This window comes from Streptomyces sp. NPDC058697 (genome assembly GCF_042715345.1).
GTDB lineage: Bacteria > Actinomycetota > Actinomycetes > Streptomycetales > Streptomycetaceae > Streptomyces > Streptomyces liliifuscus.
Map to the genome: position 1 here is coordinate 113451 of NZ_JBHXSU010000008.1, position 114010 is coordinate 227460.

The 114010-nt window shown below is 71.3% G+C and carries 101 protein-coding genes, 2 pseudogenes and 1 riboswitch (2 of these 104 only partly in view); of the genes and pseudogenes, 60 read left to right on the forward strand and 43 right to left on the reverse strand.

The genetic code is table 11. From position 1 onward, the window contains the following. The 5 genes from ACFWXQ_RS20975 to ACFWXQ_RS20995 all read left to right on the forward strand — a co-directional run. Positions 1-2780, forward strand: the 3' portion of a protein-coding gene (locus tag ACFWXQ_RS20975; RefSeq protein ID WP_386268827.1) for an NEW3 domain-containing protein. 1555 nt of this gene lie to the left of the window's left edge; the window shows 2780 of its 4335 coding nt (coding positions 1556-4335); its start codon lies beyond the left edge, outside the window; the stop codon is at positions 2778-2780. Beyond that, positions 2777-3463, forward strand: coding sequence for a peptidyl-prolyl cis-trans isomerase (locus ACFWXQ_RS20980; RefSeq protein WP_383953583.1), 687 nt, complete (start codon positions 2777-2779; stop codon positions 3461-3463). The genes ACFWXQ_RS20975 and ACFWXQ_RS20980 overlap by 4 nt, the downstream gene beginning before the upstream one ends. A gap of 139 nt (positions 3464-3602) precedes the next feature. Next, positions 3603-4973: an extracellular solute-binding protein gene (locus ACFWXQ_RS20985; RefSeq protein WP_383953585.1), complete on the forward strand. Its 1371-nt coding sequence runs from the start codon at positions 3603-3605 to the stop codon at positions 4971-4973. Next, positions 4973-5995, forward strand: coding sequence for a carbohydrate ABC transporter permease (locus tag ACFWXQ_RS20990; protein WP_383953593.1), 1023 nt, complete (start codon positions 4973-4975; stop codon positions 5993-5995). The genes ACFWXQ_RS20985 and ACFWXQ_RS20990 overlap by 1 nt, the downstream gene beginning before the upstream one ends. Next, complete coding sequence (locus tag ACFWXQ_RS20995) at positions 5992-6894, forward strand: carbohydrate ABC transporter permease (protein ID WP_383953587.1); 903 nt, start codon at positions 5992-5994, stop codon at positions 6892-6894. Before ACFWXQ_RS20990 ends, ACFWXQ_RS20995 begins: the two co-directional genes overlap by 4 nt. Before the next feature lie 33 nt (positions 6895-6927). Here ACFWXQ_RS20995 and ACFWXQ_RS21000 read toward each other — a convergent pair whose 3' ends face one another. Continuing rightward, positions 6928-9132 (reverse strand): glycoside hydrolase family 3 N-terminal domain-containing protein, encoded by a 2205-nt coding sequence (locus ACFWXQ_RS21000; protein ID WP_383953595.1) that lies wholly within the window; start codon positions 9130-9132, stop codon positions 6928-6930. A 259-nt stretch (positions 9133-9391) separates the two neighbouring features. Then, positions 9392-10963 (reverse strand): BadF/BadG/BcrA/BcrD ATPase family protein, encoded by a 1572-nt coding sequence (locus tag ACFWXQ_RS21005; protein ID WP_383953589.1) that lies wholly within the window; start codon positions 10961-10963, stop codon positions 9392-9394. 65 nt (positions 10964-11028) lie between these two features. Between ACFWXQ_RS21005 and ACFWXQ_RS21010 the strand changes: the two are divergent. Continuing rightward, positions 11029-12349 (forward strand): annotated as a pseudogene (locus ACFWXQ_RS21010) (glycosyl hydrolase). 52 nt (positions 12350-12401) lie between these two features. Here ACFWXQ_RS21010 and ACFWXQ_RS21015 read toward each other — a convergent pair. Then, positions 12402-13895, reverse strand: coding sequence for a glycoside hydrolase family 3 N-terminal domain-containing protein (locus tag ACFWXQ_RS21015; protein ID WP_383953591.1), 1494 nt, complete (start codon positions 13893-13895; stop codon positions 12402-12404). Positions 13896-14135: 240 nt separating this feature from the next. Between ACFWXQ_RS21015 and ACFWXQ_RS21020 the strand changes: the two genes are divergently transcribed. Next, positions 14136-14492 carry a DUF779 domain-containing protein gene (locus tag ACFWXQ_RS21020; protein WP_383953597.1) on the forward strand — a complete coding sequence of 119 codons (357 nt, stop codon included), beginning with the start codon at positions 14136-14138 and terminating at the stop codon, positions 14490-14492. Between the two features lie 82 nt (positions 14493-14574). Next, positions 14575-15819, forward strand: coding sequence for a phosphodiester glycosidase family protein (locus ACFWXQ_RS21025; protein ID WP_386268833.1), 1245 nt, complete (start codon positions 14575-14577; stop codon positions 15817-15819). A gap of 27 nt (positions 15820-15846) precedes the next feature. On the opposite strand, the gene ACFWXQ_RS21030 is transcribed toward ACFWXQ_RS21025, so the two are convergent. The 11 genes from ACFWXQ_RS21030 to ACFWXQ_RS21080 all read right to left on the reverse strand — a co-directional run bounded on the left by ACFWXQ_RS21030 (position 15847) and on the right by ACFWXQ_RS21080 (position 26565). Then, entirely contained in the window at positions 15847-16041 is a 195-nt protein-coding gene (locus ACFWXQ_RS21030) for a hypothetical protein (RefSeq protein ID WP_055611237.1), read from the reverse strand. 168 nt (positions 16042-16209) lie between these two features. After that, entirely contained in the window at positions 16210-17070 is an 861-nt protein-coding gene (locus ACFWXQ_RS21035) for a phosphatidylinositol-specific phospholipase C/glycerophosphodiester phosphodiesterase family protein (RefSeq protein ID WP_383955305.1), read from the reverse strand. 134 nt (positions 17071-17204) lie between these two features. After that, positions 17205-17855, reverse strand: coding sequence for an ABC transporter ATP-binding protein (locus ACFWXQ_RS21040; RefSeq protein ID WP_383955303.1), 651 nt, complete (start codon positions 17853-17855; stop codon positions 17205-17207). A gap of 35 nt (positions 17856-17890) precedes the next feature. Next, a complete protein-coding gene (locus ACFWXQ_RS21045; protein ID WP_383955311.1) occupies positions 17891-18799 on the reverse strand; it encodes an ABC transporter ATP-binding protein in 909 nt (302 codons plus the stop codon). A gap of 62 nt (positions 18800-18861) precedes the next feature. Next, positions 18862-19788, reverse strand: a complete 927-nt coding sequence (locus ACFWXQ_RS21050) for an ABC transporter permease (protein WP_383955300.1) — start codon at positions 19786-19788, stop codon at positions 18862-18864. Beyond that, positions 19781-20746 (reverse strand): ABC transporter permease, encoded by a 966-nt coding sequence (locus tag ACFWXQ_RS21055; protein WP_383955308.1) that lies wholly within the window; start codon positions 20744-20746, stop codon positions 19781-19783. Before ACFWXQ_RS21055 ends, ACFWXQ_RS21050 begins: the two co-directional genes overlap by 8 nt. A 20-nt stretch (positions 20747-20766) precedes the next feature. Next, positions 20767-22350 carry an ABC transporter substrate-binding protein gene (locus tag ACFWXQ_RS21060; protein WP_383955297.1) on the reverse strand — a complete coding sequence of 528 codons (1584 nt, stop codon included), beginning with the start codon at positions 22348-22350 and terminating at the stop codon, positions 20767-20769. A gap of 149 nt (positions 22351-22499) precedes the next feature. Then, complete coding sequence (locus ACFWXQ_RS21065; RefSeq protein ID WP_383952533.1) at positions 22500-23600, reverse strand: acyl-CoA dehydrogenase family protein; 1101 nt, start codon at positions 23598-23600, stop codon at positions 22500-22502. Next, on the reverse strand, positions 23597-24805 hold the full coding sequence (locus ACFWXQ_RS21070; RefSeq protein WP_383952535.1) for an acyl-CoA dehydrogenase family protein: 1209 nt from the start codon (positions 24803-24805) through the stop codon (positions 23597-23599). Before ACFWXQ_RS21070 ends, ACFWXQ_RS21065 begins: the two co-directional genes overlap by 4 nt. Continuing rightward, positions 24802-25782: an NADPH:quinone oxidoreductase family protein gene (locus ACFWXQ_RS21075; protein ID WP_383952537.1), complete on the reverse strand. Its 981-nt coding sequence runs from the start codon at positions 25780-25782 to the stop codon at positions 24802-24804. Before ACFWXQ_RS21075 ends, ACFWXQ_RS21070 begins: the two co-directional genes overlap by 4 nt. A 117-nt stretch (positions 25783-25899) precedes the next feature. Further along, positions 25900-26565 (reverse strand): helix-turn-helix domain-containing protein, encoded by a 666-nt coding sequence (locus ACFWXQ_RS21080; protein WP_383952539.1) that lies wholly within the window; start codon positions 26563-26565, stop codon positions 25900-25902. A 77-nt stretch (positions 26566-26642) separates the two neighbouring features. On the opposite strand from ACFWXQ_RS21080, the gene ACFWXQ_RS21085 reads away from it, so the two are divergent. The 5 genes from ACFWXQ_RS21085 to ACFWXQ_RS21105 all read left to right on the forward strand — a co-directional run bounded on the left by ACFWXQ_RS21085 (position 26643) and on the right by ACFWXQ_RS21105 (position 31785). Next, entirely contained in the window at positions 26643-27578 is a 936-nt protein-coding gene (locus ACFWXQ_RS21085) for an NAD(P)/FAD-dependent oxidoreductase (protein ID WP_383952541.1), read from the forward strand. Between the two features lie 385 nt (positions 27579-27963). Beyond that, complete coding sequence (locus tag ACFWXQ_RS21090; protein ID WP_383952543.1) at positions 27964-29511, forward strand: ATP-dependent DNA ligase; 1548 nt, start codon at positions 27964-27966, stop codon at positions 29509-29511. Further along, positions 29508-29978 carry an NUDIX domain-containing protein gene (locus ACFWXQ_RS21095; RefSeq protein ID WP_383952545.1) on the forward strand — a complete coding sequence of 157 codons (471 nt, stop codon included), beginning with the start codon at positions 29508-29510 and terminating at the stop codon, positions 29976-29978. Before ACFWXQ_RS21090 ends, ACFWXQ_RS21095 begins: the two co-directional genes overlap by 4 nt. Before the next feature lie 156 nt (positions 29979-30134). Further along, positions 30135-31520 (forward strand): NADP-dependent succinic semialdehyde dehydrogenase, encoded by a 1386-nt coding sequence (locus ACFWXQ_RS21100; protein WP_383952547.1) that lies wholly within the window; start codon positions 30135-30137, stop codon positions 31518-31520. A 25-nt stretch (positions 31521-31545) separates the two neighbouring features. Beyond that, positions 31546-31785, forward strand: coding sequence for a DUF6213 family protein (locus ACFWXQ_RS21105; RefSeq protein WP_055617065.1), 240 nt, complete (start codon positions 31546-31548; stop codon positions 31783-31785). A gap of 63 nt (positions 31786-31848) precedes the next feature. Here ACFWXQ_RS21105 and ACFWXQ_RS21110 read toward each other — a convergent pair whose 3' ends face one another. After that, entirely contained in the window at positions 31849-32538 is a 690-nt protein-coding gene (locus tag ACFWXQ_RS21110) for a transcriptional regulator (protein WP_383952549.1), read from the reverse strand. A gap of 179 nt (positions 32539-32717) precedes the next feature. Here ACFWXQ_RS21110 and ACFWXQ_RS21115 point away from each other — a divergent pair, with 179 nt between their 5' ends. From ACFWXQ_RS21115 to ACFWXQ_RS21125, 3 genes are read left to right on the forward strand one after another with little or no spacing between them, the layout of a single operon-like run. Then, on the forward strand, positions 32718-33782 hold the full coding sequence (locus ACFWXQ_RS21115; protein WP_383952551.1) for a type III polyketide synthase: 1065 nt from the start codon (positions 32718-32720) through the stop codon (positions 33780-33782). A gap of 7 nt (positions 33783-33789) precedes the next feature. Next, positions 33790-34998: a cytochrome P450 gene (locus ACFWXQ_RS21120; RefSeq protein ID WP_383952557.1), complete on the forward strand. Its 1209-nt coding sequence runs from the start codon at positions 33790-33792 to the stop codon at positions 34996-34998. Next, positions 34995-35528 carry a cupin domain-containing protein gene (locus ACFWXQ_RS21125; RefSeq protein WP_383952553.1) on the forward strand — a complete coding sequence of 178 codons (534 nt, stop codon included), beginning with the start codon at positions 34995-34997 and terminating at the stop codon, positions 35526-35528. The genes ACFWXQ_RS21120 and ACFWXQ_RS21125 overlap by 4 nt, the downstream gene beginning before the upstream one ends. A gap of 70 nt (positions 35529-35598) precedes the next feature. On the opposite strand, the gene ACFWXQ_RS21130 is transcribed toward ACFWXQ_RS21125, so the two are convergent. Continuing rightward, positions 35599-36828 (reverse strand): acyl-CoA dehydrogenase family protein, encoded by a 1230-nt coding sequence (locus tag ACFWXQ_RS21130; protein WP_383952555.1) that lies wholly within the window; start codon positions 36826-36828, stop codon positions 35599-35601. 169 nt (positions 36829-36997) lie between these two features. Between ACFWXQ_RS21130 and ACFWXQ_RS21135 the strand changes: the two genes are divergently transcribed. Continuing rightward, the gene (locus ACFWXQ_RS21135) at positions 36998-37642 is read left to right on the forward strand and encodes a TetR family transcriptional regulator (RefSeq protein ID WP_143642952.1); all 645 of its coding nucleotides are present in this window, start codon (positions 36998-37000) and stop codon (positions 37640-37642) included. 185 nt (positions 37643-37827) lie between these two features. Here ACFWXQ_RS21135 and def read toward each other — a convergent pair whose 3' ends face one another. Continuing rightward, the gene (gene def / locus ACFWXQ_RS21140; RefSeq protein WP_383952395.1) at positions 37828-38367 is read right to left on the reverse strand and encodes a peptide deformylase; all 540 of its coding nucleotides are present in this window, start codon (positions 38365-38367) and stop codon (positions 37828-37830) included. A gap of 143 nt (positions 38368-38510) precedes the next feature. Here def and ACFWXQ_RS21145 point away from each other — a divergent pair, with 143 nt between their 5' ends. The 7 genes from ACFWXQ_RS21145 to ACFWXQ_RS21175 all read left to right on the forward strand — a co-directional run bounded on the left by ACFWXQ_RS21145 (position 38511) and on the right by ACFWXQ_RS21175 (position 46558). Beyond that, positions 38511-39749 (forward strand): MurT ligase domain-containing protein, encoded by a 1239-nt coding sequence (locus ACFWXQ_RS21145; protein WP_200399774.1) that lies wholly within the window; start codon positions 38511-38513, stop codon positions 39747-39749. A 19-nt stretch (positions 39750-39768) separates the two neighbouring features. Beyond that, positions 39769-40497, forward strand: coding sequence for a type 1 glutamine amidotransferase (locus ACFWXQ_RS21150; RefSeq protein WP_200399773.1), 729 nt, complete (start codon positions 39769-39771; stop codon positions 40495-40497). A gap of 165 nt (positions 40498-40662) precedes the next feature. Further along, positions 40663-41688, forward strand: coding sequence for a 6-phosphofructokinase (locus ACFWXQ_RS21155; RefSeq protein WP_383952393.1), 1026 nt, complete (start codon positions 40663-40665; stop codon positions 41686-41688). A gap of 203 nt (positions 41689-41891) precedes the next feature. Beyond that, positions 41892-42842 carry a cytochrome c oxidase assembly protein gene (locus ACFWXQ_RS21160; protein WP_383952391.1) on the forward strand — a complete coding sequence of 317 codons (951 nt, stop codon included), beginning with the start codon at positions 41892-41894 and terminating at the stop codon, positions 42840-42842. A 177-nt stretch (positions 42843-43019) separates the two neighbouring features. Further along, entirely contained in the window at positions 43020-44393 is a 1374-nt protein-coding gene (locus tag ACFWXQ_RS21165) for a DUF6777 domain-containing protein (RefSeq protein WP_383952389.1), read from the forward strand. Between the two features lie 34 nt (positions 44394-44427). After that, positions 44428-46386, forward strand: a complete 1959-nt coding sequence (locus ACFWXQ_RS21170; protein WP_383952387.1) for a protein kinase — start codon at positions 44428-44430, stop codon at positions 46384-46386. A gap of 13 nt (positions 46387-46399) precedes the next feature. After that, entirely contained in the window at positions 46400-46558 is a 159-nt protein-coding gene (locus ACFWXQ_RS21175; RefSeq protein WP_107102596.1) for a hypothetical protein, read from the forward strand. 54 nt (positions 46559-46612) lie between these two features. On the opposite strand, the gene ACFWXQ_RS21180 is transcribed toward ACFWXQ_RS21175, so the two are convergent. The 4 genes from ACFWXQ_RS21180 to ACFWXQ_RS21195 form a co-directional block, all read right to left on the reverse strand. Then, positions 46613-47827 carry a sensor histidine kinase gene (locus ACFWXQ_RS21180; RefSeq protein WP_200399768.1) on the reverse strand — a complete coding sequence of 405 codons (1215 nt, stop codon included), beginning with the start codon at positions 47825-47827 and terminating at the stop codon, positions 46613-46615. Next, positions 47824-49551, reverse strand: coding sequence for a cation acetate symporter (locus tag ACFWXQ_RS21185; RefSeq protein ID WP_383952384.1), 1728 nt, complete (start codon positions 49549-49551; stop codon positions 47824-47826). The genes ACFWXQ_RS21180 and ACFWXQ_RS21185 overlap by 4 nt, the downstream gene beginning before the upstream one ends. A gap of 95 nt (positions 49552-49646) precedes the next feature. After that, a complete protein-coding gene (locus tag ACFWXQ_RS21190) occupies positions 49647-50003 on the reverse strand; it encodes a hypothetical protein (protein ID WP_055617080.1) in 357 nt (118 codons plus the stop codon). 10 nt (positions 50004-50013) lie between these two features. After that, complete coding sequence (locus tag ACFWXQ_RS21195; protein ID WP_383952382.1) at positions 50014-50769, reverse strand: LytR/AlgR family response regulator transcription factor; 756 nt, start codon at positions 50767-50769, stop codon at positions 50014-50016. A 77-nt stretch (positions 50770-50846) separates the two neighbouring features. Here ACFWXQ_RS21195 and ACFWXQ_RS21200 point away from each other — a divergent pair, with 77 nt between their 5' ends. The 3 genes from ACFWXQ_RS21200 to rocD all read left to right on the forward strand — a co-directional run bounded on the left by ACFWXQ_RS21200 (position 50847) and on the right by rocD (position 53582). Next, positions 50847-51341, forward strand: coding sequence for an Lrp/AsnC family transcriptional regulator (locus tag ACFWXQ_RS21200; protein ID WP_383952380.1), 495 nt, complete (start codon positions 50847-50849; stop codon positions 51339-51341). Positions 51342-51531: 190 nt separating this feature from the next. Next, positions 51532-52353: a dimethylargininase gene (gene ddaH, locus ACFWXQ_RS21205; RefSeq protein WP_383952378.1), complete on the forward strand. Its 822-nt coding sequence runs from the start codon at positions 51532-51534 to the stop codon at positions 52351-52353. Beyond that, positions 52350-53582: an ornithine--oxo-acid transaminase gene (rocD, locus tag ACFWXQ_RS21210; protein ID WP_383952376.1), complete on the forward strand. Its 1233-nt coding sequence runs from the start codon at positions 52350-52352 to the stop codon at positions 53580-53582. Before ddaH ends, rocD begins: the two co-directional genes overlap by 4 nt. 122 nt (positions 53583-53704) lie before the next feature. Here the strand turns inward: rocD and ACFWXQ_RS21215 are convergent, their stop codons facing one another. From ACFWXQ_RS21215 to ACFWXQ_RS21230, 4 genes are read right to left on the reverse strand one after another with little or no spacing between them, the layout of a single operon-like run. Next, positions 53705-55012, reverse strand: a complete 1308-nt coding sequence (locus ACFWXQ_RS21215; RefSeq protein WP_386268845.1) for an NAD(P)/FAD-dependent oxidoreductase — start codon at positions 55010-55012, stop codon at positions 53705-53707. Continuing rightward, positions 55009-55842 carry an amino acid ABC transporter ATP-binding protein gene (locus ACFWXQ_RS21220; RefSeq protein ID WP_383954112.1) on the reverse strand — a complete coding sequence of 278 codons (834 nt, stop codon included), beginning with the start codon at positions 55840-55842 and terminating at the stop codon, positions 55009-55011. Before ACFWXQ_RS21220 ends, ACFWXQ_RS21215 begins: the two co-directional genes overlap by 4 nt. Next, positions 55839-56609 carry an amino acid ABC transporter permease gene (locus tag ACFWXQ_RS21225; RefSeq protein ID WP_383954114.1) on the reverse strand — a complete coding sequence of 257 codons (771 nt, stop codon included), beginning with the start codon at positions 56607-56609 and terminating at the stop codon, positions 55839-55841. The genes ACFWXQ_RS21220 and ACFWXQ_RS21225 overlap by 4 nt, the downstream gene beginning before the upstream one ends. Positions 56610-56620: 11 nt before the next feature. Then, positions 56621-57553 (reverse strand): substrate-binding periplasmic protein, encoded by a 933-nt coding sequence (locus ACFWXQ_RS21230; protein ID WP_383954116.1) that lies wholly within the window; start codon positions 57551-57553, stop codon positions 56621-56623. 266 nt (positions 57554-57819) lie between these two features. Between ACFWXQ_RS21230 and ACFWXQ_RS21235 the strand changes: the two genes are divergently transcribed. The 3 genes from ACFWXQ_RS21235 to ACFWXQ_RS21245 all read left to right on the forward strand — a co-directional run bounded on the left by ACFWXQ_RS21235 (position 57820) and on the right by ACFWXQ_RS21245 (position 61028). Continuing rightward, entirely contained in the window at positions 57820-59028 is a 1209-nt protein-coding gene (locus ACFWXQ_RS21235; protein ID WP_383954118.1) for a CdaR family transcriptional regulator, read from the forward strand. Positions 59029-59183: 155 nt separating this feature from the next. After that, positions 59184-59912, forward strand: a complete 729-nt coding sequence (locus ACFWXQ_RS21240; protein ID WP_383954120.1) for a lysophospholipid acyltransferase family protein — start codon at positions 59184-59186, stop codon at positions 59910-59912. Positions 59913-60002: 90 nt separating this feature from the next. After that, positions 60003-61028, forward strand: a complete 1026-nt coding sequence (locus tag ACFWXQ_RS21245; RefSeq protein ID WP_383954122.1) for an NAD-dependent epimerase/dehydratase family protein — start codon at positions 60003-60005, stop codon at positions 61026-61028. Between the two features lie 72 nt (positions 61029-61100). On the opposite strand, the gene ACFWXQ_RS21250 is transcribed toward ACFWXQ_RS21245, so the two are convergent. From ACFWXQ_RS21250 to ACFWXQ_RS21285, 8 genes are all read right to left on the reverse strand, one after another. Next, entirely contained in the window at positions 61101-62687 is a 1587-nt protein-coding gene (locus ACFWXQ_RS21250; protein ID WP_383954124.1) for an alpha/beta hydrolase, read from the reverse strand. 146 nt (positions 62688-62833) lie between these two features. Continuing rightward, entirely contained in the window at positions 62834-63607 is a 774-nt protein-coding gene (locus ACFWXQ_RS21255) for an urease accessory protein UreD (RefSeq protein ID WP_383954126.1), read from the reverse strand. Beyond that, the gene (gene ureG, locus ACFWXQ_RS21260; RefSeq protein WP_383954128.1) at positions 63604-64287 is read right to left on the reverse strand and encodes an urease accessory protein UreG; all 684 of its coding nucleotides are present in this window, start codon (positions 64285-64287) and stop codon (positions 63604-63606) included. The genes ACFWXQ_RS21255 and ureG overlap by 4 nt, the downstream gene beginning before the upstream one ends. 215 nt (positions 64288-64502) lie before the next feature. After that, on the reverse strand, positions 64503-65177 hold the full coding sequence (locus ACFWXQ_RS21265; protein WP_383954130.1) for an urease accessory protein UreF: 675 nt from the start codon (positions 65175-65177) through the stop codon (positions 64503-64505). Between the two features lie 87 nt (positions 65178-65264). Further along, entirely contained in the window at positions 65265-66986 is a 1722-nt protein-coding gene (locus tag ACFWXQ_RS21270; RefSeq protein ID WP_386268849.1) for an urease subunit alpha, read from the reverse strand. Next, complete coding sequence (locus tag ACFWXQ_RS21275; protein ID WP_383939112.1) at positions 66979-67290, reverse strand: urease subunit beta; 312 nt, start codon at positions 67288-67290, stop codon at positions 66979-66981. Before ACFWXQ_RS21275 ends, ACFWXQ_RS21270 begins: the two co-directional genes overlap by 8 nt. A 16-nt stretch (positions 67291-67306) precedes the next feature. Then, positions 67307-67609, reverse strand: coding sequence for an urease subunit gamma (locus ACFWXQ_RS21280; RefSeq protein ID WP_055614092.1), 303 nt, complete (start codon positions 67607-67609; stop codon positions 67307-67309). A 291-nt stretch (positions 67610-67900) separates the two neighbouring features. Then, complete coding sequence (locus ACFWXQ_RS21285) at positions 67901-68533, reverse strand: TetR/AcrR family transcriptional regulator (protein ID WP_383939109.1); 633 nt, start codon at positions 68531-68533, stop codon at positions 67901-67903. 158 nt (positions 68534-68691) lie between these two features. On the opposite strand from ACFWXQ_RS21285, the gene ACFWXQ_RS21290 reads away from it, so the two are divergent. Beyond that, complete coding sequence (locus tag ACFWXQ_RS21290) at positions 68692-69759, forward strand: ABC transporter permease (RefSeq protein ID WP_383939107.1); 1068 nt, start codon at positions 68692-68694, stop codon at positions 69757-69759. A 211-nt stretch (positions 69760-69970) separates the two neighbouring features. Here the strand turns inward: ACFWXQ_RS21290 and ACFWXQ_RS21295 are convergent, their stop codons facing one another. After that, a complete protein-coding gene (locus ACFWXQ_RS21295) occupies positions 69971-70261 on the reverse strand; it encodes a type II toxin-antitoxin system Phd/YefM family antitoxin (protein WP_383939104.1) in 291 nt (96 codons plus the stop codon). A gap of 69 nt (positions 70262-70330) precedes the next feature. Here ACFWXQ_RS21295 and ACFWXQ_RS21300 point away from each other — a divergent pair, with 69 nt between their 5' ends. From ACFWXQ_RS21300 to ACFWXQ_RS21315, 4 genes are all read left to right on the forward strand, one after another. Next, the gene (locus tag ACFWXQ_RS21300) at positions 70331-70966 is read left to right on the forward strand and encodes an ATP-dependent Clp protease proteolytic subunit (protein WP_383939101.1); all 636 of its coding nucleotides are present in this window, start codon (positions 70331-70333) and stop codon (positions 70964-70966) included. An 8-nt stretch (positions 70967-70974) separates the two neighbouring features. Beyond that, a complete protein-coding gene (locus ACFWXQ_RS21305) occupies positions 70975-71283 on the forward strand; it encodes a hypothetical protein (RefSeq protein ID WP_383939098.1) in 309 nt (102 codons plus the stop codon). A 338-nt stretch (positions 71284-71621) separates the two neighbouring features. Continuing rightward, a riboswitch (cyclic di-AMP (ydaO/yuaA leader) is annotated at positions 71622-71833 on the forward strand. Between the two features lie 3 nt (positions 71834-71836). Beyond that, positions 71837-72310: a C40 family peptidase gene (locus ACFWXQ_RS21310; RefSeq protein WP_143643028.1), complete on the forward strand. Its 474-nt coding sequence runs from the start codon at positions 71837-71839 to the stop codon at positions 72308-72310. Between the two features lie 90 nt (positions 72311-72400). Further along, entirely contained in the window at positions 72401-72889 is a 489-nt protein-coding gene (locus ACFWXQ_RS21315) for a DUF6328 family protein (RefSeq protein WP_383939095.1), read from the forward strand. 54 nt (positions 72890-72943) lie between these two features. On the opposite strand, the gene ACFWXQ_RS21320 is transcribed toward ACFWXQ_RS21315, so the two are convergent. Then, entirely contained in the window at positions 72944-73387 is a 444-nt protein-coding gene (locus tag ACFWXQ_RS21320) for an ATP-binding protein (RefSeq protein ID WP_055615898.1), read from the reverse strand. Between the two features lie 263 nt (positions 73388-73650). Here ACFWXQ_RS21320 and ACFWXQ_RS21325 point away from each other — a divergent pair, with 263 nt between their 5' ends. After that, entirely contained in the window at positions 73651-74508 is an 858-nt protein-coding gene (locus ACFWXQ_RS21325) for a helix-turn-helix domain-containing protein (RefSeq protein WP_383939091.1), read from the forward strand. A 9-nt stretch (positions 74509-74517) separates the two neighbouring features. Next, positions 74518-74745 (forward strand): DUF397 domain-containing protein, encoded by a 228-nt coding sequence (locus ACFWXQ_RS21330; protein ID WP_383939089.1) that lies wholly within the window; start codon positions 74518-74520, stop codon positions 74743-74745. Here the strand turns inward: ACFWXQ_RS21330 and ACFWXQ_RS21335 are convergent. After that, positions 74726-75862, reverse strand: coding sequence for an 8-amino-7-oxononanoate synthase (locus ACFWXQ_RS21335; protein ID WP_383939086.1), 1137 nt, complete (start codon positions 75860-75862; stop codon positions 74726-74728). The two genes, ACFWXQ_RS21330 and ACFWXQ_RS21335, sit on opposite strands and share 20 nt — an antisense overlap. Positions 75863-76074: 212 nt before the next feature. On the opposite strand from ACFWXQ_RS21335, the gene bioB reads away from it, so the two are divergent. Genes bioB through bioD form a run of 3 tightly spaced genes read left to right on the forward strand, consistent with a single transcriptional unit; the run spans position 76075 to position 79295 of the window. Next, positions 76075-77310: a biotin synthase BioB gene (gene bioB / locus ACFWXQ_RS21340; protein ID WP_383939083.1), complete on the forward strand. Its 1236-nt coding sequence runs from the start codon at positions 76075-76077 to the stop codon at positions 77308-77310. Further along, the gene (locus ACFWXQ_RS21345) at positions 77303-78598 is read left to right on the forward strand and encodes an adenosylmethionine--8-amino-7-oxononanoate transaminase (RefSeq protein ID WP_384095941.1); all 1296 of its coding nucleotides are present in this window, start codon (positions 77303-77305) and stop codon (positions 78596-78598) included. Before bioB ends, ACFWXQ_RS21345 begins: the two co-directional genes overlap by 8 nt. 1 nt (position 78599) lies before the next feature. Further along, positions 78600-79295: a dethiobiotin synthase gene (gene bioD / locus ACFWXQ_RS21350; protein WP_383939077.1), complete on the forward strand. Its 696-nt coding sequence runs from the start codon at positions 78600-78602 to the stop codon at positions 79293-79295. A 67-nt stretch (positions 79296-79362) separates the two neighbouring features. Here the strand turns inward: bioD and ACFWXQ_RS21355 are convergent, their stop codons facing one another. Further along, a complete protein-coding gene (locus ACFWXQ_RS21355) occupies positions 79363-81582 on the reverse strand; it encodes a LuxR C-terminal-related transcriptional regulator (protein WP_383939074.1) in 2220 nt (739 codons plus the stop codon). A 223-nt stretch (positions 81583-81805) separates the two neighbouring features. On the opposite strand from ACFWXQ_RS21355, the gene ACFWXQ_RS21360 reads away from it, so the two are divergent. Next, on the forward strand, positions 81806-82492 hold the full coding sequence (locus ACFWXQ_RS21360; protein ID WP_383939071.1) for an esterase/lipase family protein: 687 nt from the start codon (positions 81806-81808) through the stop codon (positions 82490-82492). A 171-nt stretch (positions 82493-82663) separates the two neighbouring features. Beyond that, entirely contained in the window at positions 82664-83365 is a 702-nt protein-coding gene (locus tag ACFWXQ_RS21365; protein ID WP_383939068.1) for a class I SAM-dependent methyltransferase, read from the forward strand. 125 nt (positions 83366-83490) lie between these two features. Here the strand turns inward: ACFWXQ_RS21365 and ACFWXQ_RS21370 are convergent, their stop codons facing one another. Together ACFWXQ_RS21370 and ACFWXQ_RS21375 are read right to left on the reverse strand one after the other, a co-directional pair. Further along, complete coding sequence (locus ACFWXQ_RS21370; RefSeq protein ID WP_362069420.1) at positions 83491-83829, reverse strand: fic family toxin-antitoxin system, toxin component; 339 nt, start codon at positions 83827-83829, stop codon at positions 83491-83493. Between the two features lie 49 nt (positions 83830-83878). After that, positions 83879-84106 (reverse strand): hypothetical protein, encoded by a 228-nt coding sequence (locus ACFWXQ_RS21375; RefSeq protein ID WP_055615889.1) that lies wholly within the window; start codon positions 84104-84106, stop codon positions 83879-83881. Positions 84107-84302: 196 nt separating this feature from the next. Here ACFWXQ_RS21375 and ACFWXQ_RS21380 point away from each other — a divergent pair, with 196 nt between their 5' ends. The 13 genes from ACFWXQ_RS21380 (at position 84303) to mug (ending at position 104153) form a co-directional block, all read left to right on the forward strand. Beyond that, entirely contained in the window at positions 84303-85151 is an 849-nt protein-coding gene (locus tag ACFWXQ_RS21380; protein ID WP_360769361.1) for an ABC transporter ATP-binding protein, read from the forward strand. Positions 85152-85162: 11 nt separating this feature from the next. After that, positions 85163-87730 (forward strand): ABC transporter permease, encoded by a 2568-nt coding sequence (locus tag ACFWXQ_RS21385; protein ID WP_383939062.1) that lies wholly within the window; start codon positions 85163-85165, stop codon positions 87728-87730. A 121-nt stretch (positions 87731-87851) separates the two neighbouring features. Then, positions 87852-88727, forward strand: coding sequence for an LLM class F420-dependent oxidoreductase (locus ACFWXQ_RS21390; RefSeq protein WP_383939059.1), 876 nt, complete (start codon positions 87852-87854; stop codon positions 88725-88727). A gap of 177 nt (positions 88728-88904) precedes the next feature. Further along, entirely contained in the window at positions 88905-89768 is an 864-nt protein-coding gene (locus ACFWXQ_RS21395; RefSeq protein ID WP_383939057.1) for a DUF4132 domain-containing protein, read from the forward strand. A gap of 127 nt (positions 89769-89895) precedes the next feature. Then, positions 89896-94932, forward strand: a complete 5037-nt coding sequence (locus ACFWXQ_RS21400; protein WP_383939054.1) for a DNA-binding protein — start codon at positions 89896-89898, stop codon at positions 94930-94932. A gap of 390 nt (positions 94933-95322) precedes the next feature. Then, positions 95323-97530, forward strand: a complete 2208-nt coding sequence (locus ACFWXQ_RS21405; RefSeq protein ID WP_383939051.1) for a hypothetical protein — start codon at positions 95323-95325, stop codon at positions 97528-97530. A gap of 69 nt (positions 97531-97599) precedes the next feature. Then, the gene (locus tag ACFWXQ_RS21410) at positions 97600-98025 is read left to right on the forward strand and encodes a GNAT family N-acetyltransferase (protein ID WP_383939048.1); all 426 of its coding nucleotides are present in this window, start codon (positions 97600-97602) and stop codon (positions 98023-98025) included. A 196-nt stretch (positions 98026-98221) separates the two neighbouring features. Further along, positions 98222-99580, forward strand: coding sequence for a hemolysin family protein (locus ACFWXQ_RS21415; RefSeq protein WP_383939045.1), 1359 nt, complete (start codon positions 98222-98224; stop codon positions 99578-99580). Next, on the forward strand, positions 99577-100599 hold the full coding sequence (locus ACFWXQ_RS21420) for a hemolysin family protein (protein WP_383939042.1): 1023 nt from the start codon (positions 99577-99579) through the stop codon (positions 100597-100599). Before ACFWXQ_RS21415 ends, ACFWXQ_RS21420 begins: the two co-directional genes overlap by 4 nt. A gap of 100 nt (positions 100600-100699) precedes the next feature. Further along, positions 100700-101482 (forward strand): SGNH/GDSL hydrolase family protein, encoded by a 783-nt coding sequence (locus ACFWXQ_RS21425; RefSeq protein ID WP_383939038.1) that lies wholly within the window; start codon positions 100700-100702, stop codon positions 101480-101482. 202 nt (positions 101483-101684) lie between these two features. Further along, positions 101685-102026 carry a DUF4326 domain-containing protein gene (locus tag ACFWXQ_RS21430; protein ID WP_383939035.1) on the forward strand — a complete coding sequence of 114 codons (342 nt, stop codon included), beginning with the start codon at positions 101685-101687 and terminating at the stop codon, positions 102024-102026. Between the two features lie 145 nt (positions 102027-102171). Continuing rightward, positions 102172-103611: an adenylosuccinate lyase gene (gene purB / locus ACFWXQ_RS21435; protein ID WP_190231719.1), complete on the forward strand. Its 1440-nt coding sequence runs from the start codon at positions 102172-102174 to the stop codon at positions 103609-103611. 44 nt (positions 103612-103655) lie between these two features. Then, positions 103656-104153, forward strand: a complete 498-nt coding sequence (gene mug / locus ACFWXQ_RS21440) for a G/U mismatch-specific DNA glycosylase (protein ID WP_383939031.1) — start codon at positions 103656-103658, stop codon at positions 104151-104153. Between the two features lie 58 nt (positions 104154-104211). Here the strand turns inward: mug and ACFWXQ_RS21445 are convergent, their stop codons facing one another. Then, entirely contained in the window at positions 104212-104658 is a 447-nt protein-coding gene (locus ACFWXQ_RS21445) for a hypothetical protein (RefSeq protein ID WP_383939028.1), read from the reverse strand. Between the two features lie 298 nt (positions 104659-104956). Between ACFWXQ_RS21445 and ACFWXQ_RS21450 the strand changes: the two genes are divergently transcribed. Then, positions 104957-106114, forward strand: a complete 1158-nt coding sequence (locus ACFWXQ_RS21450; protein WP_055610842.1) for an ROK family transcriptional regulator — start codon at positions 104957-104959, stop codon at positions 106112-106114. Between the two features lie 76 nt (positions 106115-106190). Here the strand turns inward: ACFWXQ_RS21450 and ACFWXQ_RS21455 are convergent, their stop codons facing one another. Further along, entirely contained in the window at positions 106191-106952 is a 762-nt protein-coding gene (locus ACFWXQ_RS21455) for a GntR family transcriptional regulator (RefSeq protein ID WP_383939118.1), read from the reverse strand. Positions 106953-107196: 244 nt separating this feature from the next. Further along, entirely contained in the window at positions 107197-108081 is an 885-nt protein-coding gene (locus ACFWXQ_RS21460) for an RNA polymerase sigma-70 factor (protein ID WP_383939024.1), read from the reverse strand. 213 nt (positions 108082-108294) lie between these two features. On the opposite strand from ACFWXQ_RS21460, the gene ACFWXQ_RS21465 reads away from it, so the two are divergent. Continuing rightward, positions 108295-109125 (forward strand): alpha/beta fold hydrolase, encoded by an 831-nt coding sequence (locus ACFWXQ_RS21465; RefSeq protein ID WP_383939022.1) that lies wholly within the window; start codon positions 108295-108297, stop codon positions 109123-109125. Positions 109126-109221: 96 nt separating this feature from the next. On the opposite strand, the pseudogene ACFWXQ_RS21470 reads toward ACFWXQ_RS21465, so the two are convergent. Further along, positions 109222-110067 (reverse strand): annotated as a pseudogene (locus tag ACFWXQ_RS21470) (EamA family transporter); the annotation flags it as partial. On the opposite strand from ACFWXQ_RS21470, the gene ACFWXQ_RS21475 reads away from it, so the two are divergent. The 3 genes from ACFWXQ_RS21475 to ACFWXQ_RS21485 all read left to right on the forward strand — a co-directional run. Then, positions 110058-111503, forward strand: coding sequence for a PLP-dependent aminotransferase family protein (locus tag ACFWXQ_RS21475; RefSeq protein ID WP_383939019.1), 1446 nt, complete (start codon positions 110058-110060; stop codon positions 111501-111503). The pseudogene ACFWXQ_RS21470 and the gene ACFWXQ_RS21475 sit on opposite strands and share 10 nt — an antisense overlap. A 175-nt stretch (positions 111504-111678) precedes the next feature. Beyond that, positions 111679-113259, forward strand: a complete 1581-nt coding sequence (locus tag ACFWXQ_RS21480; protein WP_383939016.1) for an alkaline phosphatase D family protein — start codon at positions 111679-111681, stop codon at positions 113257-113259. A 188-nt stretch (positions 113260-113447) separates the two neighbouring features. Then, positions 113448-114010 carry the 5' end (the start) of an SWIM zinc finger family protein gene (locus ACFWXQ_RS21485; protein WP_383939013.1) on the forward strand. Its footprint extends 841 nt past the window's final position, so the window shows 563 of its 1404 coding nt (coding positions 1-563); its start codon is at positions 113448-113450; its stop codon lies off the right edge, out of view.

Sequence of the window (114010 nt, forward strand, 5' to 3'; positions counted from 1 at the left end):
TGGCCCCGCTGCCGGGTGGCGGCTCCGACCTGGTGGTGTTCAACTCCGCGACCTGGCAGCGGCAGGACGTACTGACCGTCGACGATCCCGGACTCGTACCGCTCGACGACACGGGTCTCCCGCTGCCCGCCGTGCGGGAGAACGGCGAGCTGCGTGTGATCGTGCCGGAGGTCCCCGGGATGGGGCTCAAGGCGCTCCCGCTCGCTCCGGGCACCGTCTCCGAGTGGGTGCCGGGCGAAGGCACCACGATCCGCAACGAGTTCTACGAGTTGACCGTGGACCCGGGACGCGGCGGCGGGGTGAGCCGGCTGCGCGCGCTCACGGAGGGCGGACGGGACCTGCTGCGCGCCGGTGACATCGGCAACGAGCTGGTCGTGCAGGAGGAGTACCCACGGCACCCCCGCTTCGGCGAGGGGCCCTGGCATCTCACCCCGACCGGCACCACGGCCGCCCGCAGCCGCGATGTGACCGCCAACGTCCGGGTCGAGCACTCCCCCGCCGGCTCCCGCGTCACCGTCACCGCCGACCTCGGCCTCTTCCGCTACACACAACGGCTGTGTCTGTGGAAGGGAGTCGCGCGCCTGGATGTGTCCACCACCGTCAACGGTTACGACGGCGCCGACCGGCTGATCCGGGTCCGCTGGCCCTCCGACGTGCGGGGCGGACTGCCGGTGCACGAGGTGGCCGACGCCGTCATCGGCCGCGGGTTCGGCTTCGTGGAGGTCGACAGCGAGCGGTTCCCCTGGACGCTGGACAACCCGGCCAACACCTGGTTCGGCCTGGGCTCCACGGCCCGCGCCGAGATCCGCGACGACACGGGCGCGCTCCTCGGCCACCGTTCGATCGGCGTGGCCGAACTCGTCCACTCCTCCTGGGACGAGGCCGGTGAACTCGGCACCCCGCTCGCGGCGGCCCTGGTCCGCGCGGGCGTCACCGCGACCTCGACGATCGCCGACGGGCCGCGCTACGGCGACCTGGAGATCGACTCCAACCTGCCCGACATCCGCATCGCCGTCGGCGGCCCCGAACGCAACACGGTCGTCGCGGAAGCGCTCGGCTGGGACCCGGCCGCCGGACGCGAGCTGCGCCGGCAACTGGCCGCGCACGGGATCGCGGCCGTCTGGGTCGCGCCGCGCGCGAGCCTGCGCGAGGAGTGGGTGCCCGGAGCCGACCTCCGCGACCTCGAACGGCTGCCGCTGCTCGTCGTGGCGGGCGCCCGCCCGCAGGACGACGCCAAGGCGGTCGACGCGCTGGTGGCCGACCTGGACGACGCGGTCCTGCGGGCCACGGCGGCGGGCGGCGGCGAAGCCCTGCCACCGGGCGACGCCTGGGACGGCCGCAGCTTCGCTGTCCTCAACCGCGGCACACCCGGCTGTGTGGTCACGTCGTCCGGAGACCTCTACATGTCTCTGATGCGCTCGTGCACGGGCTGGCCCTCGGGCATCTGGATCGACCCGCCCCGCCGAACCGCCCCCGACGGCTCGGCCTTCCAGCTCCAGCGGTGGTCGCACACCTTCGAGTACGCCGTGGTGGGCGGCGAGGGCGACTGGCGGAAGCTGGGACTGCCGCGCACCGGCCACGCGTACAACCACCCGCTCACGGCACGGCTTCGCGACGGCGACGCCTCGGGCACCTCGGACACCTCGGATGCACCCGCTGTATCCGAGGTGCCGGACACATCGCCAGAAGCCCCCGTCCTGCCGAGGAGAGCGACCCTGCTGGGCCTGGAGCCCGAGGGCGAGGTCCTGCTCGACGCGCTCAAACCGGTCGGCTCGCCGCTGGCCCGCGGCAGCGTGGCCCCGGCGGACCCGGGCCGCGGGGTCGTCGTACGGATGCACGAGGTGTCCGGCCGCCCGGTACGGGCCCGGGTGCGCGGCCCGCTGGCGTGGACGGCCGGAGCCCGCGCCGACGTCCTGGAGAACCCCGGGGCACCGCTGGCCCCGGACCAGCACGGGGTTCTCGACATCGACCTGACCGGGTTCGAGGTCGCGACGGTCCTGGCGACTCCCAAGGACGGACGGACGCCGCACGGCTCCGGGATCGCCGCGCACGAGCCCGCGCAGCCCGTCCACACCCGGTACTGGCTGCACAACTCCGGCCCCGCCCCGCGCGGCAACATGCCCGTCGCCGTATACGTCTCGCCGACCGCGCTCACCGTCTCCGGGCGCCCCGTGACCGCGACGGTCCGCGTCGGCTCGGAGCTCACCGACGCCCCGGTCTCGGGCACGGTCGCCCTGCGCGTACCGCCGGGCTGGTCCGCCGAGCCCGCCGAACTCCCGTACGCGCTGGGCCCCGGCGGATTCACCCTCTCCGAGGTCACCGTCACCCCCGCCCCCGACGCCACACCCGGCCGCCACTGGCTCACCGCCCAACTGCCGTACGGCGGCCAGATGTACGAGGATGTCGTGGCCCTCGACGTACCGGGCACCGTCCCGGAGGGCGAGCCGGACGGCCGTACGGGTCCAACTCTCGTGTCACGGCTGGGAATTCAGCGGATCAGGGTGCGCGCGGGTGAGGTCGGACGGGTTCCCGTGACCGTGCGCAACACCACTCGCGGTCCGGTCGCCGGCACCCTGTGGGCGGTGTCGTCGTGGGGCACCTGGCCGGGGGTGGGCCCGGGCTGCCAGGGCTTCACCGTGGCCGCCGGGGAGCGGCTGGAGTGCGCGATCGAGGTGGACGGCCGTGCGGTGACGCCGGGGTCGTACTGGCTGATGGCGAAGATCGCCTGGCACGGCAGCGTCGCCTACACCGAGGCCGTACCGCTGGAGGTGCTGCCATGAGCGATCACGTACACGCGCGTTCGCAGCCACCCGGCAGCTCCGCGCACGCCCACCTGCCCGCGGGAGTTGCCGCGCTCGTGGACGGCGACACCCTCGCCGCGGCGCACGTGGACGCGCTGCTGAGGGTCGTACCGCCGCGCGATCCCGTGACCCGTCCCGACGCGTCGGCGCGCGCGGAACGGCAGCGGCGGCGCTGGGCGACCCAGGTGGTCGTCGTGGACGAACTGGCCCGCCGGGCCTGCGTCGAGCGCGGACTGAGGCCTCCCGAAGAAGTCCGGCCGGCCCAGGTACTCGCGGTGGCCGAGGATGACGTCGCGGATCTCGGCAGCATCGTCGCCGCGGTGCTCGCCCACTCCCCGGCCGCGCGCGTCCTGCTCGCCGCGCTGGAGAGCGAACAGGACGTGCCGGAATCGGCGGTACGGGACTACTACGACCGCAACCCGGACCGCTTCCTCACCCCGGACGCCCTGCGCCGCGGAGTCGACCCCTTCGGCGGGACGGACACCTCGGACCACCTGCCGTACGAGGGCGTACGCGCGGGTGTCGCCCACGAGTTGCGCCGGTCCGCCGGCCGGCGCGCCTTCTTCGCCTGGCTCGACCGGGCGCGCGCCGGCGTGGTGTATGCGGCCGGGCACGAACACCCCGGCGATCCGTCCCACCCGGACCACGAGCACCGCCACTGACCGCACGACGGCCGCGTACGGAACCTAAAAGCAACACAGCACCCATTGACCTCCGATGAATTCTGGTCCACCTTTTCATCAATCGGAGTCGAAGTTGGTGAATTGAACCAGCAGCAGACTGGGTCTCAGGAGGGCAGCAATGCGCGCAAGAAGACTGACCGGATCCCTGGCCTGGCTCGTCGTACTGACGTTGACGGCCGCAGGCTGCGGCCTCTCCGGTGGCTCCGACGACGGTGGCGCCACCGCGGGCGGTTGCAAGGTCGACGAGGGAAACGTCGGGTCGGGCAAGCTCACCGGTGACGTCAAGGGAAAGATCACTTTCCAGACGACCAACCTGAAGAAGGACTTCGGGGACTTCTTCAACGGGGTGATCGAGGACTTCGAGAAGGCCAACCCCGGTGCCTCGGTCAAGTGGATCGACGATCCCGGCGACAGCACGTTCACCCAGCGCACGGTCGCCGACGCCCAGGGCTGCACCATGCCGGACGTGATCAACGTCGACTCCCCCACCGCGACGGCCCTGACCAAGGCCGGCTACCTGCTCGACGTGGGCGTCAAGGACCCTGACGCCGCCGAGCCGTTCGTCCCGGCGTTCTGGAAGTCCAGCACCATGAAGGACTCCGCAGGCAAGTCGGTGCACAGCGTGCTGCCCTGGTACACCGGCGGCATCCTCCTGACGTACAACACCGACATGCTCAAGAAGGCCGGCATCGACCCGGCCAAGCCGCCGAAGACCATCTTCGGGCTGTTCGCCGACTACGAGAAGATCGCCAAAACGGCCAAGGGCAAGTACTACGCGACGATGGCCAACCCGATCTGGCGGATCCCCGCCGACTGGGACCAGATGGACATCAAGACGCTGTCCGCCGATGGCAAATCCGCCGTCTTCGCCGACGATCCGAGGACCGTCCAGTACGTGGCCTGGATGGCGAAGCTGTACAAGGCAGGCGCCATGCCGAAGGACTCGCTGTCCTCCAGCAACGACCCCTCCACGCCGTACAGCCAGGGCCAGGTCGCCTACGGTTCGACGAACCCGAGCTTCGTGCGCTTCGTGAAGCAGAACAGCCCGTCGGTGTACGCCAAGACCGGTGTGGGCCAGCAGCCCTTCGACGCGCTCGGCCACACCACGGGCGCCCCGCAGTACATCTCGGTCGCCGCGACCAGCAAGCACGCCCCCACCGCGCTCGCGTTCGCCAAGTTCCTCACCAACGCCGAGAACCAGACGGCCTGGTGCAAGGACCCGAACGTCGTGATCTTCCCGACGACCACGACCTCGCTGGACGACCCGTTCTTCCAGAACGCGACCGGCAGTGACCCCTTCTCCCAGGCCCGAAAGCTCGTCGCCGAGCAGCTCAAGACCACCACCGCCTACCAGACCAACCTCTCCCCGGCCGTGCAGAAGGCCATCGTGTCCCAGGTGCAGCTGGCCATGCAGGGCAAGAAGAGCCCCGAGCAGGCCGTGAAGGACGCCCAGGAGAAGGCCGACGACCTGCTGAAGCAGGCAGGCTGATCGTGGCGACGCAGACCGCGAAGCCGGTGTCCGCGCCCGGTGCGGAGCACACAGCCTCCGTGCCGGGCGCGGCCCCGTCCCGCATACGCCGACTCGGCCGGGCGGTGCTGCCCGGCCCCGCTCCCGGCGCCAACGGCGCGGCGCTGTACCGCCGTTGGTGGCTGCCCTGGCTGTGGACCGCTCCCGCGATCGTCTGCGCGGTGGTCTTCGGCGTGTTCCCGTTCTTCAACACCCTGCTGCTGTCGTTCACCGACGCCAAGCCGCTCGGCGGCGCCGCGAGTTTCGTCGGGCTCGACAACTACACCCGGATGCTGGACGACTCGGACTTCTGGCTGGCGACCCGCAACAGCATCCTGTACGCGCTGGTCGTCGTACCGCTGATGGTGCTGCTGCCGCTGCTGCTGGCCGTCCTGGTGGAGAAGAACCTGCCCGGCATCGGCTTCTTCCGCTCCGCCTTCTACACGCCGGTCCTCGCCTCCAGCGTCGTCGTGGGGCTGAGCTGGCAGTGGCTGCTGGCCGACGACGGGCTGATCAACACCTGGCTGGAGAAGGCCCATCTGATCAGGGACGCCATCCCGTTCCTGTCCGACTCGTGGCTGATCCTGTTCTCCGCGATGGGCCTGACCCTGTGGAAGGGGCTCGGCTGGTACATGATCTTCTACCTGGCCGCGCTGGGGAACGTGCCCAGGGAACTGCACGAGGCGGCGTCCATGGACGGCGCCGGTGCGGTCCGCCGCTTCTGGCACATCACCGTGCCGGGTGTGCGGCAGGCCATGATGCTGGTCGGCACCCTCACCGGCATCGGCTCACTGCGCGTGTTCACCGAGCTGTACATGCTCGGCGGCCCCACCGGCGGTCCCGGTGGCGCGGACCGCACGCTGCCCTTCTACATCAAGGACGTCGGCCTGGACCCGATCACCGGCAACGCCGGCTACGGCTCGGCGGTCAGTGTGGCGCTGTTCCTGCTGACGCTGGGGCTGACCCTGCTGGCGCAGCGGCTCACGAGGGAGGACGAGTCATGACGACCGCGACCGCGGCCTCGAACGCGACCGAGACCGCACCTCGCAGGAGGCTGCTCCCGCGCTGGCGGGACTACGGCCGCCCCCGCGAACTGGCCGTCCGCTACCTGCTGTTGCTCTTCGTGCTGGGCATCACCGTCGGCCCGTTGGTCTGGCAGCTCCTGGCCTCGCTGAAGAGCACCAGCGAGGACGTCTTCGGCGCGAACGCCTCACTGTTCCCGCACGAGCCGACCCTGCGGGCCTACCGGGCGGTCTTCGACCAGGTGCCGGTGGCCACGTACATCAGGAACAGCATGTTCGTGGTCGTCCTGTCGGTCGGCAGCCAGTTGCTGTTCTCCACCACGGCCGGCTACATGCTCTCCAAGCCCAACTGGAAGGGCCGCAAGGCGGTCTGGGTCGTGCTGATCGCCTCGATGATGTTCCCCTTCGAGTCGATCATGGTGTCGCTGTTCCTGAGCATCCGCGATCTGGGTCTGGTCGACAACCTGGTGGGTGTGTGGCTGCCCGGGTTCGTCGGTGCCATCAACGTGCTGCTGATGCGCGCCGCGTTCATGGCGGTGCCGCGCGAGATCGAGGACGCGGCGATGCTCGACGGCGCCGGCGAGTGGCAGCGCTTCCGGCACCTGTACCTGCCGTCCGCGTGGGGCGCGATCCTGGTGGTCACCATCAACACCTTCATCAGCGCCTGGGACGACTTCCTCTGGCCCCTGATCGTGCTGCGCTCGGAGGAACACATGACGCTGACGCTCGGTCTCTCGCGGCTGCAGAGCTCGTCGTTCGGCTACGACCAGCGGGTGGTGATGGCCGGTTCGGTGATCTCCGTCATCCCGGTGCTGGTGCTGTTCGTGATCACCCAGCGGTGGTTCTACAAGGGGGTCTCGTCGGGGGCCGTGAAGCTCTGACGGCCCGCCGGCCGTCGCTGTGGACCGTCGCCGTCAACCGTCGATCCGCAGCACGGCCGGTACGGCGTTCAGCGCGGCCCTCGCCGATTCCGCGACGCGGATCTCCATGGTGCCGGGCAGTACAGCCGTCTCCAAGTCGGCGCCGACCTGCGCGAGTTGGTCGGCGTCGAGCGGGATGACGACCGTGCGGGTCTCCCCGGGAGCGAGCTCGACGTTCCTGAAGGCGCGCAGTTCGAGCGTGCGCGGCCACACGGGCGTGACCAGCCGGCGGAGGTAGAGCTGGACGACGGTACGCCCGGCCCGTTCTCCGGTGTTGGTGACGTCGACGGCGACGGTACGCCCGGACAGACGCGGCGGACCGTAGGCGAAGCTCGTGTACGACAGCCCGTGCCCGAAGGAGTAGAGCGGCTCGGCACTTTCGTCGAGGTACGCCCCGTACTCGGTGTCCTTGTGGTTGTAGTGGACGGGCAGTTGCGCGGCCGACCGGGGCACGGAGACGGGGAGACGGCCGAGGGGTTCGGCGAGGCCGAGCAGGACCTCGGCGATCGCGTCGCCGCCCCACGGGCCCGGGTACCAGGCGGTGAGCAGCGCCGCCGCGCGTTCCGCGGCCTCCGGGACGACATGCGGGCGCCCCTGCACGAGGACCACGACCGTGGGGGTGCCGGTCGCCACGACGGCGTCCAGCAGGGCCCGTTGGGCCTTGCCGAGCCGCAGCCCCGCTAGGTCGACACCCTCTCCGCAGGTCATCTCGGACACGGCTCCGAGGGCCGCGCCGTTGGCGGCGAAGTCGGTCTCGGGGGTACGGGCGCTGCTGCCGCCCAGCGCGAGCACGGCCAGGTCGGAGCCGCCGGCCTGGGCGATGGCCTCGGGTATCCCCGAGAGGTCGTCGCCGGTCAGGGCGCAGCCGCGGGCGTGGCGGACGTCCACTCCGGGCGGGGCGAGCCGCCGCAGCCCGTCGAGGAGACTGGCGCCGGTGCCTGGGCGCTGCGGGGCCGTGTAGTCGCCGAGTTGATGGGCGGTGGTGGTGGCGTGCGGGCCCAGGACCGCGATGCGGGACACCGTGGGGCGGACGGGCAGGACGCCCCCGTCGTCGTGGAGGAGGGTGACCGCGCCTCGAGCCAGGGCGGTGCTCAGTTCCCGGCCGCGGTCCGGCGACGGAGCGGTCAACCGGCCTTCGGCACAAGGCCGTTCGAACAGACCGAGGCGGAACTTCAGGCGCAGCACCCGGGCGACGGCGGCGTCGAGCACGTCCTCCTGGACGAGTCCACGCTCGACGGCCTCTTCCAGGTGCGTGAAGCCGTCGTCCCAGAGGCTGAGGTCGATGCCCGCGTTGAGTGCCAGGGCGCCCGCCGAGACCGTGTCGCCGGTGATCCGGGCCAGCCGGTCGACTGCGAGGCCGTCCGCCATGACGAGCCCGTCGAAGGCCCAGCGCTCGCGCAACAGCCCCGTGAGCAAGGGCCTGTTGCCCGCGCAGGGAAGCCCGTCGACCTCGTTGTACGCGGCCATGACCGCGGCGGTTCCGGCGCGGATCCCCGCCCGGGCGGCGGGGAGATGGATCTCGTGGAGCTCGCGGGGCCCGAGTTCGGACTCCGCGGAGTTGCGGCCGCCGACGGTGGCGCCCTGTCCGGCGAAGTGCTTGAGCACCACGGCGGCCTTGTCCTCGGCGAACTGGCCGTCCGTGCAACCGGATTGCCCCTGCATGCCGCGCACGAGCGCCTCGGTGAGGCGGGCCGCCAGATACGGGTCCTCGCCGAAGCACTCCTCGGTACGGCCCCAGCGGGGATCGCGCGCGAGGTCCAGGGCCGAGACGAGGGCGACATGGCCGCCACGGGCCCGCAGTTCGGCCGCGGCATGGGCGGCGGCCTGCTCGTACAGCTCGGGATCCCAGGTGGCTCCGACGGCCAGGTTGACCGGCAGGACCGTGCCGTCGAGGGCCATCAGGCCGTGCGGGACCTCCTCGACGAGGAGCGCCGGGATGCCGAGGCGGCTGCTTTCCATGACGTGGCGCTGCACCAGGTCGGCGAGCGTGGCGCCGTCGGCCGCGCCCACGCCGGTCGAGTGGTCGACGCCCGACCAGGCGTCGGCGCGCAGGAGTCCGTACAGGGCGCCGAGGCCGGCGAAGCGGTCTGTCTCGGCGTACAGCGCCTCGGTGAGTTCGAAGCCGTCCGGGGTGCGGCGGTAGGCGTCCCAGCCGTACATCCGCTGGTTGAGCTGGCCGGCCTTCTCCCGCAGGGTCATCCGGGCGAGCAGGTCGGCGACCCGGGCGTCGACGGCGGCGTCCGGGTCCAGATAGAGGGGGCTCCGCGTGTCGTGCCCCCGGGAGACCTCGGGTGTCTGCTCGGGCCGGGCGGCCGCGTGTTCCGGAGTCGGCATGCGGCCGGTTCCTTCCGTGCTGTTCTCGCGTGGGGCCGGGGGCGTGCCGGTCAGGTGGCGCGGGTTCAGGTCGCTCGGGGTGAGGTGTCCCGGTTCGAGTAGCCCGGGTTCAGGTAGTCCGGGTTCAGGTAGTCCGGGGCGAGGGTGGCGGGCCGCCGTGCCCGAGCCGGGCCAGGGCCACGGCTCCCCCGCAACCGTCCGCCACCCAGTCCAGCGTCAGGCCGAGCACCTTGAGGCGCTCGCTCAGAAGAGCTGTCAGGGGTCCGTCGGGGCCGAGCAGCCCGCCGGTGGCGACGATCCGCTCACCCTGGCGGGGCGCCAGCGCGCGGACCGGTTCCAGCAGGTGGTCCGCCGCCTCGTCGAGGATCGCCCCCGCGACGGCGTCCTGACGCCGGGCCGCCTCGGCGACCAGCGGGGCGAGCCGGGCGAGGTGGATCGGGGGCTCGGCCATGACGGCGGGCAGCAGGTACATGCGATAGGCCGCGCGCTGCGAGGGCGACCACTCCGGCTCCTCCGGGAGGCGCTCACGGGCGGAGCCGGAGGCGCCGGAGGCGCCGGAGGCGCTGAGAGAGGCGGAGGCGGAGGCAGAGGCGGGGGCATCAGCGCTGACCGGGTTCACCGCGTGGTCCGAACTGCTCGCATTGCGCGGGCTCCCCGCACCATCGCGCCCGCCCGCTCCACTCGGGCTCCCCAAGCCATCCCGGCCACCCGCATCACCTGGGCTCCCCAAGCCATCCCGTCCGCCCGCACCACCCGGGCTCCCCAAGCCATCCCGGCCGGGCGCAGCACCGGGACTTCCCACACCATCCCGGCCACCCGCACCACCGAGACTTCCCACACCGCCCAGGCCGTCCACATCACTCGGGCGCCCCACACCGTCCCAGCCGCCCGCACCACCAGGGCTCCCCAAGCCATCCCGGCCACCCGCACCACCGAGACTTCCCACACCGCCCAGGCCGCCCGCACCACCCGGACCCCCCACACCATCCCGGCCTCCCGCACCACCCAGGCCGGCCGGATCTCCGTACGGCCGGTCCTCGGCGTACGGCCCGTCCTCGGTGTACGACCGGCCCTCGGCGTACGGCAGTGCCTCTGCCGGCACCCCCAGCGCCCGCCCGACCCCGTCGGCGAGCATCGTGGGACCGCCGCGGCCGTCCGCCATGCGGAGCGCCGCCCGTACCGCGCTGCGGCCGATCCAGAAGCCGCCGCCGTCGTCCCCGAGCAGCCAGCCGTCGCCGCCGACGGTCACCGCACAACGGCGGTCCGTGATGCGCATCGCGACCACGCCGGTGCCGGCCACCAGGGCAAGGCCGTCGGCCGGGGTGCCGGGTGCGGAGGCGAAGGCCGCCTCGATGTCGCTGCTGACGCCGACCGAATCCGCCGCGATGCCCAGGCGTCGCAGCGCGGCGGTGAGCGCGGCCAGGGCGTTGAGGCGGCCGGGCTCGTCCGGGGCGGTCTCCGCCGCGCCCGCGAATCCGCCGGCCACGGCGACGACCCTGGCGCGGTCCGCCTCCGGCACAGCCCGGGCGACGGCCTCGGCCAGGTGTTCGGTGAGCAGCGGCAACGGGACGGTCAGGGCGTTGCCGGGTCCTGCGACGCCCTGACCGAGCACGCGGCCGTCCACGGCGGACGCCAGGACGGCGCGGGTCCGGGTGCCGCCGGCGTCCAGGCCCACCACGAGGTCCCGGTTCCGCACGCGATCCTGCACCCGGCCTCGCCCCCGACCTGAATCCTGGTTCAAATCATTGTTCATTGGCGACCATGGTGGTTGATACATTCGCCCAGAACAAGCCCCGGCCGCGCGTCGGCACAGGTTTCCGAGGAGGACGCCATCAGCACTCCCCCCGTATCCGGCACGCCCGCACCCCGCTTCGGCGTGAACTACACGCCCCGCCGCGGCTGGTTCCACTCCTGGCACGACTTCGACCCGGCCCACGCCCGTGAGGACCTGGCCCAGATAGCCGGGCTCGGCCTGGACCACGTACGCGTCTTCCATCTCTGGCCGCTCCTGCAGCCCAACCGCACGCTGATCCGCGGCGCGGCCGTCGACCAGCTGGTCCAGCTCGTCGACCTGGCGGCCGAGGCCGGTCTCGACGTCCTCGTGGACGGAGTGCAGGGCCATCTGTCGAGTTTCGACTTCTATCCGGAGTGGACCCGCAGCTGGCACCACCGCAACGTCTTCACGGACCCCGAGGCCATCGAGGCCCAGGCGGAGCTGCTGCGTGTCCTCGGGCGCGCGCTCGCCGACCGGCCCAACCTCATCGGTCTCCAGCTCGGCAACGAGCTCAACAACCTGGTCGAGCACAACCCGGTGACGGTCGCGGAGGTGGACCACTACCTCGACACGCTCCTCGCCGCCGCCCGGGACGGCCTCGCCGCCGCCCCGCCCGGCCGCCTCGTCACGCACTCCGCGTACGACGCGGCCTGGTACGGCGACGACCACCCCTTCACCCCGGAGGCCTCGGCCCGCAAGGGCGACCTGACCACCGTCCACCCGTGGGTCTTCTCGGGCGACTGCGCACGCCGTTACGGGCCCCTCTCTCCGCAGGTCCTGCACCTCGCCGAGTACGGCGTGGAGCTCGCCAAGGCCTACGCCGAGGACGTGACGCGGCCGGTCTGGGCGCAGGAGACCGGTGCACCCGAGCCGCACATCCCGGCGGCCGACGCACCCGAGTTCGCGCGCGCCACCGTGCTGAACGCCTCCGGGTGCGCGGGGCTGTGGGGCGTGACCTGGTGGTGCTCCCACGACGTGGACCGCTCCCTGGCCGACTTCCCGGAGCTGGAGTACACCCTGGGCCTCTTCGACTCCTCCGGCCGCCCCAAGCCGATCGCCACCGCTTTCGCCGACGCCGTCGCCGAGGTACGGGCCAAGCCCCGCCCCGCGCAGCCGCGCGACCTCGCCCTGGTCCTGGACTGCACGCCCGCCACCAGGTCGGTGTCCGGTCCGGGCGGGGCGTACTTCGAGGCGTGGATGTGGCTGCGCAGCCAGGGCGTCCGCCCGACGGTGGTCCTGGCCTCACACGCGGACGACGCCGAGTACCTCTCGGCCCGCGGCATCACGGATCTCGTACGGAATCCGTGACCGCGCCGGTCACCGGAGCCCGTCGAGGCGGCGGAGCTTGCCGGCCGTGCGGCTACTCGCCCGCCAGCGCCTCCGCCGCCGCCCGCAGGTTGGCCCGGCCGCGCCCGTACGAGCACAGGTCGTCCCCGTCCTCGGGGAGCCCGGTGGAGACCCGTACGGCGTCCGGGCGCCGGGCCAGCAGGGAGTCACGGAGGCGGGCCTGCCAGGGGTGCAGACCGGCGTCGTGCGTGGCGACGATCAGCGGGGAGCCCTCGGCCCACCGCAGGATCCCGGTGACGAGGGCCGCCGGGTCGGCCGGCTCCCCGGTGACCGCGGTTCCCGATGCCGTGGGGTCGACGGCACGCAGCTCGGTCAGCAGGTCCTCGCCGCCCCAGTTGAGCGCGGGGTGCGGCGGCGGGAAGAGGTCTACGACATGGGCGCCGGACACGGAGGGCCGGCCGGACCGGACGCGTACGGCCAGGCGGGCCGCCTCCGCTCCGGCCCCGGAGTCCCAGGCGGCGACCGTGCCCGGTGCGGCCGGCGTCGCGTACCGCTCGGCGAGGCGGCGGACCCGCCCGGCGGCCTCCCAGACGCGCTCGTCGGGCAGCGCTCCGGTGCGCAGCGCGCCCAGGACCGCGTCACGGCAGGCCAGCGTGGTCTCCAGGTCCGGTACGGCGACGATGACCTGGTCGGCTCCCGCGGCCAGGGCGATCCGGGCTCCGGCGGCCTCTCCGTAGCGGTCGGCGATCGCCTTCATCTCCAGCGCGTCGCTGACCAGCACTCCCTCGAAGCCGATCTCGTCGCGGAGCAGATCGCGCAGGATGCGGCGGCTCAGCGTGGCCGGACGGTTCGGGTCGAGCGCCGGGAACACGACATGGGCGCTCATGAGCATCGGAACGCCCGCGGCGACGGCCGCGCGGAACGCGTCGAGGTCGGGGAGCAGTTCGTCGTACGGCCGCGGGTCGACGGCGGTGTCGTGGTGGCTGTCGGTCACCGTGCCGCCATGGCCGGGGAAGTGCTTGGCGCAGGAGGCGACACCGCGGGCCTCGGTGGCGGTGATCCACGCCTGCAGGTGGCGCCCGACGAGCGCGGGGTCGGCGCCGAAGGAGCGGGTGCGCACGATCGGGTTGTCCGGGTGGTGCTGGAGGTCGGCGACCGGGGCGTAGGAGGCGGTGATGCCGAGGGTGGCGAGGTGTCCGGCCAGCGCGTCGGCGCAGCGGGCGGTCAGTTCCGTGTCGTCGACGACGCCGAGCGCGAAGTTGCCGGGGACGTCGGGCGCGCCCGCGCCCACCAGGTGGCCGATCCCGCCGCCCTCGTTGTCGATGCCGACGATCAGGTCGGGGCGTATGGCCCGCAGCTCGTCGGTGAGCCGGCGTACCTGTTCGGCGTCGCGCACGTTGCGGGTGAACAGGATGACTCCGCCGAGCCCCCGGTCGACGAGCCGTTTCAGGGTGGCGGGGACGCTCGCGGTCCCGTCGAACCCGGCGACGAGGCAGCGGTGGGCGGCCTCGTCCAGGTCAACGGGCAGACCGGGACCGTCGAACGCGGCGGGCAGGGGATGGATCACGTCGACTGTCCTCCGGTCGGATGACGGATCGGATGATGCAAGCCACCAAAACATAACCCCAAGGTGAATCAATCAACCAGCCCCCATGACGCAGCGCATGCGCCGCACCACGGAGGGCAGCGGTCCGCAACGATCTCCTGACGCGGGCCTGACGCCCGTCCTTCGCCCTCGGTAGGGTCCGCGGCAGCGGTCAGGACCTGGTCCGGTACGCCTCGAAGCGATGAGGAGTGATGCACGGTGATCCCATCCGCCCCGCGCGTGGAGCTGACACCCGCCGCCGCCGAGCTGCTGCGCCGACTGCGGGCCACCCACGGTCCGCTGATGTTCCATCAGTCCGGCGGCTGCTGCGACGGCAGCGCGCCCATGTGCTACCCGGAGGGCGAGTTCCGGACGGGCGACTCCGATGTGCTGCTCGCCTCGCTGGCCGTCGAGGGCGTCGAGGAGCCTGTGACGTTCTGGATGTCGCGGAGTCAGTACGAGGTGTGGAGCCACACCCGGCTGATCGTCGACGTGGTGGCGGGGAGGGGCAGCGGCTTCTCGCTGGAGGCACCCGAAGGGGTACGTTTCCTGACCCGTTCGCGTCTCGTCGGTACGTAGTCGTCGTCACGCCACCTGCTCTGTGGTGAACTCCCTTGTGTCCTGGGCCATTTGAGGAGACAGCGGAGAGAGCAGGGGCAGCGTGAGACGACGCACCGGACGACTCAGAACCGCACTGACGGTAGTAGCGGCATGGAGCGCACTGGCCGGTGCCGCCCTGGCAGGGGCGGCACCGGCCAGTGGCGCGCCGGACGGCGGCCCGCCGGGTTTCCACCGGCTCGCACCCGGCGTGAGCTACACCGAGTTCGATATTCCGGCCGCCAAGGGTGTGGCGCACGCACATGTGCTCAGCGTCGATCTCCGCAATCCACGGGTGAGTGTCGACCTGCTGCACCCCGGCGCGGTGGCGGCGCGTGCTCCCGTGTCGCGGCTGGCCGACGCCCGGGGTGCCGTCGCGGGTGTGAACGGCGACTTCTTCAACATCACCGAGACCCAGCACCCGGGGGTCGAGGCGACCGGCGCGTCCGTCGGTCCCGCGATCGCGAGCGGGCGCACGCTCAAGGCGGCGGTCCCGGACGGCCAGCGCTTCGGCCCCGCACTGCCGCCCGGCACGAGCACCCGGGACGTACTCGGCGTGGGCACGGACCATCGGGCCCGCCTCGACAGCATCGCCCTCGACGGGTCGGTCGCCACCGCGGAGACACGGCTTCCGCTCGGCGGGCTCAACCAGTACGCGCTGCCCGTCGGTTCCGTCGGCGCGTTCACCTCCGACTGGGGCACGCCCTCCCGGGTGCGGGCCACCTGCGGGACGGACACCGACCGGGCCGCGCCCTGCAGTACGGACACCCATGAGGTGACCGTCCGGGACGGCCGGGTCGTGTCATCGGCCGACACACCCGGCAACGGACCCATCGCTTCCGGCACCACAGTCCTGGTCGGCCGGGAGGCGGGCGCCCAGCAGCTGCGGAAGCTGTCCCTCGGTGACCGGGTCACGGTCCGGCACCGGCTGGTGGCGGCCACGTCGAGGATCCCGTACCGGTTCGTGGTCGGCGGCTATCCGGTCCTCAGGGGCGGCCAGCCGCTCGCGGGGCTCGACAACACGACCGCGGCGGTACGGACCGCCGCGGGCATCTCGGACGGCGGCCGCCGGCTCCTGCTGCTCGCGCTGGACGGGGCACCGGAGTTCCGCACCGGACTCACCATCGCGGAAGTCGCCGGCACCATGCGGGAGTTGGGTTCCGTGGACGCCTTCAGTCTCGACGGAGGCGGCTCCAGCACGCTGGCCGCGCGGGAGCCGGGCTCGACGACGGCGACCGTGCGCAATCATCCCAGTGGCGGGGCGGAGAGGCCGGTGCCCAACGGGATCGGCGTGTTCTCGCGGTCGTGATCCGCGCGCCCCACCCCTGCCGCGGGCTCACGGCCTGAGGCTGCTGACGACGTCGGCGGTCGCCGTGAGCCCGTTGTGGATGGTCGGCGCCATGCTCGTGCTCGCGAGATAGAAGCCGAGCAGCACACAGACCACGGCGTGCGAGAGCTTCAGCGCGCCGTTGCGGAGGAAGACCACCGCAAGAATCAAGAGCAACAGGACCACAGAGATGGAAATGGCCATCGTCAACCTCCTCCGCCACGCCCACACCGCGGCTTTCGGCCGCAAGTGTGGCGTAGCGGGGGGTTCGTCCGGGCGGCTGACGTGTCCGCCGAACGTGTGTTGACTGCGCGTGAAAGCGCTGGGCTACGCCCGTCGGTCGGTGATCTCCGGGCTACGCCGCTCGTGGACCTACCGGTGCGCGTCCAGGAACGCTTCGAGACCCGCGAGGTCGTCGGTGTTGATGTAGTCGGCGTCGGCGGCGAGGAGTTCGCCCCAGACCGCGTCCCGGGCGGGGCCCGCCAGATCGGGGGTGGCCCAGAAGCGGACCTTCTGCCCACGGGAGTGCGCCGCCGCGATGATGCCGCGCAGCTTCTGCCGCTCCACCTCGGGGAACGTGCCGACGCCCTGCCAGGTGAAGTTGAGCGTCCAGTTGTCGCTGATCAGCGGGATGAAGGAGGCCGGGGCGGGGACGGGGGCCAGCAGGTCGAGGAGGCGGCCGTCGTAGAAGGCCCGCCGCACGGTCTGCGCCTCCATCGGGACACGCGCCGCACGGTCGCCGGAGATCACGGCCGTCACCGCGCCGGGGTAGACCCGGCCATGGGCGTACGTCGTGAACAGGTGCCGGTAGCGGCGCAGTTGGCGGTCCAGCTCCAGGTACGTGGACGCGCCCTCGGTCTTGATGTCGATGAGCAGCTGGACCGGCTTGCGCTGCCCCCGGTACACCGAGCCGCGGTTGGCCTTCACCCGGGCGGCGAGGGGGGCGAGGTAGAGGGATTCCAGCGTCCGGGTCGGGTCGAGCTCGACCGGGTCGTGGGCCACCAGCAGTTGCTTCCCGACGAGGAAGATGTCCGACTCGACGCTCCCGAAGCGGTGGTCGAGCGCGTCGAGGAGGGGCCGGGGGTGGAGGTAGTCGTTGTGCGCGTGGGCGCGCCACAGCGGGCGCGGCCGGTGTCCACCCTCGGTCGCCTGCGCGTACGCGGGCACGGCGACGCTGCCCGCCACCGCGGCGGCGAGGGTGGTGAGGGCTCTGCGACGGGTGGTGAGGGCCATGTCTGCCTCCCTGAGAGTGCCTTATGGGCCTCAGCGAGTATCGGTCCTCGCGGGGCTCAAGGAGCAGGGCCGTGCGGGGAGTTGGCCGGACTGCCGCTGTGCGTTCACTTCGCCCGACGGCCTCCGGCGGACGTTCACACCGAGGTCAACTCGGCCCACGCGACGGTCCGGTCGCACCACCGCTCCAGCAGCACCCGGTCGTGCCCGACGGCCAGCAGTCCGGCCCCGCTCTCCCGCCGGTACGCCTCCACGACGCCGACCAGCGCGGCCGTGGTCGAGGCGTCGAGCATCGCCGTCATCTCGTCGCAGACGAGCCAGCGCGGCCGCAGCGCGAGCGCCCGGGCGAGACAGGCCCGCTGCAGCTGCCCGTCGCTGACCTCGTGCGGCCGGCGGCCCAGCAGGTCCGCTCCGAGCCCCACGGTTTCGGCCAACTCCCGTACGCCGTCGACTGTTTGCCCGGTGGCCCGGAGCGGCTCGGCGATCAGGTCGGCGAGCCGCAGGCGGGGGTCCGCCGAGAGGCGTGGCTGCTGGAAGACGACCCCGAAGGCGGTGCGCTGGGCGCGCGGCGCGCGATGACGCCAGCCGCGGGCCGGCTCGCCGTCCATGACGACCTCGCCGGAGTCGGGCCGGTGCAGCAGCGCGGCGACCCGGGCCAGCGTGGACTTGCCGCAGCCGCTGGGCCCCTGGAGCCCCACGGCCTCCCCGGCACCCACGGTCAGCGAGACCTCGCGGACGACGGGGGCACGCCGGTCGTACCCGGCCGTGATGGACCGCAGCTCAAGCACGCGCAACCTCCCGAAAGTGCATGTGCGGCTCCCGGTCACGCACGCGCCACCTCCACCTGATCCAGGTGACCCACGTGATGGCAGGCCACACCCGCCACGAACTCCGGCAGGACACCGCACGCCTCGCTCACCCGACCGCACCGCGCGGCGAAGGCGCACCCGTCCGGGAGTGCGCCGAGTTCCGGCGGCATGCCCGGGATCGGCGTGAACTCCCGCTCGGGAAGGGCGTTGAGCAGACCGCGTGCGTACGGATGCCGCGGCCCCGGCGCACCGAAGAACTCGGCCGCGTCGGCGATCTCCACCACGCGTCCCGCGTACATCACGGCGACCCGGTCGGCGATCCGCTCGGCCGCCGCCAGGTCGTGGGTGATCAGCAGCAGGGCGCGATGGTCGCCGGTGTGGCGACGGAGTTCGTCGACCGTCCGCTCGACGAGGTCGCGGTCGAGCCCGGTGGTCGGCTCGTCGGCGAGCAGCAGGGGCGCGTCTCCGACGAGGGCCAGCGCGGTGGCGGCCCGTTGGGCGAGCCCGCCGGACAACTCGTGCGGGTAGCGGTCGAGATGGTCCACGGGGAACGCGGCCCGCTCCGCGGCGGCTGCCACACTCTCGCCGGAAGCCCCGGTCAACTCCCGTACAGCCTCGGCAAGTTGGGACCGTACGGTCCGCACCGGCGTGAGGTGGGCCGCGGGACTCTGCGGTACGAGCCCGACGCGCCGCCCGCGGACCTCCCGGGCGAGCAGCCGCTCGTCCGCGGCCAGCAGGTCGAGCCCGTCGCCGCCGAGCAGCGCCGAACCCGCGACCGACGCATTGCCGGGCAACAGGCCCAACAGGGCGGAGGCGAGCACCGACTTGCCGCAGCCGCTCTCGCCGACGAGGGCCAGGCACTCCCCCGCCACGAGGTCGAAGGAGACGTCGGTGACGGCCCGTACGTACGCCCGGTAGCGCATCCGGAAACGCACGGAGAGCCCCCGTACCGCCAGGATGTTCGCGCCGCCATCGGCTTCCGGTGTCACAGCATCAGCTCCGATCGGCTTCGCGGGTTGAGCCGTTCGCGCCAGGCGCCCGCGAGCCCCGCGATGGCGAGGGTGGCGGCGACGGCACACAGCCCCGGGAAGAGCGTGGGCCACCAGTCCCCGGCGAGCAGCGAGCCGCGCGCGCTCTGCACCAGCGTGCCGAGGCTGGCCTGATGGGTGGGCAGCCCCAACCCGAGGAAGGACAGGGCGGATTCGTGCCAGACGGCGTGCGGCACCATGAGGACGGCGGCGAGCCCGGCCTGGGGCAGCACGCCGGGCAACAGGTGCCGTACCGCGACCCGGTAGCGCGAGGCGCCGCCCGAGATGGCGGCGTCGACGTACGGCCGGGAGCGCAGCGAGAGGATCTCCGCGCGGACGATCCGGGCCGTCGACAGCCAGTGGGTGAGCGCCACCGAGACGACGACCGGCCACACCCCGGGCCGGAACATGGCGACGATGAAGATGCCGAGGAGCAGGTGCGGCACGGAAGCGAACACGTCCACGAGCCGCATCACCAGCCGGTCGGCCCATCCCCCGAACGCACCCGCGACCGCGCCGACGGCAGTGCCGACCACGGTGGACACGACGGCCGCCACCACTCCGACCAGGAGCGAGACCCGCAGCCCGTAGACACAGCGCAGCAGCAGATCCCGCCCCACGTCGTCGGTCCCGAACGGGTGGGCCAGGGAGGGCGGTTGGAGCTTGGCGGCCAGGTCCACGGCCTGCTGGTCGAGCTGGACGAAGGGCGGCACGAGGAGCACGGCCAGCACGATCACGGCCACGACCGCAGCCGAGCCGCGCACCCGCCACGCACGCGTGGAACGCCGTACGACCGCGCGCGTGCGCCACACCGTGGCTGTCTCGACGGCCTCGGTCGCCCCCGAAGCCCCTGTCACCCCAGTGGTCTTGGTCGTCTCAGCCATCGAAGCCCACCCTCGGGTCCGCGAGCCCGTACAGCAGGTCCGCGAGAAGGTTCCCCACCAGCACGGCGATCGTGGCGAGCACGGTCAGTGCGGCGAGCAGCGGGAAGTCGACGGCGGTGGCGGCCTCGACGGTCGCCGCGGCGATGCCGGGCCAGCTGAAGACGGTCTCCACGAGCAGTGCGCCGGTGATGAGTTCGGGCACGCGCGAGCCGATGAGCGTGAGCACCGGCAGCATTCCGGAGCGCAGGGCGTGCCCCAACAGGACGGTGCGCTCGGCGAGTCCACGCGCGCGTGCGCCCCGTACGGGGTCCTCCTGGAGCGCGTCGCCGACCCCCTGTCTGACGTACAGCACGAACCACGGCAGCTGGGAGAGGGCCAACACGCCTGCGGGCAGCACGAGATGGCGTACGACCTGGTCGGCCGTGACGACCGTGCTGCCGGTGTCCGTCAGGCCGCCGGCGGGCAGTACACCCAGCTTCAGGGCGAAGAACCACATCACCAGCAGGCCGAGCCAGAACGGCGGCGCGGCCTCCAGGGTGTACGCGAGCGAGGTGACGGCCCTGTCGGTCCAGCCGCCCGGCCGGCGCGCGGCGAGGACGCCGAGCAGGCCGCCCAGCAGGACGGCCACGAGGAAGGCCGTGGAGGCCAGCAGCACCGACCAGCCGACGCGTTCGGCAATCACGTCGGCGACCGGCTGCCGCAGGGCGCTGGAGTCACCGAGGTCGCCCCGCACGGCGGACGCCAGCCAGTTCCACCACCGGGTGACGAGAGGTTCGTCGGCACCGAGGTTGGCGCGCAGCTGGTCGAGGGTGTCCTGCGAGGCGCTGAGTCCGGCCGTGCCCGCGTACGCCTTGACGGGGTCGAACGGGGAGGCCGCGGCGATCGCGAAGACCCCGAACGTGACGATCCCGAGGACGGGGACGGCGAACAGGGCCCGCCGTCCCGCCAGTCGCGCCATGGGACCCCACGGCGGACGGCTCACGGCCGCCAGTCCTCGACGTTCCACCAGGGGCCCGCCGCAAGCCCGTGGTCGTGCGGTTCGACCTGCGTGGTCAGGTCGCCGAAGCGGTCGTCGACCACGTAGAGGTGGTCGATGTGGGTCAGGAAGGTGTAGCCGGGGTTCTTCACCAGCTCGCGCTGCACGGTGTCGTAGGCGGCCTTGCGCTCGGCCGGGTCGCCGCTCTCGCGGCCGGTCTTCAGGGCGCGGTCGACGGTGGCGTTGTCGTACCAGCCCATGTTGTTGAAGCCGTCGCCCGCGAGGTCGGACCTGAGGAGCGGGTACTGGTCGAAGTCGGGGTCGGCCGGTGAGCCGCCGCCCGCGAGCACCGCGTCCTTGGGCATGCGCGGCTCGATGACCTCCCAGGTGCCCGCCTGCACCTTGACCTCGACGCCGATCTTCTTGGCGTCGGAGGCGTACGCGAGGGCGTGGTCCTGGCGGAGCTTGTCGCCGGAGACGTACCAGAGCGGGAAGCTCGCGCGGACGCCGTCCTTCGCGCGGATGCCGTCCTTGCCGGGCTTCCAGCCGGCCGCGTCGAGGACCGTCCGCGCCTTCTTCGGGTCGTACGTCCGCTCGGTGCCCTCGGTGAACCACTCACTGTCCGTCGGGACGGGTCCGTGGGCCACCTTGCCGGCGCCTTCGAGGATGCCGTCGACCATGGCCTTCCGGTCGACGGCGATGTCGAGGGCGCGGCGCACGGCGGTGTTCCCGGTGACCTTGTTGCCGGTCGGCAGGGTGACCGTGCGGTAGTCGAAGCTCTTGGCCGCGTACGTCTTCTGGCCCGAGCCCTTAAATGCCTTGGCGAGGTTGGGCGGGAGGATCGCGCCGTCGAGGTCGCCGGAGCGCAGCCGGGTGGCGCGTACGTCGTCGTCCTTGATGATCGCCATGGTGAAGCGCTCGATCTTCGGAGGTCCGCCCCAGTAGCCGGAGTTGGCTTCGAGGACGAGCTGTTCGCCCTTGGACCACTTGGCAAGCTTGTAGGGCCCGGTGCCGACGGGCTTCGATCCGAACGCCCCCGTGTTGACGTCCTGGCCGCCGGCTATGTGCTCGGGCGCGATGGGCAGCACCGTGCGCTCCGCGAAGGGCGCGTAGGGGTACTTGAGCCGGAAGACGACCGTGTCGTCGCCCTTGGCCTCGACGCTCTCGATCGCGTCGAGCTCGCCCTTGGAGGCGTTGTTGGTCTTCTCGTCGAGGATCGTCTCGTAGGTGAAGACGACGTCCTTCGCGGTGAACGGCTTCCCGTCGCTGAACCTCACGCCCTCGCGCAGCGCGTAGGTGTACGTGCGTCCGTCGTCGCTCACCTTCGGCAGCGCGGCGGCGAGCGCGGGCTTCAGCTTCAGGTCGGCGTCGTGGGTGAGCAGCCCGTCGAAGATCTTGGAGTTGCCGTCCTTGCCGAAGCCGAGGAGCGGGCTCAGGGTCTCCGGTTCATAGGCGATGCCGACGACGGCCGAGGTCGCCGCGGCCCCACTCTTCCCCTCGCCGGGCGCCGAACACGCTGAGGCGACGGTCGCCAGAGCGGCGGCCGTCGCCAGGGCGCCCATACCTCGTATCGATCGGGCCCTCATGCCGCCCCCACCCCTAATGAAGATCAATAGTTATTGCGAACAGTTCGCAATTATGCATGATGGGGGAGGTTGGTAAAGCGAAGGCCCGCTCCTGTCCGGGGGGTCGGAGCGGGCCTTCGTGCCATCGACGGGAGGGGATCAGGGCGAGGTCAGGGAGCTTGGAGGTCCACCAGGCCGGCCAGTGCCTCCCGGTGGGCGCCCGCGGTGCCGTACGCGATCGAGTCGGCTTTGGCGCGCTTCAGGTAGAGGTGGACCGGGTGCTCCCAGGTCATACCGATACCGCCGTGCAGCTGGACAGCCTCCTCGGCCGCGTGCACCGCGACAGGCGACGCGTAGGCCTGGGCGACGGCGACCGCCACATCGGCGTCCGGGCTCCCGGCGGCCAGCGCGTCGGCGGCGTTGCGCGCCGCGGCGCGCGTGCCCACGACCTCCTGCCACAGCGCGGCGAGCCGGTGCTTGAGCGCCTGGAAGCCGCCGACCGGACGGTTGAACTGCTTGCGCTCCTTCAGATAGCGGACCGTCTCCGTCAAACACCAGTCGGCGAGGCCGAGTTGCTCCGAGACGAGCAGTCCGGCTCCGGCCCGCAGAGCACGCCGTACGGCCGGTGCGGCGTCCGGGGTGAGAAGGCGCGCCGGGGCCCCGTCGAAGGAGACGGTGGCGACCGGCCGGGTCAGGTCGAGGGAGACCTGCGGGGTGACCGTGACGCCATCGGCACCGGCCTCCACGGCGTACAGCCCGCCGTCCTCCGCGGGCACGAGCAGCACGTCCGCGGCGACCGCGTCAGCGATCCCGGTCAACTCCCCGTGCAGAGTGCCGTTTTCATGGCGTACGGACTTGTAGGGCGCCCCGGGCCCAGCGGACAGCGCCACCGCGAGTGCGCCGATCGTGCGGCCGGACGCGAGGGCGGTGCGCAGCTCGGCGGCCTCGTCGGAACCGCACGCGAGCAGCGCCTCGGTGGCGACGACGGCACTCGTCAGATACGGGACGGGGGCCACCGCGCGGCCCAACTCCTCTACGACGACGGCGACTTCGCGGTGCGTGGCACCCTGGCCGCCCTGTGCCTCGGGGACGAGGAGGCCCGCGAGACCCATGCCGTCCGAGAGGGCCTTCCACAACTCGGGGTCGTGGGGCCGGTCCGACTCCGTGCGGGCGATGACGCCCGGCGCGTCGCAGTGGTCCGCGAGGAGGTCGCGGACGGCGGCGCGCAGCGCCTCTTCCTCTTCCGAGTACAGCAGGTCGGGGGCGCTCATCGGGCCAGGTCCTTCCAGGCGACGTCCTTGTCGGTGCGCGGCTCGGAGGGCAGGCCCAGCACGCGTTCGGCGACGATGTTCAGCAGGACCTCGCTGGTCCCGCCCTCGATGCTGTTGCCCTTGGAGCGGAGGTAGCGGTAGCCGGCGTCGCGGCCGGTGAAGTCGACGAGTTCGGGACGGCGCATCGTCCAGTCCTCGTACAACAGGCCCTCCTCGCCGAGGAGTTCGACCTCAAGGCCGCTGATCTCCTGGTTGAGGCGGGCGAACGCGAGCTTCATGCCGGAGCCCTCGGGGCCCGGCTGGCCCGCGACGAGCTGCTGGCGCAGGCGCTCGCCGGTGAGCCGTGCGACCTCGGCCTCGACCCACAGCGTGAGCAGCCGCTGGTGCAGATCGTGGGTGCGCAGGTCGGGGCGCTCGCGCCAGGTCCTGGAGACCGGGCCGATCATGCCGCCCTCGCGCGGGATGCGCATGCCGCCGATGGAGACGCGCTCGTTCATGAGCGTGGTCTGCGCGACCCGCCAGCCGTCGCCGACCTCGCCGAGGCGGTGCGCGTCGGGGATGCGGACGTCGGTGAGGAACACCTCGTTGAACTCGGCCTCACCGGTGATCTGGCGCAGCGGCCGCACCTCGACACCGGGGTCGGTCATGTCGCAGATGAAGTACGTGATGCCGCGGTGCTTGGGCGCGTCCGGGTCGGTACGGGCGATGAGGATGGCCCAGCGGGCGAGGTGGGCGCTGGACGTCCACACCTTCTGCCCGTTGACCACCCAGTCCTCGCCGTCCCGGACGGCCCGCGTGCCGAGCGCTGCCAGGTCGGACCCCGCGCCGGGCTCGCTGAACAGCTGGCACCAGACTTCCTCGCCGACCCAAAGAGGCCTGAGGAAGCGGCTCTTCTGCTCCTCGGTGCCGTATCCGAGGATCGTCGGCGCGGCCATGCCGAGGCCGATGCCGATGCGCCGCGGGTCGTTGTCGGGCGCGCCCGCGGCCTCCAACTCGGCGTCCACGACGGCCTGGAGGGAACGCGGCGCACCGAGCCCGCCGAGGCCCTGCGGGTAGTGCACCCAGGCGAGTCCGGCGTCGAAGCGGGCCTTGAGGAAGTCCACCCGGTCGGTGTCGGCGACCGGGTGCACGGCCAGCAACTCCTGGGTGCGGCGGCGCAGTTCGGCGGCGTCGATCGCCCCGCTCCTGCTCGCGGCGTCGGTCATGCGACGACTCCGTTCTCGTCGAGGGAGGGCACCACGGCGACCCGGCCGGTGGTGACGCCGTCGGCGACCCGCTGCACCGCGGCGGCGGCCCCGCCCAGCGGCACGCGCTCGCTGACGAGCGGCTTGATCCCGCCCCGGGCGGCCAGCTCGGTGAGCTCCTCGTGGCAGCGCAGGACCAGCTTCGGGTCCTTGGTGTTGTAGAGGCCCCAGTGCAGGCCCAGGATCGAGTAGTTCTTCACCAGCGCGTGGTTGAGGCCCGGGCTCGGGATGCTGCCGCTCGCGAAGCCCACGACCACGATGCGGCCCTCGAAGGCCACGACCTTGGTGGACTGCGTGTAGGCGTCGCCCCCGACGGGGTCGTAGATCACGTCGGCGCCCCGGCCTCCGGTGGCCTCCTTCACGGCGGCTACGACGTCCTCGGCACGCCTGTCCACGACGACGTCACAGCCCAGCTCACGGGCGACGGCCGCCTTGTCGGCGCCGCCCACGACACCGATGACCTTGGCGCCCGCGGCCTTCCCGAGCTGCACGGCCGCGCTGCCGACCCCTCCGGCGGCAGCGTGGACGAGCAGCGTCTCGCCGGCCTCCAGACGAGCCCGCCGGTGCAGTCCGAACCAGCCCGTCTGGTAGCCGATGTGCAGCGCGGCGGCCTCGGCGTCGTCCAGTGCGTCGGGGGCGGGCAGGAGAGCGGCGGCGTCCGCGACGGCGTACTCGGCGAAGCCGCCGTACGGCAGCGCCGGGTTGGCGATGACGCGCCGCCCGTCCTCGGTCTCGCCGCAGATCTCCACGCCCGGCGTGAACGGCAGGGGCGGCCTGACCTGGTACTGCCCGCGGCACATCAGGGCGTCCGGGAAGTTGATGTTCGCGGCGCGCACCTTGAGCAGGACCTGGCCGTCACCGGGCGTGGGCCGCGCCACGTCCTCAAGCCGCATCACCTCGCCCGGCTCGCCGATCTCGTGCACTTGCCATGCCTGCATGCGGAGCCTCCACGGGACTGTGTCTGATTTGTTCGCACCTCAGGGGCGCCTCAGCCGGTGTCGATTGCATACTAAGCGGTCGCTTGCCCGCCTGGGAACACTCCGCGTAGGCCGTTGTCAGTCGTCTTCGCCACGCCGCTTCGGGCGCGCCCGTACGTGCATCCGCTCCCCCTGCCGCCCGAAGAGGCTCAGGAACTCCACCGGCCCCTCCCCCGTCGACCCGAACCAGTGGGGCACACGCGTGTCGAACTCGGCGGCCTCCCCCGGGCCGAGTACGACGTCGTGCTCGCCGAGCACCAGGCGCAGCCGCCCGGAGAGCACGTACAGCCACTCGTAGCCCTCGTGCGTCCGCGGGTCCGGCTCCTGCTTCCGCCGCGGTTCGAGCACCTTGTAGGCCTGGAGGCCGCCGGGCTGGCGGGTGAGCGGCCAGTGCGTACGGCCGTGCATGACGATGGGCTTCGCCGCGCGGATGCGGGGGTCGCCCACCTGTGGGGCCCCGACGAGTTCGTCGAGGGGCACCTGGTGGGCCCGGGCGATGGGCAGCAGCAGCTCCAGGCTGGGTTTGCGCAGCCCGGACTCCAGGCGGGACAGGGTGCTCACGGAGATTCCGGTGGCGGAGGACAGCCCCGCGAGGGTGGCACCCCGCTCCTTGCGGATGCGGCGCAGCCGCGGTCCGACCTCCGCGAGGACGTCGTCGGTGTCGGCATCGGTATCGGTGCCGGTGTCCGCGCCGGTGTCCGCGCCGGTCTCCTCGTGCCTCTGGTGCTCGTGGCGCTCGCTCATCTCCTCATTGCAGTTTCGGCAAAGACATTTGTCAATCCGGCAGGAGGTGGGCGACCTTCTCAGTGGAGGTGGTCACCATGACCGATAGGTACGAAGTGGTCGTCGTCGGAGGCGGCGCGGCCGGACTGTCCGCCGCGCTCGTCCTGGGACGCGCACGGCGGAGTGTGCTCGTGATCGACACGGGCGAGCCGCGCAACGCGCCCGCCGCACACATGCAGGGCTATCTGTCGCGGGACGGCATGTCTCCGGCGGAGTTCCTCGCCGTGGGACGCGAGGAGATCGCACGCTACGGCGTCGAACTCGTCCGGGACCGGGCGGTGGACGTGGCCAAGGACGCGGACGGGGAGTTCGACGTGACGCTCGAAGGCGGGCGTGCGGTGCACGGGCGCCGGCTGGTCGTCGCCACCGGCCTCGCGGACGAACTGCCGAAGGTGCCGGGGGTCGCCGAGCGCTTCGGGCGGGACGTGCTGCACTGCCCCTACTGCCACGGCTGGGAGGTACGGGACCAGGCCTTCGGCGTGCTCGCCACGACCCCCATGGGCGTCCACCAGGCGCTGATGGTTTCCCAGTGGTCGAAGGACGTGACCCTCTTCCTGCACACGGTCGCCGAGGATGAACTCGCGGACGAGGATCTGCGCAGGCTCGCCGCGGCCGGGGTCGACGTGGTGCCGGGCGAGGTCGCCGGACTGATCGTCGACGACGACCGGCTCACCGGGATCCGGCTGGCGGACGGCACGACGCACGAGCGCTCGGTCCTGTTCGTCGCGCCCCGGGCGATCCCGCGCACCGGCCTCCTGGAGCGGCTCGGCGCCGAGCTGCAGGAGACACCGTTCGGCACGTACGCCGTGGTCGACCCGACGGGTCTGACCAGCGTGCCCGGCGTCTGGGCGGCGGGCAACGCGATCGGCTTCGGCGAGCAGGTGGTGAACGCGGCGAGCGGCGGCTACCGGGCGGGAGCCACGATCAACGGAGAACTGCTCTTCACGGACCTCGACGCGGCCGTGCGGGCATAGCCGGGGGGGGCCGGGGCCCTGCACCCCCGGGCCAGGCCGGCCTCGCAGACGCAGACGCGGGCGCGGGCGCAGGCCCGAGCCGTGGCCACGTGGGGCACCCGGGACGCGGGACGCGGCCGTGCGCGTACGGCCCGGGGCCCGAGGCCTGCGACCCCGGGCCAGGCCGGCCTCGCAGACGCAGACGCGGGCGCGAGCGCAGGCCCGAGCCGTGGCCACGTGGGACACCCGGGACGCGGGACGCGGCCGTGCGCGCGTAGCCCGGGGCCCCGGGCCGTACGCCCCCGGGCCAGGCCGGGGCCCTGGACCGCAACCCACGGGTCCACGAGGGGCCCGAAGACCCCGTCGTGCGGGTGTGGATCGGGCGCCTCCGTTGCACCATGGCTGCATGCTGCTGCACCGGCTCGCCCGTGTGTCCCAGGAGGTCGCCGCCACCTCGGCGCGGTCCCGGAAGACGGCTCTGCTCGCGGAGCTGTTCCGGGACGCCGAGGCGGACGACGTGCCGATCGTCATCCCGTATCTGGCGGGCCGCCTCCCCCAAGGGCGGCTCGGGATCGGCTGGAAGATCCTCAGCACACCCGTACCGCCCGCCGCGGAGCCCACGCTGACCGTGCGGGAGGTGGACGCCCGCCTCACGGAGCTCGGCCAGGTCTCCGGCACCGGCTCCCAGGCTGAACGGGCTCGGCTGGTCGGCGAGTTGATGGGTGCGTGCACCGAGCCCGAGCAGCGGTTCCTGCTCGGGCTGATCGGCGGGGAGGTGCGTCAGGGTGCCCTGGACGCCGTCGCCGTGGAGGGCCTCGCCCAGGCGACGGGCGCGCCCTCCGCCGACGTACGGCGTGCGGTGATGCTGGCGGGCTCGCTCCAGACCGTGGCGGAGCGGCTCCTCGCCGACGGGCCGGAGTCGCTCGCCGAGTTCCGGCTCACCGTCGGCCGCCCCGTCCAGCCGATGCTCGCGCACAGCGCCTCGTCGGTCACCGAGGCGATCGACAAGCTCGGCGCGTGCGCGGTCGAGGAGAAGCTGGACGGCATCCGCGTCCAGGTCCACCGCGACGGCGACGACGTACGCCTCTACACCCGCACGCTGGACGACATCACGGACCGACTGCCCGAACTCACCTCCGCCGCACGGGAGTTGAAGGGCGAGCACTTCATCCTCGACGGTGAGGTCATCGCGTTCGACGAGGGCGGGCGGCCGCGATCGTTCCAGGACATCGCCGGCCGCGTGGGCTCCCGCGTGGACGTCGCCACGGCCGCCGAGGCCGTCCCCGTCTCCCCCGTCTTCTTCGACGCGCTCTCCGTGGACGGCCGCGACCTGCTCGATCTGCCGTTCGCGGAGCGCCACGCCGAGCTGGCCCGTCTGGTCCCCGAGCCGATGCGCGTACGACGCACTCTCGTGGCCGACCCGGCGGACGCGCGGGCGCGGGCCGCCGCCGAACAGTTCCTCGCCGACACGCTGAAGCGCGGCCACGAGGGTGTCGTGCTCAAGGGCCTCGACGCCCCCTACAGCGCCGGCCGCCGCGGAGCCTCCTGGCTGAAGGTCAAACCCGTACACACCCTGGACCTGGTCGTGCTGGCCGCCGAGTGGGGCCACGGGCGGCGCACCGGCAAGCTCTCCAACCTGCATCTGGGCGCCCGCAATCCGGACGGTTCCTTCGCCATGCTGGGCAAGACCTTCAAGGGTCTGACGGACGTGCTGCTGGCCTGGCAGACCGAGCGACTCCAGGAACTCGCGATCGAGGACAACGGCTGGGTCGTGACCGTCCGTCCCGAACTCGTCGTCGAGATCGCGTACGACGGTCTGCAGCGCTCGACGCGCTACCCGGCGGGCGTCACCCTCCGCTTCGCCCGGGTCGTCCGCTACCGCGAGGACAAGACCCCGGAGCAGGCCGACAGCGTGGAAACCCTGCTCGCCGCCCACCCGGAGGTCACGCCGTGACCGCCACCCCGAAACGCAGCGCGGGCCTGCTCCTGTTCCGCCGCACCGACCACGGCGTCGAGGTACTCCTGGGCCACATGGGCGGCCCGTTCTTCGCCCGCCGCGACGCCGGCGCCTGGTCCGTACCGAAGGGCGAGTACGAGCCCGACGAACCCGCCTGGGACGCGGCACGCCGGGAGTTCCAGGAGGAACTGGGCCTCCCGTCTCCCGACGGCGACCCCATCCCCCTCGGCGAGGTCACCCAGACGAACGGCAAGATCGTCACGGTCTGGGCCATCGAGGCGGACCTGGACGTCACGACGGTGACCCCCGGCACCTTCACGATGGAGTGGCCGCGGGGTTCGGGCCGCATCCAGGAGTTCCCGGAACTGGACAGAGTGGAGTGGCTTGACCTGGACCGGGCACGGGCTCTGCTGGTCAAGGCCCAGGCAACGTTCCTGGACCGCCTCGAAGGGCATACGGGCTAGCTCCAAGGGCACGCGTGCAGGCAGGCGCGCCCCGTCAGGGGCGCGGGGAACTGCGCGACCAGCCACATACGGCCCGCGCTTTGAGTACCACACGTTGCGACACCTCCCACCCAGCGAGAGGGTCGAAGGCACACTCTGCTTCAGGAGGTCACAGCCATGCCCATCGCCACCGTGAACCCGGCAACCGGCGAGACGCTCAAGACCTACGACGCCTTGGGCCCCGAGGAGATCGAACGCCGCCTCGCGGCCGCCGAGGCCGCCTTCCACACCCACCGCACAACCCCGTTCGCGGAGCGCTCAACGCTGATGCACCGAGCCGCCGACCTCCTGGAAGGCGACGCGCAGGACATCGCCCGCGTGATGACGACGGAGATGGGCAAGCCGGTCAAACAGGCCCGCGCGGAGGCCGCCAAGTGCGCGAAGGCGATGCGCTGGTACGCCGACCACGCCGAGGAACTCCTCGCCGACGAGGAGGGCGACCCGTCCGACGCCAAGGACTCCGGCGCCTCCCGCGTCCTCGTGCGCTACCGCCCGCTCGGCCCGGTCCTGGCGGTCATGCCGTGGAACTTCCCGCTCTGGCAGGTGATCCGCTTCGCCGCGCCCGCGCTGATGGCGGGCAACGTCGGCCTGCTCAAGCACGCCTCGAACGTCCCGCAGACCGCCCTCTACCTGGAGGACCTGTTCCGCCGGGCGGGCTACCCGGAGGGCTGTTTCCAGACACTGCTCATCGGCTCGGGCGCGGTCGAGGACATCCTGCGCGATCCGCGGGTCAAGGCGGCCACCCTGACCGGCAGCGAACCGGCGGGCCGCGCGGTCGCCTCCGTCGCCGGGGACGAGGTCAAGAAGACGGTCCTGGAGCTCGGCGGCAGCGACCCGTACGTGGTGATGCCGTCGGCTGACGTCGACCGGGCGGCGCAGATCGCCGTGACGGCCCGCGTCCAGAACAACGGACAGTCGTGCATCGCCGCCAAGCGGTTCATCGTGCACACGGACGTCTTCGACGCCTTCGCCGAGCGCTTCACCGCGGGCATGAAGGCCCTGACGGTGGGCGACCCCCTGGACGAGAACACGGACGTCGGCCCGCTCTCCACCGAACAGGGCCGCGGCGACCTGGAGGAACTCGTCGACGACGCCGTCGAGAGCGGCGCGACCGTCCTGTGCGGCGGCGAGCGTCCCGACGGGTCCGGCTGGTACTACCCGCCGACCGTCCTCGCCGACATCACCCCCGAGATGCGCATCCACCTGGAGGAGGCCTTCGGACCGGTGGCGACGCTCTACCGCGCCGCCGATCTCGACGAGGCCGTGGCGATCGCCAACGACACGCCGTTCGGGTTGAGTTCCAACGTCTGGACCCGCGACGAGACCGAGATCGACCGTTTCGTACGCGATCTGGAGGCGGGCGGCGTGTACGTCAACGGGATGACGGCCTCCCACCCGGCGTTCCCGTTCGGCGGGGTGAAGAGGTCCGGTTACGGGCGTGAGCTGTCGGGACACGGAATCCGAGAGTTCTGCAACATCACCACCGTATGGCACGGAGCGTGAGCGTTCCGGAGCTACGATCCCCACTGTGAACCGCGAAGTGACCCTGCCTCTGATCGTCGACGACCGCGGTACCTTGCAGGTTTCCGCGGCCGACGTGAGCAAGCTCCTGCGAACGATGGGTGGTCGGTGGCTGCATCTTGTGGAAGCGGGGCAGGACGGGCTCGACGAGGACACCGTCGCCGCGCTCACGATCGAGCTTGCGAAGCTTGCCGACCGGATTGATGTGGCGTGCATTGCGCACAGCAGTGGGAGTGCGTCCGGCTAGGAGTTTGCAGGTCGTCTGAACGCTGCGGGCTCGTTGTGGCTGGTCGCGCAGTTCCCCGCGCCCCTACGGGGCACGGTTGTCCTGCTCCCACAAGGTGTGCCAGAACCGCGTCTCGGCGGCCTGCAGCAAGCCGCCATACCGGTGGACCCGGCCCTCATCGATCCTCCCCGCGTCGAGGGCTGCCTGCACGGCCGACAAGGCTCGCTGCTCCAGCTCGGGTGACGGCTCGGCGAAGAAGTCGAAGAAGCCACAAGAGGCATCGTCGAAGCCGTAGTGGTCGCGCAGGGAGTCGGCGATCGTGGCGCAATAGCCGCCCCAGGCCGCGAAGTTGGCGCTGAGGGCGAGGACCACCTCGGCCGGTGAGCCGTTCAGGGCCAGCCAGGCGACGTACGCGGGGTAGGCCTGGCAGTCGGCGAGGGGCTCGTACGCCGCCTCCCGTGCCGTGTCCACGCCGCAGGCCGCCGCGTACGCCCCTAGCCGGTCCTGGGCCAGCGTCTCGCCCTCCGCGAGCATGCCGAAGAAGGCCGCGCACTCGGGGCCGGCGGTCGTTCCCTCCGCCGCCGACCGTTCGGCCAGGTGGAGGAACGCGCGGCGGTCCGCTGCGATGACATGGCGCTGTTCGAGGGCGAGGGCCGCGAGCGTGTCGCGGCGGGCCGCGCCCCGGGCGATCAGCGGGAGGAGACGGTTGGCGTGGGGGTCGGGGGCGAGCTTTCCGGTGGTGCTCTCCAGCAGTTCCCTGGCCGTCCGCGTCATCGCGTACTCCTTCGGTTCGGCTGACTCGCTGACCCTGCGACCAGAGTGCCACGCCGACCCCGGGGTCCCCGATCTGGAGTAATCCGGCGCGATATCCGCGCCCCGCCGGGTGATCGTGGTGGAACCACCCTTCCGCCGAGGAGAGGGAGTTCCCGGCGGGCGAGAGAAGGCGCAGGCACATGGCGACTTTGTGCAGACCCGCGGTGTCCGTTCCGGAATACGTGATCACGATGGAGGAGACGCTGGAGCTGGCGCGCTCCCGTCATCCCGATCACCCCCAGCTGCCGCTCGCGCTCCGGCTGATCGAGAACACCGGCGTACGCACGCGGCACATCGTGCAGCCCATCGAGGAAACCCTGAAGCACCCGGGCTTCGAGGAGCGCAACAAGGTCTACGAGGCCGAGGCGAAGGCCCGGGTGCCGGCGGTCGTCCAGCGGGCGCTCGACGACGCGGGGGTCCTGGCCGCCGACATCGACGTGATCATCTACGTCTCGTGCACGGGCTTCATGATGCCCTCGCTGACGGCCTGGCTGATCAACTCCATGGAGTTCTCCAGCGACACGCGCCAGCTGCCGATAGCGCAGCTCGGTTGCGCCGCCGGGGGCGCGGCGATCAACCGGGCGCACGACTTCTGCACGGCCTACCCCGAGGCCAACGCCCTCATCGTGGCCTGCGAGTTCTGCTCGCTGTGCTACCAGCCGACCGACCTGGGCGTCGGCTCGCTGCTGTGCAACGGCCTCTTCGGGGACGGGATAGCCGCGGCCGTCGTCCGCGGACGGGGCGGCGAGGGCATCCGCCTGGAGCGCAACGGCTCGTACCTGATCCCCAAGACCGAGGACTGGATCATGTACGACGTCCGGGCCACCGGCTTCCACTTCCTGCTGGACAAGCGGGTGCCGACCACGATGGAGCCGCTCGCCCCGGCGCTGCAGGACCTGGCGGGTCTGCACGGCTGGGACGCCTCCGACCTGGACTTCTACATCATCCACGCCGGTGGTCCGCGGATCCTCGACGACCTCAGCACGTTCCTCCAAGTGGCACCGGAGGCCTTCCGGTTCAGCCGGGCGACGCTCACCGAGTACGGGAACATCGCCAGCGCCGTCGTCCTGGACGCGCTGCGCCGGCTGTTCGACGAGGGCGGCTCCCACCATCAGGCACGCGGACTGCTCGCCGGCTTCGGGCCGGGGATCACGGCCGAGATGGCCCTGGGCCGCTGGCACCGTTCAGACGAAGAAACGGCATGACATGACCATGAGCGAAGAGACGACGGCGGCGCCTCCGGTACGGCACTGGCCGGCCCTGGACCTGACGGGGGTCGACTTCGACCCCGTCCTGTCCGAGCTGATGCGCGAGGGCCCCATCAACCGGATCCAGCTGCCCAACGGCGAGGGCTGGGCCTGGCTGGTCACGCGCTACGAGGACGTACGGCTGGTCACGAACGACCCCCGGTTCAGCCGCGCGGGGGTGATCGGCCGCGAAGTCACCCGGCTGGCACCGCACTTCATCCCGCAGTCGAGCGCGATGAACTTCGTCGACAAGCCCGACCACGGCCGTCTGCGAAGGGCGGTGAACGCCGCGTTCACCACGCGCGGTATCGAGCGGCTGCGCGCCAACGCCCAGCAGACGCTTGAGGGGATGGTGGACGAGATGCTGCGGGACGGACCGCCCGCCGACCTCATCGACCGTGTCCTGGCCCCGTTCCCGATCACCGTCATCTGCGAGCTCATGGGCGTCCCGGCCACCGACCGGCACACGCTCCACACATGGACGCAGGCGATCCTCTCCTCCTCCCAGGGGGCGAAGGTCAGCGAGCAGGCCAAGCGGGACATGGAGGCGTACTTCGCCAAGCTGATCGCCGAGCGGCGCGGCGCGACCGGCGAGGACGTGACCTCGCTGCTGGGCGCGGCGGTGGGCCGGGGCGACATCACCGAGGAGGAGGCGATGGCACTCGCGGGCCCGATCCAGATCGGCGGCGAGGCCGTGACGAACAACACGGGCCAGATGCTGTACGTCCTTCTCACCCGGCCCGCCCTCTTCGACCGGCTGCGCGACGAGCCGGAGCTGCGCCCGGGGGCCCTCGACGAACTGCTGCGGTACATCCCGCACCGCAACGCCGTCGGCCTGTCCCGCATCGCCACGGAGGACGTGGTGCTCAGGGGCGTAAGGATCAGCAAGGGCGACCCGATCTACGTCTCGTACCTGGCCGCCAACCGTGACCCGGAGGTCTTCCCGGACCCCGACCGGATCGACTTCGAGCGCGACACCAACCCGCACCTGGCGTTCGGGCACGGTCCGCACTACTGCGTGGGCGGCATGCTGGCCCGTATGGAGCAGGAGCTGATCGTGAACACGCTCCTGGACCGGATCCCGACGCTGCGTCTGTCGGTCTCGGAGGACGAGGTGCCGTGGCGGCGCGGCGCGCTGATCCGCGGGCCCGAGGCCCTGCCCGTCACCTGGTGACCGCGCTCACGCCGCCGCCCGAGGGCCTGCTGGTCCCGCCCGGTCACGGTCGTACGGTCCGTACCCCGGCCCAGCACGTGACCTTCAAGGTGACCGGCACGCACTCCCGGACGGCGTCCAGCTTCGAGGTCGTCGTCCCGCCGGGCTTCGACGTCGGCGCGCACGTCCACTCGCGCAGCGAGGAGCTGTTCTACGTGCTCGAAGGCGAGCTGGACGTGCTCGCCTTCGAGCCACTCGTCCGCACGCCCGACAACTGGCAGCGCTGGCAGTCGGGTTCGGGCAACCAGGTGGTACGGGCGACGCCGGGCACGGTGATCGTCGTACCGCCCGGTTGCCCGCACGCGTTCGCCAATCCCACGGGGGATCCGGCCAAGATGTTCTTCCAGGCGTCCCCGCCACCGGATCACGAGCGGTATTTCGAGGAGCTGCTGGAGATCCTGGACGCGGGCGGCCCACCGGACCACGACGCAATCGAGGAGCTGCGCTCGCGGTACGACATCGAGCAGCTCACACCTCTGAAACACCGGTGATTTCCTGTTGTCGGCAGGCTGCGGGTCGTGTGTGGCTGGTCGCGCAGTTCCCCGCGCCCCTGAAGGGGCGCTAGCGGATCGGCATTCCTGACAGGGTGCGCGCGATCACCAACCGCTGGATCTCACTCGTGCCCTCAAAGATCGTGTAGATGGCCGCATCCCGATGCATCCGCTCGACCGGGTACTCCCGGGTATACCCGTTGCCGCCGAGAATCTGGATCGCCTGCCCGGTGACCTTCTTCGCCGTCTCGCTGGCGAAGAGCTTCGACATCGAGCCCTCGGCCGAGGTGAACTGCTTCCCGTTGACCGCCATCCAGGAGGCGCGCCACACGAGCAGCCGCGCCGCGTCGATGGACGTACGCATATCGGCCAGCTGGAAGGCGACACCCTGGTTGTCGATGATCGGGCGGCCGAACTGCGAACGCGTCTTGGCGTAGTCGAGGGCGACCTCGTAGGCGGCCCGGGCGGTGCCGACCGCCATGGCGCCGACGGCCGGGCGGGACGCCTCGAACGTGGCCATCGCCGCGTTCTTCAGCCGCTCGCCGCCACCGGCCCTGACCCTCTCGCGTGCGCGGGCGAGGCGCTCGTCGAGCTTCTCCTTGCCGCCGAGCAGGCAGGAGCCGGGAACGCGAACGTCCTCCAGTACGACCTCGGCGGTGTGCGAGGCGCGGATGCCGTGTTTCTTGAACTTCTGGCCCTGGGACAGACCGGGGGTGTTCGGCGGGATGATGAAGGACGCGTGGCCCTTGGACCCCAGCTCGGAGTCGATCACCGCGACCACGACATGGACGTTGGCGATGCCGCCGTTGGTCGCCCAGGTCTTCGTGCCGTTGAGCACCCACTCGTCCTTGGCCTCGTCGTACACGGCACGCGTACGCATCGAGGCGACGTCGGAACCGGCGTCGGGCTCGGAGGAGCAGAAGGCGGCGACCTTGACATCGTTGGCATCGCCGTACATCTGGGGGATCCAGGTACCGATCTGCTCCTCGGTGCCGTTGGCGAGGACGCCCACCGCGGCGAGGCCGGTGCCGACTACCGACAGGGCTATGCCCGCGTCGCCCCAGAACAGCTCCTCCATCGCCATGGGTATGCCGAGGCCGGTGGGGTCGAAGTACTGCTGGGCGTAGAAGTCCAGGGAGTAGATGCCGACCTTGGCGGCCTCCTGGATGACCGGCCAGGGAGTCTCCTCGCGCTCGTCCCATTCGGCGGCCGCGGGGCGGATGACGTCAGCGGCGAACCCGTGGATCCAGTCCCGGACCTCCTTCTGTTCGTCGTTGAGCTCCATGGTGAACTCGGCCATGTCCCCTCCAGCGCTGCACTCACGTGTTACTTGCGGTAACCGTAGCTTGTTACCGGCTGGTAGGAAATGTCAACTCCCCGTTCCCGCTCGGCAGCCCGTTCGAGGCAGAATCGTGTGCGGGTGTTACGTTGCGCAGGCGTCACCGAACAAGCACGGGTGGGGAGAGCACATGGACACCACGCAGCGGACCGACCAACAGAGGTCCGCCGACCGGCGACGGCGCGAGCTGTTGGAGGCCGCCGACCGGGTGGTGCTCCGCGACGGCCCCAGTGCGTCGATGAACGCCATCGCGGCGGAGGCGGGCATCACCAAGCCGATTCTGTACCGCCACTTCGGCGACAAGAGTGGACTGTACGCGGCCCTCGCCAAGCGGCACACGGACGCCCTCCTCGGAGCGCTGCGCGCGGCCCTGGACGCACCGGCCGAGCGCCGGGAGCGGGTCGAGGCCACGCTCGACACCTACCTCGCGGCGATCGAGGCACGCCCGCAGGTGTACCGCTTCCTGATGCATCCGTCCGAGGGCGGCCCGCAGAGCGACCAGGGCTTCGACGCCGGGCAGCATTCCGCTCCCCTGCTGCGCCGCATGGGCGAGGAGCTCGCCGAGGTCATCGAGGAGCGCGTCGATCTCGGCCCGGACAGCCAGCAGCTCGCGCGTGTCTGGGGCCACGGGATCGTCGGCATGATGCATGCCGCGGGCGACTGGTGGCTGGGGGAACGCCCCTGCGCCCGGGCGGAGTTGGTCCGCGCCTTGGCGGACCTGCTGTGGGGTCGGCTGGCCGCCGCGGGCGACAAGTTGGGTGGCCCGGCCTTTTAGCGTTCCGCTGGCTGTGCGGTTCGTTCTGGATGTGCGGTTCGTTGGCTGCGGGCCGGTGGGGGCCGCTCGCGCAGTTCCCCGCGCCCCTGAAGGGGCGCGGGGAACTGCGCAATCTTTTAGGGGCGCGGGGAACTGCGCGACCAGCCCCCACTCACCCGCACCCGACGCCGCACCCCAGCGGAGCGTCAACGCCCCCAAGAAGCCCGCGAGGCCTGCCACATCACCTTTCGGCGGCGCCAACCGCTGACCCGGTCCACGTACAACCCACCGTCAAGGTGATCGCACTCGTGCTGAAGGCAGCGGGCGAACCAGCCGGTGCCATGGATCCGCACGGGTTCGCCGTCCACGGTGAACCCCTCCACCACGGCGTGGTCGTACCGCTCGGTGCCCGCCTCAAGACCCGGCAGCGAGAGGCACCCCTCGGGCCCCCGCAGCACCAGCCCGTCCGCCTCGACGAGCCGCGGGTTCACCACGTGCCCCACGTGCCGCCGCTCCTCGTCGTCGGGGCAGTCGTATACGAAGACCCGCAACGATTCGCCGACCTGGTTCGCGGCAAGACCGACGCCCTGCGCGGCATACATCGTCGAGAACATGTTCTCGACCAGCCGCGCCAGTTGAGGCCCGAACTCCGTGACTTCTTCACACCGTGTGTGCAACACGGGGTCGCCGAGCAAAGACAGAGGAAGAACGCGCCCTCGGGCGCCCGGGATCGAGCCGTGTCGCATGGCGGCAAGGGTACGGTCCTCAATGTCGCGCGGGTGCCGGGGTGGTGCCGCGATTCGGGCCGGTGAGTGGATCTCGATAGGCTGAGGGCCACACGTTGCCGGGAGCAGGGCGCGGCGCCGTACGCAAGGAGGATCGGGAACTGATGGCAGGCAACTCGGACCCGCTGTCGCCGCGGGCCAAGCTGGCCGTGACGGCGGGCAAGGCGGTCGCAGCGGCGTCACGCGCCGCGGGCCGTGGCAGCGGATCGGTGATCGGCGGCCGGGTGGCACTCAAACTCGACCCCGACCTCCTGGCCAGTCTGGCCCAGCACCTGGACGTCATCCTGGTGTCGGCCACCAACGGCAAGACCACCACGACGCGCCTGATCGCGGAGGCGCTGCGCGCGGCGGGCCCCGTCGTCTCGAACGCGCTGGGGGCGAACATGCCTGCCGGCATCACCTCCGCGCTGGCCGGCGGCTCGGAATCGCGGTACGCGGTCATCGAGGTGGACGAGAAGTACCTCTCCGGTGTGGCGCGGGACACGGATCCCAAGTGCATCGCCCTGCTCAACCTCTCCCGCGACCAGCTCGACCGTGCGGCCGAGACCCGCATGATGGCCGAGCACTGGCGTGAGGGCCTGGCGGGCTCGAAGGCCGTCGTCGTGGCCAACGCGGACGACCCGCTGGTCGTGTGGGCCGCTTCCTCCTCGCCGAACGTGGTGTGGGTGGCCGCCGGTCAGATGTGGAAGGACGACGCCTGGTCCTGCCCGTCCTGCGGCGGGGTGATGCAGCGCCCCGGTGACGACTGGTTCTGCGGCGACTGCGGTTTCCGTCGTCCCACGCCGAGTTGGGCGCTCTCCGGCGACCACGTCCTCGACCCGCACGGTTCCGCCTGGCCGATCCACCTCCAGCTGCCGGGCCGCGCCAACAAGGCGAACGCCGCGTCGTCGGCCGCCGTCGCCGCCGTCTTCGGCGTGCCTCCGCAGGTCGCCCTGGAACGCATGTACCAGGTGCAGGCGGTGGCCGGCCGCTACGACGTGGTCCAGTTCATGCAGCGCGACCTGCGCCTGCTGCTCGCCAAGAACCCGGCGGGCTGGCTGGAGACGTTCTCCCTGATCGACCCGCCGCCGACTCCGGTGATCCTTTCGGTGAACGCGCGCGGCGCCGACGGCACCGACACGTCCTGGCTGTGGGACGTCGACTACACACAGCTCACCGGTCACCCGATCTTCGTTCTCGGCGACCGCAAACTGGACCTCGCCGTGCGCCTAGAGGTGGCGAACCAGCAGTTCCAGGTCTGCGAGAACCTCGACCAGGCCGTACGGCTGGCGCCGCCCGGACGCATCGAGGTCGTCGCGAACTACACCGCTTTCCAGGACCTGAGGCGTCGTGTCGGCAACTGAGCCACGAAGGACGAAGAAGATGAGTGACAACAGCCTGCGTCTCGTGTGGATCTACCCGGACCTGCTGAGCACGTACGGCGACCAGGGCAACGCCCTCGTCGTCGAGCGCCGGGCCCGGCAGCGCGGTCTGGACGTGGCCCGTCTCGACGTACGCAGCGACCAGGCGATCCCCACCTCCGGTGACATCTACCTCATCGGCGGCGGCGAGGACCGGCCGCAGCGGCTCGCGGCCGAGCGGCTGCGCCGCGACGGCGGTCTGCACCGCGCGGTCGGCAACGGCGCGATCGTGTTCTCGGTGTGCGCGGGCTACCAGATCCTCGGCCACGAGTTCATCAACGACCTGGGCCAGCGCGAGCCGGGCCTCGGCCTGCTCGACGTGCACTCCACCCGCGGCGAGGGCGAGCGGTGCGTCGGTGACGTGCTGGGCGACATCGACGCGCGGCTGGGGCTGCCTCCCCTCACCGGCTTCGAGAACCACCAGGGCATCACCCACCTCGGCCCCACGGCCCGCCCGTTCGCGAACGTGCGGCTCGGCAAGGGCAACGGCACGGGCGACGGCACGGAGGGCGCGTACAACGACACGGTCTTCGGCACGTACATGCACGGGCCGGTGCTCGCCCGTAACCCGCTGATCGCGGACCTGCTGCTGAAGCTGGCCCTGGACGTCAACGCGCTGCCCCCGATCGACGACCGCTGGTACGAGGCGCTGCGCTCGGAGCGCATCGCGGCTGCTCAGCAGCCCGCCTGACCCCACGGTCGGGGCCCGTCTGGCGGGGCGTCCGCTCACCTGTGCGGGGACGTCCAGCAGGCGGACGCACGATGCGGACCCGCCCCCTGCCGCCGGTAGGGTGGCGGCGTCCCGCCGGACAGCGTGGTCCGGTTCCCGGCCCACGTTGAGAAGGTATTTCGGGCTATGCGTATTGGTGTCCTCACGTCCGGCGGCGACTGCCCCGGCCTGAACGCCGTCATCCGGTCCGTCGTACACCGTGCCGTCGTCGACCACGGCGACGAGGTCATCGGCTTCCGCGACGGCTGGAAAGGCCTCCTGGAGTGCGACTACCTCAAGCTCGACCTCGACGCGGTGAGCGGCATCCTTGCTCGCGGCGGCACCATCCTCGGTTCCTCCCGTGTCCAGCCCGCGCATCTGCGTGACGGTGTGGAGCGGGCCAAGGGGCATGTCGAGGAACTCGGGCTCGACGCGATCATCCCGATCGGCGGCGAGGGCACGCTCAAAGCGGCCCGTCTCCTGTCGGACGGCGGCCTGCCGATCGTCGGTGTGCCGAAGACCATCGACAACGACATCGCGGTCACGGACGTCACCTTCGGCTTCGACACGGCCGTCGGTGTCGCCACCGAGGCCCTGGACCGGCTGAAGACCACCGCCGAGTCCCACCAGCGCGTCCTTATCGTCGAGGTCATGGGCCGCCACACCGGCTGGATCGCCCTGCACTCGGGCATGGCCGCGGGTGCGCACGCCATCGTCGTGCCGGAACGGCCCTTCGACATCGAGGAGTTGGCCGCGAAAGTCGGCGAGCGGTTCTCGGCCGGGAAGAGGTTCGCGATCGTCGTGGCTGCGGAGGGTGCGAAGCCTCGCGAGGGCACGATGAGTTACGACGAGGGCCGCAAGGACGTCTACGGGCACGAGCGCTTCGCGGGTATCGCCCGGCAGCTCTCCATCGAGCTGGAGGAGCGCCTCGGCAAGGAGGCCCGGCCGGTGATCCTCGGGCATGTCCAGCGCGGGGGTACACCCACCGCGTACGACCGGGTGCTCGCCACTCGGTTCGGGTGGCATGCGGTGGAGGCCGTGCATCGGGAGGAGTTCGGCAAGATGACGGCTCTTCGGGGGACGGACATCGTGATGGTGTCCCTGGCGGAGGCCGTGGAGACGTTGAAGACGGTTCCGGATGAGCGGTACGCGGAAGCGGAGTGCGTTCTCTGACACTCCGCGGAGAGCACCGTAGGACTGCGGGTCGTTCGTAGGCTGCGGGTCGCCCGTGGCTGATCGCGCCCACGCGGCGGAGCCGCATATCGACACAGCCCCGCGCCCCTAAAAGAACCTGCCCCCGGCCGCAAGCCTCGCCGGGGGCGGTTCTAGTCTGGTGCGGACAGACAGTGCAACCCGTATGAAACAGGAGCCGGCGGATGGATCACAGCGGGCATGGCATGACCATGGATCTGCCGCCGTTCACGCTGGGGCGGGGGCTCGCTTGGTCGCCGGACCCGTTCTTCCTCGTGGCCTGCCTCCTGGGGCTCGCGCTGTACGCGTGGGGTGTGGTGCGGCTGGTCCGGCGCGGTGATGCCTGGCCGGTCGGGCGGACCGTGGCGTTCGTCGTCGGCGTCCTGAGCGTCATGCTCGTGCTGTGCACCGGGCTCAACGACTACGGCATGGTCATGTTCAGCGTGCACATGGTGCAGCACATGGTGATCAGCATGCTGTCGCCGATCCTCATCCTGCTCGGCGCGCCCATCACGCTCGCCCTGCGCGCGCTGCCGACGGCAGGCCGCGACCGCAAGGGGCCGCGCGAGCTGCTCCTGATGTTCCTGCACAGCCGCCTCATGAAGGTCGTCACGCATCCGGCGTTCACGATCCCGCTGTTCATCGCGAGCCTGTACGCGCTGTACTTCACCCCGATCTTCGACTTCCTGATGGACTCCAAGACGGGCCACATCGCGATGATGTGCCACTTCCTCGCCGTCGGCCTGGTGTTCTTCTGGCCGATCATGGGCGTCGATCCCGGTCCGCACCGGCCCGGCTATCTGATGCGGATGCTGGAGCTGTTCGCGGGCATGCCGTTCCACGCGTTCTTCGGCATCGCCCTGATGATGGCGTCCGAGCCGATGGTCCAGACGTACAAGACCCCCCCCGCCTCGCTCGGCATCGACGCGCTCGCCGACCAGACCGCGGCGGGCGGTATCGCCTGGGCGTTCAGCGAGATCCCGTCCGTGCTCGTGCTCCTCGCGCTGCTCTTCCAGTGGCATCGCTCCGAGGAGCGGCAGGCGCGGCGCGCCGACCGGGCCGCCGACCGTGACGGCGACAAGGAACTCGAGGCATACAACGCCTATCTGGCCTCACTCAACGCACGCGGTAACTGAGCCCCTTTTCCCCTTTCGGTCACTCCGTACACACTGGGAATTCCCCTTGACTGAAAGGCTTTTCCATTCAGTAGCATGATGCGTGACGCCCTGCTTCCGCTCTGCAGGGTTACGGGGGATCCGCTGGGGGGAGCGGTCATGACAATTCACGCATGCTTGCTGAGGACCGGAAAAACCGTGGTCCGAAGGCTTGCCGTGCTGCTCGCCGCTGCGGTGATCCTCAGCGGATGCACGGAACAACGCCTGTTCGCGGTGAGGGCCGTCGCGGCCGGAGTGCCGTCACTCGCACCTTTTTTCGAAGAGGACGGCTCGCTCGGCACCGACGAGACGAAGCTCAGGCCGGAGGAACCGCACAGCGGCCTGCAGCAGGGCAACACCCCTGGTCTGTACGGGGGTACGCAGAAGCCCAAGGTCTGTGACATCGACCGTCTCAAGGATTTCCTCACCGATCCCAGGAACCGTCAAAAGGCCCGGGAATGGGCCCGCATCGTGGGCATTACACCTGATCGGATCGAGGGGTACATCGACGACCTCACACCCGTTCTGCTGCGTCACGACACCCTCGTGAAGAACCACGACTACAAAAAGGGCAAGGCTGTCGCCTTCGACGCATTGCTGGAGGCCGGGATCGCGGTATTGGTGAACGACCAGGGACTTCCCGCCGTGAAGTGCTCGTGCGGAAATCCCTTGCAGTCCTTCGACAAGGATCCCGGGAAGATCTCGGTCAAGTTCGAGGACGGCAACAAAAAGTGGGACGGCTACGAGAAGTCCGACGTGGTGACCGTCAAGCCCTCGCCCCAGCCGCTGGAGCAGATCGCCCTGATCGACGTGGACAACCCGGACCAGGGCATCAACCGCCCCGTCGGCAGCTCGGGCGAGAACGACGAGCCGTTCGACGCGACGGAGCAGCACGCGGTGCCGCGCGTGGCGGGGATGACCTTCGACCAGGCCAGTCAGCGGCTGTCCGAGCTCGGCCTTGCGGCAACCTTCTCCGACGGACTCCCCGCGGGGGACGCGCCGGTGACGGGCTCCGATCCGGGGCCGGGGACCGAGTTGCGGTTCGGGGAGGCAGTGGCCCTGAGCGTCGCGGACGGCGGCGAGGAGCCGGGTACGCCTCCGGAGTCGGACCCGACCGACGGGCCGGCCACGGACGACCCGAAGTCGGACGACCCGACGTCAGGCGGGCCGACCACCGAGGGACCGACCACGGACGGGCCCACAACGGACGGGCCGACCACGGACGACCCGACATCGAGCGGCCCCACGACGAAGGATCCGGACACGGGCGGCCCGACGTCGAGCGAGCCCACCACCGACCGGCCCACCACCGGCGAACCCACGACGATCGAACCCACGACGGCCGTCCCGACCACTCCCACCACGTCGAGCACGCCGCCCACCGTCGAGCCGACCTCCGCGGAGCCCACATCCGCGGGGCCGACCTCCGTCGAACCCACCCGGAGCGAGCCGGTGACCAGTGAACCCGCGTCGGGCGAACCCGGCTCGTCCAGTGCGACGGCCCCGGGCGAGTCCGCTGTCGGTCCGGCGTAAGCCCACCCAGAGCCGAAACCCCGGGAGTGACCGGATGGCATCAGGATCACCGCAGTCGGGAGTCGGCCGGGTCATCGCCGGCCGGTACCTACTGCTGAACCAGCTGGGCAGCGGCGGCATGGGACATGTCTGGCTCGCCCACGACCAGCGGCTGGCCTGCGAGGTCGCGCTCAAGGAGATCGTGTTCCGCAACCCGGGCGAGGAGGGCGACCGCTCGGCCAGGGTCGCCCGGGCCCGTGCCGAGGCCCGGCACGCCGCGGGGCTGCGCGGCCACCCGCATGTGGTGACCGTGCACGACGTCCTGGAGCACGAGGGGCTGCCCTGGATCGTCATGGAGTACGTGCCGGGCGCGCTCGACCTGCACGCCCTGGTCACCCGGCGCGGGCCGCTGGCCCCCGCCGAGTGCGCCCGCGTCGGACTCGCCGTGCTCGACGCGCTGACCGCCGGGCACGAGCGGGGCGTCATGCACCGGGACGTGAAACCGGCCAACATCCTGCTGGCCCCGGACCGCGCCGGGTCGCCGTACGCCCGGGTGCTGCTCACGGACTACGGCATCTCCGTGCAGCCGGACGGCGGCGAGACGCGGTACACGCAGACCTCCGTGCTGGTGGGCACCGCCGGGTATCTGGCGCCCGAGCGGGCCCAGGGCGGGCCGCCCACCGCCGCCGCGGACCTGTTCTCGCTGGGCTGCACGCTCTACTACGCCGTCGAGGGCTACGGCCCCTTCGACCGCGATACGGGGCTCGCGGCGCTCACCGCCGTCGTACTGGAGGAGCCGCGCCCGACGCTGCGCGCGGGCGCGCTGGAATCGCTCCTGGCGGCCATGCTCACCAAGAACCCCGTCCACCGGATCACCGCGGAGGAGGCCGAGGGCGCGCTGTCCGCGATCCTGACGCCGCAGTCGCATCCCCGGACCCAGTTCGACCCCGGCTCGGAGCCGCCCTGGGCGGGCGGACCCACCCATACGGCCGCACCCCGTGCCCCCGAGCCACCCGGGCCCTCGCAGAGCCACGCGAACGGCTCGCAGTGGTACGCGCCGTCGGCCGCGCAGGAGTCCTCGGCGGCGCCCGGCCGGCAGAACCCCGCGGCCTGGCCGCCGCCCGGGCAGGGGCCCGCCGCCCCGTGGCCGACCGGGCAGGGGTACGGGCCTCCCCCGGCCACCACCAGCAGGCGCCGCCCGCGCCACCGCGTCCTCAAGGCCGTACTGGCGACCGCGCTCGGGCTGGCCCTGGCGGGCGGCGGGACCTGGTACGCGATGGCGTACCTGCCGGGCAAGGGTGCCGGGAAGCCGTACGGGGAGATCGTCGGGCTCACCGACCCGCTCAAGGACGGGGACTGCGTGGACGCCGACTGGAAGACGGGCACCCCCTTCACCGGGCAGCCGGGGCTCAGGGTGGTGTCGTGCGGCAGCAATGACAACGAAGGCCAGGTGATGGCGGTCTTCGAGGCCGCGTCCGCCGACGCGGCACGCACGAGCGGCGCCGCCCAGTGCGCACAACGCACCGAGCTGACCAGTAGCCGGCTCGCGAGCGTACGCTCGTACGCCGCGATCCCGACCGTCGACGGCTTCGACGCCGCCGGGCGTCGCGTCGCATGCCTGCTACTGGACGCGCGCGGCAACGCGGTGTACGGCCCGCTCGGTGACCACCGGAAGCTGGGCACACGCTTCACCGACACGGCCACCATGCAGAAGCGGGACTGCCTGGACGCGCTCTCCGACGAGAGCGCCAGGCTGGTCTCCTGCAAGGGCCCCCACAAGGAGAAGGTGCTCGATTTCCTGAAGATGGGCCTCGACAAGACCCTGGAACAGGCGCGGGACGAGGCGACCGAGGCCTGCCAGCGGGAGATGCCGCCGAACGACTACGGACACGACCCGAACGTCTACGAATCCTCCTCCTGGGTGGGCGAGAGCGCCTGGCAGTCGGGCACACATTTCGTTGTCTGCACTGCAATTCGCAAAGACGGGGGCACCATGGAGAAAGACGAACCATGAGGAGGGTGTTGCGATGCCCGGTTCCACGAAGACCATGGGAGTGCTCACCGTAGGCGGACTGGTGGTGGTCACGGCCTACACGGTGGCGCTCGGGAGCAGCGGCTGGCTGTGGTTCGGCTGGGTCGTGCTCGGTCTGATCACGCTGGCCATGGTGGTGTCGCGCCCCACCTGACGCACTCCGCGCCTCGTCCCCCGGGCAGCTTCGGCGGTCCTGTGCCCGGGGGGCTCATTCGCGGGGCAGTCGTCCCGCCGAGTGCACGCCCGGCTGGTATTTCGGCAGCCTGGCGGTGATTTTCATGCCCGCGCCGAGCGCGGTCTCGATGACGAGGCCGTAGTCGTCGCCGTACACCTGCCGCAGCCGGTCGTCGACGTTCGACAGGCCGATGCCGCCCGAGGGGCTGACCTCGCCGGACAGGATGCGGCGCAGCCGGTCGGGGTCCATGCCGGGGCCGTCGTCCTCGATGACGACGAGGGCCTCGGCGCCCGCGTCCTGCGCGGTGATGGTGATGCGGCTCTTGTCGACCTTCCCCGTGCCGCCTTCGAGGCCGTGCTTCACGGCGTTCTCGACGAGTGGCTGGAGGCAGAGGAAGGGCAGGGTGACCGGGAGTACCTCGGGGGCGATCTGCAGGGTGACCGAGAGCCGGTCGCCGAAGCGGGCCCTGACCAGGGCCAAGTAGTGGTCGATGGCGTGCAGTTCGTCGGCGAGCGTGGTGAAGTCGCCGTGCCTGCGGAACGAGTAGCGGGTGAAGTCGGCGAATTCCAGGAGGAGTTCGCGGGCGCGCTCGGGGTCGGTGCGGACGAACGAGGCGATCACCGCGAGCGAGTTGAAGATGAAGTGCGGGGATATCTGGGCCCGCAGCGCCTTGATCTCGGCCTCGATCAGGCGCGTACGGGACTGGTCGAGGTCGGCGAGTTCCAGTTGGACCGAGACCCAGCGGGCGACCTCGCCGGTTGCTCTCACGAGCACAGCCGACTCGCGGGGCGCGCAGGCGACGAGCGCCCCGTGCACCCGGTCGTCGACGGTGAGGGGGGCGACGACGGCCCAGCGCAGCGGGCAGTACGGCTCGTCGCAGTCGAGTCGGAAGGCCTCGCCGCGGCCGGTCTCCAGGGGGCCGCCCAGCCGCTCCATGATCTGGTCCCGGTGGTGTTCGCCGACGCCCTCCCAGGCGAGGACCGTGTCCTGGTCGGTGAGGCAGAGCGCGTCGGTGCCGAGCAGGGTGCGCAGCCGTCGCGCCGATTTGCGGGCCGTCTCCCCGGTCAGGCCTGCCCTCAGCGGCGGGGCGGCGAGCGACGCGGTGTGCAGGGTCTCGAAGGTGGCGTGCTCCACGGGGGTGCCGAGGCCGCCGAGGCTCGACGGCCGGGAGGTGCGCCGGCCGAGCCAGAACCCGGCGGCCAGCAGCGGGAGTACGGCCACGCAGAGCCCGGCCAGGAAACCGCTCATGCCTTGACCTCCGTGCGTACCTGTCCGCCGGCCAGTTCCTCCGGCAGATGGAAGCGGGCGAGGATCGCGGCGGTTCCGACCGGTACCCGCCCGGGTGTCGCGAGGGACACCAGCACCATCGTCAGGAAGCCCAGGGGCACCGACCAGAGCGCGGGCCAGGCGAGGAGCGCGTGCAGCGAGCCCGTGCCCGGGAAGCCCGCCATGGTGGCGGCGACCGCGAGCAGCGCCGAGCCGCCGCCGACGAGCATCCCGGCCGCGGCGCCCGGCGGGGTGAGCCGGTGCCACCAGATGCCGAGGACGAGCAGCGGGCAGAAGGACGAGGCGGACACCGCGAAGGCGAGCCCCACGGCGTCCGCGACCGGCAGTCCGCCGACGATCGAGCTGGCCGCGAGCGGCACGATCATCGCGAGGACCGTGCCGAGCCGGAAGTGCCGTACGCCGCGTGAGGGCAGCACGTCCTGGGTGAGCACGCCCGCCACCGCCATGGTCAGGCCGGACGCCGTGGACAGGAACGCGGCGAAGGCCCCGCCCGCCACCAGCGCGCCCAGCAGGTCCCCGCCGAGCCCGCCGATCACCCGGTCGGGCAGCAGCAGTACGGCGGCGTCCGCGTCCCCGGTGAGGGTCAGCTCGGGGGCGTAGAGGCGGCCCAGCGCTCCGTAGACAGGCGGCAGGAGATAGAAGGCGCCGATCAGGCCGAGTACGGCGACGGTGGTGCGGCGGGCGGCGACGCCGTGCGGGCTGGTGTAGAAGCGGACGACGACGTGCGGCAGCCCCATGGTGCCGAGGAAGGTGGCGAGGATCAGTCCGTACGTGGCGTACAGCGGGCGTTCCTCGCGGCCCGCGGCGAGGGAGGTGGACATGCCGCCGTTGCTGCCTCGGTCGGCGACGGGGACGGGGTCGCCCTTGGTGAAGGTCAGCCGGGTGCCCTGTTCGATGCGGTGGACGCCCGCCGGGAGCCGGACCCGATCGTCCTCGTACCGCACGCCGTCGACCGTGCCCGTCGCGGTGACGCTCAGTGGTTGGCCGAGTTTGAGGTCGAGTCCGGCGTCGATGCGGACGACCCGGTGCTCGCGGAACGTGGCCGGTTCGTCGAAGGGGCGGTCCGGGGCTCCGTCGCCCTGCCAGGCGAGGACGAGGAAGAGCGCGGGGACCAGCAGGGCGGTGAGTTTGAGCCAGTACTGGAAGGCCTGCACGAAGGTGATGCTGCGCATGCCGCCCGCGGCTACGGTGGCGACCACGACGACGGCCACGATGATGCCGCCGAGGGGCTTGGAGGCTCCGGTCAGGACGTTCAACGTCAGCCCCGCGCCCTGGAGTTGGGGCAGGAGGTAGAGCCAGCCGACACCGACGACGAAGGCTCCGGCCAGCCGCCGTACGGCCTGCGAGGCGAGCCGGGCCTCTGCGAAGTCGGGCAGGGTGTAGGCGCCGGAGCGGCGCAGCGGGGCCGCGACGAAGAGCAGCAGGACGAGATAGCCGGCGGTGTAGCCGACCGGGTACCAGAGCATGTCGGGGCCCTGGACGAGGACGAGGCCCGCGATGCCGAGGAAGGAGGCGGCGGAGAGGTACTCACCGCTGATGGCGGCCGCGTTCAGCCGGGGGCCGACCGTGCGCGAGGCCACGTAGAAGTCCGAAGTGGTACGGGATATGCGCAGGCCGAAGGCGCCGACGAAGACGGTCGCGACGACCACGAGCGCGACCGCGGGGACGGCGTAGTTCTCGTTCACGGGCTGCTCTCGCTCACGCGGTGCTCTCGTTCATGGGCTCAGCGGGTCTCGGTCTCGGGCTGGGTCTCCGTCGCGGTCTCGGTCTCCGTCTCGGGCTAGCGGTCCTCGACGAGGCGGACGAAGTCCTTCTCGTTGCGGTCGGCGCGGCGTACGTACCAGCGGGCGAGCAGCACCAGCGGCGGGTAGACGCAGAAGCCGAGCACGATCCACTCCAGGCTGGAGCTGTCGCCCATCGACGCGAACACCAGCGGCAGCGGGCCCACGAGAAGGACGAGCACGGCGAACACCGTGAGCGCGGCACGCAGTTGGGAGCGCATCAGCGAGCGGACGTAGGTGTGCCCGAGCGTGGTCTGCTCGTCGATCTCGGTACGCGGGCGGGAGCGGCTCAGCGGGCGCGTACGGCGCGGTGGGCCGGTGACGACGACACGGCGGTCGGTGGGGTCCTGGGGCATCTGGGTCTCCTCAGCTCGCGGTCCGGCGCATCAGCAGGTCGCGCAGTTCGCGTGCGTGACGGCGGCTGACCTGCAGTTCGACCGAGTCGACCAGGACGCTGACGGTACCCGCGTCCAGGCGGAGTTCGCTGATGTGGCCGAGGGAGACGAGATGGCGGCGGTGGATGCGGACGAAACCGCGCGAGCGCCAGCGTTCCTCAAGGGTGGAGAGCGGGATGCGGACGAGGTGGCTGCCCTGGGCGGTGTGCAGCCGCGCGTAGTCGCCCTGGGCCTCGACGTGGGTGATGTCCTCCACGGCGACGAAGCGGGTGACTCCCCCGAGCTCGACGGATATGTGGTCCGGGTCGGGTTCGTGCACGGGTATCAGCGGGGCCGCGTCCATCTGCTCGACGGCCCGGCGGACGGCCTCGGCCAGGCGTTCCCGGCGTACGGGCTTCAGGACGTAGTCGACGGCCTTCAGGTCGAAGGCCTGCACCGCGAAGCCCTCGTGGGCGGTGACGAAGACGACGAGCGGCGGTTTGGCGAACCCGGCGAGCAGCCGTGCCATGTCGAGCCCGTCGAGCCCTGGCATGTGGATGTCGAGGAAGACGACGTCGATGCCCTCGTCGCCGTCGGGGCCGCTCTCCAGGGCGCGGTTGATCCGGCGCAGCGCCGCCGTGGCATCGCTCGCGCCCTCGACGCTGCTCACCCGTGGATCGGCGTCCAGCAGATAGAGCAGCTCTTCGAGGGAGGGCGGTTCGTCGTCGACGGCGAGGGCGCGCAGCATGAACCCGGAGTGTAGGAGCAATTCGCACGCCTGCACATGCGGCGGGCCAGGTCGTCGCCGCTGGATACAGTGCCCGCATGACACCCACGTCCGCCCCCTTCGACGATCTCGACCGCAAGATCGTCACGGCTCTGATGGCGAACGCCCGCACGAGCTTCGCCGAGATCGGCGCGACGGTCGGCCTTTCCGCCACCGCGGTCAAGCGCCGGGTCGACCGGATGCGCGAGACCGGCGTGATCACCGGGTTCTCGGCGACGGTGGAACCGGCCGCGCTGGGCTGGCGCACGGAGGCGTACGTGGAGGTGTACTGCGAGGGCGCCGCCCCGCCCCGGCGGCTCGCGGAGGTGATGCGCAACCATCCCGAGATCACAGCCGCCATGACGGTGACCGGTGGCGCGGACGCGCTGCTGCATGTGCGGGCCCGGGACGTGGAGCACTTCGAGGAGGTGCTGGAGCGGATCCGGGTGGAGCCGTTCATCCGCAAGACGATCAGCTACATGGTGCTGTCGCATCTGCTGCCGGAGAGCCCGGAGGCGGGGGCGAGCCAGCCCGCTCCGGAACCGGGGGCGTGAGCGTTTCCCGCGGCGGACAGCGGTAGCGGGCCCCCTCCGGACCACCCGCGCAGCAATCGTGCGCGGACCGGTCCGAACACGCAGCATCCCTGCGGTGACGCGCAATCACTGATTCTTGTCGAGAGTGGCCTCCGCTTCCTACCGTTGAGGTATCCCACCCAACACCGCAGGAAAGCGGAGGAACCCCTCTGTGCCCATGAGCCGTGTGCCGCGATCGAGGCGCTTCCTTGTCTGCGAACCCAGACACTTCGCCGTGCAGTACGCCATCAATCCCTGGATGCATGAGGACACACCGGTCGACGTCGATCTGGCCCGAGGACAGTGGGCGGAGCTGATCCGCGCCTACCGCGCCCACGGCCACACCGTCGACAGTGTGGAACCGGTCGCCGGTCTGCCGGACATGGTCTTCGCCGCGAACTCGGCGCTGGTCGTGGCCGGCCGGGTCTTCGGCTCGCTCTTCCACGCACCGCAGCGCCGCCCGGAGTCGACCGCGTACGAGACGTGGTTCAAGAACGCGGGCTACGACGTCTACCGGCCCGAGGCGGTGTGCGAGGGCGAGGGCGACCTGGTCTTCGCCGGCCGCGTTCTCCTGGCCGGCACCGGATTCCGTACGGAACGGGCCGCCCACCACGAGGTGCAGGAGTTCTTCGGCGTCCCGACGGTCAGCCTCACGCTGGTGGACCCGCGCTTCTACCACCTGGACACCGCGCTGTTCGTGCTCGACGACGGACCCGAGGCGAACATCGCGTACTACCCGGAGGCATTCTCGGCGGGCAGCCGTGAGGTGCTCCGGCTGCTGTTCCCGGACGCGGTGATCGCCACGCACGAGGACGCGATGGCGTTCGGGCTGAACTCCGTCTCGGACGGCCGCCACGTCTTCATCGCGCCGCGCGCCGAGGCGCTCGCGGGCGAGCTCGCCGGCCACGGCTATGTTCCCGTCCCCGTCGACCTGTCGGAGTTCCAGAAGGCAGGCGGGGGCATCAAGTGCTGCACCCAGGAGATCCGCTCATGACCATCGCTGCCAGCCGTTCCGTGCGTTCGTCCGCCGAGCTGATCCGCGCCGAGGAGCCCGTCCTCGCGCAGAACTACCACCCGCTGCCCGTGGTCGTCGCGCGCGCCGAGGGCGCCTGGGTGGAGGACGTCGAGGGCCGCCGCTACCTCGACATGCTGGCCGGCTACTCGGCCCTCAACTTCGGGCACCGCCACCCGGCGCTGATCGAGGCGGCCCACCGGCAGCTCGACCAGCTGACGCTCACCTCGCGAGCCTTCCACAACGACCGGCTGGCCCAGTTCGCGGAGTCCCTGGCCGAGTTGACGGGCCTGGACATGGTGCTGCCGATGAACACGGGCGCCGAGGCCGTGGAGAGCGCCATCAAGGTGGCCCGCAAGTGGGCGTACGAGGTGAAGGGCGTCGCTCCGGACCGGGCGACCATCGTCGTGGCCGCCGACAACTTCCACGGCCGTACGACGACGATCGTCAGCTTCTCCACCGACGAGACGGCACGCGCGGGCTTCGGTCCCTTCACGCCGGGCTTCCGCGTGGTCCCGTACAACGATCTCGCCGCGCTCGAAGCGGCCGTCGACGAGACGACCGCGGCCGTCCTGATCGAGCCGATCCAGGGCGAGGCCGGTGTCGTCATCCCGGACGACGGCTATCTGCGCGGCGTCCGCGAACTGACCCGGCGCACCGGATGCCTGTTCATCGCGGACGAGATCCAGTCGGGCCTCGGCCGTACGGGACGCACGCTCGCCGTCGAGCACGAGGACGTCGTCCCGGACATGCTGCTGCTCGGCAAGGCGCTCGGCGGCGGCATCGTGCCGGTCTCCGCGGTGGTCGCGCGGCGTGACGTGCTCCAGGTGCTGCGGCCGGGTGAGCACGGCTCGACGTTCGGCGGCAACCCGCTGTCCGCGGCGGTCGGCTCGGCCGTCGTGGAACTGCTGGAGACCGGCGAATACCAGCGCAGGGCCGCGGAGTTGGGCATCGTACTGCGCGGCGGCCTGACCTCCCTCGTCGGCAAGGGCGTCCAGAGCTTCCGGGCCCGCGGCCTGTGGGCGGGCGTCGACATCGACCCCGCCATCGGCACCGGCCGCGACATCAGTGAACGCCTCATGCGAGAGGGAGTCCTGGTGAAGGACACCCACGGCTCGACGATCCGCCTCGCTCCCCCACTGACGATCACGGGAGAGGAACTCCAGACGGCCCTGGCCTCCCTGGAAAAGGTCCTGACGGAAGGGGCCTGACGACAAGGGGCGCCCCTCTGCTGATTCAGAGGGGCGCCCCTGCTTTTAGGGGCGCGGGGAACTGCGCGACAAGCCCCCACCGGCCTGCGGCCAACAACCCACCCGCCCCGAGGCACGACGGCTCAGGACAGCAGCCGATCGAACCGAAACGGCGCGAGCGCTTCGGGCCGCCGCCCCGAGCGGATGTACTCGGCGAGCCGATGCCCCGTAACCGGCCCGAGCGTCACCCCCAGCATCCCGTGCCCGGTGGCCGCGAACGCGTTCCCATGCCCCGGCACACGGTCGATCACCGGAAGCCCGTCGGGAAGGAAGGGCCGCCCCCCGACCCAGGGATCCCGGATCAGACTGACCAGATCGTCCGGATCGTCGAACCAGCGCCCCAGATAGTGCCGACTGGCAAGCGCGACAGCCACGATCCGCCGCCAGTCGAGGCGGTTGTTGTTCCCGCTCAACTCCATCGTGCCGCCGATCCGCGTCGTGCCCCCGATCGGCGAGGCGACAGCCCTGCGCTCGCCGAAGTACAGCGTGTGCCGGGGCGCCGGATCCAGGTCGACCGAGAAGCTGTAGCCCTTGCCGGCCTGGAGGGGCAGCGGACTCCCCAGGGCACGCAGCAGACCCGGCGAACGCATACCGGCCGCGACCACGACGGCGGAACAGGGAATCTCGCCCTGGGCGGTGCGCAGCGCGGTGACCCGCCCGCCCGAGGACCGGAACCCGGTGGCCTCCGCGTTCTCGTGGACCTTCACGCCCAGGGCCGCCAACGCCTCCCCGAGCGCGCGGGCGAACGCCTCCGGGTCGACCACCCCCTCCCCCTCGACGAGATAGGCCGCCCGCACCCGGGACGACAGCGCGTCGTCCAGCAGTCGCGCCTCGCGCCCCGTGGTCACGTCGTCGGGCATCGGATAGCGGCCGTCCGCCATCTCCCGCTGGACCGCGAGATGGTGCCGGGCCTCGGCCGGCGACAGGAACGCGTGGACCATGCCGGGCCGGGTCAGCGTCGTGTCGACGCCCGCCTCGCGAAGGCCGTCGAAGAGGTCGAAGGTGTCCTGGTTGAGCTCGGCGATCGCCGCGTAACCGCGCCGGAAGGCGGCCGGAGTGCTGCTGCGCCAGAACCGCCACAGCCACCGCACGAACGCCGGGTCGGGCAACGGCCGCAGATAGAGCGGCGAGTCGGGCCGGCCCAGCGAACGCATCGCATAGCGCAGGACCCCTGGGGCGGGCACCGGCGTCGAATGGCTGAGGCAGACCCATCCGGCGTTGCCCCGAGACACCCCCGAGCCGAGGCCGCGCCGCTCGACGACCTCCACGGAGACACCGGCCACGGCCAGGTAGTACGCCGTGCACAGCCCGACGACACCGCCTCCGACGACCACGACGGGGTGGTCGCCGACCGGTCCCGTCGTACCGGCCGCGGTGGACGCAGCGGTCATGACGCGGTTCCGTACGAGGCGAGGAACTCCCGGGTACGGGCCTGGGCGGGGCTGTCGAGGACGTCCTCGGGCCTGCCCTCCTCCACGATCCGGCCGCCGTCGACGAAGACGACGTGGTCGGCGACCTCGCGGGCGAAGGGCAGTTCGTGGGTGACCAGGAGCATGGTCATCCCGTCCGCGGCGAGTTCACGCATCACGCTCAGGACCTCCCGGGTGGCCTCCGGGTCCAGGGAGGACGTGGGTTCGTCGAAGAGGAGCACCTCGGGCCTGAGCGCGAGGGCCCGGGCGATGGCCACGCGCTGCTGCTCGCCACCGGAGAGCTGGTCGGGGTGGGCGAGGGCGCGGTGGGCGACCTTGACCCGGCGCAGGAGGGCGACGGCCCGTTCCAGCGCCTCCTGTTCGGGGATGCCCGCCTTGCGCTGGGCGAGGACGACGTTCTCGACGGCCGTGAGGTGCGGGAACAGATGGAACCGCTGGAAGACCATGCCGACGGTGCGGCGCAGCCGGGCCAGATCGCGGCAGACCGTACGGCCGCCTTGGTGGACGACCTCTCCGGCGACCTCGACCGTGCCCTTGTCCGGCCGTTCGAGGAGGTTGACGCAGCGCATCAGAGTCGTCTTGCCGCCGCCGCTCTGGCCGATGACGCTCACGATGCGGCCGCGGCCGACCTCCAGGTGGACGTCGTCGAGCACGAGGCGGCCGTCGAAGGACTTGCTCAGCCCGTCGATCCGTACGACGGCTTCGGGAGCCGGAGACGCCCCCGTGGTCTGGTCGGCCTCGGCGGTCTTCGTGGTCTCGTTGGACTTCGTGGTGGTGACGGGCTCGGTCATACCGTCGCCTCCTTCCGGTCGGCGTCCACGACGAGGTCGCTCGCGAGCAGGGCGCGGGCCGCCCGCATCCGGCGCCGGCGCCACGGGGACAGCGGGACGCCCGCCCGTACCTTCCGCTCCAGCAGCAGGAGGAGCTGGGAGAGCGGGTAGCAGAGGGCGAAGTAGATGGCCGAGATGACCAGGTAGACCTCCAGTGCCCGGAAGGTGGCCGACGTGATGAGCCGTCCCTCGGACATCAGCTCGGCGGCGGAGACGGTGACGAGCAGCGAGGTGGATTTCAGCAGGTCGACCAGCATGGTGTTGGTGCCGGGCAGCGCCTGCCGCAGGGCCTGTGGCAGGACGATGTGGCTGAAGATGCCGGTCCTGCCCAGGCCGAGAGCCTCACCTGCCTCGGTCTGTCCGGCGTGGACGCCGCTGATCGCGGAGCGGAAGATCTCGGACAGGTAGGCGGCGTAGAAGACGACGAGGCTCACACAGCCGGCCGTGAAGACGTCCAGCCGCAGCCCGGCGGAGGCCAGCCCGAAGTAGGTCAGGAAGATGATGGCCAGCAGCGGGACGTTCTTGAAGACCTCGGTGTAGACGGCGGCGACGGCCCGCGCGGGCCACGCCCTGCTCAGCCGCAGCAGTGCCACGGCCAGGCCGAGGAGCACCGCGCCGACGAAGCTCACCGCCGTGTAGGAGACGGTGCGCCAGAGTGCGTCGAGGAGGTCGGACCGGTAGTCGGACCAGGGGACCTGGAAGAGGCCGGAGGCGATGTCGTTCGTCACTGTTCAGCCCCTCACTGCGCGATGGACGGGGGCGTCCAGTCCTGGGGCCGGTCCACTCCCCGGCGCGCGGTGGCGACGTCGGCGGAGGGCTTGAGGAACTGCTCGGGGTCGCCGCCGTACTTCTTGACGAGCTTCTCCAGTTCGCCGTTCTCGTACATGGCGTCGATCTGCGCGGAGAGGGCCTTTTCCAGCTTGGTGGCCTTCTTGGGCAGGTAGAAGCCGGTCTGGTAGGGCTGGAAGTACTCGTAGGCCGGCTTCGCCTTGACCTGTGCGGCGGTCGGCGGCGTCATGTACTGGGTGTCGATCTTCAGGTCCGGGCGTTCCTTCTGTGCCGCGATGATGATCAGCGGGTCGAGGAATCCGACGTCCACGCGGCCCGCGCCGAGGTCGTCGAACACGCCGTTGGCGTCGGGGTAGGCGTGCAGCTTGGCACCGGGCACGGCCTGGATGGACTTGACCCAGACGTACCCCTCGACCGTGCCGAGCTGCAGGCCCTCCAGGTCGTCGACCGTCTTGTACGTCCTGCCGGACCGTACGGCCATCGCCGGGGGCGAGTAGTAGGGCGGGTCGGTGAACAGGCCCTGTTTCTGCCGGTCTGCGGACCAGGCGACGCCGCCGATCGTGACGTCCACGCGGCGGGACTGCACCCCGGCGAGCATGCCCGCGAAGTCGGTCACCTGGGGCTTGACCTCAAGGCCGAGCTTCTTGGCCGCGTAGGCGAGGATGTCGCCGTCCAGACCGACGATCTTGTCGCCCTGGACGCTGGTGTAGGGCGCGTACGGCTGGACGGCCACCTTGATCACGCCTGGCGTGATCGTGCCGAGCGCGGCGGTCTTCGCGGACACGTTCTTCGGTTCGTCGTCGCCGTCCGAACCACAGCCGGCGACCGCCGGTATCAGGAGAATCGCTGACAGAGCAGCGACGAGTGAGCGCACACGGATCATCGGCTTGGGCCTTCCGTAAGGCACGGGTATCGGCACTGAAGGAGCCCGCCGTTCACCGCGCTGTGCCCCCGGCGGGGATGTGATGGGCTCATACGCTAGGGACCGGCCGGTCGTGCGTCACCGTTCACTTCGTACGAACTTGCGGCCGAAATCACGCGGTCTGCTGTACGGTGCGTCCACTCCGACACCTCGGGTCCATCGTCGATCCACCCCCGGTCCGTCCGCCGGTCCGGCCCCGGTCCGTCCCCTCGACGGGAGGAACGCCCGTGCTGAGTCCGTCGCTCGCCCAGGAGATCGCCGGGGACACCTCCGCGGTCATCGGCTTCAACGTGCTGATCACCGACGCGGACGGGATGGTCATCGGCAGCGGTGACACCCACCGGGTCGGCACGTTCCACGAGGCGTCCGTCGAGGTGATCCGTACACAGGAACCGGCCACGCACAACGCGTCGCAGGCCCATCGGCTCCAGGGCGTACGCCCGGGTGTCACCCTGCCGCTGGTCACCGACGGGCAGGCGGTGGGGACGGTCGGGATCACCGGTACGCCCGCCCAGGTGCGCCGGTTCGGCCTGCTGGTGAAGCGGCAGACGGAGATCCTGCTCCGGGAGTCGGTGATGCTCCGCTCCCGGCTGCTCGCCGAACGGGCGGCGGAGAAGCTGCTGGCCGACCTCGCCTCGTACGACCCGCAGGTGGTGGAGGGCGACTTCCTCGTCTTCCGGGCCGCCGAACTGGGCTTCGACCTGCGGTTGCGGCGGGTCGCGGTGGCCTTCGAGGTGACCGTGCCGGACACGGGCGGCCGTCGGCACGGCACACCGACGCGGGACATGGCGCTGGTCCGCTCGGAGCTGCTCCGCACGGTCCGCGAGGTGTTCGCCGACCCGCAGGACATCATCGCCACGACGGCTCCCGGCTGGATCGGCGTACTGCACCGGCTCCAGCCCGACCAGCCGGAGGCCGGCCTGTCGGTCGGCTGCCGACGCGTCACCGACCTGATCGCCGCTCAGGGCGGCCTCACGGCCCGCGCGGGGATCGGCGAACCGGCCGCCTCTGTCGGCGCCCTGCACGACTCCTACCAGGACGCGTGCGACGCGCTGCGCCTCGGCGCCCGGCTGGCGGGCCGTGCCCCCGTCCACCTGATCACCGATCTGCGGGTCCACCAGGTCCTGGCCGCGGTCGGCCAGCCCGCGCGCAACCGCCTGCTCGACCTGACCGCCACGGACCTGCGCGCCCAGCCGGACTGGCCGGTGCTCCGCGACACGATCACCGCGTGGTGCGAGAACGGCTTCAACCTCGTACGGGCGTCCGCGGCGCTGCACGTCCACCGCAACACCGTGGTCTACCGCATGAACAAGATCGAGCAGATCACCGGCCGGCCCCTGCGGGAGCACCGGACCACCATGGCGTTGTATCTCGCCTGCCTGGCCGACCAGTTGGGCAGCGGCGACGCGTCAGGATCGAGCCAGGTACTGCCCTGACAGGTGGTCCGGAAGAGGACAGCGGGGCAGCATGAGTGCGTTCGGGGACGGTTACGGGAAACCGCCCCTGCACATACACTGGCGTCCCGCAGCACACCTGTTGACCAGCCAGAACGCGGCGGTTGAGCCGATCCTGTGAAGTGAGGAGCGACCCCTTGTTCTATTACGTTCTCAAGTACGTGATTCTGGGACCGCTGTTGCGGCTGGTCTTCCGCCCCCGGATCGAGGGTCTGGAGCACGTACCGGCGACAGGTGCGGCCATCGTCGCAGGCAATCACCTGTCGTTCTCGGACCACTTCCTGATGCCCGCGATCCTCAAGCGGCGCATCACGTTCCTCGCCAAGGCCGAGTACTTCACCGGCCCGGGCGTCAGAGGCCGGCTGACGGCGGCCTTCTTCCGCAGCGCCGGGCAGATCCCGGTGGACCGCTCCGGCAAGGATGCGGGCCAGGCGGCCATCCGCGAGGGCCTCGGCGTACTGAGCAAGGACGAGCTGCTCGGCATCTACCCGGAGGGCACCCGCTCGCACGACGGGCGCCTCTACAAGGGCAAGGTCGGCGTCGCCGTGATGGCGCTCAAGGCCGGGGTCCCGGTCATCCCGTGCGCGATGATCGGCACCTTCGAGGCCCAGCCCCCGGGCCGGAAGATCCCGAAGATCCACCCCGTGTCGATCCGCTTCGGCGAGCCCCTCGAATTCTCCCGCTACTCGGGCATGGAGAACGAGAAGGCGATCCTGCGCGCCATCACCGACGAGATCATGTACGCGATCCTCACCCTCTCCGAGCAGGAGTACGTCGACCGGTACGCGGCCGTCGTCAAGGCGGAGGAGACCGCCGAGAAGGCGGCGCTGGCGAAGCGCAAGTTCCCCCGTATGCCGCTGAGGTGACTGTCGCCGGGCCGATGTCCGCCGGGCCGGGACGATCTGCCCTCAGCTAATGCACTGGGATCCCGGCGGCCCGGGCCCTACGGTCACCCCATGGGACGAGCTGTGGTGATCGGAGCGACGGGGCAGATCGGGCGGGTGGCCGTGGGGGCGCTCGCCACGGACGGCTGGGAGGTGACGGCCGTCTCGCGGGGCGGGGGACGGGACGAGTCCTGGCCCGATGGAGTGCGGACGGCACGGGCGGACCGCGCGGACGACTCCGCCCTGGCCGCCGCGGTCGGCGACGGCTGCGACGTACTGGTGGACATGGTGGCCTACGGGCCGGAGCACGCACGGCAGTTGACGAGTCTGGCCGGTCGCGTCGGATCGGCCGTGGTGGTCTCCAGCCTCTCGGTTTACGAGGACGACAAGGGCCGCAACTTCGATACGCAGGAGCAGCCCGACGGGTTCCCGGAGTATCCGGTGCCCGTGCCCGAGGGCCAGCGGACCATCGCGCCCGGCGAAACCTCCTACAGCACCCGCAAGGCCGGTCTGGAACGTGAACTGCTCGCCGCGGCCGACCAGTTGCCGACCACGCTGCTGCGCGCGGGCGCGATCCACGGGCCGCACTGCCGTACCCCGCGCGAGCTGTACTTCGTCAAGCGCAACCTGGACGGCCGGCGGCGACGCGTGCTCGCGTACGGCGGGGAGAGCCGGTTCCATCCGGCGAGCGTCCACAACATCGCGGAGCTGGTCAGGCTGGCCGCGCGGAGGCCCGGAGCCCGGGCGCTGAACGCCGTCGATCCCGACGCGCCCACGGTGGCGGAGATCGCCGTGGCCATCGATGCGGTGATGGGCGTCGAGACCGAGAGCGTCCTGGTCGACGGGCCCGCCCCCGCCGAGACCGTGGGCGACACTCCGTGGTCCGTTCCGCACCCGGTGGTCTGCGACATGACGGCAGCCGAACGGGAGTTGGGGTACCGGGCGGTGGCGCGGTATGCGGAGACACTGCCGGACACGGTCGCCTGGATCGAGCGTCAACTGGCAGGCCGGGACTGGCGGGAGGCGTACCCGAAGATGTTCCAGAGCTACGGCGACCTCTTCGACTACGCGGCGGAGGACGCCTGGCTGCGGGCATGAACGAGGGGCGGCCGGAATCCCGACCGCCCCTTATCCACGTACTGCTGCTTGACTCCTACTGCACTCCTGCTGCTACGGCTTGGGCGTGGCGTGCGGGGTGCACGTCACGTCGGCCGCGTCGACCTTGCCGGTGAGCAGGTAGGTGTCCACCCTGTCGTTGATGCAGGGGTTGGCCAGACCGGTCACACCGTGCGAGCCCGCGTCCTTCTCGGTGATCAGGCGGGAGCCCTTGAACCGCTTGTGCAGTTCGACGCCACCCTCGTACGGAGTCGCGGCGTCACGCGTGGCCTGCACGATCAGGACGGGCGGCAGACCCTTGCCGGACTTCACGTTGACCGGGGTCTGCTGCTTGGCGGGCCAGGTCGCGCACGGCAGGTTCAGCCAGGCGTTGGCCCACGTCATGAACGGGTAGTTCTTGTGCAGCGCGGTGTTGTCGCGGTCCCACTTCTTCCAGCTGGTGGGCCACTTGGCGTCGGTGCACTCGACGGCCGTGTAGACGGCGTTGCCGTTCTCCGAGGCGATGTTGCCCGCGGTGTCCGACGGGTCGGGGGCCGCGGCGTCGACGAGTGCCTGGGTGTCACCGGCGACGTACTTGCTGAACACGGTCGCGACCGGCACCCACGACGAGTCGTAGTACGGGGCGCTCTGGAAGAAGCCGATGAGCTCGGCCGGGCCGACGACACCACCGATGGGGTTCTTCTTGGCGGTGGCGCGCAGCTTCAGCCACTGCGCCTGGACCTTGGCCCGGGTGTCGCCGAGGTGGAAGGCCGCGTCGTTCTTGGCGACCCAGTCCTGCCAGTCCTTCCAGCGCATCTCGAAGGCGACGTCCTGGTCGAGGTTGGCCTCGTACCAGATCTTCTCGCGCGACGGGTTGACGACACTGTCCGCGATCATGCGGCGGACGTGGGTCGGGTACATCGTGCCGTAGACGGCGGCGATGTACGTGCCGTACGAGACGCCCAGGAAGTTGAGCTTCTTCTCGCCGAGCGCGGCCCGGATGACATCCAGGTCACGGACGGTGTTGGGGGTCGTCATCTGCGGCAGCATGTCGCCGCTGCGCTCGGCGCAGCCGTCCGCGTACTCGGCGGCGAGCTTGCGCTGGGCGCGCTTGTCGGCCTCGGAGTCCGGCACCGGGTCCATCTTCGGCGCCTTCACGAACTCCTGCGGGTCGATGCAGGAGATGGGGGCCGAGTGGCCGACGCCGCGCGGGTCGAAGCCCACGAAGTCGTATGCCTTCGACGCCTTCACCCAGAGCGGGTTCTTGTTGGTGACCCGGGTCGGGAAGCGCAGTCCGGAGCCGCCGGGGCCGCCCGGGTTGTAGACGAGTGCGCCCTGGCGCTCCGCCTTCGTGCCCGTATTGCCGATGCGGTCCACGGCGAGCTTGATCTTCTTGCCGTTGGGCTTCGCGTAGTCGAGCGGGACCGTGACCCAGCCGCACTGGATGGGCTTCGCGATCCCCCAGTCGGCCGGACAGTCCGTCCAGTCGATGCCTGCCTTGGCCGCGCGAGCGGCGGCGATCGCGGCGCCGCGCGTCTGGCTGTCCTGGCCGTGGCGGCTCTCCGCGCTGGCCGTGGGGGCCGCGACGGCGCCGGCTATCAGCGTCGCTGTGACGAGCGCTCCGGCCGAGCCGAACGCCGTCGCCCTTCTCAAACCCCTCAAGTGAGTCCTCCCCCTGCTGTCTACTGTCGTTGTGGTCAGTAGGGGGGATCCTTCCGGCTGTGAGGTCCCTGAGAACAGGGGTGAAGTGGCTTTTTTGCCAATCCGATAACCGGAACATCACTGCCCGTTGAGCGGTGCGGTTTGTTTCAGTCGAGTGCGCCGAGCGCCTCGTCGAGGACGCGCCGCAGGCGCAGCGCGTCGGGCGCGAGCGCGGTCACGAGAGCCCCGGGACCGGCGAGCGGAGTGAGCACGGCGTACTCCCCCAGCAACCGCGCCGCGACCGGCTGCCGACCGAACTCCGGTCGTACGACGACGAGTTGCCCTAGCGCCCGATGCCCGGCGAGCACGGCGGGACCGTCCCACCCGCCCGGCGCCCCGGGCCCGCAGGACAGCTCCTGGTCGAGCAGCGGACGCCCGTCGAGCCGCACGGTGAGCCGGCTGGCAAGCCGCCCGGGCTCCTCGTTGGCCCGCCCGAGCACCTGCTCCTCGCGCAGCACCAGCCGCGCACCGGCGGCAAGGTCCACACAGGTGCTCACGCACAGCTCACTGCCATTGGCGGAGATCAACTGCTCGGGCAGCCAGCGCAGTTCACCGCCTTCGGCCACCGTGAGCCGTACGTCGTAGCGCGCCTCGCCCTTGGCCTGCCCCGGCAGCGCGATGGTGGCAGCGGCCGACCCGACGTGCAGCCGCGCACCGCCCCCGACCTCCGCCTCGACGGTGAAGTGATCACCGCCCAGGGGCCCGCTCATCGCCCCGACCAGCATGACCCGCGCCTCGGAACCACTGGCCCGCGTACGCCGCAGGGCGAGCGGCCCCTGCCCCTCCAGAGTGGGCAGGGCGGTCCCGCCCCGCCCGTCGTCCCGAGCCAGGATCCGCGCGAGGGCACGCACCCCAGCCACCTCGACCTCGCCGGTCGTCATGCCGTCCACGCGGCGAGCTGCGCCCGCACCCAGGCGGCAACGTCCTTCACCCCGTCCTCGCCCCGCAACGACTGGAACACGACCGGCAGTTCGGCCCGCTGAGCCTTGGCATCGGCGGCCATCCGCCCGAGGTCGGACCCGACGTACGGAGCGAGGTCGGTCTTGTTGACCACAAGCAAGTCGGCGGTAGTAACCCCAGGCCCACCCTTGCGCGGAATGTCGTCCCCGCCCGCGACATCGATCACAAAGATCTGAGCGTCAACAAGCCCCTTGCTGAAGGTAGCGGTGAGATTGTCACCCCCGGACTCGACAAGGACGAGATCCAGAGGCCCGACCTCATCCTCCAGATCCTCGACGGCTTCGAGATTCGCGGAGATGTCGTCCCGAATAGCCGTGTGCGGACAGGCCCCGGTCTCCACGGCAGTGATCCGCTCGGGCGGCAACACGGCCTCCCGCAACAGAAACTCGGCGTCCTCACGCGTATAGATGTCATTGGTCACGACGGCCAACGCCAACTCATCCCGCAGAAACCGACAGAGCGCCGCCACGGTAGCGGTCTTCCCGGACCCGACGGGCCCCCCGAGCCCGATCCGCAGGGCCCGCCGCCGCCCGTCGGGCCGGTGGGCGTCGGCGCTCACGGCCGGGGGGCCGTCATGGGTGTGAAGGTGATCGAGGTGCATGGTGGCGGCTCCTTTTCGCTGAGTGTTTTCTCTCCGTGGCGGAACACTTCTTGGCGGAACACTTCTTGGCTTCTTGGCGGAACTCTCTGGGCCCGGGCCGACTATTCAGCCCGTCCGGCGTTTGAGGACGAGGCCGTTCAGGCCGACAAGGGGGGTTTGGGGGCGCAGCCCCCAAAAGGGACGGGAATGGGTAGGGGCGGCGGGGGCGAAAAAACCTACGAGGCAAACAGCCGCACAGCCCAAGCAGCATGCACCTCCGCACTGATCTCCAACACGGGCGCAGAAGCCGCAGGCAACACCCCGACCCCACCCCCCAACGCACACCGCGCCACCGCACTCGCCTGCCCCGCCACCAGATCAACCTCAGGAGCCAACCGAGCCAACACCCCGGTCGCATCGAACGGATCAAGACTCAGCAACCGCACCGTCGCACTCGCCGGCCCACTGACACTCTCGTACACAGCGCAGTACGCGGCATCCTCCGCCCCGAGCCCCGCGGCCCGGGCAGCCAGCCCAAGAACGACCGGCTGATGGGCACCCTTGGGGAACTCCCGCGCCAGCGCGTCGAGTTCGGCGGACGGCCATGTCGCCCGAGCGGCCCGCATCAACTGCCGCCCGAGCTTCCGGGCGGCGACCCGCAGGGCGAGGGACGGCGTACGGGCGTCCGCGGCCCCGTCCAGTTCCACGGGATCGACCCCAAGGGCGGCGGCAGCGGCAAGGGAGGCCGACACCAGCCCGGCCGTGTACAACCGCCCCCGGCAGAACTCCTCCAGGCTCCCCGCACCGGTGATCCGCCCGGCCTTGACCGCCGCCTCGGCACCGCCGGAGTGGGCATGCCCCCCGGCGGGAAACCGGCCGTCGGCCAGCACAAGCAACGCAGCACGTGACATGACGAGCCTCAGCACTCGGAATCAGCAGAAATCGAACCCGGAAGAACCACAAGAACCAGCTGGCCCAGCCCAGCTGAGCCAGCAGGATCAGAACAGGAAATACCTCTGAGCCATGGGCAGTTCGGCAGCAGGCGTGGCCTCCACCAGCTCCCCGTCGATCGTGACGGCGAAGCTGTCGGGATCGATCTGCACCCGCGGCCGCGCGTCGTTCTCCCGCATGTCCGCCTTGGTCACCCCACGCGTCGACTCGATCGACACGAACCGCTTGCCGAGCCCGAGCCGCTCCGGCAGCCCGTCCTCGATCGCGATCGGTGCGACGAAGTTGAACGAGTTGGAGGCGGGCGCCCGCCCGATCGCCCCGAACATCGGCCGGGGCAGAATCGGCTGGGGCGTGGGAATGGACGCGTTGGCGTCGCCCATCTGCGCGTACGCGATCTGCCCGCCCTTGACGACGAGATGCGGCTTGACGCCGAAGAACGCGGGCTCCCACAGCACGAGGTCGGCGAGCTTCCCGGTCTCGACGGAGCCGACCTCGCGGGCGAGTCCCTGGGCGAGGGCCGGGTTGATCGTGTACTTGGCGACATAGCGACGTACACGACGATTGTCGGCGCGTCCGTCCCCGGGCAGCGCGCCCCGCCGCCGCTTCATGACGTGCGCGGTCTGCCAGGTCCGCATGATGACCTCGCCCACGCGCCCCATGGCCTGTGCGTCGGAGGAGATGATCGAGATCGCGCCGAGGTCGTGCAGGATGTCCTCGGCGCCGATGGTGGTGGGCCGGATCCGGGACTCGGCGAAGGCGAGGTCCTCGGGCACGGCCGCGTTGAGGTGGTGGCAGACCATCAGCATGTCGAGGTGTTCCTCGGCGGTGTTGACGGTGTAGGGCCGGGTCGGGTTGGTCGAACTGGGCAGCACATGCCCCTCGGAGACCACACTCATGATGTCGGGCGCGTGCCCACCGCCCGCACCTTCCGTGTGGTACGCGTGGATTGTGCGGCCCGCGATCGCGGCGAGCGTGTCGGCCACGAACCCGGCTTCGTTGAGGGTGTCCGTGTGGATGGCGATCTGCGCACCGGTCCGGTCCGCCACGGTGAGCGCGGCGTCGATGACGGCGGGCGTGGACCCCCAGTCCTCGTGCAGCTTGAGGCCGAGCGCCCCGCCGCGCAGCTGGGAGAGCATCGCCTCGTGGGAGACGGTGTTGCCCTTGCCGAGAAGCCCGAAGTTGAGCGGGTACTCCTCCATCGCCTCCAGCATCCGGGCCAGATGCCAGGGTCCGGGCGTGACGGTGGTCGCCTTGGAACCCTCGGCCGGGCCGGTGCCGCCGCCGACGAGCGTGGTGATGCCGGAAGCCAGCGCCTCATCGGCGATCTGCGGACAGATCAAGTGCACATGGGCGTCGATCGCCCCCGCTGTCAGGATCCGCCCGTTGCCCGCGATGATCTCGGTCTCCGGGCCGATCACCAGGTCCGGGTGCACCCCGTCCATGGTGTCCGGGTTGCCCGCCTTGCCGATGCCGGTGATCCGGCCGTCGCGGATGCCGACGTCGGCCTTGACGATCCCCCAGTGGTCGATGATCACCGCACCCGTGATGACGGTGTCCGGGGTGCCGTCTGCGCGCGTAGCGCGCGACTGGCCCATCGACTCGCGGATGACCTTGCCACCGCCGAACACGGCCTCGTCACCGGCGCGTCCGGGGCCGCCGGAGCGGTCCTCCTCGATCTCGATCAGCAGATCGGTGTCGGCGAGCCGAATGCGGTCGCCGGTGGTGGGGCCGAACAGGTCGGCGTACGCGGCACGCGAGATCTCAGGCATCGAGGGCACCTCCGGTCTCGCCGCGCAGGCCGGGCACGACGCGGGCGCCGGTGAGCGGGACGATTTCGACCTCGACGGGGATCCCGGGCTCGAAGCGCACGGCGGTGCCGGCGGCGACGTTGAGCCGCTTGCCACGCGCGGCGGCGCGGTCGAACTCCAGACCGGGGTTGGCCTCGGCGAAGTGGTAGTGGGAGCCGACCTGTACGGGCCGGTCGGCGGCGTTGAGGACGGTGAGCTGGGTGACCTCAAGGCCTTCGTTGAAGGCGACGGGTCCGTCTGCGAACAGGATCTCTCCGGGAATCATGGCTGCCGCTCCCCCGTCAGACGATCGGGTCGTGGACGGTGACGAGCTTGGTGCCGTCCGGGAAGGTGGCCTCCACCTGGACGTCGTGGATCATCTCGGGGATGCCCTCCATGACGTCCTCGCGGGTGAGGATCTTGCGCCCGGAGGCCATGAGTTCGGCCACGGTACGGCCGTCCCGGGCCCCTTCGAGGATGTGCGAGGTGATCAGGGCGACGGCCTCGGGGTGGTTGAGCTTCAGCCCCCGGGCCCTGCGCTTCTCGGCCACATCGGCGGCCACATGGATGAGCAGCCTCTCCTGCTCGTGCGGCGTCAGTTGCACGGCGTCCACCTCACAGTCCTCGCTCCGGACCGTGCGGGGTCCGGCTGCCGCAGCCACCACGAAGGATTCGGATGCAGTACGCGACTGCGGTACGCGGCCGGAATGCGCGACTCTGCGCGTCCCGGGCTGCGAAAACCCCTGGTGACGTGGTGGTGCAGGCTAGTTGCGCGGGATTTCAGGGACGTTAACCGCCGCGCGGGGATTCGCACGGGAATCACGGAGAACGAGCCGACCGGCCGACGGGATCGCCGGCCCGTGCCCCGCACCCCGACGTCGATGAACCGGGCCACGTCAGCGCGGCGCCTCCATGCTCATCAACCCCCGCAGACCGTCCTGGATCACCTCGACGGGCGCCGAGCCGAAGAGCGCCTGCTGGGCGGCGAAGCCCTGTGCGGCGGCGATCATGGTCCTGGCGACGTGGTCGGCGGGAATGTCCGCGCGCATCAACCCGGCCTCCTGATAGCCCTCGACGACCTTCACCCAGGCCGCGCGCACGGTGACGAAGCCCGTGCGCAGCACCTGCGACAGCTCGCTGTCACGGAGCGTCTCCGTCCAGACCTGGATCATCAGCCGGGGGAAGGATGTCTCTCCGTCCCAGCTCAGCCCGAACTTTCCCCCTCCCCCCAGCCCGAGCACCTGGGTCATGACCCGACCGACGAGCACGTCGGGAGGCGGGGGCGGAGTCTGCCTGGCGGCCTCTTCGAAGGCCCCGCGAATACCTCCGAGGACCTCGGTGACGATGGCCGCGATCAGCTCGTCCTTACCGGTGAAGTAGCGGTAGACCGCACCCGCCGAGAGGTCCACCTCCTTCAGCACGTCCTGCATCGACGTGGCATGGAACCCGTTGCGGGCGAAGCAGCGGGCCGCGCCGTCGAGGATCTGACGGCGACGGGCGTCGAGGTGTTCCTGGGATACGCGGGCCATGCCTGAAAGCTAAAACGAACATTCCTTCTTGACAAGTCGAGGCACCGGCAGGACAGTGACGGAACAAGCAAAACGAACGATCCTTCTTTTTAGCGGGACCGCTCTCACTGCCGACCCCCATCCCATCCACATCCCCATCCACATCAAGGGAAGAGACGATGTCCGCCGCATCCGCTACGCACACCGGGACCACGTCACCAGGCTCACCGCAGCCGTCACAGTCGCCGCAGCAGCCGAGCCCGTCGTCGCACGGCCGCCATGTCGTCGCCGTCGTCGTACTGGTGCCTGTACTGGTGGCCCTCGCCCTGTGGGCCTTCGCCTGGCCCGCGGCCCGTACCGCGCCGCGCGATCTGCCCCTCGGCGTGGCGGGCCCGGCGACAGCGGCCGCCCAGGTCCAGAAGCAGCTCGAAGAGCACGAGGGCGCCTTCGAGATCCACCGCTACGCCGACGAGGCCGCCGCCCGGGACGCCATCGAGGACCGGACCGTATACGGCGCGGTCGTCGTCACCGCGCAGGGGCCGAAGCTGTTGACCGCCTCTGCCGCGAGCCCGCTCGTGGCGCAGCTGCTCCAGCAGTCGGTGACCCAGCAGGCGGGCGGCGCACAGGTGCGTACCGTCGATGTCGTACCGGCGGCCGAGGACGACCCGCGCGGCTCGGCCCTGACGTCGAGCGTGCTGCCGCTGACGCTGGCGGGCATCGCCGCGGGTGCCGTCGTGACCCTGCTCGGACTGAGCGGGCGGCGCGCGATCGCCGCGCTGGTCGGTGCGTCCGCGCTCGTCGGCCTGGTGGCTGCCGCTCTCGCGGGCAGCTGGCTCGGCGCGCTCACCGGGAACTGGTGGGCCCAGGCGGGCGCCCTGGGCCTGGCCACGCTGGCGGTCGGCGCCGCCGTCGCGGGTCTGGCGGCCCTGCTGGGCACTCCGGGCGTCGGACTGGGCGCGTTCGTCGTGATGATGCTCGGCAACCCGTTCTCCGGCGCCGCCACGGCACCCGAGATGCTGCCCGACCCGGTCGGCACGATCGGCCAGTGGCTGCCACCGGGCGCCGGCGTCTCACTGCTCCGCTCGATCTCGTTCTTCGACGGAGCCGCCGCATCCGGCCCGGCCCTCACCCTGACCTGGTGGGCCACCCTGGGACTCGGCGCGACCCTCCTGGGCAGCGCACTCAAGCGCCGCAAGGAATCAACGGCACCGACAACGACCGAGCACGAGCCCGCGCCGGCGAACTGACACCCGCAAAGCCGACCGTGCACCCCTGAAGTAGCGGACAGGGGTGCACGGTCTTACGCGCTTCAGGGGTAGGCGATCTTACGCGTTTACCTACTCAGCCTTATGAGCGCCGCTCAGCCCAACCCACCCAGGGGCGCGGGGAACTGCGCGACAAGCCCCCACCGGGCCGGCACCCGGCACACAAGCGCAACCACCCCACACCACAAGCCGCCTAGGACGCCCCCGGCCCCCGATGCTCCGCCGCAATCCCGAACCGCTGCCGTTCGCGAGGAGCGGAACCCACCTCCCGAACACTCGACACCGCACTGACCACCGGCGACTCCACCCCCGCCTCGATCGCCGCGTCGAGTTTCTCGAGTCGCTCCAGGTCAGCCGCGGACACGAGAGCGACAAGCGCCTTCCCGTGCCGCGTCACGACGACGCGCTCACCGCCGTACACCACGCGGTTGATCAGGTCGGCGAGCTCAGCCCTGGCTTGCGTCACCGGAATCTCGTAGGCCATGCTCCCCATCATAACGTCATGTACGTCCTGTACATTTTTTACAGGACCTCTCCCGGAGGAGCGTGTGTCATGACCCGACCGTCCGCCCGCCATGTCCTGCCCGAGTTCACCGAACGCACGAGTTCGGGGAGTCGGACCATGGACCCGTACTCGAAGCTGCTGGAAGAGCGGATCGTGTTTCTCGGGACGCCGATCGACGACGTGTCGGCGAACGACGTGATGGCGCAGTTCATGCACCTCGAGTACCAGGCGCCCGACAGGGACATCTCGCTCTACATCAATTCGCCCGGCGGCTCGTTCAGTGCGATGACGGCCGTCTACGACACGATGCAGTTCGTCAGCTGCGAGGTGGAGACCATCTGCCTGGGGCAGGCGGCGTCGGCCGCGGCGGTGCTGCTCGCGGCCGGCACACCGGGCAAGCGGTACGCGCTGCCGGGCGCCCGCGTGCTGATCCACCAGCCGTCGTTCTCCGAGCCCGTCCAGGGACAGGCGTCCGACCTGGCCATTCAGGCCGACGAGTTGATGCGTACGCGTGGGCAGTTGGAGGAGATGCTCGCCCGGCACACGGGTCAGAGCCGGGAGCGGATCGGTGCAGACATCGAGCGGGACAAGATCCTGGACGCGCAGGCGGCGCTGGAGTACGGGCTGATCGACCGGATCGTCCCGAGCCGGAAGTCCACCCAGAGCGCACGCGGCGCGAGGTGAGCGGCCCGATGCTCCCACCCGAGTTGCCGCCGCTGCCGGCCCTGACCCGCGCGGAGGCCGAGCTGATCGACCGTTACCTCGAAGTGGTCGACCTGCTCGGCCGGATCAACCCGGCCCACTCCGGGGACACCTACCGGGGGCTGCGAGCGGCCCAGGCCCTGGTCGGCAGGGCCGCCGCGCTGCGTGACGCGCTGGCCCTGATGCACCAGCGCGGCGAACACGAGGTGCACGCGCCGACCTTGGCGCGGGCGCTGCGCGTCCTCGACGGTGAGCGCCGAGCGGGCCGGATCGCGCTACCGCCGCGCTCCGACAGCTGACGTACCGCCACGGACCCGGCGTCACGCAGGCATCTGACGAGACGTCCGGGTCAGGGTTCAAACGCACCGAAAGGTGTACCACCGAACAGCGTAGACAGAGCTGCTTTTTCAAGCCCGTGGAAGTTGCGCAACACGCGTAGCCTCCGTACGGAATCAGACGTTCCGGTGCTGGTACGAGGGTCGTCGACCCTGTCGACGCCCTCCCGTAGGAAAGGCTGTCCACCCGAACGGGTGAGTGGTGAGTAAGCCCACAAATCGCCGATTCCGCTCGGCTTTTGGGACATCCGTGCGTCAAGATCCCTTCCGACGACAAGCCCCCGCCACAAGCGGCGGGGCGATCCGGGCGGACGCCGAGTCCTGCCGCCGCCCGGATGACCGGTCGACAGAAGTGGATCGGCAGGAGTGGAGGACCCAAGCACGACGGGTCGCCGGAACGGTCACGCCATGACCGGCCCGAGCAGCCCTTGGGGTGAAGCCGCGTCAGCGGCCGGGCAACTTCGCCAGCCCGAATCCGACAGGTCATCCTTCACAGGCGGCTGACGAAGGGTTGCGCATGACTGCGCTCAATCGTGTCCCGTCGCTGTTCAGCAGGGCCGGTACCGCATCGGCTCTCACCATCGCCGCTGTCGGCGGCGGCATAGTGGCCCCCGGATTCACGTCCGGCGCGGAAGCGGCCACACCCGCGACGAAGGCACTCCAGGTAGCGGCCTCCAAGAAGGGCTCCCCGTACAAGTACGGGGCCGTGGGGCCCAAGCGCTTCGACTGCTCCGGCCTCACGCTCTACTCGTTCAAGAAGGCGGGCAAGTCCCTGCCGCGTACGGCCGCCGCGCAGTACAACAAGACGAACCATGTCTCCGCTTCGAACCGCAAGCAGGGAGACCTGGTCTTCTTCCACTCGGGCCGGAACGTCTACCACGTCGGTATCTACGCCGGGAAGGGACGGATCTGGCACTCCCCGAAGACCGGGGAAGTGGTGAAGCTCCAGAAGATCTGGACGAAGAGCGTCTGGTACGGCCGGGTCAGGTGACCCGCCCGGGAGGTGGCCGCGGTGATCGCCGCGGCCGCCTTCCGGGGCCCGGTGCGTGATATTCGCGCCAGAGTGGTTACTCCTTCACTCATGGGCGACCTTCATCACCACGAGGAGCGCAACGAGACCCGGCTTGAGCGCGCCGACCGCAACTTCAACGAACTGCTCCAGGAACTGCGGGTCACGCAGACCGGGGTGCAGATCCTGTTCGCCTTCCTGCTCACCCTCGCGTTCACCCCGCGCTTCCCCTCCCTGGACTTGTTCCAGCGCACCACGTACGTCGTCACGCTGCTGCTCTCCGTACTGGCGGCCGCCCTCTTCACCGCCCCCGCCGCGCTGCATCGCCGGCTCTTCCAGCAGGGCGCCAAGCCGCAGGTCGTGAAGGCGTCCTCGAATCTGGCCGAGATCGGGCTCGGAGTGCTCGCGCTCGCCCTCTCCGGTTCGGTCCTGCTCGTCGTGGACGTGGCGACGGGCCGGGCGGGCGGTATCGCGGCCGGTGCGACCACCCTGGTCGTCTGCGCGGGGCTGTGGGCGCTCATCCCCCACCTGATGCAGCGCTCCGCCGACGAGGAGGACTAGCAAGCGCCTTCACGCCGCCAGTGGGGCACGGCTCTCAAGTAGTGCAAGCGGCTCTCAGTCCGCTGTCACGGGCTGCACCGGCGCCGTCCAGGGCAGCATGATCGAGACCGTCTTGCCGCCCTCTCTGGTGGGCCGGACCGTCAACTTGCCGCCGCACTCGACCGTGAGCCAGCGGACGATCACCATGCCGCGGCCGTTGTCCTGCTGGACGGCCGCGGGCAGACGTTTCGGAAAGCGCGGGTGGCTGTCGGTGACACCGATGCGCAGCTGTTCGTCGCGGTCGAGTTCGATGTCCACCGTGAAGGTGGGCGACTGCCCGAACGTGTGCTGTACGGCGTTGGTGGCGAGCTCCGAGACGATGAGCCGGACCGTGTCGGCGGCCTCCGTGTCGGATGGAAGTCCCCATTCGGCCAGCACGTTCATGACGTATGTGCGGGCGGCGTAGACCGAGGCGGGATCGCTCGGCAGAGTGACGGATGCTTCCTGGTGGTCTGCCATGGCGAGGTCGTCCCTTTCCCACGGGACCGGAGTCCGACACGAAGCGGATGACTTCGAGTACGGTCCCGGACTGGTGCTTGCGCCAGAGTGCCACTACCTCGGCGTTCGTGGTGCCGATCCACCGAGATATGCATATATCTGTCGCTCGAAGCGGTGAACTCTGCGACGGCCGACCGTATTTGGGCGGGGGGCCGGTTCGTCCTCTACGGTCGGCGTGACGCCGGACGATATAGCGCCGGCGCGACGGTCGGAAGGAGACGGCCATGCAGTACGGTCCCGCTGTGCGCCGCCGGAAACTCGGTGCCGAACTGCGTGCCCTGCGTGCCCGTGCGGGCCTCAAGAGCGGCGAGGCGGCCCGGCTCGTCGGCTGGCACCAGTCGAAGGTGAGCCGGATCGAGACCGGCCGCAGCGGGGTGAAGCCGACGGACGTCGAGCTGCTCCTCGACGCGTACGAGGTCCGGGACGCGGAGCTGCGCGAGTTGCTCGTGGTGCTGGCGGGCTCCGACGACAACGGCCGGCACCACTGGTGGCACGCCTACCGGGGTCTTCTGCCGTCCACCTACAGCGACTTCATCAGCCTGGAGTCGCAGGCCAGCGTGATGCGCACGCTGGAGAACACCGTCGTGCCGGGGCTGCTGCAGACGCCGGAGTACGCCCGCGAGGTGACCCTGGCGGCCGTGGACGGGGCGCCGGACGACAAGGTCGACGCGCTGGTGGAGGTGCGCATCGCCCGCCAGGACGTACTGCGTTCGAATCCACCGCTCCGACTGAGTGCGGTTCTCGACGAAGCGGCTCTACGACGGACGGTCGGCGGACCCGAGGTCATGGCACGGCAGTTGGATCACCTCAGAGAGGCCGCGCACCTCCCTCACGTGCGGATTCAGGTGCTGCCGTTCGGAGTTGGAGCTCATGTCGGCGTCACAGGGCCCTTTGTTATTTTTTCGTTTCCGAGCACATCTGATCTGGATGTGGTTGTTCTAGACCACTTGACGAGTAGCCTCTATCTCGAACGGAAAGAAGACCTCCAGGCCTACAGCGAGGCCTTCGACTCCCTTCAGGTCCACGCCCTTTCGCCCGAGGAAACGTTGGATTTCATCGCCGGTGTAGCTCACGGCGCATAAGGAGGCACCATGCCCGCCCCCCTGCCTCGGTCCCTACCTTCGAGCACCCGTCTGCCCGGTGTGCGGTGGCAGCGCAGCAGCCGCAGCACGGGAATGAACAACTGCGTCGAGACGGCCCGGCCGGGCTCCGGTCCATGGACCGGCCTGCTCGCGGTGCGCGACTCGAAGAACACGTCGGGTCCCGCCCTGCTCTTCGCCCCCGCAGCCTGGGAGGGTTTTATCGCCGCGCTTCGATGATCAGGCGTACGGCACGGTCGAGTTGCCCGTCGGTGAGGTCCGCGCGGGCGGTGAGCCGCAGCCGTGAGATGCCGTCGGGCACGGACGGGGGGCGGAAGCAGCCGACGGCGAGACCGGCCTCGCGGCAGTCCGCGGCCCAGCGCACGGCCCGCTCCGGGGAGGGTGCGCGCACGGAGACGACGGCCGCGTCCGGTCGTACGGCTTCGAGACCCTCGGCCGTCAGCCGTTCGTGCAGGGTGGTCGCTACGGCACGCGCGCGCGTGGCCCGTTCCGGTTCTCTGCGCAGCAGACGCAGGGCCGCGAGGGCCGCGCCCGCCGCCGCGGGGGCCAGACCGGTGTCGAAGATGAAGGTACGGGCCGCGTTGACCAGATGGTCGATGACGTGGGCCGGTCCGAGGACCGCGCCGCCCTGGCTGCCGAGCGACTTCGACAGCGTGACGGTGGTGACCACGTCCGGCGCGCCCGCGAGGCCCACCGCGTGCGGCGCGCCCCGGCCGCCGTCGCCGAGTACGCCGAGACCGTGTGCGTCGTCCACGAGCAGGGCGGCGCCGGACTCCCGGCAGGCGGCGGCGAGCCCGGTGAGCGGGGCCGCGTCGCCGTCGACCGAGAAGACCGTGTCGGAGACGACGACGGCGACTCCGGCATGCGTGCCCAGCGCCTTGCGCACGGCGTCGGGGTCGGCGTGCGCGACGACCTGGGTGGTGCCGCGCGCGAGACGGCAGCCGTCGATCAGCGAGGCGTGGTTGCCCGCGTCGGAGACGACGAGGGAGCCGTGCGGGGCCAGCGCGGTGACGGCGGCGAGATTGGCCGCGTATCCCGAGGAGAAGACCAGCGCGGACTCGAACCCGCAGAATTCGGCCAGCTCGCGTTCGAGTTCCGCGTGCAGTTCCGTGGAGCCGGAGACGAGCCGGGAGCCGGTCGCTCCGGCGCCCCAGGTCCGCGCGGCGCTCGCGGCCGCCTCGGTGACCTCGGGGTGCCTCGCCAGGCCCAGATAGTCGTTGCCCGCGAGATCGAGGAGCGGGGAGTCGGCGGGGCGGGGACGCAGGGTGCGCACGAGTCCGGCGCGGCGGCGCGCCCGCGCCTGCTCGTCGATCCACTCGAAAGGCGATCCCGACATATGTCCTCCGGGCCATGAGGTGAGGGTGTCCCATGGGGCACCGACACATGACATTTCGTCCGGGCCGTCCCCACCTGCCTTTTGTAGGCAACGCACAGACCCTAGCCGGACCACCAGCCGCCCATGATGTGGCAATACCCACACGTCGAACGGCCTCTGTTGTCCGGTCCCTCCTTGGCCCGGCGCGGTCGGATAGGCCAGGATCGGACCTCATGGACCTGCTGAACACGCTGGTGGACAAGGGGCTTCGGCGAGAGCTGCCGACCCGCGAAGAGGCGCTGGCCGTACTGGCGACCTCCGACGACGAACTCCTCGATGTGGTGGCCGCGGCCGGCAAGGTACGCCGGCAGTGGTTCGGCCGACGGGTGAAACTCAACTACCTGGTCAACCTGAAGTCGGGCCTGTGCCCGGAGGACTGCTCGTACTGCTCGCAGCGGCTCGGCTCCAAGGCCGGGATCCTGAAGTACACGTGGCTGAAACCCGACCAGGCCTCCGAGGCCGCGGCGGCCGGGCTCGCGGGCGGCGCCAAGCGGGTCTGCCTGGTGGCGAGCGGACGCGGTCCCACCGACCGTGACGTGGACCGGGTCTCGGACACCATCAAGGCGATCAAGGACCAGAACGAGGGCGTCGAGGTGTGCGCCTGCCTCGGGCTGCTCTCCGACGGCCAGGCCGAGCGGCTGCGCGAGGCGGGCGCCGACGCCTACAACCACAACCTCAACACGTCCGAGTCGACGTACGGGGACATCACGACCACCCACACGTACGCCGACCGCGTCGACACGGTCCAGAAGGCGCACGCCGCGGGCCTGTCCGCCTGCTCGGGGCTGATCGCGGGCATGGGCGAGAGCGACGAGGACCTCGTCGACGTCGTCTACTCGCTGCGCGCGCTCGACCCGGACTCGGTGCCGGTCAACTTCCTGATCCCGGTCGAGGGCACCCCGCTCGCCAAGGAGTGGAACCTCACGCCGCAGCGCTGTCTGCGGATCCTCGCGATGGTCCGGTTCGTCTGCCCGGACGTCGAGGTGCGGATCGCGGGCGGCCGAGAGGTCCATCTGCGCACGATGCAGCCCCTCGCCCTGAACCTGGCCAACTCGATCTTCCTCGGCGACTACCTGACCACCGAGGGCCAGGCCGGCAAGGCCGACCTGGAGATGATCGCGGACGCCGGGTTCGAGGTGGAGGGCACGGGCCAGGTGACGCTTCCGGAACACCGGGTCACCGCGGGCGGCGGCTGCGGTTCCCACGCCGAGGCCGGCTGCGGCTCACACGCGGACGCCGGATGCGGCTCCCACGAGGGCGGCGGCTGCGGCCCCTGCGGCTCGTCCGCCGACGAGAAGGCCCCCGCGGCGGCGCGGGTCCCCGAGACGGCCCGGGTCTCCGAGGCCCGTACGGACCTGGTCGCGGTACGCCGCCGGGGTGCCGGAACGGACCTCGCGCCCAATGCCTGACCCGCACGTGTCCGGCCTCTCCGTGCCCGAGCTGCTGGAGCTCGACCGGCGGCACGTCTGGCATCCGTACGGGCCGATGCCCGGCCGGCAGGAACCGCTCGTCGTGGAGTCGGCGAGCGGGGTGCGGTTGCGGCTGGCCGGCACGGACACCGAGCTGATCGACGGCATGTCGTCCTGGTGGTCGGCGATCCACGGCTACAACCACCCCGCGCTCAACGAGGCGGCCCGCGACCAGCTCGGCCGGATGAGCCACGTGATGTTCGGCGGGCTCACGCACGAGCCCGCCGTACGGCTGGCGAAGCGCCTTGTCGACATGTCACCTGAAGGGCTCGAACATGTCTTCCTGGCCGACTCCGGCTCGGTGTCCGTCGAGGTCGCGGTCAAGATGTGCCTCCAGCACTGGCGTTCCCTCGGCCGCCCGGGCAAGCAGCGCCTGCTGACCTGGCGCGGCGGCTACCACGGCGACACCTGGCAGCCCATGTCCGTGTGCGACCCCGAGGGCGGGATGCACGAGCTGTGGCAGGGCGTGCTCCAGCGCCAGGTGTTCGCGGACCCGCCACCGGTCGCGTACGAGGAGTCGTACGCGGACCAGCTGCGTGAGCTGATCGAGCGGCACGCCGACGAGCTGGCCGCGGTGATCGTGGAGCCGGTGGTGCAGGGCGCGGGCGGGATGCGGTTCCACTCCCCCGCCTATCTGCGGGTGCTGCGCGAGGCCTGCGACGCGCACGACGTACTGCTCGTGTTCGACGAGATCGCGACGGGCTTCGGCCGTACGGGCGCCATGTTCGCGGCCGAGCACGCGGCGGTGACGCCGGACGTGATGTGCGTCGGCAAGGCGCTGACCGGCGGCTATCTGACGATGGCGGCCACGCTCTGCACCGCGCGGGTCGCGGACGGGATCTCGCGGGGCGAGGTGCCGGTGCTCGCCCATGGCCCGACCTTCATGGGCAACCCGCTCGCCGCCGCCGTGGCCTGCGCCTCGATCGACCTGCTCCTCGGCCAGGACTGGCAGACCGAGGTCAAGCGCGTCGAGACCGGGCTGCGGGAGGGGCTGGCTCCGGCGGCGGAGCTGCCCGGGGTCCGGGACGTACGCGTGCTCGGTGCCATCGGGGTCGTGCAGCTCGACCACGAGATCGACATGGCGGCGGCGACCCGGGCCGCGGTCCGCGAAGGCGTGTGGCTGCGCCCGTTCCGGGACCTCGTCTACACGATGCCGCCGTACGTCACCGGGGACGCGGATCTGGCACGGATCACGGCCGCGGTGTGCGCGGCGGCTCGGGAGGGCTGACATGTCTTCGGTACTGGTGATCACGGGGACGGGCACGGAGGTCGGCAAGACGATGACGACCGCGGCCGTCGCCGCGGCGGCTCTCGCGGCCGGGCGTTCCGTGGCCGTGCTCAAGCCCGCGCAGACCGGTGTGCTGCCGGGCGAGCCCGGGGACGCCGACGAGGTGGCCCGCCTCGCGGGCACGGTGACGTCCGTCGAACTCGCCCGCTATCCCGAGCCGTTGGCTCCCGCCACGGCGGCCCGGCGGTCCGGTCTCGCACCGGTGCGTCCGGTCGAAGTGGCTGAGGCTGCGGGCAAGTTGGCCGCCGACCACGACCTCGTGCTGGTCGAGGGAGCGGGCGGCCTCCTCGTACGGTTCGACGACGAGGGCGGCACACTCGCGGACGCGGCACGGCTGCTGGACGCCCCCGTGCTGGTGGTCGCCTCGGCAGGACTCGGCACGCTCAACACGACAGAACTGACCGCCCGCGAACTACGGGCCCGCCAACTCGACCTGCTGGGTGTCGTACTGGGCAGCTGGCCGAACGAGCCGGATCTCGCCTCGCGTTGCAACCTGACAGACCTGCCGGTGGTAGCAGAGGCGCCACTGCTGGGCGCACTCCCCGAGGGCTGCGGCGGGCTCCCGCCGGCCAACTTCCGCACCACGGCGGCAAGTTGGCTGGCACCACAGCTTGGCGGAACTTGGACCGCCCCGTAAGGGGCGCGGGGAACTGCGCGACCAGCCACAGACGGCCCGCAGACAAAGAACAGCATCCCGGCGGAGCTCACTCCTCCGACGAAGCCAACAACCTCACCAACTCGATCCGCGACCGAATACCAAGCCGGTTGAACACCCCCCGCAGATGATGATCGATGGTGCGCGGACTGAGCACCAGCCGGGACGCGATCTCCCGATTGGTCGCCCCGTCGGCCGCCATCCGGGCCACCGTCAGCTGCTGAGCGGTGAGCAGAGAGGACAGGTCACGGGGGCTACCCGGCGCCCCCGCGGGCTCGCCCAGGGCACGGAGCTCCCCCCGGGCCTGCGCGGCACAATGCGGCGCACCGAAGTGCAGGAACGCTTCGAGCGCGCTGTGCAGCCGGTCACGCGCCTCCGTGCGGTTGCGCAACCGCCGCAGCGCACCGCCGAACAGCAGCTCCGTACGGGCGCGTTCGAAGTCGCGGGTGCCGCCGGCATGCAGGTCGAGGGCGGTCCGGTAGTGCTCGACGGCTTCGGGCCCGGTGGCCAGCAGGGCCCGGCAACGGGCGCTGAGGGCAAGGTCGTCGGGGCTGCGGACGGCGATCGCCCAGCGGTCGTAGTCGGCGTGGGCGGCCCGCGCGACCCGGGTGTCGCCGGTGCGGACGGCGGCTTCCACGTAGTGCGGGGTGGCGAGATGGCGTACGGCCCGGTGCCCGTGCCCGGGGCCGAATCCGGCGAGGGCGCGCAGCCGGGACGCGGACGCCGCGTAGCGGCCGGTGCTGAGGTCGAGGAAGGCGAGCGCCCACAGGGCGAGGGCGGCGGCGAGGCCGAGTCCGCGTTCCAGGGCGTGGGTACGGGCGGCTTCGGCGCGGGCCCGGCAGACGTCCTCGTCGCCGGTGACGGCGGCGAACATGGCGAGGGCCGCCTGGAGATGGCAGGCCCCGTTGTCCTGCCCGGTGGCGTACGCCTGGCGCAGGGCGTCCAGGGTGGCGGCGCCCGCGGCCCGTGGGCGGCCCGTCCAGAACTCGGCGTACGCCCGGAACTCCATGGCCTGCGGGACGGTCATCGACTCGCCCCTGGCACGGGCGGAGGCGGCGGCGCGTACGGCCGCTGAGGCGGCGCGGGTGTGGTCGCCGAGCATCAGGGCGGCGATCGAGGAGTGGATCAGCGAGGTGGGGTCGCCGCCGGGCCCGCAGCGCCCGGCGGCCGCCTTGAGGAGGTCGCGGGCGTCCTCGTACCGCCCTTCGAACGCGGCGGCCAGGCCCCCGAGTGTGCCCGGTGGCACGATCCCGTACCGGTCGGCGACAGCTGCGGCCTCCAGGCATCGGCGCAGGTCACCGGTGTAGACGGCGGCCTCGATGGCACGTGCCACCAGGTGCGCGGCGACGTCGGGAGCGGCGGGCGCGGCAGGGCGTACGACTCGGATGCCGCCCGCGCCCTCGATCAGCGCGCCGCCGACCGTGCTGTCGCCGTCCGCGCCTCCGCCGGGCTCGCCGCCGAGTGCCCGCTCTCCGAACTCCATGCCGCGCACCGACTCCGCGAGCAGCGCGTCGAAGGACTCCGTGGCGTTCCCCGCGCGTAGAGCCAGCAGTCCGCTCAGTCCGTCGACGTCGCCGTGGGCGGCGAGGCGGCGGGCCCGGTCGGCGTCGCCGGAGCGCCAGGCGTCGGCGGCGGCCCGGGCCAGCAGACGGGGGCGTTCGCACGGGTCGGGGGTCAGTACGGCGGCCCGTTCGAGGAGAGCGCAGGCCAGCGCGTGTTCGCCCGCGGCCCGGGCCTCGTGCGCCGATGCGCGCAGCTCCCCCGCGAGCCGCCGGCTGGGCCCGAGCGTGGCGGCCGCGCGGTGCCAGGACCGGCGGGGCGCCTCGCCCTCGCCGCGCAGGACACGGGCGAGCAGCCGATGGGTCTCGCGCCGGTCCAGGGCCGACGCGGTCTCGTAGGCGGCGATACGGGTCCAGGGGTCACGGAACACGACTCCGGCGGACGTCGGATGGGCGAATCCGGCCGCCTCGGCCTCGTCGAGGGGCCCGGTGTCCAGCCGGGCCGCGGTCACCGCGCGCTGGAAGGCGTGGGTGGCGAGCGGGTACTGGTCGGCGGCGGCGATCAGCAGGAGCCGCCGGGTGTCCGGCGGGAGGGTCCTGATCTCGCGCCGCTGGGACCGCAGCAGACCGGGGGCCACGGCGACGGGCTCGGCCGGAAGCGGTTCCAGACCGGCCAGTTGATGCTCACTCAGGGCGGCGGCGAGTTCCACGGCCGCGCGCGGATCGCCGTGCACGGCACGCAGCACCCGGACCCGGACGCCTTCGGACATCGGGGTTCGCGGGTGCGTTCGCGGCGCGCCGCCCGGTTGTTCCGGGGCGTTCATCAGGGGCGGTGGCGAATGCTGCGGGAGAGGCGGGGGGTTCACCGAGGTCACCACACCTCTCACGTTACTGGCGAGTTAAGTGGTGCGTAAAGACCGGCGATTTCACCGATGCGGCGCGCGTAGACCCCACCTGACACTCCTGACGAACCCACCCGCATCAGGAGGCACCATGACCCGCCGCACACGCACTGCCGGCACGGTCTTCGCAGCGGTCCTCGCGTCGCTGCTTCTGTCCCTGTCCCTGCCCGCGTCCCCGGCGAACGCCGCCGCCCGCAATCCCGTCGTCTTCGTGCACGGTCTGAGCAGTTCGTCGAGCAGCTGGGACGACTGGACCGCCGACTTCAAGGCCGACGGCTACACCAGCTCCGAGCTGTTCGCCTGGTCCTACGACTGGGGCAAGTCGAACGTCACGACCGCCCAGCAGTTGTCCACCAAGATCCAGAGCGTGCTCTCCCAGACCGGGGCGGCCAAGGTCGACCTGATCGTGCACTCGATGGGCGCGCTGAACTCCCGCTACTACCTCAAGAACCTCGGCGGGACCGCGTACGTCGACGACTTCGTCTCCACGGCCGGGACGAACCACGGGACGTCGACCGCCGGCTGGTGCAGCTGGCTCTACACGTCCTGCGCGGAGATGTACACCGGCAGCTCGTTCCTGACCTCGCTCAACTCGGGGGACGAGACACCGGGCAGCGTCTCCTACGCCAGCTACTGGTCGAACTGCGACGATGCCCTGAACCCCGATTCCACCGCGCTCCTCAGCGGTGCCACCAATGTCGGGGTCGGGTGCATCTCGCACACCGACATGAACAACGACCACGGCGTCTACGAGCAGGTGCGCGACTTCATCGCCTGACCCGTGCCGCATGCCCCGTGCCCCACGCACCGCGGCCCGCCCTGTGGTCCCCGCACGGCCGGGACCACGGGGCGACGCCGTGCCTGCCGAACAGGACGAGCCGCGAACGGGTGAGCGAGCCCGTCCCGGGGGACAATCGCGGTAGGCCCCGACCTTCAGGGGAGGTCCCTCATGCGACCGCGCGGCTCCAGCACCACCAGGACGGGCCGGCCGGCCCCGTCCCCGGTTCACCACCCGCTGTTCGCCCGCTTCTACGCCAAGTGCAGCGTGGCGGCGGAGCCGACCATCGGCGTCCACCGCGAGGAGCTGCTCGCCGGGCTCTCCGGCCGGGTCATCGAGATCGGCGCGGGCAACGGACTGAACTTCGCCCACTATCCGAGCACGGTCTCGGAGGTCGTCGCCATCGAACCGGAGCGCCGCCTGCGGACGTTGGCGGTCACCGCGGCCCTCCGCTCGGACGTGCCCGTCGACGTGGTCCCGGGCGTCGCGGAAGCGCTCCCGGTCAAGAGCGAGGCCTTCGACGCGGCCGTCGTGAGCCTGGTCCTGTGCAGCGTACGAGACCTGCCGCGGGCCCTCACCGAGATCCGCCGTGTGCTGCGCCCGGGCGGTGAGCTGCGGTTCTTCGAGCACGGGAGGGGCGGCGGCCGTGCGATGAACGCCGGTCAGCGCGCCCTGGACCGGACGGTGTGGCCGCTGCTCTTCGGCGGCTGTCATGTGAGCCGTGACCCCGTCGGCGCGATCAGGGACGCGGGGTACGAACTGGGTCCGTACCGCCGCCTGCTGGTGCCCGAGAAGGGCCCGCGGATGCCGACTTCGTACTGCGTGCTGGGAACCGCGCGCCGGCCCGCGGCCGAGAGCCCACCCGATTCCTGACGCCGAGAGCCTGCCCGGTCCCTGAGGCCAGGGCCGCCCGGCCCCAGGAAGCCGCATTGGGATTCCGGCTCAGGATTCCGACTCAGGATTCCGACCCGGGCTTCCGGCTCAGGCCTCCGAGGGGCTCACAGGCTCCACTGGCGCAGTTCGCGCGCGATGTCGTCCACCGTGGCCTCGCCGGTCTTGACCAGGCGGGCCAGTTCACGGACCTGCTCGGGCGAGGTGACGACCTTCAGGCCGCTGGCGACGAGGTAGGCGTACGCGACGGCCATGGCGAACATCGCGTTGGAGCGTTCGAGTGCCGGGACGTGCAGCAGGAGCTGGAGGAGCGCGGCGGCACGGGTGTGCGGGGTGTCGTAGACGGGGACGCCGAAGATCTCGGCCTCGTGGCGGCTGACGGCGGCGACCAGGGCGCCGAAGTCGGTGACCTGGGGGTCGCCCGGCGTCTTCTGTTCGGCGACCATGAGGAGCCAGGCGAGGTCGACTCTGATGTTCAGGGGTTCGTTCAAGGGCTCAGCGACGGCCTTCTCGCTCCGCGCCGAACTCCTCGACGAAGACGGACTCGTACTGCTTCATGAAGTCGGCGGCGGCCTCGACGAAGGTGTGGCCGGCTTCTCCGGTGTCCTGTCTGACCAGCTCCTCGATGTAGCGGTTGACGCTCATTCCGCGGGCCAGGGCGCGTTCGCGCGCGGCGCGGGCGGTGCCCTCGTCCACGCGCACGTTCAGCTGGGTCTTAGCCATACCTCGAAGCTAGCGCCGATGTGCTAGCAGAGGCAAGAGGGCCCGAATCACCCCTCCCCTAAGGGTGCCCCTTACACAGATATCGGGGTCACCGACCTGCGGCGGAGAACGACCGGCACTTCGGGGGGATACCAAGTGTGCCGCGCATCACACTAGGCTCGCCCGCGGACACCGGAGTCCCACCTAGGAGGCGGCCTTGTCCACAGCAGCTGCGGAGCACGCCCTCGGGCGCACGGATGCCGAGGGGATCGCGGCCCGCGCCCGCGGCCTCACGAAGGCGTACGGGTCGGGTGAGACGACCGTGCTCGCCCTCGACTCGGTCGACGTGGACATCGCGCGCGGCCGCTTCACCGCGGTCATGGGCCCCTCGGGCTCCGGGAAGTCCACACTGATGCACTGCCTGGCGGGTCTGGACACCGTTTCGGCCGGACAGGTGTGGCTGGGAGACACCGAGATAACCGGGCTGAAGGAGCGCGAGCTGACCCAGCTGCGCCGCGACCGGATCGGCTTCATGTTCCAGTCGTTCAACCTGATCCCGACCCTGAACGCGGCCGAGAACATCACGCTGCCCATGGACATCGCGGGCAAGAAGGCCGACGAGAAGTGGCTCAACCAGGTCATCGACCAGCTCGGCCTGCGCGACCGGCTCAAGCACCGGCCCGCGCAGCTCTCCGGCGGGCAGCAGCAGCGCGTCGCCTGCGCCCGCGCCCTCGCCTCGCGCCCCGAGCTGATCTTCGCGGACGAGCCGACGGGCAACCTCGACTCGCGGGCCGGCCTCGAAGTGCTCGGCTTCCTGCGGGACGCGGTCGACGAACTGGGCCAGACCGTCGTCATGGTCACCCATGATCCGGGCGCCGCCGCCCACGCCGACCTGGTGCTCTTCCTCGGGGACGGACGGATCGTGGACGAGATGGCGCGCCCCACGGCGGAGGCGGTGCTGGAACGCATGAAGAGGTTCGACACGATTCGCGGGACGGTCGAGGGCGACGGCGCCACCGGCCAGGGCATCGTGCCCGACCAGGGCATCGCCCTCGACAAGGACTGAGGCAGGCTGTCGTGCTGAAGGCGACACTCCGGAGTTTCCTCGCGCACAAGGGCCGGCTGCTGCTGTCGGCGCTGGCCGTCGTCCTGTCCGTGGCGTTCGTCGCGGGCAGCCTGATCTTCTCGGACACGGTCACCCGCACCTTCGACCGGCTGTTCGCGTCCACGTCGGCCGACGTGACCGTGACGCCGAAGGAGGATCTCGACTCGCAGATCCCCTCCGGGGTCACCGCGACCGTTCCCACGAGCCTCGTGGCGCGCATCGACAAGGTCGACGGGGTCGCCCTCGCGCGTCCGGACGTGGCCGTCGAGAACATCACCGTCGTCGACAGCGAGAACGAGTCGGTGGGCCCGACCACGGGCGCGCCCACCATCGCGGGCGACTGGTACGTCACCGAGCGCAGCCCTGTGGAGCTGACCTCGGGGCACGCCCCGCGCGGGCCCGACGAGGCGCTCCTCGACGCGGACACGGCCGACAAGAAGCACGTCGCCATCGGTGACACGCTGACCGTCATCGCACAGCCCGGCTCGTTCAAGGTGAAGGTCGTCGGCATCGCGACCTTCAGGACCACCAACCCGGGTGCCGCGCTGGTCTTCCTGGACCCGGCGGTCGCACGGACCAAGCTGCTGGGCAAGGCTGACGTCGCCACCAGCATCCAGGTGGACGCGGCGCAGGGCGTGAGCGACGCACAGCTCAAGCAGCGCATCGCCGCCGCGATCGGCTCGGGCACCTACGAGTTGGAGACCGCCGACGAGCAGGCCGAGACCGCCGCCGCCCAACTGGGCGGATTCCTCGACGTGATCAAGTACGTGATGCTCGGCTTCGCCGGTATCGCCGTACTGGTCGGGGTCTTCCTGATCGTCAACACCTTCTCCATGCTGATCGCCCAACGCACCCGTGAACTGGGCCTGTTGCGCGCGCTCGGCGCGGACCGGCGGCAGGTGCGCCGGTCCGTGCTCCTGGAGGCGACGCTGCTGGGCCTGGTCGGCTCGACGCTCGGCCTGGCCGCGGGCATCGGGCTCGCAATCGGGCTGATCGAGCTCATGGGCCTGCTCGGCATGAACCTGAAGACCGCCGAAATGGTCATCGGATGGCCGACCCCCGTCTCGGCGTACGTCGTCGGCGTGGGCGTCACCTTCGTCGCGGCGTATCTGCCGGCCCGCCGGGCGGCCGGTGTGTCGCCGATGGCAGCGCTGGCGGACGCCGAGATCGCCGGTGTGGGACGGCCGTTGCGGGTACGGGCCGTGGTGGGGCTGATCGTCGGCGCGCTGGGCGCCGCCGCGCTCGTGGGGTGCGCGACGGCCACGGAGACCGGGTCGGCCGCCTCCCTGCTGGGCCTCGGCGTCGTCCTCACCCTCATCGCGACGGTCATCGCCGGGCCGTTGCTCGTCCGGCCGGTGATCCGCGTCCTGGGCGGTTTCTTCCCCGCCGTGTTCGGCCCGGTCGGCCGGATGAGCCAGCGCAACGCGCTGCGCAACCCGCGCCGCACCGGCGCCACCGCGGCCGCCCTGATGGTGGGCCTCGCGCTGGTCGGCGGCATGTCCGTGGCGAGCGCGTCCATGACCAAGTCCTTCGACGACCAGATCGACAAGACGCTGGGCGCCGACTTCGTGGTGCAGAACGCCAACTTCCTGCCGTTCCCGCAGGAGATCACCGAGAAGGTGCAGGACACGGAGGGCACGGGACTCGTCGTACGGCAGCGGTTCACGCCGGTCGCCGTCCGGCTGCCGGACGGCAAGCGCGTCGAGACGACCGCTGCGGGCTACGAGTCGCAGCTCGACGAGGTCGCCCGCATCACGTACGCCGAGGGCGACACGGCGGCCGCACTCGCGGACGGGAACATCGCCATGGACGCGGGCTTCGCCAAGGACCACGACGTCCGCGTCGGCAGCACGATCCCCGTCGACTTCCCCGCCGGGCAGAAGACCGAACTGAAGGTGGGGGCGCTGACCGACCAGGACGCCGCCGAGGGCTTCGGCACACAGGGCGGGCTGTTCTTCGGCTTCGGCACGATCGAGAAGTACGTGCCCGGCGGGCAGGACTCCGCGCTGTACGTGAACGCGGCCTCCGGCACCTCCGCCGACACCCTGCGCTCGAACCTCGACAAGACACTCGACCCGTATCCGCAGGTGCAGGTGCGTGACCTGGCCGACTACAAGAAACTGATCCACGATCAGATCGCCGTGCTGCTCTACCTGGTGTACGCGCTGCTCGGCCTCGCGATCGTCATCGCCGTGCTCGGAGTGGTCAACACCCTTGCCCTGTCGGTCGTGGAGCGCACCCGGGAGATCGGGCTGCTGCGGGCGATCGGGCTCGCCCGGCGGCAGTTGCGGCGGATGATCCGGCTGGAGTCGGTGGTGATCGCCGTGTTCGGCGCGGTTCTCGGGCTCGCGCTCGGGCTCGTGTGGGGCGTGTGCGTGCAGCAGGTTCTCGCTCTGCAGGGGATGAAGGCGCTCGCGATCCCGTGGACCACTCTCGTCGCGGTGGTCGTGGGATCGGCCGTCGTCGGCATCGTGGCGGCGCTGTTGCCGGCGTTGCGCGCATCGCGCATGAACGTGCTGGCGGCCATCGCGCACGAGTGATCGACTGACCGACTTTTCGACTGACCGACTGACCGACTGACCGACGCGTGGAGCGTGCTCGACCGCACGGCCTGTTCCAGCTGTGCGGAGCACTCAAGTCCCTTATCGGTGAGGAGAGTTCATGGCCCGCCCGTTCCGTTTCGGCGTCAATCTGATGAGCCTTGCACCCGCCGACGAATGGCGCGCGAAGTGCCGTCGGGCCGAGGAACTCGGCTACGACGTGATCCTGGCCCCGGACCACCTGGGTATGCCCGCCCCCTTCCCGGCGCTGGTCGCCGCCGCCGAGGCGACCGAGCGGCCGCGCCTTGGCACGTTCGTGCTCAACGCCGGGTTCTGGAACCCGGCGTTGCTCGCCCGCGAGGTGGCCACGACGGACGCGTTGACGGGCGGCCGCCTGGAACTCGGGCTCGGCACCGGTTACGTACAGGCGGAGCACGAGAGAGCGGGCCTCCCCTGGGGTTCGCCGGGTGAACGCGTGGACCATCTCCGGCGTACGGTCGAGGAGTTGGAACGGCTCCTCGACTCGGAGGACCAGCCGCAGTCCGTGCAGAAGCGCGTGCCCCTGCTGATCGGCGCCAACGGCGACCGGATGCTGCGGCTCACCGCCGAGCACGCGGACATCGCGGCGTTCACCGCGGCGCGCACCCGGGACGGCGGTGCGCTGGAGCCGATCGCGGCGGAGGAGCTCGACGAACGGGTGGCCCTGTACCGGAAGTTGGCCGCCGGGCGTGCGGCGCCGGCCGAGCTGAACCTGCTGGTCCAGATCGTCACCGTCACCGACGATCCCGGTGCCGCGATCCAGCCGTGGCTGTCCCACATCCCCCACCTGACCGAGCAGCAGGTCCTTGAACTGCCGATCGTCCTCGTGGGGACCCTGGACAACATCGTCGAGCGGGTGCGGGCGCAGCGGGAGCGGTTCGGGTTCTCGTATCTGACCGTCCTGGAGCCGAACATGGAGGCGTTCGCCCCCGTGATCGCACGGCTGCGCGAGGCCTAGGCCGACGGGACCCGGCAGGAACTGACGGGCAGGACCCGGCAGTTCAGGATGCTCGATCGCCGGAAACTGTCAGTGGGTGCCTCTAATCTTTCGCGGAAGTCACAGTGGGGTGGGCCGATTCGGACTGCCGGCCGTGCTGTGCCGGTTTCCGAACGGTGAAAGAGGCTGAGAAGACTTATGGGTTGGCTGGCAGTGGGCGACAGGTATGAGATCGCTCTGGTGGGGGGCCGGGTGGTGGCCCGGTCCGTGGCGGAGAGGTCGTCGGCGGGGCAGGTGAGGGCGTTGCCGGGGGAGTTACGGGACCGGCCGGAAGTGGTCGAGTTGCAGCGGTTCGCCGAGTGGCTGGAGCGGCACGCGGCGGATTGCGTGGCGCAGGTCGACACCTGGATGGTGTCCTCGTTGCCGGTGCCGGCGGGTCTGCTGGGCCGGGTGTGGCCCGATGAGGCGTGGCGGTCGGTGCTGCGTGATCTGGTGGTGGTGGGTGAGGGCCGGGGCGAGGTGGGTTTTCTGCGGGATGCCGATGCCTCGGGTGGGCTTGGTGTGGTGAATCTGGACGGTGAGACCGTCCGTCTGTCTGGCCGTACGGTGACCATGCCGCATCCGGTCCTGCTTGCGGATCTGGGTGAACTGCGGGTGTTCGCAGCGGAGTTGGGTGTGGTGCAGGGGGTTGAGCAGATCCATCGTGCCACCTGGCACAGGCCGGACGACCTCGATGGTGGCGCGGAGACGGTGACCGAGTTTGCCGGGGCTGAGTACGGCTCGTGGTTCCATCTCTCGGCGCGTGCTGTTTCGCTGGGCTACAAGGTGTCCGGCGGCTGTGTCACCGGCCGGGTGCGGGACGGTGGGCGGGTTGTCACGGCGTCGGTGGACATTGGCAATCCGTATTACGACGAGGGGGGTCACACCGGTGATCTGAGCTGGCGTCATGGCTGGGACCGGCTGCGGTTGTCGGAGGTGGGGCCGGTGGCGTGGTCGGAGGGCATGCGGTTGGCTGCGGCGCTGCACGCGGGTCGCACCGTGGCCGCGGACCATGTCGCGTGAACGGCACGGCGGCACGCCTGGGGGCCACGGCGGTGGCCAGGGCACCTCGCACGACAGAGACCGGCGGGCGCACACGGATGAGCAGGGCCCAGGGGATCGGCCGCACGGCCGCGAAAGGCACGGAATCATGAGCGACGCGGTGACAGCGGATAGGGCGCAGGCTGAGGCGGAGGTCGACGCGCAGGAGTTGCTGCGGGCGGGTGCGGTGCTGCCTCCGGGGACGGCCGGGGGTGGTGACCGGGCGGTGCCGATGTTCACGCAGGCCTACCGGCATCCGGGCCTGGACGACCGGATCGTCGTACGGCTGGTCGCGGCCGGACAGGGAGAGGGCTTAGGCACCGGTTTCCTGGGTCTCGAACCCGAGGGCGGGCCGGCGGAGGTCGGTCTGGGGCAGCCGCGGGCACTGGGCTTCCCGGAGTGGGTGCTGGTTCATCACCCGTCGGACGGCCACCTGGCCATGTCCCTGGTCGAGGAGATGACCACGGTGGCGCGGACGGCGAAGTCCAGGCCGAAGAAGGCGCGGGCCGCCTACGAGTCGATCGGCGAGCGGCTGGCGGGTTCGGTGCCGCATTTCCTGCCGACCTTCTACGAGCAGGCGGGCCGGGTGTTCCTGGCCGCCGACGAGAAGGCGTACGCGTCGCAGATGTTCGTCAACGCGCGCAGGGCGGAGACGGCGCACGCGCTGCCGTTCGACGAGGAGCGCATGGACGTGGTGTTCCTGGAGTTCGCCCTGGCCGAGGCGGTGCCGACGAAGATGCTCTCCGGCTACGCCAAGGGGCTGTCCTCGCGGGTTGCGGCCGCCACGGCGTTCCGGCACGTGCGCGGGCTCTTCGTGCGCCTGGCCGCGCACGGGCTGCCTCCGTCGAGTCCGGGCGCGGGTGATCTGCGCAGACTGGCGAAGGCCGCCGCGGGCCGCAACGCGCTCGCGCAGGAGGTCGCCTATCTGCGCGAGATGCTGACCCTGCCGGGCACTGTCAAGGCGCCGCCGGGCTGGTGGAAGGCGCACCGGCCGGCGCTGCTGGAACTCGCCGGGCAGGAACCCGCCGTCCGCGGCACCCTGCTGGACCTGATGCCCTCGGGGTGGGAACTCGCGGACCTGCCGCAGTGGCTGGACCTGCTGGAGAAGACGGGTGCCACCGCCGGGCTCTGCGACACCACCCTGCCCGCCGAAGTGCGCCCCGCCGACGGCACGGCCGGATGGACCCGCAGATTCCTGGAACTGTGCAAGGCCGACTACCACCTCGCTCCGCCAGAGCTCTATCCACTCGTCGACCGCATGGCCGGCGCGCTGCGCATCGAACTGGAGTCCTCCGGCGGCCTGTTGACGCCCCCATGCGGTGATGTGAACCTCCTCGACCAGCTGCTGGCCCTGGGCGTACCGGTGGCGGAGCCCGAGGAGCGGCACCAACTCGACCTGGTGGCGTGGGCAGCCTGTGAACACCGGCGCGATCTCGTCGCCCTGGAAGCCGACCACCGCTTCCACCGGGCGTTCCGGCGCGGCTGCCCCGAGGACGCCCGGACGGCCCATCTGCAGACCGTCGTCACCTTGGCCGGGTCCCCCGGTGGACGACCGATGCTCGCCGAATGGGTGGGCGAGATCAGCCGGAAGTACGTCACGGCGGAGCTGCCCGCGTTCGACGGCAACCGCGGCGTTCTCCAGACGCTGAGCTGGCTGCCGGGAGAGGTGCTCGCGATTGCCGAGACGGCGGTACGAGAAGCGCTGAGCACCGGCATCGCCCCGGCCCTCGCCCGCGCCCTGCGGTCCGGACTCCTCGACGAACTCGGCTGGCCCGCCTGGGAAGAGGCGCTCGAAGGACACGAATCGGGGAATCTGCAGCGGGAGGTCCTCGTCACCGATGCCTGGCCGCACCTCATCGTCCTGGCCGGCATGCACCTCCGGGTGATCGGCTCGGAGGGCACAGCGCTCGCCCACGAGTTGTGCGTCCCCGAGCAGGCGGCGCGCTACCGCAGGGATGTCGACTACCACTACGTGGACGGCGAGTTGTTCGTCTGGTGGCGTCCGATCGGCACAAACGGCAGGCAGGGTTACTGGCACCACACCCCCTCGCAGTGGGTGACGGTCGAGGACGCCCTCTACTCCCGCACCAGCACTGTGGACGGGCGCGACGGGCTGGGCGGGAACATGGCCCCCGTCTCGCTCCCGCTTCCCGGCGGCGGCCGGACCACCGGTCACGGCGTGCTGCGCCGCGGGGACACGGCCGTTCCAGGGGCACGGCAGGTGATCAGCGACGGCACGTCGTACTGGGTGTGGTCGACGGTGGGCACCGACCACAAAAACAAGACCTGGCACGCGTACGACCCGGTGAGCGACGCCAAGGGCGAACCCGGGCTGCCGGACTGGTTCGGCAAGGGCGTGCGCACCGCCCCGGAGGGAAGCACCTTCGAGGCGGGCTGGCTGCTCCCCGCCCCCTCCGTCGCGCCGGGTCCGATGTGCGCCCCGGTGGACGGGCTGCTCGGCTGGCGGGTGGTGACGCTGCCCGACGGCTCGCGGCGGGGCGAGGACCTGGCCGGGCGCTCGGTCGTCGTACCGCCGGGCAGAGGCCGCAGCCGCAGCCCGCGTTGGGTGCTGGAGTTCCCCGGGGCCGACCGGCCGCTGGCCGTGATACAGGAGTACGACGGGATCAGGCTCGTCGACGGGAACGGCACGGAGATGGCCGAGATCCCGCGGGACCACACCGCCGGAACCTTCACCGCGGGAACGCGGCTCCTGCCGCCCCTGCGCTACTGGCACCTGCTCCAGCCCCGCGACCCGCAGGGCTCCGCGGCACTCCGCAAGGTCGACGAGGACACCGCGGCAGCGCTTCTGGCGGACCTTGGGACGGAGCGGCCCGAGGACACCGCGGGCCAGGACGGTCCGGTGAGGGAACAGGCCGGCCGGGACCGGCTGCCCGGGCTGATCCGCACCCTGCTGCCGGAGGTCGGCCACCAGGCGCTGCTCACAGGCGTCACCTCGGTCGTGCGGTACGCCGCCACCAAGCAGCGCGCCCTGGACGCGGCACGCACCCGGCTCGACACGGCGGTCACGGGCGCTGTCCGGAAGGAGCAACGGCCCGAGCTCAGCGACGGCGCGCTCACCGCGGCGCTGCAGGGACTCGGCCTCAACGGCCGCCGGTACCTGGTGCAGGGCAGTGCGTACTACTACCACGGCTCGTCCGGCAAGATCGTCCAGCTGCTGCGGCTGTTCGGGAAGGCGCGGCGGGGCCTCAACGAACCGGCCCCGGCGGGCAGTCCGCACCCCGCCCTGCCCGAGCAGGGTGCCTTGAGCGACATGGACTGGGTGACCCTGCCCACGCTGCCGTCCCTGTTGGCTCTGCGGGCCGGCTCGACGGCCACCACCGAGGACCACAGGCAGCTGCTGGACACCTTCCTCGCCGAACTGGACGCCCAGGAACTCGCGGTGCTGGACCCCGGCCACTGGCGCCTGGTCCGGCTGCGTCTGGACCAGAGTCTGTTCCGGGGGCCCGGCTCCCTGAGCAGCAATGTGGCGACGGTGCTGCAGTTGGACGGCGGCGCGTTCCTCGTCTTCCTCAACGAATGGAGCCGAAGCGACGCCGACGGCCAGGTGTTCAGGGCTGTCTTCCACGATCCGGCCGGCCGTTTCGAGGCGCCCGCTCCGTACACGCTGGTGTCCGCCGAGCCCTTCGCCCCGGACCCGGCACGTGCGCCCGGCTGGTTCACGGCCTTCCGGACCGAGCTCGCCGCGCGCGGTCCTGCGCCCTGGTACCCGGCGGCCGCCGAGGAGCTCGCCCGGCTCACCGGAATCACCCCGGCCATGGCCCGGCTGACGATCGCCGGAGTGCCTCTGACCGACGACGCTCGGAGGCCCGTGCCCGCCGAGACGCTGAAGACCATCGGAGTGAAGTCGGCCGACGTGGCCGTGGCCAGAGAGGCCGTGGGGTGCCGGGACGCCGGCGTCTGGCAGGCCGTCATGGCGGCGCTGCTGCCCGCCGAGCCGTCCGGGCTGTGGACGGACGGCCCGGACGTGGTCGCGGCGGCGGAGGTCTTCAACCGGCGGGTGGGCCGGCGGACGGCCCTCCCCGAGGACGTTCTCCACGAGGCGGTCCGCACCGTGCGGACCACGTCGTGGTGGGCACCGTCCGAAGCGCTGCGCGGGTTCGTCGACCGAGCGGCCGAACCGCGGTTGAACCAGGACCTGACCTGGACGACCAGAGGCCACTACCTGGACACCGTCGAGAACACACCCGGCTTCGGCACGGGCCCCCTGAACGGTTCGGTGGCCCTGGCCGCGTGGCTCGCCCACCGGCTCCCGTCCGGCGATCCGGTCCGCGCTCTCCTCCCGGGGGTGCTGACCTCGGTACGCGCCCGGCTGGCCCACCCGGACCTGCTGATCGGCCTCGGCAGGCAGGTCGATCTGGAGGCCTTCCGCCGGGGTGCCGGGGACCCTTCGGAGACCGGTGACGGCTTCGTGCGCTACGGCGCGGTCGTGCTGAGCACCACGGTCCCCGACCCCTTCGCCGCCGTCCGCCCCGCGCTGCTGGACGCCGCCGGGAACGACTCCTACCTGGCGGCGGTGGTCCCCGGTGAACGGCCGACCGCCGAGGACACCGCCCTCCGGCTGGTCCACGACCGGCGGTTCGCGGAGCTGCTCGCCGACCCCGGGGAACCGGTGGCGGGCGAGCGCGACGCGGACGGTCTGTGGTGGCCGCAGGATCCCGCCCGGTCCGTTCCCGACCTCGTCGGCGAGGTGGCCGAGCGGTACGGCATCGGCAAGGACGCCGCCGTCATCTATCTCATGCTGCTCGCCATGCCGGATCCCACCGACCACCACACCGCCCGCTGGACCGGCTGGGCGAAACAGCGGGGCGGCACGGCCCGGCTCCGCGCCGCCCGCGCCGAACTCGCCGCCACCGATCTCGTACTCGAAGGCAGCCGCACCCGGGCGGGACGCTCCCTGTTCCTGCCCGGCGGCTGGACCCATCTCGCGAAGCCGTACGTTCCGCTGGAGCGGTGGAAGGTGCCGATGTACGACCTGCTCCACGGCGAGGAGGCCGCCCTGGGCGTCGTCGTGCCCACCAGGCCCGTCGCCGATCTCTACCGGGCGGCCTGGCAGCGGATTCTGGACGGTGACGAGCCCCGGCTGGAGGAACTTGAGGTACCGCGGCCTGGGAAGGGGCGCCGCTGATCCCTGGTACGGAGGCGGGGCGGGCCGGGGCGCCGGGGGCGCCGAGGGCGGGGGCGCCGAGGGCGGGGCGGGGGCGGTTGTGGCAGGGCGCACGACCGTCCCCGCCGACCGCCGGGTACGGCTCCGGTGGGGAGCGACTCCTGCCGGGACGCCGACCGGGGCTCCGGTCGGGGCTCCTGCCGGGGCTCGGATCGGCTCTCCGGGTCGGGTACGGCTCCGGTCGCTTCGCCCGTCGGATCGTGCACCCGTACGCCGTTCGATTGCCCGGCCGCTCACGGCGGCGGTCCGAGCCGTACCCACCGTCCCGTCCCGCACCCGCATCCTTCGGTCCCCTCCCCCCTCTCCCCTCCCCCGCCCGTCCGGCGGGGAGCGCCCTCGTGGAGCACCTCGATGACCCAGTCCGGCACGACCACCCCACTCCCACCGGTCGCACCGGAGGTGTTCGCCTCCGCGGTGGAGAGTCTCACCACCCGGCTCCGCGGCAGACTGGACGCGGCCGTCGAGGCGCTGACGGCCGCACCCGTCACCGCCGAGGGCGGCACGTTCGGCGTCCGCTGCGGCGAGGGTGCCCTGGTGACCCTCGCACCGGACCCGTCCGGCGCGGTCACCGACGCCGAACAGGCCCGCTGCACCTGCCTGTTGGCACCGCGCTGTCTGCATCGGGCGGCGGTCCTCGGCGCCTGCCCGGTCGCCGTCACGGAAGCCGCCCGGCCCGTGGCCATCGCCCCGTCCGCACTCTCCGGGCCCGGCGCAGCCGCTGAACCCACCAGTGCTGTTCCCCCGGCCGAACCGGACTGTTCCGCCGGACCGGACCGTATCGCCGGAGCCGACCGTTCCCCCGGACCGGACCGCAGCGCCGAACCGGACCGGCCCACCGGCGGGGTCCGCCCCACCGGGCAGGTCAGCCCCACCGAACGAGCCCGCCTCGCCGAGCCGAACCGGCTCGCGGTCCCCGGCCCCGCCCACGAGCCCGCCCACACCCCGGCCGACACCGCCGCGGGCCCCTCAGTCGCCCAGATCCGTGCGGCCGCCGGCCTCTGGACGGCCGCGGCAGCCGTGCTCTCGGCCGGAACGGCCGCTACAGGAGCGGTTCTTGAGGCCGAGTTGCTCCGCGCCGCCCACACGGCACGTCTGACCGGCCTCCACCGCGCGGAGGCCGCCGCCCTGAGCGTGGTGCGCAGTCTGCGTACGGCGCGCGACCCGTACAGCCCGGGCAGACTCGCCGAGTTGGTGACCGCCCTGCGTGAACTCCTCCTCGTCGCACATCTGTTGAAGGCGGGAGACCCCGAGCCCGCGCTGATCGGCGCCGTCCGCCGCAACCACCGCCCCGACGGGTCGCTGCGGCTCTACGGCGTCTGCCGCGAGCCGGTGATCGGCGCCGACGACCTCGGCGGCGTGGTCACGCACCTCATCGACGACGACGGCCGCTGGTACACGCTCCGCGACGTCCAGCCCGGCGGCCCGGCGCGGGCCCGACGGGCCGGTACCGCCCTTGTCGCCATCCGGAGCTTCCTGAGCGACCACTTCCGGGTGTCGCGCGGCGGCCTGATCATCTCGGGAGCGACCGTCTCTCAGGAGGGGCGCCTGCTTGCGGAGAGAGGTGTCCGTGCCACCTTCGCCGCCGGACGGCCCTGGAGCGAGGCCGCGCCGGCGAAGGTGTTCGCCCGTCCGCTCGCCGAGTCCGCGGCCGTGCGGTTCCCGGCGTCGCTCGTGGGTGACCCCGGAGGGACCTGCGACCACGAAGAGGCCGGTGAACCCGGAGGGGCCGGGTACGCCCGTCCCTTGATCGGCTGTGATGTGGAGATCACCGCGACGGACGGAGAGGACCTGCTGGTCCGTGAACTGCCCTGTGGAGGAGGCGCGTTCGCGGGCGGCCGATCCGCCCCCGCCCCCGCCCCCGGTCCACCGGTTCGGCTGGCCCCCGCCCAGAGCCACCCCGCTCTCGCCCACACCGCCAATTTCCGGCAGCTGGGCGCACATCCCGGCTTACGGATCCGGGTCCTCGGCCGCCTCGACCCCGACCGGGTCACCACGCTCCGCGCGCTCGCCGTCGGCCCCGTACCCGGCGCGGGGGCGACCCTGCGTCTCCCGGACGACTGGCACGGTCGCGCCGATCTCGGCTACGACCTCCTGCACAGCGACCACTTCCCGCCGGACATCCCCTCGCCGTCCCCGCCCACTCCCTCCTCCTACGCCTCCCGCGCCACCCCTTCCGGCGACTCGCCGCTCTGGCGCGTCCGGCGGCTGGTCGAACTGGCCGTCACGGGAGGACGCCGGATCGCCGCCGAATCCACGCGCGGCAACGATCACGACAGCCACGCGGCCGTGCTGCGCCGCAGCGGGCTCGTCACCGGCTCGGACCTGATCACCGCGCTCGGGGCGGTGGCCGGGCGCCGCTCCCTCGACGTCTTCGGACGCCACAGCGGAGCCGACCCGGACCACTACGCGACCCAGTGGCTCGCCACGGCCGTCTATCTGGCCGCCGCCGAAACGGCCCTGAAGCACGGAACCTGGCCCGGGCACGAGCACACCGACGCCGACACGGGCACCGACACCGATGCCGGTGTCGACACCGGCATCGACACCGACGATTCATGATCCATGAGGTCGATCACTCGCTCCGGAAACCGTTCGCCAGACAGGTCGGCGCTCTGCTTGGCTCGCCCCATGAGTGATCTCCACATCCGCTGCGCCACCCTCGCCGACATCGACACCGTGCTGCGGTTCTGGCGCGAAGCCGCGGAAGGAACGAGCATCAGTGACGACCACGCCGGAGTGGCCACCCTCGTCACACGAGACCCCGAAGCCCTGCTCCTCGCGGAGCGCGACGGCGCCCTGGCGGGAACCGTCATAGCCGGGTTCGACGGCTGGCGATGCTCCGCGTACCGGCTGGCCGTACACCCGGACCACCGTCGGCAGGGCATCGCGAGCGCTCTGCTGGAAGCAGCCGAACAGCGCTTCGCCGCCCTGGGCGGGCGCCGCGTCGACGCCATGGTCCTGGAGGCCAACGAACAGGCGCACCACACCTGGGCCGCCACTGGCTACCATCGCGAGGACCACTGGCGACGCTGGGTCAAGCCGCTGGCCGACTGACCGACCGAAGCGCGGGACGTGCTTGATCCTCTGTCCGCGGGGGACCCGGTCGTCCCGAAGGAAAGTCGTCTTCCCAGGAAAGGTGTGAGCCTCCGCCCATGGGCGAGCCCCCCGGTACCGGACGGCACGGCGTCCCGCTGTGCGGTCATCGCGCGATTCCCCCGACCGTGGCCGATCATGGGACGGAGGTGACCCGATGACCGAAGTGCTCCTCCTCGCCGTGGCGGTGCTGCTCTCGCTCGCCTGCGGTGCCTTCGTCGCGGCGGAGTTCTCACTGACCACGGTCGAGCGCAGCGAACTGGAGCGGGCCGTCGAGCGCGGCGAGGTCGGCGCGGCGGGCGCCTTCAAGGCCGTACGGAACCTCACCTTCCAGCTCTCCGGCGCCCAGCTCGGCATCACGGTCACGAACCTGGTCGTCGGCATGCTGGCCGAGCCGTCCGTCGCCAAGCTCATCGCGGGTCCGCTGGAGGCCGCCGGTGTCCCGGAGTCCGCGTCCTCGTCCGTGGCCCTGATCATCGGTACGGCCCTGTCGACGGTCTTCCTGATGGTGGTCGGCGAGCTGGTGCCCAAGAACTGGGCGATCTCCTCACCGCTCGCCGTGGCCAAGCGGGTGGCGACGCCTCAGCGCTGGTTCAGCTCGCTGTTCCGGCCGTTCATCAGCCACCTCAACAACACCGCCAACCGTGTCGTACGCCGCTTCGGTGTCGAGCCCGCCGAGGAGCTGGCGTCGGCGCGCGGCCCGCAGGAACTGGTCGCCCTGGCACGGCACTCCGCGAAGCAGGGTGCCCTGGAGCCGGACACCGCCGAGCTGTTCGTGCGCACGCTGAACCTCGCGGACCTCACCGCGGAGAACGTGATGACGCCGCGCGTCCAGGTCATCGCCCTCGACGTCCAGGCGACCTGCGAGGACGTGGCGAACGCGACCCGGGCGACCGGGCTGTCCCGTTTCCCCGTCTACCGCGGCAGCCTCGACTCGGTCGTCGGTGTCGCGCACATCAAGGACTGCGTCGCCGTGCCCGCCGACCACCGGGCTCGTACGCGCGTGTCGACGCTGATGCGTGAGCCCCTGCTCGTACCGGAGTCGCTGACCGTCGACCGGCTCCTGGACCGGCTGTCCGGCAGGCGCACGATGGCCGTCGTCATCGACGAGTACGGCGGCACCGCCGGGGTCGCGACCCTGGAGGACATCGTCGAGGAGGTCGTCGGTGAGGTGCGGGACGAGCACGATCCCCACGAGACGCCCGATCTGGCCCCGGCCGGCACGGACGACGAGGACCGCACGCTGTACTCCGCCGACGGCTCCGTACGCATCGACAGGCTGGCCCGGGTCGGTCTGCGCGCGCCGGAGGGGCCGTACGAGACACTCGCGGGGCTGATCGCGGCCGAGCTGGGGCGCATCCCCGCCGAGGGGGACACGGTCGAGGTCGCCGGGTGGCGGCTGGACGTCGGGGACGCGTCGGGGCGGCGGGCCGCGCGGGTGCTGATGCACGCGCCGCGTGCCGTGGACGTCCCGTCCGAACGGCCCGGGAAATCCCGTGAAGGGGGCGAGCGATGACCGCCGTACAGCTGCTGATCGGTCTGGCGACCCTCGTGGTGAACGCCTTCTTCGTGGGGGCCGAGTTCGCGCTGATCTCCGTGCGCCGCAGTCAGATCGAGCAGTCCATGAAAGGCGGCCCGGAGGGCGACCGGCGGGCGCGCAGCGTGCTGTGGGGTCTTGAGCACGTGTCCGCGCTGATGGCGGCGGCGCAGCTCGGCATCACGTTGTGCACGCTGGTCCTTGGTGTGGTCGCGGAGCCGGCGATCGCGCATCTCCTGGAGCCGGTGTTCCACGCGGTGGGTCTTTCGAAGGGCACCGGGCACGTGATCTCCTTCGCGATCGCGCTCTCCCTGGCCACGTATCTGCACATGCTCCTCGGTGAGATGGTCCCGAAGAACATCGCACTCGCCGAGCCGGTACGGACGGCGCTGCTGCTCGGTCCGCCGCTGGTCGCGCTGTCGCGGGCGCTGCGGCCGGTGATCTTCACGATCAACGCCTTCGCGAACGGGCTGCTGAAGCTGATGCGGGTCGAGGTGCGGGACGAGGTGTCCGCGACGTTCTCGGACACGGAACTGGCCCGGCTGGTCAAGGACTCCAGCGAGGCCGGGCTGATCGACGACCGTGCTCAGGAGAGGCTGCACGACGCCCTGGAACTGGGGCGCCGTCCGGTGCGGGACGTGGTGCTCCCGCTGGAAAGCGTCGTCTACGCGCGCGTGGGTGTCACGGCCGAGCAGTTGGAGGCGCTGTCCGCCGAGTCCGGCTTCTCCCGTTTCCCCGTCGTGGACGAAGGGCGCCGCATCGTCGGCTACCTCCACGTCAAGGACGCACTGGACGCGATGCCGCGCGACCTGCCGTTCCGGATCCAGGACATGCGGTCCATCGCTCGCGTCCGGGAGAGCACGCCGCTGGACGACGTACTGACGGCGATGCGACGCAGCCGTACGCACCTGGCCGCGGTGCTGGGCACGGACGGACGGCTGGCCGGGCTGGTGACGATGGAGGACGTGCTGAGGGAGTTGTTCGGGCAGCCGGTGTGATCCGCCCGGCATGGGGGCGCCCGGCGGTGGAGATCGCGCTGTGGGCGTGCGCCGGGTGGCAGACCGGTGGGTATGTGCACGGGTTATCATCTCTTCCGCCATGCAGACGAATGCCACCTACACCAGTCTTGTCGCGATCGGCGACTCCTTCACCGAGGGCATGTCGGACCGCCTCCCCGACGGCTCGTACCGCGGCTGGGCCGACCTCCTCGCGGCCCGGATGGCCGCCCGGGCTCCCGGATTCCGGTACGCCAACCTCGCGGTACGCGGAAAGCTCATCGGACAGATCGTCGCCGAGCAGGTCGACGTCGCCGCGGCGATGCAGCCCGACGTGATCACGCTCGTGGGCGGGCTCAACGACACGCTGCGGCCCAAGTGCGACATGGGGCGGGTCCGCGGGCTCCTGGAGGAGGCCGTCGAGCGCCTCGCCCCCGCCTGCAAACAGCTCGTGCTGATGCGCAGCCCCGGCCGCCAGGGCCCGGTCCTGGCACGGTTCCGCCCGCGCATGGAGGAACTGTTCGCCTGCGTCGACGACCTCGCGTCCCGGCACGGCGCGCTCGTGGTCGACCTCTACGGCGCACCGTCGCTGGGCGATCCCCGGATGTGGGACGTGGACCGGCTGCACCTGACGGGCGAGGGGCACCGCCGGGTCGCGGAGGCGGTGTGGCAGACACTCGGGTACGACCCGGAGGACGCCGACTGGCACGCACCCGTGCCGCCGTCCCCGCCGCCCGGCTGGGGCGCCCGCCGCACCGCCGACGCGCGCTTCGCACGGCAGTACCTACTGCCGTGGATCGGCCGCCGCCTCACCGGCCGCTCATCGGGCGACGGCCGCCCGGCAAAGCGCCCGGACCTGCTGCCGTACGAGACGCCGGAGGCGTAGGCCCTGACAGGGGCCGGAGACACCGTGTCGAGCCTGCCGATGCTGTCGAGCCGGCCAGTGGTGGCGGGCCGACCAGTGGCGGGGGATCGGCCAGTGGTGTCGGGTCGGCCAGTGACGTGTGCGGCCAGTGGCGTGTGCGGCCCGTACGGCGCATGATCGGGCTCGCCGCCGCGCGAGCCGCGTCAAGGGATCGGAGTCCGCTGTGACCACCACCGTCATCAACCTCAAGGGCCGCATCCACGACTTCGGCCCCCGCCTGGAGGACGCCCCGGCGGACCTCGTGTACGTCGGCCGCCGCTGGACCATGGGGCACTGGGACCTTCCCCAGCACCCGCTCTACAACCCGTTCGCCATCGACACCGCCACCAGGAAGCGCGACGGAACCCGCGCCGAGGTGATGGCCAAGTACCGGGCCCACCTCCTCGAACGCCCCGAACTCCTCGCCCTCGTACCGGAGCTGCGCGGCAGGACGCTCGCCTGCTGGTGTGCGCCGGAGCTGTGCCACGGCGACATCCTGGCGGAGCTGGCCGACGCGGGATCGTAGACCGCGAGGCCAGAACCGTGGACCGCCGGGACGGAATCCGTGGATCACCACGGGCCGCCTCCCGGCCGCGCGCCGCACTCTCGTAGCTTCCGACAAATGAGCCCGTGGCGCTGGCCTGCAGGAACCGCCAGTAGAATCTGGACACGTGACTGCGCCCGCAAAGCCCCGTATCCCGAACGTCCTCGCCGGCCGCTATGCCTCGGCCGAGCTCGCCACGCTGTGGTCCCCCGAGCAGAAGGTGAAGCTGGAGCGTCAGCTCTGGCTCGCCGTGCTGCGGGCCCAGAAGGACCTCGGGATCGAGGTGCCGGAGGCCGCGCTCGCCGACTACGAGCGGGTGCTCGACCAGGTCGACCTGGCCTCGATCGCCGAGCGCGAGAAGGTCACGCGGCACGACGTGAAGGCGCGGATCGAGGAGTTCAACGACCTCGCCGGGCACGAGCACGTACACAAGGGCATGACGTCCCGGGACCTCACCGAGAACGTCGAGCAGCTGCAGATCCGGCTCTCCCTGGAGCTGATGCGCGACCGCTCGGTGGCCGTCCTGGCACGCCTGGGCAAGCTCGCGGGCGAGTACGGCGAACTGGTCATGGCCGGTCGCTCGCACAACGTGGCGGCGCAGGCGACGACGCTCGGCAAGCGTTTCGCGACCGCCGCCGACGAGCTGCTCGTCGCGTACGGCCGGGTCGAGGAGCTGCTCGCCCGTTACCCGCTGCGCGGCATCAAGGGCCCGGTGGGCACGGCCCAGGACATGCTCGACCTGCTGGGCGGGGACGCGGCCAAGCTCGCGGACCTGGAGCAGCGGATCGCCCGGCACCTGGGCTTCTCGCAGGCGTTCACGTCCGTCGGCCAGGTCTACCCGCGCTCGCTCGACTACGAGGTCGTGACGGCGCTGGTGCAGCTGGCCGCGGCGCCCTCGTCCACCGCGAAGACGATCCGGCTGATGGCCGGGCACGAGCTGGTCACCGAGGGCTTCAAGCCCGGTCAGGTCGGCTCCTCCGCGATGCCGCACAAGATGAACACCCGCTCCTGCGAGCGCGTCAACGGCCTGATGGTCATCCTGCGCGGCTACGCCTCGATGACGGGCGAGCTGGCGGGCGACCAGTGGAACGAGGGCGATGTGTCCTGCTCGGTGGTGCGCCGGGTCGCGCTGCCGGACGCGTTCTTCGCGCTCGACGGTCTGCTGGAGACGTTCCTGACCGTGCTCGACGAGTTCGGCGCGTTCCCGGCCGTCGTCGCGCGTGAGCTGGACCGCTATCTGCCCTTCCTCGCGACGACCAAGGTGCTGATGGGCGCGGTGCGCGCGGGCGTCGGCCGTGAGGTCGCGCACGAGGCCATCAAGGAGAACGCCGTGGCCTCCGCCCTCGCCATGCGTGAGCAGGGCGCCGAGCGCAACGAACTGCTCGACAAGCTCGCCGCCGACGAGCGCATCCCGCTGGACCGGGCCGGCCTCGACGCCCTGATGGCCGACAAGCTGTCCTTCACGGGCGCCGCCGCCGACCAGGTGACCGCGGTCGTCGCCCGGATCGAGGAGATCGTGAAGCAGCACCCGGAGGCCGCCGGTTACACGCCGGGGGCGATCCTCTGACGCGGTACACCCCCGCCGAACTGGAGGCCGCCCGCGACCGGCTCGTGCCGGATGTCGCCGCGGACGGTCTCCAGGTGCTGTTCTGCGGTATCAACCCCGGACTCATGACGGCCGCGTCGGGCCACCATTTCGCGCGCCCCGGCAACCGCTTCTGGCCGGTCCTGCACCTGTCCGGCTTCACGCCCCGGCTGCTGAAGCCTTCTGAGCAGGGCGAGTTGCTCTCGTACGGGCTCGGCATCACCAATGTGGTGGCGCGGGCGTCCGCCCGGGCGGACGAACTGAGCGCGGACGAGTACCGGGAGGGCGGTCGGCTGCTCGCCGCCAAGGTGGAGCGGCTGCGGCCGCGGTGGCTCGCCGTGGTGGGTGTGACCGCGTACCGGGCGGCCTTCGACGACCGCAAGGCCGCGATCGGGCCGCAGGAGCGGACGTTCGGCTCGACTCGTGTGTGGGTGCTGCCCAACCCCAGCGGCCTGAACGCGCACTGGACGGCGGCGACGATGGCGGAGGAGTTCGGCCGGTTGCGGGCGGCCGCGCAGGTGTGACGGGGCACGGTAGGGCCGACTCCGAGACGCGTCACGGCAGGGCCGACTCCAAGACCCGTCACGGCGGTGCCAACTCCGTGACCAGTGCGAAGAGTTGAACCTCCAGCCCCTCCTTCAGCTCCGAGACCCCCACGGCCACCCAGCGTCCGGTGCCGTCGGCCTCCCACAGGTCCACGTATCTCACGTAGGCGCTGAGGTAGGCCCACGGCTTCGGTATCTGCTCGTCCGGGTCCTCGGAGCGCAGGAAGACACCGTCGAGGCTCGTGGGATACGCCTCTCCCCAACGCTCGTTCAGCCTCTGTGAGACGCCGTCTCTGTAGGCGGTGAACTGGTCCGCGATCTCCGTCCGCTCCGACTGGTCACCCGTCCCGAAGCCGTGCGTCGTCTCCAGCACCACCAGGTGGTAGCCGGGTCCCCCCGCGCCGACGTCCGACCAGCCGTGCGCCGCGGGGAAGTCGCGGACGCACAGCTCGTCGATCGTGGCGAGGTGTCGCTCAGTGGTCATGAAGTCCAGTAAAGCGGTCACCACTGACATTTGGCGGCCCGTCAGGTGACAACGGGCGCCGAACCCGGGCGGGCGGCTGTCGGCGCCGGGACGATGAAGTCCCACGTCAGTGCCGTACCGGCGAGGGCGGGGGCGCGGGACCGGGCCCAGGCAGTGATCTCGGTGTACGGGTCGGGGTTCGTGGCGTCCGGCCGATCCGGGCCCCGCGGCCCGGAGAGGGTCCCCGGCACTCGCCGGAGGCCGCCGCGCCGAGTACGATCCGCCCAACCGACACGCGCACTAGCTGGGAGGACGGACGTTGGGGCGGTTGACCGGCGGGGATCCCTCTCTGCTTCGGAGGATCAACTCCGCGGTGGTGCTGCACGCCCTGCGCGCCACGGAGTTCGCGACGCTCACCGAGATCACCCGGGTGACCGGGCTGTCCCGGCCCACGGTCGAGGGCGTCGTCGAGGGGCTCATCGAGGGCGGGCTCGTCGTCGAGACGGCGGCCGAGGAGGGCGCTGCCCGGCGCCAGGGCCGTCCCGCGCGCCGGTTCCGCTTCCGGGCAGAGGCGGGCCATCTGCTGGGCCTGGAGATCGGCCCGCACCGCGTCGCCGCGCTCCTCTCCGACCTGGACGGCCGGATTCTCGGCTCGCTCGCCAAGGACGTGTGCGAGACCGCGTCGGCGGACGAACGGCTCGAAAGGCTGCGTACGGCCGTCGCGGAACTGCTGCGCCGCGCGGGGGTCGCGCGGGGGTCCCTGCGTGCCGTGGGCGTGGCCTCGCCCGGGATAGTGGAGGCCGACGGCACCGTACGCCTCGGTACGGCGCTGCCGGAGTGGACGGGGCTTCCGCTGGGCGAGCGGCTGCGCCGTTCCTTCAAGTGTCCGGTGCTGGTCGAGAACGACGCCAACGCGGCGGCGGTCGCCGAGCACTGGAAGGGCGCGGCCACCGAGTCGGACGACATGGTGTTTGTGCTGGCCGGGCTGAGCCCGGGTGCCGGATCGCTGATCGGAGGGCGGCTGCACCGCGGCTTCGGGGGCGCGGCCGGCGAGATCGGCGCGCTCCACCTGCTGGGCCGCGAGGTCACTCCGGAGACGCTGCTGTCCACGACGGACGAGCCGCTCCATCCCCTCGACGAGCAGGCCGTCGCGGAAGTGTTCACCCACGCGCGTGAGGGCGACGAACGGGCCCTGGCGGCCGTCGACCGCTTCATCCAGCGTCTGGTCCACGACGTGGCCGCGCTCGTCCTGGCACTCGATCCCGAGCTCGTGGTGATCGGCGGCTGGGCGGCGGGCATCGACGGCGTACTGGAGCCGCTGCGCAAGGAGCTGGCCCGCTACTGTCTGCGGCCGCCCCGGGTGACGCTGTCGCTCCTGGGCGAGGCCGCGGTGGCGACGGGCGCGCTGCGGCTGGCGCTCGACCATGTGGAGGAGCAGCTCTTCGCGGTGGAGGGCACCGTGACGGCACGCCGCTGAACGACTCCCCCACGCGCAAAGCGGAACGCGTCGCGGCCCGGAGTCCCGGGGCGCGACGCGTACGGGTGGAGGACCGTCAGGAGGCCCGGCGCTCGGGGTCGTGGTGGATCTCCACGCCGCCGGAGTCGCCGAACGTCAGCCGGCAGGTGTCGGCACGGTACGTGGCGACGGAGACCGCCGCGGTGCCTCCCTCGGCGACGAAGCGGGTCGTGACGACGAGGACGGGCGCGCCGGGGAGCCGGTCGAGTTCCTTGGCGTCGTCCGCGCGGGCCGAGCCCAGCTCCACTGAGCGGTCCTGGCTCTCCAGACCGAGGCGCTGGAGCTCTCGCAGCACGGCACGCGCGCGTGCGGCTCCCGAGGGCGCGTCGATGCCGGAGAGGTCGGGCACGGACGAGGCCGGGATGTAGAGCAGTTCGGCGGCGACGGGCTGACCGTGTGTCATCCGGGAACGGCGCACGATGTGCACCTGCTCGTCGGGTTCGGTCTCCAGGGCCCGGGCCACCGCCGAGGGCGGGACCGCCAGCGTGCAGTCCGAGAGCTGCCAGGCGTCGCCGACCGCGCCCGGCCATGTGTGCTGCTCGGATCCGACGGCCACGCCCATGCGTGGCGGTGCCACGGTCGTGCCGACGCCGCGGCGGCGCTGGAGCCGGCCTTCCAGTTCGAGCTGCTCCAGGGCCTGGCGGAGCGTGGCCCTGGCGACGCCGAACCGGGCTGCGAGATCACGCTCGTTGGGCAGGATCTCGCCCACCGAGAACTCGGAGTCCAGTGCTTCGCTGAGCACGGTCTTGAGATGCCAGTACTTGGGCTCCGGCACCGTATCCAACTGCGTGGTCCCCACCGTGTCCTCCGCAATCGCCGTGTCCCGGCGGCTTTTAACGCCCTTGTTTATTAAAGGTTCCTGCACTATCCATGCGACCATATGGCGGCCCCAAACCCTTGGTCAAGACCAATCCTCGATCCGTTACAGCTCGCACAGTTGTGTTTACACAGAGCGTTCATGCGGCGTTCGCGATGCGCCGTATTCGTGACACAAAGGCAAAGCCCCCGCCTGGTGGGCGGGGGCTCGGGCCGGGCGGAGCGTGTCAGTCGACGGCGAGCGACAGCAGCTTCTCAGGGTTGCGGATGATGTAGACGCACTGGATCCGGCCGTTCACGACGTCCAGTTGGAGGACGCTGTCGGGCTTGCCGCCGGACAGGGTCAGGAGGGCAGGTCCGCCGTTGACCTCCAGGAAGCGGAACGATGCGTCCGCAACGCCCTTGCGTGAGATTCCGGCGATGAAACGGCCCACCTTGTCGGCCGACTCCAGGACCCGCAGCGGCGCCTGAGCCAGGCCGCCGCTGTCGCCCACCAGGCGTACGTCGGGGGCGAGCAGAGACATCAACCCGTCGAAATCGCCCTCTGTCGCGGCGGCGAGAAACCGTTCGGTGAGATCGCGCTGTTCAGCGGGGTCGACCTCGTAGCGCGGTCGCTTCTCCTCGACGTGCCGACGGGCCCGCCCGGCGAGCTGCCGCACCGCGGACTCGCTGCGGTCGAGCGTGACCGCGATGTCCGCGTACGGATAGCCGAAGGCCTCCCGGAGCACGAACACCGCGCGTTCCAGCGGCGACAGGGACTCCAGGACGACGAGAACGGCCAGGGAGACGGAGTCGGCGAGCACCGCCCGCTCCGCCGTGTCGGGGACCGTGGCCCCGAAGTCGGTGACGTACGGCTCGGGCAACCAGGGCCCTACGTAGGCCTCCTTGCGGGTCTGGGCGAGCCTCAGCCGGTCGATGGCGAGTCGTGTCGTGACGCGCACCAGGTATGCGCGCGGTTCGCGCACGTCGGAGCGGTCGCCGCCGGACCAGCGCAGCCACGCCTCCTGGACCACGTCCTCGGCGTCGGCCACCCGGCCGAGCATGCGGTAGGCGACGCCCGTCAGGACGGGCCGGTGTTCTTCGAAGACCTCGGTCACGGTGTCGGTAGCCACGGCACCATCCCAACCCGACGTGTCGGGTCGTGTCCAGGCAAAAACGCTTGGTCGCGCACACCGCGGCCTGCGCACGGGACCGATCGGGAGGTGCGCGGACGGCGTTGAGGGCCGGACGCCCGGGAGGTTGACCGCATCCGAGGGCTACCCGCGGGTAGCAATTGCTGACAAGCTGTCTAGGAGTCAGCCGGTCATCAGACGAGGAGCAGCTCCATGTCCGCCACGGTCTCCTTCAGCGTCCCCTCTCCGCATGGCCCGCGGACCGTGACCCTCGCGTACGCGCGCGTGGGCAGCGGCGAACCGCTCCTGCTGCTGCACGGGATAGGCCACCACCGGCAGGCCTGGGACCCGGTCGTCGACATCCTGGCGGCCGAACGCGACGTGATCGCGGTGGACCTGCCCGGCTTCGGCGAGTCGCCCGCGCTGCCGGACGGACTCGCCCACGACCTGCCGACGATGAACGCCGCGCTCAGCGGGCTGTGCGAGGCGCTGGACCTCGACCGCCCGCATGTGGCGGGCAACTCCCTGGGCGGGCTGCTCGCCCTGGAGCTCGGCCGCGAGAAGCTCGTACGGTCCGTCACGGCGCTGTCGCCCGCCGGGTTCTGGTCCCCCGTCGAGCGGCGGTACGCGTTCGGTCTGCTGCAGGCGATGCGGGCGGCCGCGCGGAGCATGCCGCTGCCGATGGTCGAGCGTCTGTCCCGGTCCGCGGCCGGGCGCACGGTGCTGACGAGCAGCATCTACGCGCGCCCGGGCCGCCGTTCACCCGAGGCGGTCGTCGCCGAGACCCTCGCGCTGGCCAATGCCGAGGGATTCACCGAGACGCTCAGGGCCGGTGGCTCGGTGCAGTTCGCCGACGACGTCCCCGGACTTCCCGTCACCGTCGCGTGGGGCACCCGGGACCGGATTCTGGTGCGCCGCCAGGGGATCCGGGCCAAGCAGATCATTCCCCGGGCCCGGCTGGTGCGGCTGCCCGGCTGTGGGCACGTCCCGATGAACGACGATCCGGCGCTGGTCGCCCGGGTCGTCCTGGACGGCAGCCGCTGACCTGCCTCGCGTCCACCGGCTCAACGCGCCTGATCCCAGGGCGACTCCGGCACCGACCAGCGCGCTGCCGACGGCCTGGGGCGGCCCGTAGGAGCCCGTTCCGACGAGCGGGGCCGTGCAGGCCGCCGCGACGGGGATGAGCCCGGAGAAGAGCGTGGCGCGCTCCGCGCCGATGCGCTGCATGCCCATGTACCAGCAGACGAAGCCGACGACCGTGACGATCGCCGCCTGCCACAGCAGGGCGACGGTCTCGGTGGTGTCGGGTGTCCGCAGCCAGGCGCGGCCGTCGACGATCACTCCGGCCACCGCCGATTCCACGGCCGCGACTGCGCACACGGTGGCGGACAGCAGCCGCGGCCCGAGCGGCCGCAGCACGGGCACGGCGAGTACCGCGAAACCGACCTCTCCGACGAGCGCGCACAAGGAGAAGGCGATTCCGGCTCCGTCGGCGCGTCCCCATCCCTGGACGGCGAAGGCACCGCAGGCCACGAGCAACGCCCCGTAAAGGACGATCCGTTGGGGCCGACGGCCCTCCAGGAGGGGTACGAGAACGGCCACGACGACCGGGGCGCAGCCTACGAAGACACCCGGTACCGCGGGTTCCGCGGTGCGTTCGGCCGCGATCACGGCGAGGTTGAAACCGACCATGCCGACGGCCGCGAGCAGCGCGAGCCGTGTCCACTGGGCCGGCGTCAGGGTGCGCAGGGGTGCCGCGCCGCCCCGCCCGACCAGGGGCAGGAGCAGCAGACAGGCAAGGCCGTAGCGGAGGAACTGGCCGCCCGCGTACGGGTAGTGGCCCAGGACACTGTTGGCGGTGAAGGAGCCTCCGACGAGGACGCAGGCGAGGGCGGCGAGCAAGGCCCCGCGGGTGGTGGTGGCGTTCATGCTCGTGACGCTATGAAGGGCGGCGGTCCGGTTTAAGGTCCACTTCCATGACGTCATCGGGGACCAGTCCGGACGCGCCCGGAGCGGCGGGGTGGGCCGCCGCGTGGGAGCTGCTCCTGCCCGCCGCTTCGGCACCGGCACGCGCGCGTGGCCGTTCACTGCAGGCCGCGCTGCGCGAAGCGGTGCGTTCGGGGCGGCTGACACCCGGCACCCGGCTGCCGTCCAGCCGTGAACTCGCGGCCGATCTCGGGGTGTCCAGGGGCCTGGTCACCGAGGCGTACGAGCAGCTGACCGCGGAGGGCTATCTGCGCAGCGACCAGGGCGCCGGAACGTGGGTCGGCGGGGCCGTCCGGGCAGCCCTCCCCCGCGCGCGGGACCTCGCGCCCCGCTCCCCCGGTGCCCGCGCCGACTTCCTGCCCGGCACGCCCGACCTGTCGCTCTTCCCGCGCGCCGCCTGGTCGGCCGCGCAGCGCGGGGTGCTCGCCGAACTGCCGCACCACACGCTGGGATACCCGGACCCGCGCGGGCTGCCACGGCTGCGTACGGCTCTCGCGGAACTGCTGGCCCGGCGCCGGGGTGTGGTCGCGGATCCGGAGCGGGTGACGGTCGTCTCCGGTGTCGCCCAGGCCATGACACTGCTCGGATTCGTGCTCCACGCGCGCGGGGTACGCACCGTCGGGGTGGAGGATCCCGCGAGCCCGGAGCACGCCACTCTGTACGCGTCGGCGGGCATCGGCACCGTACCGCTGCCCCTGGACGACGAAGGGCTGGCCGTCGGACCGCTCCGGGCTTCGGGCGTACGGGCCGTGGTGACCACGCCGGCGCACCAGTTCCCGTCGGGGATCGCCTATTCCGCGCGGCGTCGCGCCGAACTCCTCGACTGGGCACGCGATGTGGACGGGCTCGTGGTGGAGGACGACTACGACGGGGACTTCCGGTACGACCGGGCACCGGTGGGCGCCCTTCAGGGACTCGATCCGGAGCACGTCGCGTACACGGGGTCGGTCAGCAAGTCCCTGGCGCCGGGGCTGCGGCTCGGCTGGCTGCTGGTGCCGGCGGCACTGGCCGAGGAGGTCGTCGAGCGCAAGCGCACGATGGACCTCGGCAATCCCGTCGTCGACCAGGCCCTGCTCGCCCGCTTCGTGGAGCGGGGCGACTACGACCGCCAGCTACGCCGCTGCCAGCGCGCGTACAAGGAGCGCCGCGACACGCTCGTCGCTGCCCTGGAGGAACACTTTCCCGGCGCGGAGGTCTCCGGCATCGCCGCCGGCCTCCATGTCATCGCCACCCTGCCCGACCGCTACGGGCCGCAGGACCGCTTCCTGGAATCCATGACCACGGCCGATGTCGCCGTCCGCCCCCTCACCGACTACACGTGGGCTCCGAAGGAGGACGACGTGGTACGCCTGGTACTCGGATACGCCCACGTCTCTCCGACACGCATCCGAGAGGGCGTACGCCTGATGGCGGAGGCGGCAGGCCCCGCCCTGTGAGGGGCGCGGGGAACTGCGCGACAAGCCACAGGCAACCCGCACGTCACCCACCGACGTCGACCACCCTGTCCCAACCCGGCGGAGCACTTTGTTCACTTGTGGTTTGTGTGCGCGCTGCGGCGCGCCAGTAAGTGTGGCCCTGCACACTGGTCGAACCCGTCCCAGGAGGCGTCCCATGTCACACCGTCCGCCGAACCCGTTCCCCGGCCGCCGCAGCGTCCTGCGCGGCTCGCTCGCCGCGTCGGCGGCGCTCGCCCTGCCCTCTTCCGTGGGCATCGCCCCCGCGTTCGCCCTGTCGGGCCGGCCGAAGGCGCAGTGGGGTGTGCAGGCGGGAGACGTGACGACGAACTCCGGCCTCGTATGGGTGCGTTCGGACCGCCCCGCGCGCATGATCGTGGAGACCTCCGCGACCGAGTCGTTCCGCAGGCCGAAACGGTGGCACGGCCCGCTCCTGGGCGCCGACACGGACTTCACGGGTACGGTCCCGCTGCGCGGTCTGCCGGCGGGCGAGCAGATCCACTACCGGGTGACACTGGCCGACCCGGACGACTACCGCCGCACCGGTGAGCCCGTACCGGGCACCTTCCGGACCGCCCCCGCCAAGCGGCGCCAGGGCGTCCGGTTCCTCTGGTCGGGCGACATCGTGGGCCAGGGCTGGGGCATCAACCCGGACATCGGCGGCCTCTACGCGTACGAGGAGATGCGCCGCCTGAACCCGGACTTCTTCCTGTGCAGCGGCGACACGATCTACGCGGACGGTCCCCTGTCGGCGTCCGTGGCGCTCCCGGACGGCCGTGTCTGGCGGAACGTCACCACCGAGGAGAAGTCCAAGGTCGCGGAGACCCTCGCCGAGTACCGGGGCAACTTCCGCTACTCGCTGCTCGACGAGAACGTACGCCGGTTCAACGCCGAGGTACCGACGATCATCCAGTGGGACGACCACGAGGTCACCAACAACTGGTACCCCGGGGAGATCCTCGCCGACGCCCGCTACACGGTGAAGGACGTCAACACGCTGGCCACGCGCGCCCGCAAGGCGTTCAGCGAGTACTTCCCGATCTCCACGCTGCCCTCCACGGGCGAGGACGGCCGGGTGCACCGGGTCGTGCACCACGGTCCGCTGCTGGACGTGTTCGTGCTCGACATGCGTACGTTCCGCAACGCCAACTCTCCGGACCGCCAGCCCGACGACACCATCGGCATCCTGGGCGCGGAGCAGCTGGTCTGGCTGAAGCGCGAGCTGGCACGGTCGCGCGCCGTGTGGAAGGTGATCGCCTCTGACATGCCGCTCGGTCTGGTCGTGCCGGACGGCGCGACGGACATCGAGGCCGTCGCGCAGGGCGACCCGGGCGCTCCGCTCGGCCGCGAGCTCCAGATCGCGGAGCTGCTGCGGTTCGTCAAGCACCGCAGGATCACCGGCACGGTGTGGCTGACGGCGGACGTGCACTACACCTCGGCGCAGCACTACGAGCCGTCGCGCGCGGCCTTCAAGGACTTCGCGCCGTTCTGGGAGTTCGTCTCCGGCCCGCTGGCGGCCGGCGGCTTCCCGGCGAACGCGCTGGACGGCACCTTCGGTCCCGACCGGGTCTTCATCAAGGCGCCGACGACGGCGAACGTCTCGCCGATGGAGTCCCCGCAGTACTTCGGCGAGGTCGACATCGACGGTGACAGCGGTGAACTGACGGTCCGTCTGCGGGCGACGGGAGGTTCGGTGCTGTTCACGAAGGTGCTGCAGCCGGGGCGTGTGGGCCAGTAGTCCGCGTGTTGGTCCGGGTGCGCGCGGGACCGGCGAGATCGCCCCTGTGCCGGTCGGCAGGTCCCGTACCCTCGAACCTCGTGCCGCGTACCGGAGTCATCCCCCGGTGCGCGGCACGGTAGTTGCACCAATTCTTGAGTCTTCGCAGGTCAGAGCCGATTGTCAGTGGTCGCCTCTACGGTTTTTCCATGACGCGATCTTTGCAGGCCGTGGCCTACACCCGACCCTCCGCGCTGGAGTCCGCACCGGACGGACGGCGCCTGGGACTTGAGACCTCGCGGGGTGCGACGCCCCGCGGTGCCGTGGACCATCCGCGCTTCTTCGCGGGCTTCCTGACATCGCCTCAGGTGGCCTCGGCGGGTCTGCTCGCGGTGGCCGACGTGGCGGGCGCGCGGTACTACCAGCGGCAGCTGCTCGCTTCACTGGACCCGGTGGTCACGGGCAACGGCGACCGGCTCCGCTTCGAGTCCTTCTCCGGGTGCGGTGGGGTGTACGCGCGTCTGGACGTGCTGGACACGGGCCTGGACGGCGGGGAGGTGGGCCACGGCACGACGAACGTCGACGTCAACAACCCGCTGCGGGAGGCCCTGTCGAGGATCGGCTCGGACGATCCGCTGCATCTGCGCGTCGGCCCGGACGAGATGGCCGTGACCACGCTCGACGGGCCTGTCGTGGAGAAGAAGGTGCCGCTGCCGGACCGGTGGCTGCGCGGATTCGCCGAGGCCCAGGTGATAGCGGCCGGCTTCGACCT

Bases quoted from the DNA above. Each gene is read 5' to 3' on its own strand.
- ACFWXQ_RS20980 (WP_383953583.1), top strand. From the start codon at position 2,777: ATGAGCGATCACGTACACGCGCGTTCGCAGCCACCCGGCAGCTCCGCG.
- ACFWXQ_RS20985 (WP_383953585.1), top strand. From the start codon at position 3,603: ATGCGCGCAAGAAGACTGACCGGATCCCTGGCCTGGCTCGTCGTACTG.
- ACFWXQ_RS20995 (WP_383953587.1), top strand. From the start codon at position 5,992: ATGACGACCGCGACCGCGGCCTCGAACGCGACCGAGACCGCACCTCGC.
- ACFWXQ_RS21000 (WP_383953595.1), bottom strand. From the start codon at position 9,132: ATGACCCTGCGGGAGAAGGCCGGCCAGCTCAACCAGCGGATGTACGGC.
- ACFWXQ_RS21030 (WP_055611237.1), bottom strand. From the start codon at position 16,041: ATGGCCATTTCCATCTCTGTGGTCCTGTTGCTCTTGATTCTTGCGGTG.
- ACFWXQ_RS21035 (WP_383955305.1), bottom strand. From the start codon at position 17,070: ATGGCCCTCACCACCCGTCGCAGAGCCCTCACCACCCTCGCCGCCGCG.
- ACFWXQ_RS21045 (WP_383955311.1), bottom strand. From the start codon at position 18,799: ATGCGCTACCGGGCGTACGTACGGGCCGTCACCGACGTCTCCTTCGAC.
- ACFWXQ_RS21050 (WP_383955300.1), bottom strand. From the start codon at position 19,788: ATGGCTGAGACGACCAAGACCACTGGGGTGACAGGGGCTTCGGGGGCG.
- ACFWXQ_RS21055 (WP_383955308.1), bottom strand. From the start codon at position 20,746: ATGGCGCGACTGGCGGGACGGCGGGCCCTGTTCGCCGTCCCCGTCCTC.
- ACFWXQ_RS21060 (WP_383955297.1), bottom strand. From the start codon at position 22,350: ATGAGGGCCCGATCGATACGAGGTATGGGCGCCCTGGCGACGGCCGCC.
- ACFWXQ_RS21065 (WP_383952533.1), bottom strand. From the start codon at position 23,600: ATGAGCGCCCCCGACCTGCTGTACTCGGAAGAGGAAGAGGCGCTGCGC.
- ACFWXQ_RS21070 (WP_383952535.1), bottom strand. From the start codon at position 24,805: ATGACCGACGCCGCGAGCAGGAGCGGGGCGATCGACGCCGCCGAACTG.
- ACFWXQ_RS21075 (WP_383952537.1), bottom strand. From the start codon at position 25,782: ATGCAGGCATGGCAAGTGCACGAGATCGGCGAGCCGGGCGAGGTGATG.
- ACFWXQ_RS21080 (WP_383952539.1), bottom strand. From the start codon at position 26,565: ATGAGCGAGCGCCACGAGCACCAGAGGCACGAGGAGACCGGCGCGGAC.
- ACFWXQ_RS21085 (WP_383952541.1), top strand. From the start codon at position 26,643: ATGACCGATAGGTACGAAGTGGTCGTCGTCGGAGGCGGCGCGGCCGGA.
- ACFWXQ_RS21090 (WP_383952543.1), top strand. From the start codon at position 27,964: ATGCTGCTGCACCGGCTCGCCCGTGTGTCCCAGGAGGTCGCCGCCACC.
- ACFWXQ_RS21100 (WP_383952547.1), top strand. From the start codon at position 30,135: ATGCCCATCGCCACCGTGAACCCGGCAACCGGCGAGACGCTCAAGACC.
- ACFWXQ_RS21110 (WP_383952549.1), bottom strand. From the start codon at position 32,538: ATGACGCGGACGGCCAGGGAACTGCTGGAGAGCACCACCGGAAAGCTC.
- ACFWXQ_RS21115 (WP_383952551.1), top strand. From the start codon at position 32,718: ATGGCGACTTTGTGCAGACCCGCGGTGTCCGTTCCGGAATACGTGATC.
- ACFWXQ_RS21120 (WP_383952557.1), top strand. From the start codon at position 33,790: ATGAGCGAAGAGACGACGGCGGCGCCTCCGGTACGGCACTGGCCGGCC.
- ACFWXQ_RS21130 (WP_383952555.1), bottom strand. From the start codon at position 36,828: ATGGCCGAGTTCACCATGGAGCTCAACGACGAACAGAAGGAGGTCCGG.
- ACFWXQ_RS21135 (WP_143642952.1), top strand. From the start codon at position 36,998: ATGGACACCACGCAGCGGACCGACCAACAGAGGTCCGCCGACCGGCGA.
- def (WP_383952395.1), bottom strand. From the start codon at position 38,367: ATGCGACACGGCTCGATCCCGGGCGCCCGAGGGCGCGTTCTTCCTCTG.
- ACFWXQ_RS21145 (WP_200399774.1), top strand. From the start codon at position 38,511: ATGGCAGGCAACTCGGACCCGCTGTCGCCGCGGGCCAAGCTGGCCGTG.
- ACFWXQ_RS21150 (WP_200399773.1), top strand. From the start codon at position 39,769: ATGAGTGACAACAGCCTGCGTCTCGTGTGGATCTACCCGGACCTGCTG.
- ACFWXQ_RS21155 (WP_383952393.1), top strand. From the start codon at position 40,663: ATGCGTATTGGTGTCCTCACGTCCGGCGGCGACTGCCCCGGCCTGAAC.
- ACFWXQ_RS21160 (WP_383952391.1), top strand. From the start codon at position 41,892: ATGGATCACAGCGGGCATGGCATGACCATGGATCTGCCGCCGTTCACG.
- ACFWXQ_RS21170 (WP_383952387.1), top strand. From the start codon at position 44,428: ATGGCATCAGGATCACCGCAGTCGGGAGTCGGCCGGGTCATCGCCGGC.
- ACFWXQ_RS21175 (WP_107102596.1), top strand. From the start codon at position 46,400: ATGCCCGGTTCCACGAAGACCATGGGAGTGCTCACCGTAGGCGGACTG.
- ACFWXQ_RS21180 (WP_200399768.1), bottom strand. From the start codon at position 47,827: ATGAGCGGTTTCCTGGCCGGGCTCTGCGTGGCCGTACTCCCGCTGCTG.
- ACFWXQ_RS21190 (WP_055617080.1), bottom strand. From the start codon at position 50,003: ATGCCCCAGGACCCCACCGACCGCCGTGTCGTCGTCACCGGCCCACCG.
- ACFWXQ_RS21195 (WP_383952382.1), bottom strand. From the start codon at position 50,769: ATGCTGCGCGCCCTCGCCGTCGACGACGAACCGCCCTCCCTCGAAGAG.
- ACFWXQ_RS21200 (WP_383952380.1), top strand. From the start codon at position 50,847: ATGACACCCACGTCCGCCCCCTTCGACGATCTCGACCGCAAGATCGTC.
- rocD (WP_383952376.1), top strand. From the start codon at position 52,350: ATGACCATCGCTGCCAGCCGTTCCGTGCGTTCGTCCGCCGAGCTGATC.
- ACFWXQ_RS21215 (WP_386268845.1), bottom strand. From the start codon at position 55,012: ATGACCGCTGCGTCCACCGCGGCCGGTACGACGGGACCGGTCGGCGAC.
- ACFWXQ_RS21220 (WP_383954112.1), bottom strand. From the start codon at position 55,842: ATGACCGAGCCCGTCACCACCACGAAGTCCAACGAGACCACGAAGACC.
- ACFWXQ_RS21230 (WP_383954116.1), bottom strand. From the start codon at position 57,553: ATGATCCGTGTGCGCTCACTCGTCGCTGCTCTGTCAGCGATTCTCCTG.
- ACFWXQ_RS21245 (WP_383954122.1), top strand. From the start codon at position 60,003: ATGGGACGAGCTGTGGTGATCGGAGCGACGGGGCAGATCGGGCGGGTG.
- ACFWXQ_RS21255 (WP_383954126.1), bottom strand. From the start codon at position 63,607: ATGACGACCGGCGAGGTCGAGGTGGCTGGGGTGCGTGCCCTCGCGCGG.
- ureG (WP_383954128.1), bottom strand. From the start codon at position 64,287: ATGCACCTCGATCACCTTCACACCCATGACGGCCCCCCGGCCGTGAGC.
- ACFWXQ_RS21265 (WP_383954130.1), bottom strand. From the start codon at position 65,177: ATGTCACGTGCTGCGTTGCTTGTGCTGGCCGACGGCCGGTTTCCCGCC.
- ACFWXQ_RS21270 (WP_386268849.1), bottom strand. From the start codon at position 66,986: ATGCCTGAGATCTCGCGTGCCGCGTACGCCGACCTGTTCGGCCCCACC.
- ACFWXQ_RS21275 (WP_383939112.1), bottom strand. From the start codon at position 67,290: ATGATTCCCGGAGAGATCCTGTTCGCAGACGGACCCGTCGCCTTCAAC.
- ACFWXQ_RS21285 (WP_383939109.1), bottom strand. From the start codon at position 68,533: ATGGCCCGCGTATCCCAGGAACACCTCGACGCCCGTCGCCGTCAGATC.
- ACFWXQ_RS21290 (WP_383939107.1), top strand. From the start codon at position 68,692: ATGTCCGCCGCATCCGCTACGCACACCGGGACCACGTCACCAGGCTCA.
- ACFWXQ_RS21295 (WP_383939104.1), bottom strand. From the start codon at position 70,261: ATGGCCTACGAGATTCCGGTGACGCAAGCCAGGGCTGAGCTCGCCGAC.
- ACFWXQ_RS21300 (WP_383939101.1), top strand. From the start codon at position 70,331: ATGACCCGACCGTCCGCCCGCCATGTCCTGCCCGAGTTCACCGAACGC.
- ACFWXQ_RS21305 (WP_383939098.1), top strand. From the start codon at position 70,975: ATGCTCCCACCCGAGTTGCCGCCGCTGCCGGCCCTGACCCGCGCGGAG.
- ACFWXQ_RS21310 (WP_143643028.1), top strand. From the start codon at position 71,837: ATGACTGCGCTCAATCGTGTCCCGTCGCTGTTCAGCAGGGCCGGTACC.
- ACFWXQ_RS21315 (WP_383939095.1), top strand. From the start codon at position 72,401: ATGGGCGACCTTCATCACCACGAGGAGCGCAACGAGACCCGGCTTGAG.
- ACFWXQ_RS21320 (WP_055615898.1), bottom strand. From the start codon at position 73,387: ATGGCAGACCACCAGGAAGCATCCGTCACTCTGCCGAGCGATCCCGCC.
- ACFWXQ_RS21325 (WP_383939091.1), top strand. From the start codon at position 73,651: ATGCAGTACGGTCCCGCTGTGCGCCGCCGGAAACTCGGTGCCGAACTG.
- ACFWXQ_RS21330 (WP_383939089.1), top strand. From the start codon at position 74,518: ATGCCCGCCCCCCTGCCTCGGTCCCTACCTTCGAGCACCCGTCTGCCC.
- ACFWXQ_RS21335 (WP_383939086.1), bottom strand. From the start codon at position 75,862: ATGTCGGGATCGCCTTTCGAGTGGATCGACGAGCAGGCGCGGGCGCGC.
- bioB (WP_383939083.1), top strand. From the start codon at position 76,075: ATGGACCTGCTGAACACGCTGGTGGACAAGGGGCTTCGGCGAGAGCTG.
- ACFWXQ_RS21345 (WP_384095941.1), top strand. From the start codon at position 77,303: ATGCCTGACCCGCACGTGTCCGGCCTCTCCGTGCCCGAGCTGCTGGAG.
- bioD (WP_383939077.1), top strand. From the start codon at position 78,600: ATGTCTTCGGTACTGGTGATCACGGGGACGGGCACGGAGGTCGGCAAG.
- ACFWXQ_RS21355 (WP_383939074.1), bottom strand. From the start codon at position 81,582: ATGTCCGAAGGCGTCCGGGTCCGGGTGCTGCGTGCCGTGCACGGCGAT.
- ACFWXQ_RS21360 (WP_383939071.1), top strand. From the start codon at position 81,806: ATGACCCGCCGCACACGCACTGCCGGCACGGTCTTCGCAGCGGTCCTC.
- ACFWXQ_RS21365 (WP_383939068.1), top strand. From the start codon at position 82,664: ATGCGACCGCGCGGCTCCAGCACCACCAGGACGGGCCGGCCGGCCCCG.
- ACFWXQ_RS21370 (WP_362069420.1), bottom strand. From the start codon at position 83,829: ATGGTCGCCGAACAGAAGACGCCGGGCGACCCCCAGGTCACCGACTTC.
- ACFWXQ_RS21375 (WP_055615889.1), bottom strand. From the start codon at position 84,106: ATGGCTAAGACCCAGCTGAACGTGCGCGTGGACGAGGGCACCGCCCGC.
- ACFWXQ_RS21390 (WP_383939059.1), top strand. From the start codon at position 87,852: ATGGCCCGCCCGTTCCGTTTCGGCGTCAATCTGATGAGCCTTGCACCC.
- ACFWXQ_RS21395 (WP_383939057.1), top strand. From the start codon at position 88,905: ATGGGTTGGCTGGCAGTGGGCGACAGGTATGAGATCGCTCTGGTGGGG.
- ACFWXQ_RS21400 (WP_383939054.1), top strand. From the start codon at position 89,896: ATGAGCGACGCGGTGACAGCGGATAGGGCGCAGGCTGAGGCGGAGGTC.
- ACFWXQ_RS21405 (WP_383939051.1), top strand. From the start codon at position 95,323: ATGACCCAGTCCGGCACGACCACCCCACTCCCACCGGTCGCACCGGAG.
- ACFWXQ_RS21410 (WP_383939048.1), top strand. From the start codon at position 97,600: ATGAGTGATCTCCACATCCGCTGCGCCACCCTCGCCGACATCGACACC.
- ACFWXQ_RS21415 (WP_383939045.1), top strand. From the start codon at position 98,222: ATGACCGAAGTGCTCCTCCTCGCCGTGGCGGTGCTGCTCTCGCTCGCC.
- ACFWXQ_RS21420 (WP_383939042.1), top strand. From the start codon at position 99,577: ATGACCGCCGTACAGCTGCTGATCGGTCTGGCGACCCTCGTGGTGAAC.
- ACFWXQ_RS21425 (WP_383939038.1), top strand. From the start codon at position 100,700: ATGCAGACGAATGCCACCTACACCAGTCTTGTCGCGATCGGCGACTCC.
- ACFWXQ_RS21445 (WP_383939028.1), bottom strand. From the start codon at position 104,658: ATGACCACTGAGCGACACCTCGCCACGATCGACGAGCTGTGCGTCCGC.
- ACFWXQ_RS21465 (WP_383939022.1), top strand. From the start codon at position 108,295: ATGTCCGCCACGGTCTCCTTCAGCGTCCCCTCTCCGCATGGCCCGCGG.
- ACFWXQ_RS21475 (WP_383939019.1), top strand. From the start codon at position 110,058: ATGACGTCATCGGGGACCAGTCCGGACGCGCCCGGAGCGGCGGGGTGG.
- ACFWXQ_RS21480 (WP_383939016.1), top strand. From the start codon at position 111,679: ATGTCACACCGTCCGCCGAACCCGTTCCCCGGCCGCCGCAGCGTCCTG.